Raw genomic sequence first — 81392 nt, 5'->3', positions numbered from 1 at the left:
GCCGGCCACCCGCCTCCCATCCATTCAGTCGCAGGACTGCGAGCTCAGCCCTCCTTGTCGGCGTCCTTGTCGGAGTCGGCGCGCTGCTTGATCTCGTTGACCACGGACGGGTCGGCCAGCGTCGTGGTGTCGCCGAGCTCGCGGTTCTCGGCGACGTCCTTGAGCAGGCGACGCATGATCTTGCCGGACCGGGTCATCGGCAGCGAGTCAGCGAACACGATGTTGGCGGGCTTGGCGATCGGTCCGATCTCGGTGCCGACGTGGTTGCGCAACTCGGTCAGCTTCTCCGGGGACCCCTCCGCACCGTCGCGGAGCGTGACATACGCGACGATCGCCTGCCCGGTGGTGGCGTCCGAGCGGCTGACGACCGCGGCCTGCGCCACATCCGGGTGGCTCACCAGCGCGGACTCGATCTCGATCGTCGACAGGCGGTGCCCGGAGACGTTCATCACGTCGTCGATGCGGCCCATCATCCAGAAGTCGCCGTCGTCGTCGACGCGAGCGCCGTCGCCGGCCAGGTAGGCGTTCGAGAACTGGCTCCAGTAGGTCTCCTTGAACCGCTCGTCGTCGTTCAGCAGACCGCGGAACATCGCCGGCCACGGCTCTTTGACCACCATGTATCCGGCGCCCTGTCCGGCCGGGATCTCCTTGCCGGCCTCGTCGTACACGGCGGCCTGCACACCGATGAACGGCTTGGTGGCCGACCCGGGCTTCAAGGTGGTCAGGCCCGGCAGCGGGGTGACCATGATCATCCCGGTCTCGGTCTGCCACCAGGTGTCGATCACCGGCGTCTTCCCACCGCCCACGTTGTCGCGGTACCAGACCCACGCCTCGGGGTTGATCGGCTCTCCCACCGACCCGAGCACCTTCAGCGACGACAGGTCGTGCTTCTGCAGGGCCTCGGTGCCCCACTTCATGTGGGTGCGGATGGTGGTGGGCGCGGTGTAGAGCACGCTGACCTTGTAGCGCTCGATGATCTCCCACCAGCGGGCCTTGTCCGGGAAGTCCGGTGTGCCTTCGTACATCACGCTCGTCGTGCCGTTGATCAGCGGCCCGAAGACGATGTAACTGTGGCCGGTGATCCAGCCGATGTCGGCCGCACACCAGTAGACGGTCTCCGGCTTGATGTCGAACACGTAGTGATGCGTTGTGGATACGCCGGCGAGGTAGCCCGCGGTGGTGTGCAGGATGCCCTTCGGCCGACCGGTCGTGCCGGAGGAGAACATCAGGAAGAACAGGTCCTCGGAATCCATCGGCTCGCACGGGCACGACGTCGGGTCGGCGCTCTGGGAGTCGACGACGTCACTCCACCAGTGGTCCCGTCCGTCCTGCATCTCCACCTCGGTGCCGGTGCGGTTGACCGTCACGCAGGTCTTCACGGTCGGCGCCATCGCCATCGCCTCGTCGGCGGTCGGCTTCAACGGGCCCGGCTTGCCCCTGCGGTTCGCGGCGTCCTGGGTGATGAGGTACTCGCACTCCATCTCCTGCATGCGGCTGCCGAGCGCGCTGGCGGAGAAACCGCCGAAGACGAAGGTGAACGGCGCACCGAGTCGCGCGAGCGCCAGGAGCGTCACCGGAGCCTCGGGAATCATGCCCATGTAGACCGCGACCTTGGTGCCCTTGCCGATGCCCAGGCTCTTGAAGCCGTTGGCGGCCTTCACGACCCGCTCCTGCAGGTCCGCGTAGGTGATCGTCAGGCGGTCGTCGGCCGGCTCACCCTCCCAGTAGTAGGCGACCTTGTCGCCCTGGCCGTTCTCCACATGCCGATCGACGCAGTTGTAGCAGGCGTTGAGCTTGCCGCCGAGGTACCACTTGGCGTAGGGACGGTCCCATTCCTTGAGCGTGGTGAAGTCGGTGAACCAGCTGAGCCGCTCGCGCCCCTCCTTCTCCCAGAACGTGTCCGAGTCCTGGTCGTAGAACCCCTGCCCGGCATTCGCCTGCTCGGTGAATGCCGGCTCCGGCGGATAGGTGCGCGACTCCGCCATGAGTGCATCAATGTTCTGGCTCTGGCCATCTTGCGCCATCGTTGTCTCCTTGTTTCTGTCGTCGTGTCGGTCGGCGTCGATCGAGTGCGCTGCGTGTCACATCTACTCAATCACTCGTCGGGCGAGAATGCTGCCCGGGAGGCCGAAAGCCGTCCGGGCAGCGTTCCTCCCACCTCGTTCAGCGCGGAAGGGTCGGCATCACAGTGCGCTTGAACGTGAAATTCACGACGGTCGCGAACGACGCGTACCACGCGGCGATCGCGGTGAGGATTCCGACATACCCACCGGTCTTGGTCAGCCCACTGCTGGTTCCGAACTCGCCGAACGCGAGCAGGAAGTAGGTGATCGTCAGCAGCACGAAGACCAGCAGCACCGCACCGCTGACCCGGATCGCCGCGATCGTCATGTACAGCGTGAAGATGCCCCACGCGAGCAAGTAGATCCCGAGACCCTTGTTGACGTCGGAGCCGGCGCCCGACAGGTCGGTGTGACCGGTCAACCACCAGAACGACAGCCAGAACGCGCCATACGAGCAGAACGCGGTGGCACCGAAGGTGTTGCCCTTGGCGAATTCCCAGATGCCCGCTGCGAGTTGGGCGATGCCGCCGTACGCGAACGCGAGCCCGAACACCACGGGTTCGACCTTCTCGGGGACGATTCCGGCGTTGACGACACTCAGCACAAAGGTGGTGAGCGCGAACGCCCCGAGGCCGAGTGCGGCCGGATCGGCTATGTGTGAGCCCGGTGCCGGGCGAGTGGTCGTCTCTGACATGGGAAGACTCCTGACGTCATGGGGTCGGAACGGCGTCCTGCCGTCTGCGCCAAGCTTGTTCGCCCGAAGTCGTGCGCGTGCCCCTTTGCGGACCCGATGATGTGAGCGGAGTCACACCGTCGCCGGGCGTCAGCGGAGGAAGCGACGAACGGTCGGTCTGGCGGGCTGAACGGTTGGTACTGTCACCCGCTCGGGGTCGAACGTGCCGCGGTCGACATCGAGGTGCTCGGGCGTGTGCAGGCGCACCATCGTGCGCATCACGTTCGGTGGCCGGTGGGACGACGTCGCCAGTGACACGCCGATCATCACGCCGACGCTCAGAGGCATCGTCCAGGCGGCCGGCTGGGCGAGCAGCGGCCCGGCCGCGCCGGGCGCCTCATAGCCGGCGAGCGCCGCGACGACCGCGGCCGTGCACGTGCCGCCGCCGATGACCAGGCCGGCGATCGCACCCGGCGCGGTGAGTCCGCGCCACCAGATGCCGAGCAGCAACAACGGGCAGAACGTCGACGCCGCGACCGCGAACGCCAGTTCCACCGCCCGCGCGACCGGCACCCCGCTGGACACCACCAGCAGTACCAGCGTCAGCGACACCACCAGAGCGGTCGCCAGACGGAAGCTGCGCACCGAGTCCGACCGGCCGCGCAGCATGTCCTGGCTGACCACGCCGGCGACCGACACCGCCAACCCGGAGGAGGTCGACAGGAACGCCGCGAACGCGCCAGCACCGAGCAGACCGGTCAGCAGGTCGGCGCCGAAACCGTGCAGCGCGTCGGTGGGCAGTTCCAGGACGACCGCATCCGTGCGGCCGGCGGCGACCAGATGGAAGCTGTAGATGCGGCCGAGCACGCCATACACGGTCGGGATCAGGTAGAAGGCGCTGAGCAGCGCGAGCACTCCGAGGGTGGTGCGGCGTGCGGCGCGGCCGTCGATGTTGGTGTAGAACCGGGCGACGACATGCGGCAGGCCCATGGTGCCCAGGAACGTCGCGAGCATCAACGAGTAGACCAGGTACGTCGCGTACTTGCCCTGCATCGGCTCCACCCAGTCCGACACGTGCATCGCATGTGGCGACGCCCCACCCGACCGGTGCCAGTGGGCCAGCAGGACCGCTGCGGGGATGATCAGCGCGGTGAGCTTGAGCCAGTACTGGAACGCCTGGGTCACGGTGATCGAGCGCATGCCGCCGGAGAGCACGATGACCAGCACGACCGCCGCGACCAGCACCGAGCCGGTCCAGGTCGGCGCACCGACCAGGGTGCGCAACGTGATGCCGGCGCCCTGGAACTGCGGCAGCAGGTAGAGCACCCCGATGAGCGCGACGACGACGCTGGAGACCTTGCGGGCGGCCTGCGACTCCAGCCGCAACTCGGCGAAGTCGGACAGCGTGTAGGCACCGGACCGGCGCAGTGGCGCGGCGACCAGCACCAGCAGCACCAGGTAACCGGCGGTCCAGCCGACGGGATACCAGAGCGCGTCGGCGCCGTGAGCCAGGATGAGCCCTGCCGCGCCGAGAAACGATGCAGCAGAAAGGTATTCGCCGCCGATGGCCGAGGCGTTGACCACCGGCCCGACGCTGCGCGAGGCGACGTAGAAGTCGCTCGTCGTCCGCGACACCCGCACACCGAGCACCCCGATGCCGAGCGTGAGCAACGAGACCGCGAGGACCGCGGTGAGCCCGACGGCGGGAATCATCGGTCGCCCGGGCGATCTCGGTACGCGCTCGCAGCTCGCCCCTCCCGCCCCGCTCGATCCGCCGGCTCGCCGTGGTCGGCGCTGATGAGACGCACGAAGCCGGCCTCGTTGCGCTCGGCATACCGCACGTAGAACCAGCCGAGCCCGAGCAGCACGGGGTAGACGAGCACACCGAGCAACAGCCACGGCAGCGGTATGCCGAGCACGTGCAACCGCCGGATGCCGGGCGACAGGCTGAAGATCAGCGGCAGCGAGCCGAGGGTGACGGCGAGCAGCCCGAGCACGACCGCCGCCATACGCAGCTGGGCGCGCATCAGCGATCGCAGCAGGGCCTCGCCGAGCATCGACTGCGCGTCGATCTCCTGGCTCATCGCGGCGACGTCGGGTGCGGCGTTGCGCCGCCGCTCCACCCGGACCCGCTCGGCCGGCTCGGTCATGGGCGTTGATCCGGGTTGCGCAGCAGCACGTCCTTCAGCTCGCGGCTGCGGCGCCGGCTGACCTCGAGCTCATGACCGTCGATGACGACCACACTGCGCTGGTCGTGCTGGCGCAGCTCGGTGATGTGCTTCGTCGCGACCAGGTAGCTGCGGTGGATCCGCAGGAACCCGGCGCTCGACCAGTCGCGCTCGAGAGTTCCGAGCGACAACCGCACGAGGTGCGCGCCGTCGCCGGTGTGCAGCCGCACGTAGTCCCCATGGGCCTCGACGAAATGCACGTCCGAACGTCGCACGAATCGAGTGACGCCACCCAGCTCGACGGGGATCGTGGGGTCCTCCCCCTGCGGCTGGGCGGGCGCATCGTGGGCGAGCACGCGACGGATCGCGTCCTGCACGCGGGCGGGACGCACGGGCTTGAGCAGATAGTCGACGGCGTCGAGCTCGAAGGCCTCCACCGCATGCGCGTCGTGGGCGGTCACGAAGACCACGGCGGGCGGGCGTTCGAAGCGGGCGAGCACCCGGGCGAGGTCGAGGCCGCTGAGACCGGGCATGGCGATGTCGAGGAACACCGCGTCGATGGGTGTGGACTCCAGGGCGCGCAACGCCTCGACGCCGGAGCCGACGGCGAGGACCGAGGCGACCGGCTCGAGTTGCTCGATCATGTAGGCCAGCTCGCCGCGCGCCGGGGGTTCGTCGTCGACGACGAGCACCCGCAGGTGGTCTGGCATGTCATCCACCATAGAAGTTTATTCAGCACAGCCGCAGAGGTTTGAGATGCGCTGGCATGGCGGGGCTTGCGACTCGCCCATACCGATGCACCTCACACCCCGTAGTGAGTGGCTGAGTCGTTCGGGTGCGCTCTGGGGGCGAACCGCGGGATGCGCATCAGTACCTTGGTGCCGGCGCCGGGAGCTGTCTCCACCACCAAGCCGTACTGCTCGCCGAAGGTGGCCCGCAACCGCATGTCGACGTTGGAGAGCCCGATGGAGTCTGCCTGGGCAACGCCGTCCAGCGCCTCCTGGATGCGCCGTGGATCTTCGCCGACTCCGTTGTCCTCCACCGAGATTCGCACGTCGGCACCATCCGAGCGTGCTTCGATGACGACCTCGCCCGGGCCGGACTTGGGCTCCAGGCCGTGGCGAACGGCATTCTCGACCACCGGTTGCAACGACAGGTACGGCACCATCACGGTCAGGCAGTCCGGAGCGACCCGCAGGGTGACACGCAGCCGCTCCCCGAAGCGCGCCCGCTCCAGGGTGAGGTACTGCTCGATGGACTGCAGCTCGTCGGCAAGGGCGGTGTATTCGCCGCGTCGGCGGAACGAGTAGCGCGTGAAGTCCGCGAACTCCAGCAGCAGCTCGCGGGCCCGATCCGGATCGGTGCGCACGAACGCCGCGATCGTGGTCAGCGCGTTGTAGATGAAGTGCGGTGAGATCTGCGCGCGCAGCGCGCGCAGCTCCGCCTCGGCGAGCCCGGAACGGCGCCGGTCGACCTCGGCCAGCTCGAGTTGTCCACTCACCCAGTCCGCGACCTCGTGCGATGCCTTGATCACCGGTGCGCCGGCGACCGTGACCAGCGCGTGCAGCGTTCCGACCACCGAGCCGTCGACGACCAGCGGGACGCTGATGACGTCGCGCAGCCGGCAGGCGGGATCGGTGCAGCTGACCCGGTCGACGCGGGCGCGGCCGTCTTCCAGCACGGCGGTCGCTGCGGTCAGGACATCCTCGCGGTGCCGCTCCCCCGGCCCGTCCCAGCCGAGCACCGCGTGGCCGTTGCTCAGCGCCACCGCCGGTGCGGTCAGCAGCGGGCGCAGCGAGCGGACCGCCCGCTCCGCGGCAGCCTCGGTCAGCCCTTCACGCAGCGGCCGCGCGGCGCGGTTCGCCTCATGCAGCGTGCGCAGTGTCGCCCGGTCCGCCTCGCTGCCCATCCCCCGGCGCGTGTGCGCCCACCACCACAGCGCCGCGACCGGAAGCACCAGGATCACGGCGATCAGCACCGCGACGGCCAAGCTGCTCACCGACGAAACGGTAGAGCACGCAACGTCTTCGTGCGGCGCATCCGCGGATCGGCGTCGCATCCGCCGGTCACTAGTCTCATCGTCGTGGACGATCAGGCTGCCGCTTCGCGAGAACTGCGCTTCGGCGCCAACTACGTTCCGTCGCAGGGGTGGTTCCACGGCTGGCTCGACCTGGACCGCGCGGCAGTGGCGCGGGACCTCGACGACATCGCATCGCTCGGGATGGACCATGTACGGATCTTCCCGGTCTGGCCGTGGATCCAGCCGAACCGTGCCCATGTGCGGGCGCGGGCCGTTGCCGACGTGCGAACCGTCATACAACTGGGCGCGGAGCGCGGCCTGGACGTCTGCGTCGACCTGTTGCAGGGGCACCTGTCGAGCTTCGACTTCCTGCCGTCGTGGGTGCTGACCTGGCACCAGCGCAGCATCTTCACCGACCCCGATGTCCGCGCCGGATTGCGTTGGTATGTCGAGGAGTTGGTGCGCGCCCTGGCGCCGGAGCCGAACGTCTTCGCGTTCACCCTCGGCAACGAGGTCAACAACCTGTGGCCGGCCAATGCCACCAGCGCGGACGCGTCGCGGGAGTGGGCGCAGGACCTGCTGGGCGCCATACGGGACAACGCGCGGGCGGATCAGTTGGTGGTGCACTCGCTCTTCGACGACGCCTTCTACGCTCCGGACCATCCGTTCTCAGCTGCGGACGTGACGACGCTGGGCGACGTGTCATCCGTGCATTCGTGGGTCTTCAACGGAACGTCGCGCATCGACGGGCCGCTCGGACCGGCGACCACCTCCCACGCGGCATACCTCGCGCGACTGGCCGGTGCATGCGGCGCGGCGGACCGGCCGGTGTGGTTGCAGGAGCTCGGCGCTCCCCTGCCGGATGTGCCGGCCGATGCGGCGCCGGAGTTCGTCCGCCATACGGTCGCTGCGGCCGGTGCGGTGTCCACCCTGACCGGGATCACCTGGTGGTGCTCGCACGACATCGATCGGCGGCTGGTGGACTTCCCGGAGCGGGAGTACGACCTCGGGCTGTTCACCGTCGACCACGTCGCGAAGCCCGCGGCCCTGGCGTTGCGCGATGCGGTGGAGGCGGCGCGGACCGCGGATCGTGCAGTGCCACAGTCGATCTCGTTGCCCGCGGACATCGTCGCGGACCCGTCGGCGCGCTCACTCGTCGCGCCCGGCAGCGCCTTCCACCGTGCGTGGGTCGCGCTCGGCGAGCGACCGGACGGCCACTTCGCCCCACCCCTGATCACGCCCTTCTCCCCCGAGTGACGGCTCCCTCGGCGAGTGACGGCCCAATCCGACCGTCACTCGCCGAAGAAGCCGTCATTCGGCAATCGTGGAGGGCGCAGGCACGCGACAGGCCCCGGCAGCGTGTGCTGCCGGGGCCTTTCGACGGTAACTTCGCTCGGGGTCCCCGCGAAGTATTCGGAGGAGCGAAGCGGGGGAGAAACTTCGTGGGGTTTAGACGCCGACCTTGAAGCGCAGGAAACCGGAAACCTCGGCACCGGCCTCCTCGGCGACCTTCGCCACGGTCTTCTTGGTGTCCTTGGCGAACGGCTGCTCGAGCAGGACGTTCTCCTTGAAGTAACCGTTGACGCGGCCCTCGATGATCTTCGGCAGGGCGGCCTCGGGCTTGCCCTCCTCCTTGGCGGTCGCCTCGGCGACGCGGCGCTCGTTCTCGACGGTCTCGGCGTCGATCTCGTCGCGCTGCAGGACCGTCGGGCTGAACGCCGCGATGTGCATCGCGATGTCACGGGCCACGGTGGCGTCGCCACCCTTGCTGGCCACGAGCACGCCGATCTGCGCGGGCAGGTCCGGGCTGGTCTTGTGCAGGTAGGAGACGACGTTCTCGCCCTCGAGGCGACCGACACGGCGCACCTCGATCTTCTCGCCGATGGTCGCGCCGGCCTGGTCGATCAGGTCCTGCACGGTGCCACCGTCAGCCGCGGAGGCCAGCAGCGCCTCGGCGTCAGGGGCCTTGGACGCGACGGCCTGCGCGAGCACCTTGTCGGCCAGCTCGACGAACTTCTCGCCCTTGGCGACGAAGTCGGTCTCGCAGTTGATCTCCAGCAGGGTGCCGACGCCGGCGTCGACGTGCGCGGTGACCAGACCGTTGGCGGTCGTGCGACCCTCGCGCTTGGTCACGCCCTTCAGGCCCTTGACCCGCAGGATCTCGGTCGCCTTGGCCTTGTCGCCGTCGGCTTCGTCGAGCGCCTTCTTGACGTCGAGCATGCCGGCACCGGTCTGCTCGCGCAGCGCCTTGATGTCAGCAGCGGTGTAGTTGGCCATGTGTCTGCTTCGCTCCTTCGCGAACTACGGAAAAGAAAAAACGTGGTGTGTATGGCGCGGCTGGCGCCATACAAAACCCTGCTCCGGTGGGTCGTGTCACCACGACCCACCGGAGCAGCAGGCCGATCAGGACTCGGTGGTCTCCGCGGCCGGAACCTCGGTGGCGGCCGGAGCCTCAGCGGTCTCGGCAGCAGCCGGGGCCTCAGCGGTCTCCGTGGCAGCCGGGGCCTCGGTGGCCTCGGTGGACTCGGCCGTGGCGGCGCCGTCCTCGGATGCGAGCAGCTCGCGCTCCCACTCGGCCATCGGCTCGGACGCCTCGGCGGCGTCGGATCCGCCACCGGAGCGGGCGATGAGGCCCTCGGCGACACCGTCGGCGACCACGCGGGTCAGCAGCGTGACGGAGCGGATCGCGTCGTCGTTGCCCGGGATCTTGTAGTCGACCTCGTCGGGGTCGCAGTTGGTGTCCAGGATCGCGATGACCGGGATGTTCAGCTTGCGCGCCTCGGTGACCGCGAGGTGCTCCTTCTTGGTGTCGACGACCCAGACGGCCGAGGGCACCTTGGCCATGTCGCGGATACCGCCCAGGCTGCGCTCCAGCTTGTCCTTCTCGCGCTTCATGACGAGAAGTTCCTTCTTGGTGCGACCGGAGCCGGCGACGTCGTCGTAGTCGATCTCCTCAAGCTCCTTGAGGCGGGCCAGACGCTTGCTCACAGTGTTGAAGTTGGTGAGCATGCCACCGAGCCAACGGTGGTTGACGTAGGGCATGCCGACGCGGGTCGCCTGCTCCTGGATCGACTCCTGTGCCTGCTTCTTGGTGCCGACGAACAGGATCGTGCCGCCGTGGGCGACGGTCTGCTTGATGAACTCGAACGCGTCGTTGATGTAGGTCAGCGACTGCTGGAGGTCGATGATGTAGATGCCGTTGCGCTCGGTGAGGATGAAGCGCTTCATCTTGGGGTTCCAGCGACGGGTCTGGTGCCCGAAGTGGACGCCGCTCTCGAGGAGCTGGCGGGTCGTGACGACGGCCATGCCGAAGTCCTTTCTGATTGAGTTTCCAGTTGTCTTCGCGCTGTCGTCGGTATGACGCAACGCAAACCTGGCGCCCCGATGGATCCGGACCGAGCGGTTCAATGGGTGAACCGATCGGACTGGCGGACCCACCCCGGCATACGAGATCCGGTATGAGACGCGCGAATTCGACCCGCGACCTGCCCTTGCGGGACAACGCACACGAGTCGTGACTGCAGGATACGGGACAACCGCACCATGCCGCGAATCGGCTGCACTGTCATGAGTAGCCCGTCACTACCATCGACACCATGACTACGCCGGACCGCGAACCCCTCATCGCCCGCATGCACGGCTTCGGTGCCACCATCTTCGGCGAGATGTCGGCGCTTGCGACCCGCACCGGTGCGGTCAACCTGGGCCAGGGTTTCCCCGACACCGACGGACCGTCAGCGGTGCTCGCGGCCGCCCGGGACGCCATCGGCGACGGGCGTAATCAGTACCCACCCGCTCGCGGCATACCGGAGTTGCGCGAGGCGATCGCGGCCCACCAGCAACGGTTCTACGACCTCACGATCGACCCGCAGGAGCAGGTGCTCGTGACCGTCGGCGCCACCGAGGCGATCGCCTGTGCGGTGCTCTCGCTGTGCGAGCCGGGCGATGAGGTCGTCACGTTCGAGCCCTATTACGACTCGTATGCCGCCACGATCGCGCTGGCCGGGGCCGTCCGTCGCACGTCGGTGCTGCGTTTCCCGGACTTCGCGCTCGACGAGGAGTCGTTGCGCGCGGCCTTCTCGGACAAGACCCGGCTGGTGCTGCTGAACACTCCGCACAACCCCACCGGGAAGGTCTTCACCCGGGCCGAGCTGGAGCTGATCGCCGAGCTGGCCCGTGAGCACGACGCGATCGTGGTCACAGACGAGGTCTACGAGCACCTGACGTTCGATGGTGCGCGGCACGTGCCGATGGCGACGCTGCCGGGCATGTTCGAGCGAACCCTCACCATCAGCTCCGGCGGCAAGACGTTCTCCACGACCGGCTGGAAGATCGGCTGGCTGACCGGGCCGGCCGACCTGATCACGGCGTGCGCCACGGTCAAGCAGTTCGTGACGTATGCCGCCGGCGGCCCCTTCCAGGTCGGTGTCGCGCACGGGCTCGGGCTGCCCGACGACGTCTTCACCGGGCTGGCCGACACGATGCAACACGGGCGCGACATACTCACCCGCGCCCTGCACGACGCCGGCCTGCCGGTGACCAGCCCGCAGGGCACCTACTTCGCCATCGCCGACGTCGCCGCCCTCGGCGCCACCGACGCCGTCGATTTCTGCTGGCGGATGCCGGAGCTGTGCGGCGTCGTCGGTGTGCCCGTGTCCGTCTTCTGCGACGACAAGGACGCCGCACGCACGCTGGTGCGCTTCGCCTTCTGCAAGAAGCCGGAGGTGCTCACGGAAGCCGCAGCCCGGCTCGCCACTCTCGGAGCCGGGCAGACGGCGGTTCGGCAACCGTGAGTCCGGTGGGCGGCGTCCACACCCCTGCACGGAGCGGGTAGCTGTCCACAACAGGCATGCAGCGGCCTCGCCGGCTGCGTCCCAGCGTCCCACCCTCTTCGTATGACGACAGGGTGGCAGGGTGTGGCGGCGCTCCTCAGTGCTGTGTTCACGGCACTGAGTGGTTCCGTCAGCCCGGCACCGGTCGACGATTACGGCTGGCCGCTGGATCCACAGCCGGCCGTCGTGCACCCCTTCGATGCTCCACCGGAGCCGTGGGCGGCCGGGCATCGTGGTGTCGATCTGGAAGGATCCGAGGGACAACCGGTGCTCGCCGCAGGGGCGGGTGTCGTCTCGTTCTCGGGCGTCATCGCCGGACGCGGCGTGGTCGCCATACAGCACGCCGATGGGCGGCGGACCACCTATGAGCCGGTCGACGACCGAGATCCGGAGGGCACTGTCGAGGCTCGCGGCGACCGGATCGGCTCGCTGGCCGCGGGCGGCCACTGCGGTTCGACGCCGTGCCTGCATTGGGGGCTGCTGGTCGGCAAGGACGCCTACCGGGATCCGTTGACGCTCGTGCAGGACCGGCGGGTGCGATTGTTGCCCCTCGGGTGAGGCGGCCACGCGAATCGGGGTCGTCAGGCCACGCCGTGGGAGTTCGGACGCTTGGGCCACGGCCACGCCTTGCAGCCCTGCAGGCCGAGCGTCTGCTGTTGCATCACCGGCGCGTAGGCACCGGGTTTGGAGCACAGCTGATGACCGTGCCCGAGAGCGTGGCCGACCTCGTGGTTGACCATGTATTCGCGGTACGCCGCCACATCGCCCTTGAAATAGGAAACGCCACGCGCCCACAACTTGTAGTTGAGGATGACGTGCTGGCCGGTCGCGCAGGATGTGCCGCCGTGGGTCGGTAGCGGCGCGCACAACTTGTCGACCTGATGCGGGCTGGCGACGGTGATCGTCATCGTCGCCTTCTTCCCGTCGGCCAACTGGGCCGGCGTGACCTGCACGAACTTCACGTGGTCGACGCCCTGCCAGCCGCGACGGTCCAGCAACGCCGCGCCCAGCGTGCTCGCGACGGCCTTCGTGTCGGCGTGCATGCCGCCTTCGATGGTGAGCCGGTAGGTCACGACACGGCCGGTCTTCGCGGTCGTCGTCTGTGGCACGAGGACGGGGCCGAAGTGTCCGTTTCCCTCGGCCGGAACGACGACCGGCTTGCTCGACGCCGAAGGACGAACACTGCGCTTCGCCGTCGCGGACGCGCTGCTCGACGACTTCGCCCGTGCGGAGGTCGTCGCCTTCGCGGTCGCGGCCTCCTGTGTCTCGGGGGTCGGCACCGCGGACCCGGAAGGTGCGGCGGAACGCGCACCGGCGGACTGGCCGTGCCCGTGCAGCAGGTAACCGGACAACGCGCTCAGCGCCGTGAGCACAATCGCGGCGATCACGATCGTCCGGACCAATCGGACCGGGCGAGGCGGAGGCGAACCCTGCATACCCGAAGTAGACCGCATGGAGCGGCGCGGCTCGCGTTGAGGGTATGGCGGGTGCGCACCGACACCGTCGCGAACGTCGCGTCGGGTGCGCTCGCGGGTCGCGGGCTCGCGTAGGTCAGGCACGAGGATGCGCCTGGCTGAACGAGCGACGCAGTCGCTCGACGGAGACATGTGTGTAGACCTGGGTCGTCGCCAGACTGGCGTGCCCCAACAACTCCTGCACCAGTCGTATGTCGGCACCGCCCTCGACCAAGTGAGTCGCTGCGCTGTGACGCAGCCCGTGCGGACCGAGATCTGGAGCCCCCGGGGTCTCGCGAAGCAGTCGGTGCACGACCTCGCGAACGACCCGCGGATCGACCCGCCGGCCGCGAGCGCCGAGGAAGAGCGCGGGGCCAGAGCCTGCGACGACCAGCCGCGGCCTGCCGGAACCCAGCCATGCCTCGAGGGCCTCCGCGGCGGGTCGGCCGAACGGGACGGTGCGCTCCTTGTCGCCCTTACCGACGACACGCATGACCAGTTCGGTCCGGTCGACATCGTCGATGTCGAGTCCGACCAGCTCTGCGACGCGAATTCCACTGGCATACAAGAGTTCCAGCATCGCGCGATCCCGCAGGTGCACCGGGTCGGCGTCGTCCGCGGCAACCGCGGCGATATCCAGCAGCGCCGTCGCCTGATCCTGCCGTAGGACATCCGGCAGGGTCTTGGCGCGCTTGGGGGCGACCAGTCGGGACGCCGGGTTGCGCGGCACCGCGCCGGTGCGGAACGCCCACCCGAAGAACCCGCGAGCTGCGGCGGACCGGCGCGCGACGGTGGCGCGGCTGGCGCCGGCGGCATCCAGTCCGGCGAGCCACGACCTCAGGTCGGCGAGCGTGACCTCGCCCCAGGTGCCGACGCCGGCGCCGGCGAGATGGTCGGCCAGGTCCTGAAGGTCGGTGAGATAGCCGCGCACGGTGTGCGGGGAACGACCACGCTCGGAGCGCAGGTGTCGCTCATAACCGGCCACGACCGGCTGATCGGTGAGCGCGCTGTGCTTTGTCACGACCGTCACAGATTATCGGGCGGTGCCGACCCGGCAGGGTCACCAACACGCAGAACCGCAGAGCATTCCCACGCTCAGACATGCTCCTCCGGGGTGCGGCGCCAGCCGCTCTCGACCCGCTCGACGAGTCCGGCGGCGTGCAGGGCAGCCAGACCGCGGGTGACCTCACGCGGAGCGAGGCCGGCGCTGACCGCGAGCCGTTCGACGGTCGTGCCGCGCACCACCGGCATCGCATCCACCAGTCGCCGGTCGGCATCGTCCAGCCGGTCGTACCGGGTGGGTTCGGCGCGCTTGGGTTCGGCGAGATCCTTGCCGATCGCGCCGAACAACTCGGCGCAGTCGTCGACGTCCGTGACGAGCGTCGCGCCGCAGTCCCGGATGAGCTGGTGCGGGCCGGCACTGGCGGGGCTGGTGACCGGACCCGGCACCGCTGCCAGCAACCGACCCAGCCGGGACGCCGCCGTGGCAGTCGACCGCGACCCGCTGCGCAGTCCTGCCTCCACGACCACAGTGCCCGGGGTCATCGCGGCGATCAGCCGGTTCCGGGACAGGAAGCGCTGCTTCTGTGGCGCCGACCCGGGTGGTAGCTCGGTGACGATCAGCCCGGACTGCTCGATCTGTTGCAGCAGCCGGGTGTTGGCCAACGGGTAGGCGATGTCGATGCCACAGGCCATTGCAGCCACCGTGCAGCCGTCGGCCGCGAGCGCACCACGGTGGCTGGCGGTGTCGATGCCGTGTGCCGCCCCGGAGACGATGGTGAAGCCTCGTCCGGCCAGGCCGTAGGCCAGCTCACTCGCCACCTGGGTGCCGTACGGGGTAGCCGCTCGCGCACCCACGATCGAGACGCTGCGCTCGCAGGCCTCGGCGAGCGAACCCCGGCCGACCACCCAGAGGCAGTATGGCGGCGACTCCAAATCGTCCACCCCGCAAGGCCATTCGTCGTCCCCCGGTATGACGATGCGTGCGCCCAGCTCCTGGGTGCGCGCCACGACCGTCTCCAGCCGCAACGCCTTGACGCGCGCCGCCGCCCGGGTGAACTTGCCGTCGGCATCGGACCGCACCATCTCCCACGCGGTGAACGGGTCCAGCCCGCGCAGCCGCGGTGTCATGGTCTTGTCGGCCGGCTCGACGGTCGCCGCGAGTGCCAGCCGCACCGCGAGCCGTCCCTCCCGGCTGCCTCGCAACTCCTCCCGCCGGGTATCGGACGTGACGTCGATGCTCATTGCTGTCCCCTTCCGTCCCGACCGTTCGCCATCAGAGCCGGTCGCTCGCTCATGCCGCTGCTCCGCTCGACCGCAGCCCGCGGGCCTCCTCCACCTGCCGGAACTCCGGCCGCTCGGCGCCGTCGAGGTCGGCGATCGTCCACGCGACGCGCAGGCAACGGTCGTAACCGCGCAGGGTCAACGCGCCACTCTCCATCGCCCGGTCCAGGCCCCGCGTCACCCCGGCCGGCAACCGCCACCTACCCGACCGCAGGATCGAACCGGGCACCTCGCTGTTCCGGCTGCGCCCGAGCTCCCGCCAGCGGTCCGCCTGGCGGTGTCTTGCCATCACCACCCGCTCGGCCACCTGTGCGCTGGTCTCCCCCTTGGGTCCGGCCAGCGCGGCACGCGTCACCGGGAGCATCGTCAGATGCACGTCGACGCGATCCAGCAACGGTCCCGACATCCGGCCGAGGTAGTCACGCCGCCGCTGCGGTGCACAGGTGCACTTCGCGCCCTTGCCGTAGTTCTGGCCGCACGGGCACGGGTTGGCAGCCAGCACCAGCTGGAAGCTCGCCGGAAACGTCACCACCTGGTCCGCCCGCGCCACATGCACCACGCCGGACTCCAGCGGCTGCCGCAACGCGTCCAGGACGTCCCTACGAAACTCCGGGCACTCATCCAAGAACATGACACCGCGATGCGCACGTGACACCGCGCCGGGGCGGACCCTTCCGGATCCGCCACCGACCACAGCCGGCATCGACGCACCGTGATGTGGTGCGACGAACGGCGGCCGCTCGATCAGCACCTGGTCGGGCAGCGCCCCCAGCACCGAATGTATGGCGGTCACCTCCAGTGCCTGCTCCCGCGTCAACGGTGGCAGCAGTCCCGGCAACCGCTCGGCGATCATCGTCTTCCCGGCGCCGGGCGGCCCGATCATGGCCAGATGGTGACCGCCCGCCGCAGCGACCTCCAGCGCGTAACGCGCCTCCTCCTGCCCGACGATGTCCGCCAGATCCGGCACGGTCACCGCTCCCGCCGATCGCGGCGGCACCGGTGGCGGCTCGGGCAGCGGCCTGCCCCGGGCCAGACATTTGTAACGCCGCACCAACGCCGCGAGGTTGTCGATGGGCACGACCTCCACCCCCGGAACCAATGCAGCCTCAGCTGCATTCGCCACCGGCACCACGACCTGGGAGGTACCCGCCTCGACCGCGGCAAGCACCGCCGGCAGCACCCCGTGTATGGCGCGCACCGACCCGTCCAGGCCCAGCTCCCCCAGATGAACGACCTCACTCACCAGCGCCGGCTTGACGATGCCTCCGCTCACCAACACGGCGACCGCGATCGCCAGGTCGAAGCCCGAGCCGTGTTTCGGCAGCGACGCCGGTGACAGGTTGACGGTGATCCGTTGCCGGGGCAGGTCCAGGTCGCAGTTGTTCGCCGCGGCACGAATCCGGTCGGGCGCCTGCTTGCAGGACGCGTCGGGCATACCGCTCACCACGAAAGCAGGCAGCCCCGACGACACATCGGACTCCACCTCGACCACCCGGCCGTGGATCCCGGTGACCGCGACGCTGCGCGTTCGGCCGAGCGTCATGCGACGTCCCGGAGGTGCTCGATCTCGACGACACCGCCGGACCGGCACAACACCCCGATCACGTCGATCCGGACCCTCGAGGTGGCGATCGGGTGGTCCGCGAGCCACCGCGCCGCAAGCACCCGCAGTCGGCGGGCCTTGACCGGCGTCACCGCCTCGACCGGCCGCCCGAACAGCTCACTGCTGCGCGTCTTGACCTCGACGACGACCAGGCAGTCGCCCGTATCGTCGAGCACCACCAGGTCGATCTCCCCCTCGCGACATCGCCAGTTGCGCTCGATGACGGTCAGGCCCTGCAACTGCAGGTAGCGCGCCGCCTCCTCCTCGCCGAGCCGGCCGAGCTCTCGCCGGCTCGGACGCATGCCGGGCGCCGTACGTCGATCGCTGCTGTCTTGTGTCGTTGCCATCGGGCATCACCTCCGACCCCAGCCTGGGGCGGACGCCGTCCGGCGTGCTGCGTCGATGTCCTCCGCTGTGGACGGTCGCGGCCGAGCCGCAGGGATGTGCACAACAGACTGGTGCCACGTCCCGGCATACGACCCGACCCTTGACACACGTGTTTCGTCGCCGATTTGATGCATGGCACTGAAAGTGCCGTTCCGCCATACGAAATCAGCCGGCTATCGGCCGGAGACCGAGGTGACCCGCATGAGAACCAAACTGCATCGGCTGCATCTCGGCCTCGCAGCCACACCATTCGTCCTGATGCTGGTCTGCACACCGTTCGTCAATCGCACGACGCCCACCATCGCCGGATTCCCGTTCCTGCTGATCTGGATCGTCGCCTCTGTCGTGTTGACGTCGGTCTGCATGGCCATCGTCTATCGGACCGACCCGGCCAACTCCGGTGACGAGGAGGACCAGGTATGAACGTCGCACTCGCGATCCTGGTGATCTTCTTCGCCGCATCGCTCGGCCTCGGCCTGTGGTCCCGGCGCGGCAAGGACATGGACATGGAGGGATGGAGTGTCGGCGGACGCAACCTCGGCTCGATCATCGTCTTCCTGCTGCTCGCCGGTGAGATCTACACGACCTTCACCTTCCTCGGGGCGTCCGGTTGGGCCTACGCGCACGGTGGCGCCGCCTATTACATCCTGTGCTACGGCAGCCTGGCCTACGTCATCTCCTACTGGCTGGCCCCGGCGATCTGGCGCTACGGCAAGCAGATGAAACTGCTCTCCCAGCCCGACTGGTGGGTCGCCAAGTACAAGTCGCGCACCAGCGGCACCGTCGTCGCGATCGTCGGCATCGTCGCGATGATCCCCTACCTCGAACTCCAGCTCGCCGGTCTCGGGATCATCGTCAACGCCACGTCATACGGCAAGATCTCCACCACGACGGCGGAGTGGTGCGGCGCCCTGGCGCTGGTGGCCTACGTGGTCGTGTCCGGCATCCACTCGGCGGCCAGCAACGCGGTGGTGAAGGACATCATCGTCCTGGTCATCGTCGTGGCGCTCGGGATCTATCTCCCGCTGCACCTCGGTGGCGGCTTCGAGCACCTCTTCCAGCAGCTCGAGGGCAACGGCATCCCGGACACCTGGGCCAAGAGCGGTGTCTCCCTGCGGCTCAGCGAACACGGTTACGACATGGGCTGGTTCATCACCAACGTGCTGATGTCGACCCTTGGCTTCTTCATGTGGCCGCACTACTTCGGCGCCGTGTATGCCGCGGACAACCCGAAGACGTTCCGCCGCAACGCGGTCCTGCTCCCGCTCTACCAGTTGGTCATCCTGTTCGTCTTCTTCATCGGCTTCACGGCCGCGATCGCCCTGAAGGTCGCGCCCGACGGCGGCGCCAACAACGCCCTGCTCGAGATCGTCACCCAGGAGCTGCCGCAGTGGCTGGTCGGCCTCGTCGGAGCCGCCGGACTGTTCTGTGCCCTGGTGCCCGGCGCGATGCTGCTGACGACCTGCGGCACGCTGATCTCCACCAACCTCTACAAGCCGCTCTTCCCGCGGGCCTCGGCCGCATCGGCCGGCCTGGTCGCGAAGGCCTCGGTCCCGGTGGTGGCGCTGATCGCGCTCTATCTGCTGTTCCAGGGTGGTCAGGCGATCGTGAACCTGCTGCTGTTGGGCTACGCGTTCGTCACCCAGTTGCTCCCGTCGATGCTCGCCAGCCTGCTGAGGAAGAACCCGGTCAGCTCCTGGGGCGCGACGGCCGGCATGGTGGTCGGCGTGGTGCTGGTGACGTGGTTCTCGTTGGACAGCTCGGTCTACAACGAGGGCTTGACGACCTTCGGCTTCCTACCGGGTCCGTTGCAGCACACCGCCATCGGCATCGTGGCGCTGGTGGCCAATATCGTCGTGATGTTCGTGGTGTCGGCGATGACACCCGGCAGCAGGCCCGCGCCGGAGGAGGATTCCCGGCAGCCGCTGGCGACTGCCACGAGCGGCTGATCTCAGTCGGGGAGTTCGATCTCCCGGGCCGGCAACTCCTCGACATTGACGTCCTTGAAGGTGATCACGCGGACGTTCTTGACGAACCGAGCGGTGCGGTAGACGTCCCACACCCAGGCGTCGTTCATGCGCACGTCGAAGTAGACCCCGGCACCGTCACCACGCACCTGCAGATCGACGTCGTTGCAGAGGTAGAAGCGGCGCTCGGTCTCCACGACATGGCTGAACAGCCCCACCACGTCTCGGTATTCGCGATAGAGGGAAAGCTCCTGCTCGGTCTCGAACTTCTCCAGATCCTCAGCGGACATGCATCTGCTCCTTCACTACCGCGTCGTCATCCACGCTACCCGCCGAGTCGGGCTCCGGCATCACGACCTCGCCGTTGCACCGCCGCCAGGATCGCCGGTGCAATGCACACGGTCCGTGCGCTTCGAGCGCGGCCAGGTGATCGGGCGCCGAGTAGCCCTTGTTGCCCGCCCAGTTGTACTGCGGGAAGTCCTCGTGGAAGCCGACGAGCATCGCGTCGCGCTCGACCTTGGCGAGCACGGACGCCGCTGCCACCGACGAGCACTTCATGTCCGCCTTGATCAACGTGGTCACCGGCGGCGTGCGCGACGCGTCATCCAGCAGCGCGAGCAGGCCGTCGCGCTGCGGGTCGGTCAGCCAGTCGTGGTTGCCGTCCAGCACCACCAGATCGGGTATGACGCGAAGCGTCTCCAGTGCACGGGTCCCCGCCAGCCGCAGCGCGGCCATGATCCCGACGTCGTCGATCTCCTGCGCGGAGGCGTGCCCGACGGCGTAGTCGGTGGCCCAGCGACGCACCGCGGGCACCATGCGTTCGCGCGCCATCGGTGACAACAGCTTGGAGTCCTTGACACCCTGCGGCACGGTGCGGGTGTGCTCGTCGATGACGACGACGCCCACCGACACCGGGCCGGCGAGCGCGCCGCGCCCGACCTCGTCCATTCCGGCGATCAGCCGGTAGCCCTCGCGCTGCAGCGATCGCTCGACGCGCAGGCTGGGCTTGCTGCTGCGGGACGGTGCGGCCTTGCGCGAGGTGGGGGTGGTCACGGGTTGGGGACTTTCGCGAACACGTTGCTGTAACCCTTGAGCGAGTGGATCCGGCTGATCGGCCAGGCGATCGCGACGACCTGTCCGGTGATGTCGGACATCGGCACGGAACCGAGCTTGCCGCCGCTGTTGCCGTCGTGCAATCGCGAGTCGGCCGAATCGTTGCGGTTGTCACCCATCACCCAGACCTTGTCCTTCGGCACGGTGATGCTGAAGGGCGTGGAGCTGGGGACGCTGCCCTTGTTGATGTAGGGCTCGGTGATCGGGACCCCGTTGACGGTCAGCTTCCCGGTCTTCGTGCAGCAGGCGACCTTGTCCCCCGGCAGGCCGATGATGCGCTTGACCACGTGATCGCCACCACCGGGCAGCACACCGACGAACACCAGGCTGTCCTGCACGATCCGCTTCAGCAGCGACGGATGGTGCGGTGTCGAACCCCAGGTCTTCGGGTCCTCGAAGACGATCACGTCGCCGCGGTGCAGCGGCGAGTGCTGCGGGGTGAACTTGCTGACGATGATGCGGTCGCCGATGTCGAGCGTGCTCTCCATCGACGCAGACGGGATGTAGAACGGCTGCGCGAGGAAGGTCTTCACCAGAAAACTGAGCACCAGCGCGATCACAACGATCACGGTCAGTTCCCGGGCGAACGCCCACCGCGACTTGCCCTTGGGAGCGTCGTCGTCCTCGGGTATGGCGCCCGGCGGGAGGGCACCGTGATCACCGGTCGGACCACTGCTGGTCGCGTCACCGTCGGCCGGTTTCGGCTCGGCGGGTTGTGGACCGGCCGAAGCCTCGTCCCGATCTTGACTCATCCTTGGGGCACCTTGTCGAACGTCGAGGAGTAATTGCCGAGCCAGCTCATCCGGTCCACCGGCCAGACAATCATGACTGCCCGGCCGATGATGTCGGACTCGGGCACCGAGCCGGTGCGACCGCTGCCGTCGTCGTGGAAGCGTGAGTCGGCGGAGTCACCTCTGTTGTCCCCCATGACCCACACTCGGCCGGACGGGACGGTCACCGAGAACTTCTTCTGGTCGGTGCCGCCGCCTGGGTAAATATAGGGCTCGGAGAGGCCGACACCGTTGACCACCAGGTGTCCCCGCGTGTTACAGCACTTCACGTGGTCGCCCGGCAGTCCGATGACCCGCTTGATCAGGTCATCGTCGCCCGAGGGATAGAGCCCGAGGAACTGCAGGCCGGACACCACGGCGCCGCTCACCCCGGTGCGCTTCTTGTGCGGCACGTCGAGCCAGTCGCCCGGATCGTGGAAGACGACGACGTCACCCCGCTGCAGCGAGATCGGGCCGGGGGTGAACTTGGACACGACCACCCGGTCGCCGGGGACCAGGGTGTTCTCCATCGATCCCGACGGGATCCAGAACGACTGTGCCACGAACGTCTTGATGCCCAGCGACAGCACCAGCGCAACGACGATGACGATCGCGAGCTCCCGCAGCAGCAGCGGGAAGCTCGACCGACGCCGTTCCGCACGCAGCCGCTGCCGGCGTTCCTCGCGAGCAGCCGACCGCTCCCCCTGCTCGGGCCAGGACCCATGGTCCTGCCGCCGGACGAGGATCGCGGTGTCGTTCCGGGCGGAATGTCGGGGCACCCGCGGCAGCCGAATCGCCTCCGGTCCTGATCGGTATGACGACGCCTTGCCGGCGGCACCCGTCGCCCTGTGGCTGCGGGTGTCGTTGTCGGCCGGCCGCGGGGCTTGGCCGACGGTCGGGAGCCGATATCGATGATCGCTCACGTAGGGAGTCTCCCCCACGAACTTATGGGCCAGTAGCGCAGCACCACGTTCCCGACGATGTCGTCGACCGGGACCATGCCGCCGCCGGGGTCGCCCAGGTGTGATCGTGAGTCGTCGGACGCGACGCGGTTGTCGCCCAGGACGAAGACGTGTCCGGCCGGCACGCGCACGACGAACGGCACGGTGCTGGCCGTCATACCGCGTGGCAGATAGGGCTCCTTCTGCACGGCACCGTTGATACGCAACCGGCCGTCGTGGCCGACCGCGACCGTGTCGCCGGGCACACCGATGACCCGCTTCACGTAGAGCACTTCCCCCGCATGTATGCCGACGGCATCGCCCACCGAACGCAGGAAGCCGGCCACGCCGGTCGGTGGGGCCGCGCCCGGGTGCGCGAAGACCTCGGTGCCGTCGAAGACGACCACCTCACCGCGATGCACGTCGTGCGCATGCAGCTTGCCGACCATGATCCGGTCACCGTGCCACAGGGTGGGCTGCATGGAGCCGGACGGAACGGTGAAGGTTTCCACGAGCAGGCCGTGGACCAGGACGAGCACTGCGAGTACGGCCAGCCCACCCACCAGCCAGGCCCGGCGCCGCGACCGACCGGCCTGCTGAGGGTATGCCGAAGGCGTGGGGTCCTCGGCAGAGGACTCCACGCCTTCGGTCATGTGTGCAGAAGGGGACTCAGGCCTGCTTGGCCGGGGTCTCGCGCTTCTCCTTGATCTTGGCGGCCTTGCCGCGCAGGTCACGCAGGTAGTAGAGCTTGGCGCGACGCACGTCACCGCGGGTCGCAACCTCGATCTTCTCGATGACCGGTGTGTGCACCGGGAAGGTGCGCTCGACACCGCAGCCGAAGCTGACCTTGCGCACGGTGAAGGTCTCACCGATGCCGCCGCCGTGGCGACGGATGACGACGCCCTGGAACACCTGGACGCGCGAGCGCGTGCCTTCCACGACCTTGACGTGCACCTTCAGGGTGTCACCGGCGCGGAAGTCGGGGATGTCGGTGCGCAGCTGCGCGGCGTCGAGCTCATCGAACTTGTGCATGACGTGCTTCTTCCTCGGGACGCCGCAGGTCGTCGCCATTCGAACGTGGTCGGGTGCGCCGCCGGCCGTGCAGCCACATGCTCGGGTGGTGAACCACCGTCGTACTCCCCCTGCGGCGGGGGCCGGGTCCGGTAGGCGCTCTCGTAATACTGCCAGAGGGACGGTCCACAGGTGAAATCGGCCCGTTGCCCTCGGCGTGCGTCGGGTGCTACTTGATCGTTCCCTGTGACAGCGAGCCCTGCAGTTGCCGCTGGAAGATGATGTAGGCGATCAGTACCGGCACGACCGTGATGACCACGCCGGCGAACAGAGCGCCGTAGTTGACCTCGTAACCCGCCGAGGAGACGAAGTTGTACATCCCCTGGGACAGCACATAGTTCTTCTCGTTGGTGTTCAACGCCACCGGCAGCAGGAACTGGTTCCACAGGCCGAGGAAGTTGAAGATCGCCACGGCCGCGATGCCGGGCCGGGCCATCGGCACCATCACCTGCACGAAGGTGCGCCAGTCGCCGGCGCCGTCCAACTCGGCCGCCTCCGCGATCTCCGCGGGCAGCGCCCGGAAGAACGGATAGAGGAAGAACACCGTGAAGGGGAAGGCGAACGCGACATACGTCAGGATCAGCCCGGGGAAACTGTTGAGCAGCCCGAGGTTCTTCAGCACGAAGAACAGTGGCACGATCGCCAGGAAGATCGGGAACGTGTTGCCCGCCAGGATCAGGTAATAGACGAATCTGCTGCCTCGGAACGGGAAGCGCGCCAGCGAATAGGCACACATCGAGCCCAGCGCCATCACCAGGACCAGCGCGATGGTGACCACGATGACCGTGTTGAGCAGATCACGGCCGAGACCCGAGTCGTTCCACGCCGACGAGAAGTTGCTGCTGATGTTGCCCCACACGTCGTGCGGCATCTCCCAGGGCCCGGAGAAGATCTCGCTCGTCGACCGGGTGGCCGAGAAGAACGTCCAGACCAGCGGCAGCACCACGATCAGCGTCCAGAAGATCAGCACCACGTGCGAGCCGATCACGATCCCGAGCTCGCCGGGTTCGCGCTTGCCCGCACGGACCTGGCGGGCGGGGACCGTGGGGGGCTGGTCGCCGGACGTCGGCGTCGTCGGCGGCTCGCTCGGCTTGCTCAAGTCGAGGTTCGAAGTCACTTCTCTCTCCCAACGATCAACCGGTTGACGCCGAAGACGATCCCTGCGAACGCGAGGGTGAGCACGGCGAGGACGACACCCATGGCGCTGGCGCGGCCGAAGTGTCCCTGTGTGAACGCGGTCTTGTAGAGGTCCTGCGAGATCGTGTAGGTCGAGTTGTTCGGGCCGCCGGTGGGATTCAGCGCCGCCATGTAGACGAAGGCGTCCAGCGCCACCACACCCAGATAGATGTATGCAGTCTGCACGGTCTCGCGCACCATCGGCAGGGTCACCGACCACATGCTGCGCAGCCGTCCGGCACCGTCGATGCGGGCGGCGTCATACAACTCGGACGGAATGCTCTTGATGGCGGCCACGAACAGCACCATGTAGAAGCCCACGAAGCCCCAGATGATGACGAAGATCGACGCCGGCATCGCGGTCGACACGCTGCCCAACCAGGCGAACGAGGCGAAGTGAGCACCGAGGCCGAACGGCAGGTGCTCGAGCACACCGTTGAGCATGCCCTTGGAGGGGTCGTAGATCTGCGCCCAGATGACGCCGATGACGATCGCCGGAATCGTGTAGGGGAAGAACGACACGATCCGATAGATCGACGAGCCGCCCAGCCCACGCACCGCCCCGGTGCTCGAACCGCCCACCGTCACCATGGTCGCCAGCAGAAAACTGAGGACCACCGTGAGCAACGGCACGACGATGGCCAGGATGATGTTGTTGCGAAGCGTCTGGCGGAAGATGTCGTCGCCGAAGATGTAGGTGTAGTTGTCCAGCCCGATGAAGTTCATCGAGGCGGAGAAGCCACCCCAGTCGGTCAGCGAGTAATAGATCGCCTGGATGAACGGCCAGATGACCAGGCCGATGTAGATGACCAGCGGCAGGCCGATCGTCACCAGCAGGAAGCCGATGCGCGACGGACGCATGCGCCTGCCACCACTCCGCGTGGGAGTGGTGGCAGGCGCTGCGACCGGAACTCCGGTCACTTGATCTCGACCTTCTTGACCGAGGAGTCGTTCGCGACCTTGTCGGTGACCTGCTGCATCGCTTTGGTCAGGCCCTTGGCGTCCAGCTGCCCGGACAGGAAGCTGTTCCAGGGGTTCAACTGGTCCGGGTTCATGCCGTAGAGGTCGACGAAACGGATGTTGAACACCTTGTCGCCGGCCGCGTCCAGCATCTTGATCTGCGACTGCAGGGCGGTCGAGCCGAAGCCGCTGGCGGGCACGGTGCCCTTGACGATGGTCGGCGCCAGCTTCGTCTTGGCGAAGTTGGTGGCGGCGTCCTTGGAGAGCATCGCGCGGAGCACCTCCTTGCCTCCGGCGACGTTCTTGCCCTGGCTGGGGACGACGAACGGCTCGCCCGGTGCTGCGTTGAGCGCCTCGAACGGCATCTTGCTCGAGCTGGTCAGCGTCGGCTCCGGGATGCCCACCATCTTGAAGCCCGCCTTGGTCTGGGACTTCATCTCGTTCTCGATCCACGAACCGGAGGGGTAAAGGATCCCCGACTGGTCCTTGCTCCATTGCGCCTGGGCGGCGGTGAACTGCGTGCCGGCACCGCCCGGCTTCATGTAGCCCTTCTTGACGATCTCCTCCATCTTGGCCAGGACACCCTGGATCGCCGGAAGTGACCAGCACTTGGGCTTGAGGTTCTCCAGCGCCAGCCGCACCTCGTCGCCGCCCTCCTTGACCGCGGAATCGATCAGCAGGGTGCGGTAGTAGGTGGAGGCTTCCTTGCCCCAGACGAAGAGGTACTTCTTCTTCGCCTTCGCCTTGGCACCGAGGGCGATGAGATCGTCCCAGGTCTTCGGTGCGGTCCAGCCGTTCTGCTCGAACAGGCTGCTGGAGTACCAAAGGCCGTAGACGGTCATCGCGTAGTTGAGCGCGACCATCTTGTCTCCGACCAGACCACGTTCCTTGACACCCGGGTAGAGGGTGTCGGAGATCTTCTTGCCCTCGAAGTTGTTCGCTTCGAGCACCGAGCTCAGATCCTCGAGCTTGTCGGCGATGGTGTTCAGGCCGATCGAGTTGGCGCCGGAGTCGTCGATCAGGTCCGGCGGGTTGCCGCTGACGAAGCGCGGCTGCAACTGCTGGGCGATCTGCGTCGACGGTGACACCTTGACGGTGCTCCCGGGGTGCTTCTTCTCGACGACCTTGCCGGCGAACGTCACATAGTCGACGCCGTAGCCGCCGTTGAAGATCACGGCGTCGACCTTGCTCTTGGCCGCCATACCGAACGGGTTGTCGGCGGACGTCTTGCCGGTCGCCGACTTCTTGCCGCCGCCGCTGCCCGTGCCACCGCTGCCGCCACCGGCACAGGACGCGAGTGCGCCCCCGACCGGCAGTGCGAGGCCGGCCGCCAGCGCAGTGCGCATGACTGTCCGGCGTTTGACCGTTGAGTCGATGTGAGTCATGGCCGCGTTACCTCCAGTTGAACTAGCCAAGGCACAGCCTGGGATGGGTCCGGCCTCCGAGAAGCCGGTGACTGTACGCCCGCAAGAATATGATTAGTTTTGCCAGTATGTGCCGCTTTCGGCTCATAAACGATCACAGATCGGCAACGGCACCCCACCGGGCCGCACTGTCTTTCCACCACTTCATCACCGCGACCACGCGAGGCCTGATGCATTTCACCGACTATCCCGGCAACTCTGCCGCAACCACCCGAGTACGGGCCACACGCCTCGCCGTGTCCGGCGCAACTTTGGGCCCCACCAGCTCACTCCCGGCATACCGCCCCGTGCGCGCGATGTCCACCACCTCACTCGCCGCCGATGCACCCGAAGCGATGCGCGAGCGCGTCGCCCGCGGGCGCCTGCACACTCCCCTTCCGTATGGCGTGCAGAGCGACTACGACCGCGGCGACCAACCGCTGGAGCTGCCGTCCATCACACTCGACAACGGCATCCTGCGTGCAACCGTGCTGCCCGGCCTCGGCGGCCGGGTGTGGTCCCTGCGCGACCTGCGCGCCGATCGCGAGTTGCTGCTGGTGCCGAAGCGGTTGCGCTTCGCCGGTTTCGCGTTGACCGACGCCTGGTTCGCGGGCGGTATCGAGTGGAACCTCGGGTCGACCGGTCACGCGACCACCACCTGCCGGCCGATGCACGCGGCGGTCGTCGACTCGCCGACCGGCGAGGCGCTGCGCCTGTGGGAGTGGGAACGCACGCGCGACCTCATCCTCAGTCTCGACCTGACGCTCGCCGGCGACCGGCTGCTCGCGTCGACCCGGGTCATCAACCCCGACGGCGAGGACAAGCCGCTCTACTACTGGACCAACATCGCCGTTCCCGAGAGCGATGCGACACGCGTGCTCACTCCGGCGACGCACGCCTGGCGGACGAGTTACTCCGGTTCGCTCGACCGGGTGCCGGTCCCCCACCCCGATGACTCGACCGACATCAGCTACCCGGCCGCCTCGTCGGCCTCGGCCGACTACTTCTTCGATGTGGCGCAGCAGCGCGGCCGCTCGATCACCTCGGTCGAGGCCGATGGCAGCGGCTTCTGCCAGACGTCGACCGACGAGCTGCACGGCCGCAAGCTGTTCCTCTGGGGGCACGCGCCGGGCGGGAGGCGCTGGCAGCGTTGGCTGGTCAACGATCAGGCGTATGCCGAAATCCAGGCCGGGGTCTGCGCCACGCAGCTCGAGCACGACCTGATCGACGGATCGTCACAGCGCTCGTGGACCGAAGCGTTCGGGGCAGCATCGTTGCCGGCCGAAGCTGCGTCCGGCGATTTCGCGACCGCCGCGCAGTGCGCTGCCGATGCGGCCGAGTCCGTCGCGCCGATCGATGACCTCGAGGAATGGCATCAGCGCTGGCTGGCCGACTATGCGACCCGGGCGCCGCGGTCCGCGCTGCACAACGGATCCGGTTGGGGCCAGGTCGAATTGACACTTCGCGAGCAAGCCGCGCCCGAGGGACTCAGCTTTCCTGCGGTCGACGACGACAGCCGGCTCGCGGCCGCAATGCTGGCCGGTGACCCCGTCGACGAGCCGCTCCTTCCGCTGATCTCGAGTCGCTGGCAGCGGGCGATCGAGGACTCACCGCAGGGTTGGTGGCGCTCCTACGCGCTCGGCGTGATCGACCATCTGGCCGGCGCAGCGGCGACGGCTCGCGAGCTCTACTGCGCGAGCATCGAGCAGCGCGAGAGCGCGGTCGCCCTGCGAGGGCTGGCGGCGCTGACCGACGACACCGACGAGGCGGCCACGTTCTACCAGCGCGCCCGCGACCTCGATCCGAGGACGCGGGGCCTGCTGACCGAGCACGTCCAGTTGCTGCTGGACGCCGATCGGCCGGCCGACGCGTTACGGGTCATCGACACCGCGTCGCCCGCGCTGCGCGATCACGGTCGGACGCGACTGCTGCGGGCGCGCAGCTTGCACGCGCTCGGCCGCGAGGCCGAGGCCGCCGCACTGCTCGTCGACCTCGAGGTGCCCGACCTCGCGGAGGGCGACAAGGCGATCGGCGACCTGTGGCGTGCGGTCTGTCCGGACCGGCCGCTTCCCCCTGCGCTCGACTTCAGCATGACCGGCGACTGACAGTCCGATCGACCGGCATACTCCCGCATTGAGCGGCGTACGAAATCCAGTGCGATTCGTATGCCGCTCAATGATCTGGTACGCCGCTCAATCGGTTGGGCGGCGGCGTTTCGCCAGCGTGACCGTGCCCTCCGGGTTGCCGCGGGCGACGATGCGGAAACCCGCCTTGCGATACATCCGCTGGTTGTCCGCGCTACCTTCGCCGGTCGTCAGGCTGTATGACGTGACCCCGTCCGGCGCTGCCTGCTGGATGAAGTCCAGCAGGACTCGGCCGAAACCCCGGCCGCGCAGATCGGGGGCGACCATCAGCCGGCCGATGTCCCACCCGGTCTCGCCCTGCCCGCCGGCAGTGTCGATGCGACCACGGACCGACGCGACCATCCGCCCGTCGACCCGGGCGACATACGTGGTCCACGCGCGCAGTGATCGGGTCAGCGACTCGAGCGTCTCGTGCTGGGCGGGGATGTTCAGCGACTGGTTGACGATGCCCTCGCGCAGCCAGCACGCGTGGGTCAGCGTCAGCAGTTCGCCGGCATCCGCCGGGGTTGCGACCGTGATCTGCAGGTCGGCGGCGGACGCAGCGGCCGCGGTCGGCAACAGGTCCGGTCGGCGAGCGGCGGTGCGCTGCAGACGCTGCTCGTGACGCCACGACGCGATCTTCCCGTGGTCGCCCGACAGCAGCACCTCGGGGACCGAAAGGTCTTGCCAGTGCACGGGTTTGGTGTAGACGGGGTATTCGAGGAGGCCGTCCTCGTGTGACTCCTCGACCAATGACTGCGCGTTGCCGATGACACCGGGGATGAGCCGCGCGATCGCCTCGGTCATCGCCAGGGTCGCCACTTCCCCACCGTTGAGGACGTAGTCGCCCAGCGACAGCACCCGCACGTCGAAGTCGGCGGCGGCGCGCTGGTAGACACGCTCGTCGATGCCTTCGTAGCGGCCGCAGGCGAAGACCAGGTGGTCCCGCTCGGCGAGGTCGCGCGCGATCGACTGGTCGAAGCGATCGCCGCCCGGGCCCGGAATGATCAGGACGGGCCGGGCATCGGCTTCCCCGGCAACCTGCGCCAGCGCCTCACCCCAGGGTGCGGGCTTCATGACCATGCCCGCACCCCCGCCATACGGCGTGTCGTCGACCGTGCGGTGCCTGTCGTGGGTGAAGTCACGCAGGTCGTGCACCCGAAGATCGATCCGACCGTCGCGGCGAGCCTTGCCGATCAACGAAAGGTCAAGTGGCGCAAGGTAATCGGGGAAGATCGTGATGACGTCGATCCGCATCGTCACGCCTCCGACAGGTCGAGCAGCCCGGGAGGAGCATCGACGATGATCCGCCCTGCTTCGATGTCGACCTCCGGGACGATCTGCTCGACGAAGGGAACGAACCCGGTCCGACCACCCACGAGTCGCACCTCGAGCAGGTCCTGCACCGGCCGGTCGTGCAACTCGACGACCGTGCCCAGCTCGGCACCCTGCGGGTCGACGACCGCCAGACCGATGAGGTCCTCGGCATACCAGGCATCCTCGTCGTCGTCACTGTCCTGCGCCGCGCCCAGCAGTTGCGTACCCCGCAGTCCCTCGGCGGCGGTTCGGTCCGTGGCCTCCTCGAAGGACAGCAGGTGAATTCCGTTGTGCACACGATGCGTTCGCAAGGTCAGCGGACCCTTCGCCGCCGGGTCGGCGCGGAATGTCGTGCCGATGACGAACCGCTCCTCAGGAGCATCGGTGTGCAGCCGCACCGTGACCTCTCCCTTGAGTCCGTGCGGCTTGCCGATCCGAGCGATCAGGACGTCATTCATGTCCGTCATTGTGCGGTCTCCACCCACTCGCCCGCACACATGACCCGCTGCACGGCGTGGTCCGCACCCAGGACGAGCAAATCGGCCCGTGTGCCCGGGACGAGTTCGCCCCGGTCGCCGAGCCCGATCGCGCGCGCCGGGTTCGCGGAGGCCGCGGCGGATGCCTGCTGCACCGTGACGCCGTCGCTGACGGCACGCGCGAACGCGCTGTCCATGGTCAGCGAACTGCCCGCAAGGGAACCGTTCTCCAGCCGAGCCGCACCGTCGCGCACCCAGACGCGCTGGCCACCGAGCACGTATTCACCGTCGCCGACACCGGTCGCGTCGATGGCGTCGGTGATCAGCACCAGCCGATCCGCACCGCGCGCCAGCACTTCCCGCAACACGGCCGGATGCAGGTGGATGCCGTCGTTGATGGTCTCGCAGGGCACGCCTGCGTCGAGGCTCGCGAGCACCGGACCCGGTTCTCGGTGGTGGATCGGGCGCATGCCGTTGAAGAGGTGGGTCGCGAGCGTCGCGCCGCGCTCGAAGGCCGCGGTCGCCTGCTCGTATGACGCGTCGGTGTGCCCGACCGCGGCGACGACCCCCGCGTCCACTGCCGCGTCGATCAGTTCGAGCGCTCCGGGCAGCTCCGGGGCGATGGTGATGACGCGCAGGTGACCGCGGGCCGCCTCGACCAGGCGAGCGAATGCGGTCAGGTCCGGCTCGAGCAAATGGTCCGGGTTCTGCGCGCCACAGCGCACGTGGGACAGGAACGGCCCCTCCAGGTGCGCGCCGGCTATCTCGCCGGCCTCGGCCAGATCGGCCGCCCAGCTCAATTGCTCGCACAGTGCGTCGACGGATGCGGTGACCAGCGAGACCAGCGAGGTGGTCGTGCCGTGCCCGCGATGGAAGCGCACCGCACTCGTCATGTCGGCGGCCGAGGCGCTCATGTCATGGCCGCCCCCGCCATGCACGTGTATGTCGACGAAACCGGGCACCACCAGCGCTCCGGCCAGGGACTCGCCACCGGTGAGTTCGGGTCCCACGGCGTCGATCCGGTCGCCCGAGACGCGGAGTCCGCCGTCGATGATCCCGTCGGGAGTCAGCACCCGCGCATCGGTCAGCACCATGTCCGCTATGTCCGCCACGTCCGTCATGTCGTCCATCGAACACCACGGCCGCCGGCGGCAATCGGCCAGCGTGACCGCTCGGCCCAACTTGCGCCAACCGCACGAAGTCATGACCGAAGGTGCGCTAAAATCCGGCATATCGCGCATAAACCGTCATCCGTCGACACGATCGACGATCCCGCATCACCGAGAAGGAGTCCGACCGTGTCGCACGTTGCCGCCGAGATCATCAGCCAGCCCGAGGTATGGCGCCGAGCCGCCGAAGTCGCCGCAACGCCCGAATCTGCCGAGGCGATGCCCGGCACGGGTGAGCGTGTTGCGATCGTCGGCTGTGGCACGTCGTGGTTCATGGCGCAGTCGGCCGCGGTGCTGCGTGAGCAGGCCGGGCATGGTGAGACAGACGCGTTCGCCGCCTCCCAGTTCCCGGTCGGCCGCCACTACGACCGCGTCGTCGCCATCACGCGGTCCGGCACGACGAGCGAAGTGATCGAGCTGCTGCGCGCGCTCGGCCCCGAGCAGCGCTCGACCGTCGTGACCACCGAGGCCGGACACCCGGTGGTGCCACTCGCCACGCACCACGTACTGCTCGGTTTCGCCGACGAACAGTCGGTCGTGCAGACCCGGTTCGCGACGAGCGTGCTCGCCTGGTGGCGCGCCGCGCTCGGTGAAGACCTCACCGCCGCGATCGCGGACGCCGAGTCCGAACTCGCTGCGCCCCTCGCCGACGAGCTGGTGCGGGCGACTCAGTTCAGCTTCCTCGGCGACGGCTGGACCGTCGGCCTGGCCAACGAGGCCGCACTCAAGTTGCGCGAAGCGTCGCAGACCTGGACGGAGTCCTACCCGGCAATGGAGTTCCGCCACGGCCCGATCAGCGTCGTCGACGAGCGTTCTGTCGTATGGCTTTTCGGCGCTGCACCCGAAGGACTGGCCGAGCAGGTCGCCGCCACCGGCGCGCGCTTCGTGCAGACCGACACCGACGCGATGGCCGCCCTCACGACGGCGCAGCGCGTCGCCGTCGCCCTCGCCGAGGCATCCGGCAAGAACCCCGACGAGCCGCGCGCGCTAACCCGCTCCGTGGTGCTGTCTTGAGCGACGACGTCGCCGAGGATCGAGGGAGGGACGAGCGAGGCCCGGAGGCGAGGACAGAGGCGCGATCGAAAGGCTTGACGGATCGTGATCCGGTCCTCGCCGTCGACGTCGGCGGGACCTCGATCAAGACCGCGGTGCTCGATGCGGCTGGAGGCGAGAGCCTGCGACGCGCTGTCCCAACTCCCTTCGACGACGGCCCCGACGCGGTCGTCGCGGCCATCCGAGACCTCGTCTGCGAGCGTACGGACGCCGCGGCGTCGGCCGGCGCCCCGGTGCGCGCGGTCGGCCTGGTCGTGCCCGGGGTCGTCGACACCGAGGCCGGCATCGCGCGCTACGCCAGCAACATCGGCTGGCGCGACGCGCCATTGCGCGACATCGTCGGCGATGCGGTCGGTCTGCCGACCGCGGTCGGCCACGACGTGCAGGCCGCGGGCCTCGCCGAAGCGACGGTGGGCGCGGCTCAGGACGTGCCGGATGCGTTGATCGTGGTGCTCGGGACGGGCATCGCGGCCGTGGTGGTCTCCGGCGGCGTGGTCGTGCGCGGAGCTGCCGCCATACCCGGCGAGATCGGGCACATTCCGGTCGGTGACCTTGAAACCCGTTGTCGTTGCGGCGCGTTCGGATGCCTGGAGATGTTCTCTTCGGCCCGCGGAGTTGCTCGCCTGTATGCCGAACGCACCGGCCGTTCCGTCGACCCGACCGAGATCGTCGCCCACCTCGACGACGACCCGGACGCCGCGGCGGTGTGGCAGGTCGTGACCGCGACGCTCGCGCGTGGGCTGGTGGCAGGTGCATTGATCACCGACCCGGCGCGGGTCGTGCTCGCCGGCGGCCTGTCCCGGGCCGGCGACACCCTGCTCGCACCGACCCGTGCGGCCTTCGAAGCCGGTATGCCGTGGCGCGAGGCACCGGAACTGGTCGCATCGCCCCTCGGCGAACGCGCCGGGCTCCTGGGTGCCGGCATCCTCGCCCGCGCCGCGGCGGGAGCGACACCGTGATCCTGGCCGTGTGCCTCAATCCCGCACTGGACGTGACGTATTCGGTCTCCGCCCTGCGGCCGGGCACCTCCCACCGTGTGCAGGCGGTTCGTCGCCGGCCGGGCGGCAAGGGCGTCAACGTCGCATCGGTGCTGACGCAGCAAAGGGTTCCCGCGCTGGTCACCGGCCCGATCGGCGGAAGCATCGGTGCTGAGCTGATCGCCGGACTCGACGATGCCGGGATCGCGCACCGGTTCTCGCCCATCGCCGCCCCGACGCGACAGACCGTGACCATCGTGTCCGACGACGACGCAACCGTCCTCAACGAACCAGGACCCGCGGTCAGTGATACCGAATGGGAAGCATTCACAGCGGTATTCGTCGATCTCCTCGCGAATGCCGAGCTCGTCACGCTGTCCGGCAGCCTGCCTGCCGGCATGCAGGACGACGCATACGGTCAGCTCGTCGCCATCTGCCGCCAGGGTGACGTGCCGGTGATCCTCGACTGCGACGGACCTGCCCTGACCGCTGCCCTCAGTGCCGGACCGCACATCGTCAAGATCAACGAGCACGAGGCGGCAACCGCCACCGGCATACCCACCGACTCCATGCAGGGAGTCGTGGCTGCGACTGAGGCGCTACGAGCGGAGGGTGCGACCGCAGCGGTCGTCACCCGGGGCACCGACGGCGTCGTCGCGGTGACCCCTTCCGGTCGGTATGCCGCACACCCCGTCGAAGCGGTGACCGGCAACCCGACCGGTGCCGGGGACGCGTTCACCGCCGGGCTGGCCGCGTCGACCGCTGAAGGAGTCGGCTGGCCCACCCGCCTGCGTCGCGCGTCCGCGTGGGCCGCCGCAGCCGTCGCCATGCCGACCGCCGGCCTGATCGACCCACGGGTCGCCACCGACCACGAGACACGAACAACCGTCGAGGAGCTCCACAGGTGACACTCTCCACCACGTCGGATCTTGTTGCCGCTGCAGCGGATTCGCGCTCGTGCGTGTTCGCGTTCAATGTCGTCACGCTGGAGCACGCGGAAGCCATCGCCGCCGGTGCCACCGCCGCCGGACGCCCGTGCATCCTGCAGCTGAGCCACAACTCGATCACCTTCCATCGCGACCCGGCGCCCATCATGGCCGCGACCATTGCCATCGCGCGGGCCGCCGATGTGCCGCTCGCCATACACCTGGACCACATCACGGACGCCGATCTCGCGCTGCGGGCAGCCGAGCTCGGGGCGAGTTCGGTGATGTTCGACGCCGGCGCACTCCCCTACACCGAGAACGTCGCCGCGACTGCGGACGTCGCCCGCCGTGCACACGATGCCGGACTGTTCGTCGAAGCCGAACTCGGTTATGTGGGAGGCAAGCCCGGCTCTCCGGCAAATGCGCATACTGCCGGTGTGCGGACCGATCCCACCGAGGCGACGGCGTATGTCGCCGCCACCGGCGTCGACGCTCTCGCGGTCGCCGTGGGCAGCAGTCACGCGATGACCGAGAAGTCGGCGAGCCTGGACCACGCCCTGATCGACGGGCTGCGCCGAGCAACCGGCAGGCCGCTGGTGCTGCACGGGTCCTCGGGGGTTCCCGACGAGCAGTTGCGGGCCGCAGTCGCCGCCGGGATCGTCAAGATCAACGTCGGCACCGCGCTCAACATCGCCTTCACCACGGCGCTGCGCGAGCACCTGGCCGACTCGGAAAAGGTCGATCCGCGGCCCTACCTGGGTGCCGGCCGCACCGCCATGGCAGCTGAGGTCGAGCGCCTCCTGCGAGCTGTTGCGCCGACCGGATAGCCAGCGGGCGGAGCGGGGTGCCTCAGACCTGCACGACCTTGATGCCCGCGGCCTCGAACTCCCGCACCACCGCGCGGTCGGCGCCGTCGTCGGTCAGCAGCGTGTCGATCTCGCCGGGCGGGCAGATCGTGCAGAACGCGCGCTTGCCCAGCTTGCTGCTGTCGGCGACGACGACCACCTGCTGCGCGCGGCCCGCCATCGCCTGATTGATCTCGCCCTCGTCGTCGTGGCGTGTCGCGGCGCCATACTGCGCCGACACCGCATCGACGCCGATGAAGAGCAGGTCGATGGTCATCGCTTCGATCACCGGGCGTGCGAAATGCCCTACCAACTCGAAGGATTGGGGCCGGATGACGCCGCCGATCACCACGACCTTCAACTGCCGCCGGACGGCGAGATCGCTGGCGATGTTGAGCGCGTTGGTCACCACCGTCACCGAGTGCAGGGCGCCGGCTTCTCCCTCGGCGAGGTCCGCCCGGGACGAGAGGCTGCGTGCCACCTCGGTCGTCGTGGTGCCGCCGTTGAAGCCGACCACCGACTGCGGTTCGATCATGTTCGCCGCGTGATCGGCGATCCGGCGCTTCTGGTCCGACTGCCGGGCGTTCTTGTAGCGCAGCGGTAGGTCGTAGCTGACCGATCCGGCCACCGCACCCCCACGGGTGCGGGAGATCAGCTGCTGATCGGCGAGGTCGTCCAAGTCACGTCGCGCGGTCGCCGGGGACACGCCGAAATCGGTGACCAGTTGCTCAACCTCGATGGAGCCGTCCTGGGCGATGCGCTCCAAGATCGCGTTGAACCGCTCATGCTTGCGCACTACCCACTCCTCGAGTCGATTCGGAGCGAGCATCTTTGACGATTACTGCTCCTGAAGTCGAAGTTTGCGTCAAAAGTATGCACTTGTCGAGTCATTCGCGCGCATCCGTCTCAAAAGACCGCACATACGCCGAAGGGGTATGCCGCGAGCAGTTGCTCACGCCATACCCCTTCGAACGAGTGGGTGTCCTACCTATCGGTGTCGACGATGTCCACTCGGATGTTCTTGCCACCGGCAAGCGCCTTGACGACCTCACGCAGCGCCGAGGCGGTGCGACCGGAACGGCCGATCACCCGGCCGAGATCGTCCGGGTGCACCCGGACCTCCAGCAGCTCGCCACGCCGACCGTTCGAGTGACGCACGGTGACGTCCTCGTCGTTGTCGACGATGGCCTTGACCAGGTGCTCGAGAGCTTCCTCCAGCACGGGCTCAGTCCTCGGACTTGGCACCCGGCGCGGCGAAGCCGGCAGCCTCAGCGGCCTCGGCCGACTTGAACCACACCTCGGCAACGGTGGACTCGTACCACCGGGAGTCGGCGGTGTGGAACTTCATCGAGTCCTTGTTGCCCTTGACCGTGAACACCTTCGGGTCCGGCGAGGCGCCGTCCTCGAGCGGTGCTGCGGAGTCGGCGCCGTAACCGCCGTCGGCGATCGCTGCCGGCGCCTCTTCAGCCTTGGGCTCCTCAACCTTGGCCTCGGCCTTGGTGTCGTCCGCCTTCGGCTCGGCCTTCTTGCGAGTGGTCGTCGCCGACCCCTTGCCGGAGTCGTCGGCGGCGTTCTGCGCGGCAGCCAGGGCAGCCTCGTAGAGGTCCTTCTTGGCCGGCTTCGGCTCGGCGAACCGCTGGGTGCCCTCGGCGCCCGGCTCGCCCTTGAACTTCTGCCAGTCACCGGTCACCTTGAGGATCGCGGCGACCTGCTCGGTCGGCTGCGCGCCGACACTCAGCCAGTACTGTGCACGCTCGGACTCCACCTTGATGAAGCTCGGCTCTTCCTTGGGGTGGTAGAGACCGATCTCCTCGATCGCACGACCGTCGCGCTTGGTGCGCGAGTCCATGACGACGATGCGGTACTGAGCGTTGCGGATGGCGCCGAAGCGCTTCAAACGAATCTTGACGGCCACTTGTGTGGTCTCCTTCAACATGGTGAAGAGCAGCGGCGAGACCGGGGTGGGGACACACCGGGGAACCGTTGCTCGGGGGTAGGCGTACGACACCGACGGTGAGAGGGCCGACAGGCGCACGGGTACGCCCGTCATTCTGCCAGAGCGCGCGCCCCCTGCCCAATCGTGCCCGCACTAGCTCGGATCGGCGACCTGACCGAGGAAGAGTGGCGCTCCGGTCTGGGTGTCGTGGATCGCGAAGAAGAACGCACGATCGACGTCGATCTTCTTCGGCAGTTGCGACGGCGCGGCGCCCGGTTCCAGGCCGACACCGGTTGCCGCTGCGGCCTCGGTGCCGTGCTGGTCGACCTTCACGATCGACTGGTGGACCACGGAGTCGACCTTGATGTCGCCCGGCTTGCCGGCGATACCCGACAGGTCCGCGCCCGCACCGAAGATCTCGCGGACCCCGAGCGCCTTCAGCGCTGCGACCAGCTGGCTGCGGGTGTCGATGGAGAACGGCGGCATCGTCAGCGTCACCTTGCCGTCCGCCTTGCCCTGGACCGCCTTGGGCAGCACCGTCGCCAGCTGCTTGCGTATGGCGCCGAACGCGCCCTTCGCCGGCAGGATGATCGTCATCGCCAGACCGCCCCCGACATACGGGATCGTGACGCTCTGCCAGTTGTCACCGGCTGCGACGGGCGTGCGGGACGCGGCCTTCATGTACGGCACCCGGACCTGCTTGCCGGCGGCCGTGGTGAAAGCGCGCGGGCTGCTCGGGGCGTCGAACTCCTTCTGCCAGGACGCCTTCAGGTAGAGAGCGTTGACGAGCTCCAGCAGGCTGCGGGAGGTGACCTCCTTGGGTGACAACAGTTCCGGGATCAGTCCGTACGTGCGCTTGCTGACCCAGCCGTTGATGTCCTTCAGGGCGCCCGCCGCATCGCCCTTGTAGTCGACGACGTGCAGCTGCGCGCCGTACCCGGTCGCCAGCTCGTGCAGGAAGTCCTTGCGCACCGGCAGCTCCTTGTCGGGCCACAGCGAGTTCGCGGCCTGCACGACGGCCGAGGTGTCCTTGCCCTTCCCGCTGTCCTTGATCGCCGTCGCGATCGCAGCGTCGATCGCGGTGACGTTGCCCGCCTGACGCCGCGGGTCTCCCCCGAGCACCTTGTCGAGTTGCTGCTGACCGGTCCCCCGGGCGCCGGCATCGGTCATGGCCAGCGCGGTGTAGATCGAGTAGGGGCTGATCGAGCCGTTGTCGGTCGGGCCGATCGTGGCGGTCTTGAGCAGCACCTGTACCCCGAAATCGGTCAGGTCGGCCCCGGCCCGCGCGTTCGGGCCGGGCGTCATACGTGCGGCACTCACGGCCAGCACACCGTTGCGGCCGGGAGTGACCACATCGGCCGGATTTCCCGTGGCGCCAGACGATTTCCCACCCTTACCGGACGGTGTTGACGCTGCACCAGAGCTCGATGAGCACCCCGCCAGGGCGGTCCCCAGCGACACCAGAGCGAGTGATTGCAGAGCCTGCCGACGATTCATCAGTTCCCCTTGGTAGGTCGTGTCCGAGCCTTCTGACATGAAGACGCGGACCGGCGGCGGGAGGTTGCTTCGAGCCGCTTTCCGTTCGTAACCGCCCGATAACGATCGGCTCGATAATTTGGATACGTGTCCGATTTATGGTCCGGTGGAGGGACCGGCCGTGTCGTCCCCGGCCGGATACCGCTGTCTTAGCAGGAGGAATATCGGCGTGTCGGTGCTTGAGGCGCAACACCTGTACAAAGTCTTCGGTCGACGACCGGACGAGGTGGTGAAGCGACTCGAAGAAGGCGCTGACGCCGCCGAACTCCGCGAGAAATACGCCGTGACACCTGCTGTCATCGATGCGACCTTCGAGGTCCAGGAGGGCGAGATCTTCGTCGTCATGGGCCTGTCCGGCTCCGGCAAGTCGACGCTGATCCGGATGCTCAACGGGCTGCACCCGGCCACCTCCGGACAGGTTCTCGTCCACGGCGAGGACATCAGCGCGATGAGCGGCGCGCAGTTGCGCAAGACGCGCAGCGAGCACATCAGCATGGTCTTCCAGCACTTCGCGCTCTTCCCGCACCGGACGGTGCTGCAGAACGCGGCATACGGCCTGAAGATCAAGGGTCTGAAGGAGAGCGAGCGCAACGAGAAGGCGCGCGAGGCGCTGAGCATGGTCGGCCTGGACGGCTGGGCCGACCACAAGCCGAGCGAGTTGTCCGGCGGTATGCAGCAACGCGTCGGCCTGGCTCGCGCACTGGCCGCCGAGACCGACATCATGCTGATGGACGAGGCGTTCAGCGCGCTCGACCCGCTGATCCGTCGCGACATGCAGGACCAGCTGATCGAGCTGCAGCAGAAGCTCGGCAAGACCATCATCTTCATCACCCACGACCTCAACGAGGCCATGCGGATCGGCGACCGGATCGCGATGATGCGCAACGGGCGGATCGTGCAGATCGGCACCGCCGAGGAGATCCTCACCGATCCCGCGAACGACTACGTCGCGCAGTTCATCGCCGACGTCGACCGCACCAGGGTCTTGACGGCGGGCTCGATCATGGAGCCGCCCGTCGCCACACTGGGCACCGGCAACGGACCGAAGGCCGCGCAGAAGCTGATGCGTGAGCACCAGCAGGCGGGCCTGTATGTCGTCAGCCGTGACCGCACCCTCCAGGGTTTCGTCATGGAGGAAAAGGTCGCCGCGCACCGTGACCTGCCGACGATCGAGTCGCTGGTCGAGCCGATCGAGACATCCGTGTCCGTCGACGAGCAGGCCGCGCACCTCTTCACCCCGTCCGCGCACGTCCGGCTCCCACTTCCGGTCGTGGACGCCGAGAACAAGCTGCGTGGCGTCATACCGCGTGTCACGTTGTTGGCCGCATTGGGCCAGGTCGACGCTCACGAGACCGGCGTCCGCGACACCGACGACGCGCATGAGCCAAATCCACGAAACAGCCCTCCGGCGGGTAACTCCGCGAATGACCTGTTGGCCAAGACAACGGTGGGAGACGACCGATGAGCACCGTCATGCCCCGCATTCACCTCGGTCAATGGGCCGATGACTTCGTCAATTGGCTGCAGGACAACTGCCAGGGCTTCTTCGACGGCCTGGCGTCGGTCATCAACCATCCCGTCAATTGGATCACCGACGGATTGCTGAACGTCCCCGTCATCGGGCTCGTCATCGCGTTCGCGGTGATCGCCTGGCTGGCGCGGGGGTGGAAGACCGCGGTTCTGGCAGTCGTCGGCTTCCTGCTGATCGATGGGTTCGACCAGATGAAACCCACGATCCAGTCTCTGGGGCAGATCGTCGTCGCCAGCGTCATCGCGATCGTGATCGCGATTCCGCTGGGAGTCTGGACTGCCCGGTCACGCCGCGTGTCGACGACGATCCGGCCCGTTCTGGACTTCATGCAGACCCTGCCGCCCTACGTCTACATCCTGCCCGGACTATTCCTGATGGGCCTCGGCCCCGCGAACGCAGTCATCGCCACCGTGGTCTTCGCGCTGCCGCCCGGCGTGCGCCTCACCGAGCTGGGCATCCGGCAGGTCGACCAGGAGATGGTCGAGGCGGGACAGGCGTTCGGTGCAACCCCGCGTGAGGTTTTGCGTGGCATCCAGATGCCACTCGCCCTGCCCAACATCATGGCGGGCATCAATCAGGTCATCATGCTGGCGCTCTCGATGATCGTCATCGCCGGAGTCGTGGGCTCACCCGGCCTTGGCCAGCAGATCTTCCAGGCGCTGTCCCAGCTCGATGTCGGCCTCGGTGTCGAGGCCGGTGTGTCTGTGGTCATTCTGGCGATCTTCCTGGACCGGGTGACCGATGGGTTGAGCAAGGGGAACCTCGGCCTGGTCGCGGAGCTGACGAAGCTCCGTAGCCGGAGCCGCGCCAAGGCGGCAGCGACGAGCGCATCTCTCGGCTGACCGAAACACAGACCAGAACGAGTGGACTTGAACTGAAAGAGGAGAGACAGACTGATGGAAAACACTCGACGAAATGTCCTCGGCGGCTTGGCTGCCCTGGGCGTCGGCGGCCTGCTCAGCGCCTGTGGCACCGCAGGGTCCTCCGGCGGCGGCTCGAAGGGCTCCGATGGGGGCTCCGGCGGCGGCAGCGGTGTGGGTGCCGAGGTCGGCCACAAGATCATCGGCATCGAACCCGGCGCAGGGCTGACCATGGCGACGCAGCGCATGCTGAAGGCCTACGGCCTGACCGACTGGACGCTGCAGACCTCGACGACGGCATCGATGCTGGCGGCCCTCAAGAAGGCGACCGACGCCAAGAAGCCGATCATCGTGACCCTGTGGCGCCCACACTGGGCCTACAGCGCGTTCCCGATCAAGGACCTCAAGGACCCGAAGGGAGCGATGGGCAAACCGGACGGCATCTACGCAATCGGCACCAAGAGCTTCGCGACGGACTTCCCCGAGGTCAACGCGATGGTCAAGAACTTCCACATGACCGACGCCACCCTGGCGCCCTTGGAAGAGCTGGTGCTCCGCAAGCACAAGGACGATCCGGCAGCCGGCGTCGACGCCTGGCTGAAGACGAACAAGTCCTTCGTCGACGGCCTGTCGAAGGGTGTCACCGCCAAGGCCGGCAAGAAGTCGATCAACATCGGCTACATCAACTGGGACGAGGACGTCGCCACCACCCACCTGTGGAAGAAGATCCTCGAGGGCAAGGGATACACAGTCAAGATGACTCAGGTCTCCGACGCCGGCCCGGTTTACGTCGGCCTGTCCAAGGGCGACGTCGATCTCTACCTCGACAGCTGGTTGCCGGCCACGCACAAGACGTACTGGGCCAAGTACGGCAAGGACCTGACCAAGATCGTCAAGTGGTACGACAGCGCTCCGCTGACGATCGCGGTGCCGAAGTACATGAAGATCGACTCGCTGGAGGACCTGAAGGGCTGACCTTCCTCAAGTCCGCTTGAAGGGGCGCGAAATCGACCGTATGGCGGCCGGTTTCGCGCCCTTCTTCATATATCTGGACGGGAGATCCCTGAGGAGACCGTGAGGTACGAGCGGGCGTCTCGACCGAAGATCCCTGAGGAGACCGTGAGGTACGAGCGGGCGTCTCGAAGGGTCGAAAATCAAAATGCGATTGTCGGTCCATCCGCGTAGCGTGGATCAACGATGACCACCACCGCCTCTCGTGCCGCCGACGGCACCGTCACCCAGCCGTCGGCCACTCCCCCACAGGATCACCGTCGCCAGCTCGGCTGGCGGCGGCTGGCCGGCATACCGACAACGTTCACCCTGGCAGTGCTCGCCATCGGCACCATCGCACAAACGATGGGGACGGTCGTCGCCGGCCGACTGGCCGCCCACCCGACGAGCACGCTGGTGATCCTGCTGGCACTGTGCGTGGTCGGTGGCGCGGTGCTGGACACTGTCGGTCGCTACTTCTGGGCCTCCATCATCGACCGCGCCGAGGGCGCGCTCCGCGCCGATCTGCTGGATGCCGCTCTGCACCAACCACTTTCGGCGTTGTCCGAGCAGGCAGTCGGCGAAGTCCTCGACCGCGTCGACGACGACACGCACGAGGTCGGCACCCTGCTGCGCCAGCAGGTATGGCGCCTGCTGCAGACGCTCGTGGCGCTCGTTCCGATGTGGCTCATCGCGGGCTTCACCTGGTGGCCGGCATGGTTGCTCTTCCCCGCCATTGCCAGCGTCACCTTCCTGGTGATCAAGCCCAAGCTCGGCGAGCTCGCCCGGCGCAAGGTCGCCGAGGAGATCTCCTGGACCGATCACGCCGCCGCGCTCGAGGAGAGCATCGCCGGAGCCGACGACCTGCGCACCAGTTTCGGCCAGCCGTTCGCGATCGCCCGGCTCGCCCGCCTCTCCGCGACCATCCACGAGCGGTTCAAGAGCGTCCTCGACCTGGAGTGGATGCTGACCCTGCGCGCCAGCGTGCTGTTGCACGGCCTGCTGGCGGCGGTCGGCCTGGTCGGCATCGCCCTCGTGTCCAGCGGCGGTATGTCGATCGCTGCCGTCGTCACGCTGTTCCTCGTCACCACGACGTTCGTCGGTCAGATCGACATGACCGCACGGCACCTGCCCGACCTGCAGACCGGCATCGGCGCACTCATCCGACTGCGCCAGATGCTGTCGGTCGAGCCGGAGCCGGTCGGCGGTGCGGCCCTGCCGCAGAAGTCTCTCGACATACGGCTCGAAAACCTCGAATTCAGTTATGACGAGGGCTCGTTCGCACTCCGGGAGTTGAGCCTGACTGTGCCCGCGGGCCACACCGTCGCGCTCGTCGGGCGTACCGGTTCGGGTAAGTCGACGCTGGCGTCGCTCCTCTCCCGTGCCGTCGAGCCGCCACCCGGCATGGTCTTCCTCGGCGATGCCGACGTGACCACGCTCGACCTGGCGCAGTTGCGGTCCTCGGTCGGTGTCGTCACGCAGCGCACCGAGTTGCTGGTCGGCACCCTCGCCGAGAACATCGCACTCTTCGCCGACATCCCGCGCGAGACGATCGTGGCGGCGGTCGACCGCCTCGGCCTGACCGACTGGGTCGAGGGACTTCCGGACGGGCTCGACACCGTGCTCGGTGCCAGTGGCACGTCGCTGTCCGCCGGTGAGGAGCAACTGGTCGCGTTCGCCCGGCTGCTCGTGCGCGATGTGCGCGTCGTCGTCCTCGACGAGGCGACCGCCCGCATGGATCCGTTGACCGAGCGACGTGTGGTGTCGGCCGCCGAGCACCTGCTGGCCGGGCGCACCGGTGTGCTCGTCGCACACCGGCTGAGCACCATCGCGCGAGCCGACCAGGTCGCGGTGCTCGACCGCGGCCGGCTCGTGCAGAGCGGCCCGCGGGAGACGCTCGCGACCGTCGAAGGACCCTTCCGGTCGCTGCTCGAGGCATCCGCCGCGCACGAGGTCGAGGAGCACGAGCAGGAACTCGCCGAGCAACATGCGCACGGCGAGCAGGTCGGCGGGCGTCGACGCACCGGTCCTGCGCCGGAGATCGACGACCCGGGCCATGGCCCGTCCCTGGCACGCGGCATCGCGCACGCCCTGCGGATCACCCCACGGTGGGGCGCGACCGCCATCGGTCTCTTCCTCGGCTCGGCGCTGCTGGGTTCGCTCGGTGCGATCACCGGGCTCGTCTGGGGCAACGCCGTCGAGGACCTCAAGGCCGGCCACACCCCCACCACCCTCGGCGTCCTGCTGGTGCTCAGCCTGCTCGCCGGGCCGGTGATGTTGTCCGAGGCCATCCGGCGCTATCCGCGCTGGTGGGTCGAGGTGCTGCTCCGCACCCGGATGTCGGTGCTCATCGGCCAGACCCGCGGTCACCGGCTGGCAAAGACGCCGCCCGGCGAGGTCATGGGTCGCGCGCTCGACTCCGACCGGTTCGCGATGTATGCCGACCGCTGGGTCGACTTCATCAATGGTCTGCTGATCGCCGCGGTGACCGCGATCATCAGTGGCACCGTGCTCGCCGGCCTCGTGCTGCTCGGTGTGATGGTCGGTGCCGCCGTTGCCTCGTCGGCCGGCCGGCCGATCGCCGGTCGCTCGGCCGCCAAGGCGTCGGAGTCCCGTGCCAACTTCGGCCGTGCGCTCGTGTCCGCCCTGGAGTCGGCGCGCACGGTCAAGCTGGCCTCCCGCACCCCGGAGGTGCATCAGCACCTGCAGCGCGTCGACGGTGGCCGGGTCGACGCCGCGATCTCCGAGCACCGCGTTCGGGCGATCCTCGACGGTGTGCCGATCATCCTGGTGCAGGTCGGTGTCGTGGTGGCGTGGGCCGCCTTCCTCGAGGGTGTCTGGGGCCTGGCCACCGCCATTCTGGTGGCGAATGCCGTCAGCGGTTTCGACTGGTTCGGCCGGGTCGCCGGCTCCGTCGTCACCGAGGCGCCCGGAGCGCGTGCCTGGCAGAAGGCGACGAGTCGCTTCGCCGGTGGCGTCGATCTGGTCAGCCTGTCCCCCGACATCAACCTGCTGGAGGGCACAGCACCGGCGCCGCCGAAGGTCGCTCGTAATCCGTTGCAAGAGCTGACGATTCGCGACTTCTCCGCCATACACGACGACGGCACGATCGGCGTCGCCGATGTCGACCTGACCGTCCGGCGCGGGGAGTTCGTGCTCCTCTTGGGGCAGATCGGCTCCGGCAAGTCGAGTCTGCTGAGCTCACTCGCGGGACTGCTGTCACACAGCGGGTCCCTGCAGTGGAATCACGAGGAGGTCGCCGACGCGCAAGCGTTCATGCGCCCGGCGCAGATCGCGCATGTCGCACAGGTGCCCCGGGTGCTGTCGGGCACCTTCGCCGACAACGTCCAACTGGGCCACGACCGGCCCTTCGAGGAGCCGGTCGCGACCGCCCGGCTGACGCCCGACGTGGACGCTGCAGGTGGTGCCGATTCGGTGATCGGTCACCGCGGCGTGCGACTGTCCGGTGGGCAGGTCCAGCGCTTGGCCCTGGCTCGCGCGCTGGCGACCGAGAGTGAGCTGTTGCTCGCGGACGACGTCTCGAGCGCACTCGACGCGAGCACCGAGATCGAGTTGTGGGCGGCGCTGCGCGAGCGGCACACCACGGTGATCGGCGCAACGTCCAAGCGCGCCGCGCTCGCCCAGGCCGACCGGGTCGTCGTGCTGGTCGACGGCACCGTGACCGCGATCGGTCCCTGGTCGCAGCTGCGCACCCAGTGGGATCACCTCGCCGGCTGACGTCGCCCGGCCGAGTTCACCACTCGACCACCGTGTGAACGACGTCCGCCGGCGCGGCGTCGTTGACACGGCACTGCGTGTCGGTGATGCTCAGCGCGTGCTCCCCCACCGCAACCGTCGCAATGTCGTCCTGGCGGCCGCAGTGGGGCTGGCCGTTTCGCTGAGTTCGTGCAGCGGCGGGAGCCGGCAGATCACCGACCCGAGCAGCGACCCCGGCAACTCATCGGCAGCAGTGGGCAGTCAGTCATCATCGGCTGCTGCAAACAGCCGCCCGCCCATCCATCCCGCCGCGCCCCTGGAGTTCCTGCCGGTCCGCTCGGAGACACAGGGCAACTGCCCCGCCCACAGCGCCACGATGATCGAGGACCCCACGGCCAAGACCTGCCTGCATCTCGCCAAGCCGGCGTTGACGGTGACGACGTTGCGGTCGGTTGAGGCGACCTCACAGCCGCAGTGGTCGGTGAACATCGGGCTCGGGCCCCAGGACGCGCGCAGGTTCAAGTCGCTGACCACGACGATGAGCAGAAGGTCCTCCCCACAGAACAAGCTCGCCGTCGTCGTGGGATCGCCGTCCACGGGTCGTCTGCTGACCGCCCCCGAGGTCGTGGAGCCGATCGCCGGCGGGAACATTCGGGTGATCGGCGCCCTCACGCGGAAGTCGGCGAACGAACTGGTGCACGACCTCGGCGGCTGACGCACCCGAAAAGCCGTCCCGTTCCAGCGACCGTTGCCACTTATGCACGGAGCTTCAGCTGGACGACGACGCGTGCCGATCCAGGAAGCGGTAGACCTCGGTGTCGTCGACGCCCGGGAAGACACCGGGCGGCATGGCGGCGAGCAGATGCGAATGGACTCGCGCCGACGGCCAGGCCAGGCCGGACCAGCGCTCCGCCAGACCGTCCGGCGGCTGATTGCAGCAGCTCGGGTCGGGGCATCGGGACACCGCACGCTCGGTGGTCTCGCGTCCGCGCATCCACTTCACGTGCTGGTAGGGCACGCCGACGTTGACCGCGAAGAGCCCGTCCCGGGTGCGGTCGATGACGGCGGTGCACCAGTACGTGCCGGAGCGGGTGTCGGTGTAGGCCTGATAGGCCTGCGACAGGTCCGGCTGCTCGAACACGCGGCGGGCGGTCCAGGAGCGGCATACGCGCTGCCCCTCGATGGCGCCCATCGGATCGGTCGGGAAGCGCACGCCGTCGTTCTCGTACGCCTTGTAGACGACACCGTCCTGGCTGATCCGCATGAAGTGCACGGGCAGCCCCAGGTGCCGCGTCGCCAGGTTGGTGAAGCGGTGTGCTGCGGTCTCGTAGGACACGGCGTAGGCATCGCGCAGGTCCTCAATCGCGATGTCCTTCTCGGCCTTGGCACGCCGCAGGAAGTCGACGGTCTCGCCCTCCGGCATCAGCAGCGCGGCGGCGAAATAGTTGATCTCGACACGCTGGGACAGGAACTCCGCGTAGTCGGCCGGTGGCTGGTGACCGAGGATGAGATGGCCGACCGCGTGCAAGGCCAACGACCGCGAATCATGTTGTCCCGCTTCGGGTTGCGGCAGGTAGATGCGTCGGTTGTGCAGGTCAGTGACCGTGCGCGTGGAGCCGGGCAGGTCGGAGGTGTGCACCAGCTTGTACCCCAGGTGCCCGGCGATGCGGTCGACCGCGGCCCGACTGATCGGACCTCCCGGGTGATGGATGGCGCCGAGGAGTTTGCCGGCCTCCTCCTCGATGTCACCGAAGTAGTTGTCCGCCGCCCGCATGCGCTCGCGCAGCTGCGCATTCGCGCGACGGGCGTGCTCGGGTGTCGCGGCACTGTCGGCGCGCGCGGACGCCATCGCCTCGTGCATCCCGACCAGCGCCTCCAAAGCCTCGGTCGGCAGGCGCGGGCTGACCTTCACGCGCGGCAGCCCCAGTGACTCGTATGACGGCAGGCGTTGCGCACGCTCGAGCCGGATCTCCAGTGCCGCGCGCCGGCTCGGCGGCGCTGTCGACAGGAGGTCGGCGAGCGGCGTGTCCAACTCCGCCGCAAGGGCCGACACGACCGAGAGGCGCGGCTCGCGCTTGCCGTTCTCGATCAGCGACAGGGCGGAGGTCGACATACCGACCGCCTCGGCGACGTCGCCGAGCGTGCGCCCGGCCTCCTGCCGCACGTGTCGCACGCGACGGCCGATCGTCAGGGCATCGGGAGCGTTGGAGACCTCCTTCACCGTGGTCTTCACCTCGGGGTTGGTCAGTCGCCCCGGATCGGATTTTCGTGTGGCGGGGGTCACAGAAGACGCCTTTTTGACACCACGATCAGCGGACTTGGTCGGTGAAACTCGGGCCATGGGGAGACACTATCGCAAAATTCGCGTTTTTTTATCCGAAACCTGCTGTTGTTCGAGGTTGTGGTTACCCCAGAGTTGGGTTCATCGAAAGCACCGCATTTGGGAAAGGACCGCAGGAGCTATGAGCACCGAGCAGCAGCCGAGCACCACCGAGCAGGAGACTGCCCTGCAGAACGACTGGCACAGCAACCCCCGCTGGGCCGGCGTCAAGCGCGACTACACCGCCGGCGACGTCGTCAAGCTGCGCGGCTCGGTCCAGGAGGAGTTCACCCTCGCCAAGCGCGGCGCCGAGCAGCTGTGGGACAAGCTGCACTCCGAGGACTACGTCAACGCGCTGGGCGCGCTGACCGGCAACCAGGCGGTGCAGCAGGTCAAGGCGGGCCTGAAGGCCATCTACCTGTCCGGGTGGCAGGTCGCCGGTGACGCGAACCTCGCGGGCCAGACCTACCCCGACCAGTCGCTCTACCCGGCCAACTCGGTCCCGGCCGTCGTGCGCCGCATCAACAACGCACTGATGCGTGCCGACCAGATCGAGTTCTCCGAGGGCATCAAGACCGTCGACGAGTGGATCGTCCCGATCGTCGCGGATGCCGAGGCCGGCTTCGGTGGCCCGCTGAACGCGTTCGAGCTGATGAAGAACATGATCGCCTCCGGCGCCGCCGGTGTGCACTGGGAGGACCAGCTGGCCTCGGAGAAGAAGTGCGGCCACCTCGGTGGCAAGGTGCTGATCCCGACCCAGCAGCACGTCCGCACCCTGAACGCCGCGCGGCTGGCAGCCGATGTCTCCGGCACCCCGTCGGTCGTCATCGCCCGCACGGACGCCGAGGCCGCGACCCTGCTGACCACCGACGTCGACGAGCGTGACCGCGAGTTCCTCACCGGTGAGCGCACCTCGGAGGGCTTCTACAAGGTCCGCAACGGCATCGAGCCCTGCATCGCCCGTGCGAAGGCGTATGCCGAGTACGCCGACCTCATCTGGATGGAGACCGGCACCCCGGACCTCGAGCTGGCCAAGAAGTTCGCGGACGCCGTGCACAAGGACTTCCCGGACCAGATGCTGGCCTACAACTGCAGCCCGTCGTTCAACTGGAAGAAGCACCTCGACGACGACACCATCGCCAAGTTCCAGCGCGAGCTGGGCGCCATGGGCTTCAAGTTCCAGTTCATCACCCTGGCCGGCTTCCACGCCCTGAACTACTCGATGTTCGACCTGGCCCACGGTTACGCCCGTGAGCAGATGTCAGCCTACGTGAAGCTGCAGGAGCAGGAGTTCGCCAGCGAGGAGCGCGGCTACACCGCGACCAAGCACCAGCGCGAGGTCGGCACCGGTTACTTCGACCTGGTCTCCACCGCACTGAACCCCGACAGCGCCACCACCGCGCTGAAGGACTCCACCGAAGCGGCTCAGTTCTGATCATCCGCTTCGCCCGATCGGCCTGACGGCTGATCACCCCTACTTACCCGGGTCTGCGCAGTCACCTGGCTCCGGCTGCGCAGGCCCGGGTAAACCCTCATTCGTTTCAAGACCACGCTCAACCCCGAATACCAGCAACTGCAAGGCAATTCGCAACCCGGAAAGGACACCTGTCATGTGTGACACGCACGGCACTCCAGTGGTGCACGGCACCAAGCACCCACGCTTCGACCAGATTGTGACCCCGGAAGCTCTTGCCTTCGTAGCCACACTCGACGGCGCCTTCGCGGGTCGCCGCGCCGAGCTCCTGGCCGAGCGGCGCCGCCGCGCCAAGGAGATCGACGCCGGTGCCACCGTGGACTTCCTGCCGGAGACGGCGGCGATCCGCGCCGACCCGACCTGGAAGGTCGCGGCGCCCGCGCCCGGTCTCGCCGACCGGCGCTGCGAGCTGATCGCGCCGGCCTCCCCCAGCACCGCGGCGCACGCGATGAACTCCGGTGCCTCGGCCTGGCTGGCCGACCTGGAGGACGGTGTCGCTCCGTCCTGGCAGAACATCATCGATGGTCAGATCACGTTGTATGACGCCATCCGCGGCGACCTCAGCTACAAGTCCTCGGACGGCGCAACGCTGACCACCGACGGTGACGGCCCGACGATCATCATGCGACCGCGCGGGTGGCACCTGTGCGAGAAGCACATCACCATCGACGGCCGGCCGATCTCCGCGTCGCTGTTCGATTTCGGTCTCTACTTCTTCCACAACGCGAAGCAGCTGATCGAGAACGGCGCGGGTCCCTACTTCTACCTGCCGAAGATCGAGTCGCACCTCGAGGCGCGGTTGTGGAACGACGTGTTCGTCCTCGCGCAGCGCGAGCTCGGCATACCGCAGGGCACCATCCGTGCGACGGTGCTGATCGAGACGTTGCCCGCGGCATTCGAGATGGACGAGATCCTCTACGAATTGCGTTCGCACTGCAGCGGGTTGAACGCCGGCCGCTGGGACTACATCTTCAGCTACGTGCGCACCTTCGCGCACCGCGGCGACGAGTTCGTGCTGCCCGACCGCGAGAAGATCACCATGACCACGCCGATCCTGCGGTCGCTGACCCAGCTGCTGGTGGCCACCTGCCACAAGCGGTGGGCCTACGCGATCGGCGGTCCGGCGGCGGTCAACCCGACCGGTCAGGACGAGGAGACCCGGCACCGCGCGCTGGCGCAGGTCACCGCCGAGAAGCAGCGCGAGGCGACCGAGGGCTTCGACGGCTCCTGGGTGGCGCATCCGGCACTGGTGGAGACCTGCCTGGCGGCATACCGCAGCATCCTGGGTGACCGCACCGACCAGCGCTCGCTGCGCCAGGCGGTGAACGTCACGGCGCGCGACCTCATCTCGCTCGAGGGCGTGCAGCAGACGATCAGCCTGCACGGCGTTCGCACCAATGTGTCGGTGGCGCTGCGCTACCTGGCAGCGTGGGTCGACGGCAAGGGCGCCATCACCATCGACAACTTGATGGAAGACGCTGCAACCGTTGAGATCTCGCGTGCTCAGTTGTGGCAGTGGCTGCATCACGAGTCGCAGTTGGCCGAAGGTCCGCACGTCACCCGTGAGCTGCTGGACCGGGTGATCGACGAGGAGATGACCAAGCTGACGCGCGGTCTCGACGAGCACGCGACCGCACGTTACGAGGCGGCGCGTGAGGTGCTGACGGTGACCGCGCTGGGTGACTACCTGCCCGGCTTCTTCACCAACTACGCCTACGTGCGCTACCTGACCGAGCAGGCGCTGCGGATGAAGCAGCCGAACACTCGCGAGGACCTGCGCCAGTCCGAGCAGGTCGCGCCGGCCGAGGACGGTTCGGCAGAACCCGCCGCCTGACCCGACACGGCACACCTCCTCACCGAGAGGACACCAGAACACCGGGAGGACACGAAAACTGGGCGTTTACGCCCTGATTCTCGTGTCCTCTCGGTGTGTTTTGTGTCCTGTCGGCAGGTGAGAGTTGGGATATGGGAATGTTGGCGCATGAGCGAGCGCAGCGAGGGAACGAAGGACTCGGCTGACGGGCAGCGCCCGGGTCCCCGTATGCCGAGTGAGACCGCCCCGCAAGAGCGCATCTGGATGGCGTTCCCGTCCCAGGGCTACACGCTGGGAGACACTCCGGCCGAAGCGGACGAAGCGCGTTCCACCTGGGCCGCGGTCGCGCACGCGGCGCTGGAGTTCGAGCCGGTCACCATGGTCGTCGACCCGGCCGATGAGGAGGTCGCGCGCCGCTACCTGTCGGCGGAGGTCGACATCGTGCACACACCGCTCGACGACGCCTGGATGCGCGACATCGGCCCGACCTTCGTCCATGCCGACGGCGCCCTCGCCGGCGTCGACTGGACCTTCAACGGCTGGGGTGCGCAGGACTGGGCCACCTGGGACAACGATGCGAAGGTGGCGTCATACGTCCTGGAGCAGGTGGGCGTCACCCGCATCAAGTCGTCAATCGTCAATGAGGGCGGCGGATTTCACGTCGACGGCGAGGGCACGGTGCTGGTCACCGAGACCGTGCAGCTCGACCCGGGCCGCAATCCCGACGCATCGAAGGCGGACATCGAGGCCGAGCTGGCACGGACCATCGGCGCCACTCACGTGGTGTGGCTGCCGCGCGGACTGACCCGTGACTCCCAGCGCTTCGGCACCCGCGGCCATGTCGACATCGTCGCCGCCATACCCTCCCCCGGCGTGCTGCTGCTGCACGACCAGCGCAACCCCGACCACCCGGATCACACTGTCATGCAAGAGATCGAGCATGCCCTGCGCGACACGACCGATGCCGCGGGACGCAGCTGGGACATCCGCAAGGTGCCCGCTCCGGTCGTGATCGAGGACGACGAGGGGCCGGTCGACTACAGCTACCTCAACCACCTCGTCGTCAACGACGGTGTGATCGCGTGCTCGTTCGGCGATGCGAATGACGAGGAAGCGGTAGCGGTCCTCGCGGATGCCTACCCGGGCCGCCGTGTGGTCACCGTCGACGCGCGACCGCTCTTCGCACGGGGCGGCGGCATCCACTGCATCACCCAGCAGCAGCCGGTAGCGCCGCGCTAGACGAAGATCGTCCGTGCGTGCAGGGCCACCCGCGTGACCGTGCGGCTGTCCACCGGGCGGCCACCGTCCACCGCGAGCGGAGTGCCGAACGGGAGCGGTCGACACGTCGCCACCAGCGCGATCCAATCGTCTTCCGGCAGTGTGGTGTTCGGCTGTGCAAGGGTTCGGCTTCGGGCGAGCCCGGCCGGAGCGTCGCACCAGACGTGCGGGACGACCGACGGGTCGAAGCCGGCCTTCCGCAGCCCGGCCGCGACGGCGTCGTGCTGGTCGGTGGTCCAGCTGTGCTCGACGACTCCCCCGACCGGCGATGCGGCCAGCACCGCCCACAGCACGTCATCGGCCGTTCCCGGCCCCGCCGTCAGGGTCTCGCCGCTGAAGAGCGGAATCCCGAGCTCGGTCGCCACCCGCGGCGCCAGGATCGACCGTCCCGACCCGGGCAGGCCCTCGACGAGCACGGCGACCCGGGTCGGTCGATGCGGTGCGTATGCCGGAGCCGGCCACTCGTCCCGCGTCACGGCATGCACCACGTGATCGCGCCACGCCGTGCCCTCCGCACCCGGCAGCCACAGCATGTCCCGGACGAGCCCTTCGCGCCGGAAGCCGAGTGACCGCAGCAGGCCAGCGGAGGTCGAGTTGCCCGGCCGGACGTTCGCTTCGAGCCGGTGCAAGCCCATCCCCTGCGGCGCTCCGGCGAACGCGAGGTTGATGATCTGACGCAGTCCGTCGGCGAAGAGACCCCTGCCGACATACGGGTCGTAGGCGTCATACCCGAGCACGCCGTTCTGGAAGCGACCGCGAACAACGTTGGTGACGTTGACCTTTCCGACGATGCCGTGGCTGCCCTCGGGATCGGTCGCATGGATCAGGAACGTGCGGTGCTCCTCGCTCTGCCGATCCAGGTGCCAACTGATGTCGTCGGGGTTGACGGGGTTCCAGACTCCGATGCGGGCCGCCGACTGCTGCACCGCCGATCGGTATGACGCAACGTCCTCGCGTCGCACCGTGTGCACCCATACACGCCGGCCGGACGATCGCAACGGGGGAAGGCGCCAACTCACGTGTCCATCCTTCCAGGGCCGGCGGTTCGTCGATCACACACGCGCGACTTCACACCTGCCGACCGCGCAACACGATCCGCTGCGGGTCCGCCAGCACGCCGACATCATCGCGTGGATCGGACTGGTAGACAACGAAGTCGGCGCTCTCCCCCTCGTCGAGACCGGGCCGGCCGAGCCACTCCCTGGCGCCCCACGTGGCGGCGCTGATCGCCTCCAGGTTGCTCATGCCGGCGCGAGTCAGCTCGGCGACCTCGGCCGCGGCCAGACCGTGCGGCAGTTGACCGCCGGCGTCGGTGCCGACCCAGATCGGCACGCCCGCTTCGTGCGCGGCTGCGATCGTGTCGAACCGGCGTGCGTAGAGGTCACGCATGTGCGCGCCGTATGACGGGAACTTCGCCTCACCGGCCTCGGCGAACTTCGGGAAGTTCTCGATGTTGACCAATGTCGGCACGATCGAAATACCTTGCTGGGCAAACAGATCGATCGACTCCGGCAGCAGCCCGGTGGCGTGCTCGATGCAGTCCGTGCCCGCTGCGGCGAAGTCGAGCAGTGACTCCTCACCGAAGCAGTGCGCCGTCACGCGTGCACCCTCTTCATGCGCGACATCGATCGCGGCCTTGAGGGCTTCGCGCGGCCAGCACGGTGCGAGGTCACCGCGGTCGCGGTCGATCCAGTCACCGACGAGCTTGACCCAGCCGTCACCCCGGCGCGCCTCCTGCCGTACATAGGCCACGAGGTCCTCGGGCTCGATCTCGTGCGCGAAGTTGCGGATGTAGCGCTTGGTTCGAGCGATGTGCCGCCCGGCGCGGATGATCCGCGGCAAGTCGTCGCGGTCGTCGATCCAGTGCGTGTCGACCGGCGAGCCCGCATCACGCAACAACAGTGCGCCGGCCTCTCGCTCACTGACCGCGTGCTGCTCGGTCGTCTCCTTGTCGACACCACCATGTGCCTCGAGCCCGACGTGGCAATGTGCGTCGACGAGTCCGGGGAGCACGAACCCCTGCACGGACTCGACGTTTTCGGTGACCTGTGGCGCGGACCAGCTGACCCGCCCGTCGATCACCCACATCTCATCGCGAACATCGTCGGCGCCGACCAGGATGCGGCCGGTCACGTGCAACACGGGTGCGTCGATCGCCATGGCTCCGACCCTAGCCGCAGAATCGTGTCCATCGGGTGCACGCGCAGGGCGTGTGCGGCATACATCGCGTTGTCGCGCCTGACGTCAGCACGTCGGCACGCCGACCACCCGGCCGCCGGTGACACCGCCGCTGAGATAGGTCGCACTCACCCACACGTTCTGGTTGCCGGAGGTGTCATCCGTCCGGAGCCACCAGTTGCTGTGCTTGCCGCGGAACGAGTGCCCGACACTCAGGACCTGGCAGGCGAAGTGGCGCTTCCCCCGGTGCAGCACACCGACCTGGTGCCACGCGACCGGCACCAGATAGGTCGGTGCGTCCGCCCGCACGCTCTGGTACGTCGGCCAGGTCTTCGGCCGGGTCTTCGGCTTGGTCCTCGGCTTCGCCGTCGTCTTGGTCTTCGGCTTCGCCGCCGGCTTGGTCTTCGGCTTCGTCGTCGGCCTGGTCGTCGGCCTGGTCGTCGGCCTGGTCGTCGGCGCGGGCTCCGGCTCGGGTGGTGCCGTGTGGGTCGGTTGCCGCTCCGGCGTCGGCTGCGGCTTCGGTCCCCCGCCGTACCGGAAGACCCCGGTCACCGGCCGCGGCTCACTGGCCAGGCCCGCGACGTTGAGTCCGGCATCGTGATTCGCGGCCTGCACCATCAGGCCCGCACCGAGGTAGATCGCCGTGTGGCCCGGGTAGACGAGGATGTCTCCCGGCCGGGTCGGGATCGTGCCGCCGGTGCGGATGAAGCCGTGTGCGGTGAGCTCCGCAGGCATGACCGCCGTACCGCCCGCCCCGAAATCCGTTCCGGTCGCTTGGAACCACGCCCAGCGAACCAAACCGGAACAATCCAGGCCGACCCGGGCCCGGTCGTCGAAACGTGCATCGCCCCTGTCGTGGATGACGCCGGTCGAGGGGCCCGGCTTCGGCTGGTGTCCGCCTGCCCAGGAGTATGGCGTCCCCTTCGCCACCTCGTCGCACGCGGCAGTGATCGCCCGGTTCGCGCTGGCGGTCGTCACGCCATACGCGTGGCAGTTGCCGTCGGCATGGGCGGGCGTCTGAGCGAGCGTCATACCCCCGATGATCATCGCCGTGCCACACACGCCGGCGACGGTGCTGCCAACTAGCTTCTTCACCTGGTTCCCCTGAATCTGTCTGCTGCACAGTGGAATTCACCCATCTGCGGACGTTTCGACACGAGGTCGTGACTCGTCCGCAAGGTCTTGCCATAGACGTATGTCGCCGGGCCGATGGTTCCCGCACGAGTGCCGAGTCTGCAGCTCACGTGGGGCGCCGGCGGCCCGGGCGACATATCCTGGCGGGCATGCGGGGGCGCGAAGAACAAGATGCCGGACTCAGGGCATTCATCAGCGCCCGGACGCAGGACCTGCACCACGACGCCTATCAGCTGACCGCGGGTCAGGAGTCCGCGGAGCGGCTCGTGGTCGCCGTGCTCAGCGACCTGCGACGCCAGCACGTCGACCTGTCACGTGCCGGCGCCATCGCGTTCCTGCAGATGGCGCGGATCGCCGCGAGGGACGACCGTCCGACCGCAGACACCGGGGATCCACCACCGCCGGAGCGGTTCCGACCGCTGGTTCGGCTGTCACCGCGGCAACGCGCCGCGCTCCTGTTGCAGGTCGTCGCGGGGTATGACGAGCGGGCGATCACTCGCGCGTTGCAGCTCTCCTCCCGAACCACGACGGACACGCTCCGCTCGATCCCCTACACCCAACTCCCCCGCCAGCCGGGCGAATTGCGTTCGCTGCTGGAGGATTTCGGCGACCTCGCAACCTCGCCGAGCGCCACCACGACGATCCATGACATCGATGCCACTCCGCCTGCACCGCGCCGTCCGTGGTGGACGTATGTCGCCTCACTCCTGGTCATCGCGCTCACCGTGACCTGCGTCATCGTCACCCAGGGCTGGCACAACGACTGGCTGAGGACGCCCGACGGCCTCAACCATGCGCACGGCACGCACTTCCCGACATACCTCCAGGGCTACCAGCTGGTCGACATCCGCGACATGGTGCCCGGCATCGCGCAGGACGTGACGACCGGCGCAAGGGGCGCGGTCGCACTCCCCTGCGGGGTCGTGGATCCGACGGTGCGGCTGTCCGTGCAGAGCGCGGCATCGGAACGCGACGAGGGCGACTCGTGCCCGCAGTCGGCAACCCGCGCACGGCTCACCCAGGTCGAGGGAAGAGCCTCCGCGATGGTGCTCGGCGGCACACGGGACACGGAGCCGATCGCTGTGTACCGGAAGATACCCCTCAGCGAATACCCGGTCGCCACAAAGGATTTCGAGGTCCAACACGACCTGACTCTCAACAAGGTCCGCAGGGAGGCGGCCGGCAACACGCGACCGCAGGACGCGTCCGAACACCCCGTGCTGACGTTGCGAGGCACTGCCTCGCACCACAACGGCACGTTCAGAGGCAGGCTCCTGCTCCCTGCGGACAGCAGGAGCGACCTGGGTCGTCCACTGGTGCATGCGGTCGGGCTGCTCTCCCCGACGACGACGGGTCAGTTCCGGGTGCGGATCGAAGGCGTTCCGCCCACGACCAGTTGCGGCGAGCGCGAGGGGCTGACCGAACGATCACCGGCGTTCGTCACCGAATGCTCCTTCGTCGATCGTCAGGTGCCGCAGGTGAAGTACCTGCACGTTGTGGCGACGAACCTCGGCTGGGTGCCCGTCGAAATAGTCGTCAGGAACGCCCGCGGACCGTGGGTCCTGGAGGTCGTGGCCGACACCGACCGGATCGGCGCCGGATCGACCGACTGACCCCGGTGCGGCAGACCTGCGGCATACGCTGATCACATGCGTGGGCGAGACCACCAGGACGAGCAGCTCGAAGAGTTCATCGCGGCACGCACCCAGGACCTGCACCACGACGCCTACCAGCTGACCGCAGCACAGCAGCCGGCGGAGCAGCTGGTGATCGCCGTCCTCGCCGCCATGCGACGCGAGCACATCGACCTCGCGCAGGCCGGCTCGACCGCGCGGCTGCGAATGGCCAGGGTCAGCGCACGGGACAACACCTCGAGCCAGGACAGCGACGCGTCCCAACTCGCGCCGCGCTTCCGCCCGCTGGCGCGACTGTCACCGCGCCAGCGCGCGGCGCTGGTCCTGTTCGTGGTGGACGGCCACGACGAACGTGAGATCGCGCGGGACCTGCACCTGACCACTCGCGCCACGACCGAAGCGCTCGGGGCCGTGCCGTATGACGAGCTACCGGGGGCATCGCCGCACTCCGGTGAATTGCGTTCCCTACTGGAGGATTTCGGCGATCTCGCAACATCGCCCAGCGCGAGCGCCACGCTCGCCGACGTTCGCGCCGTACCGCCACCGCCACGTCGCCCCTGGTGGACGTATGTCGCCGCGCTCCTCGTCATCGCGGTGACGGTCGCGACACTCGTCATCACGCAGCGCTGGCGGAACGACTGGCTGCATACCCCCAACGGCCTCAACCGTGCACATGGCACACACTTCCCGGCATACACCGCGGGCTACAAGCTGGTCGCCATCCACGACGTGGCACCCGGCCCCGCCCAAGACATCCCGGTCGGTGCCGCAGGTTCGGTGGCGCTGGAATGCGACCCCGACAACCGGGCGGTCGGCATGTCCGTCTCGAGCGAGCTGAACGGCACGTTCTTCCAGAAGCAATGCGCCGGCACCCGGAACCGGCCGAACCTCATTCCGGCCATCGGCACGGCGCTGGTGGCGGTCAACGACTTCAGCCGTGACGCCTGGCCGATTGCTGTCTATCAGAAGGTGCCCATCGACGAATACCCTGTCGCCACAAGGAATTTCCAGGTTCAACACGACCTCACGATCAGCAGTCTGCGGAGCGTGACCTCACGCGAGGGACACACGCTGCAACCCACCCTCAGGGGCGAGGTCCTGACCCTTCGCGCCGCCGCGAATCACCCGAACGGCACCTTCAGCGGCACCCTCCGGCTACCCGCCGCGACGAGCGGCATTCAGATCAACGTCGTGGGTCTGCTGTCGCCCACCACGACCGGCCATTTCCGCATCCGGGTCGACAATCGTGCACCGTGGACCACCTGCGGCAGCCAACGCACCGTGACCTTCCAACAGTGGCAACTGAACTCCGGCTGTTCACTGGTCGACCGCTACGTGCCACAGGTGACGTTCGACCAGATCGGAGCCCCCTCGGCGGGTGCTCGGACGACACCGGTCCGGATCACCGTCACGGACGCCCGCGGGCCATGGACGTTGCAAGTCGTCGCCGACGCCTACAAGTTCGACGCGAGCGCCGTCGACGACGGCGCGAACGGCTGACCGCGTCAGTCCTTGTCGGCGCCGGGACCGAGGAACTTCTCAAAGCCCTTGGGGAGCTTCAGGTTCGAGAAGTCCTGCTCCTCCTCCTGCTGGCCGAACGCGTTGCCCATCGCCTTGTCGCGCGCTTCGCTCGCCTTGGTGGCGGCGGCCTGCTCCTGCTGGGCGCGCTTGGCGGGGTTGCCGCTCTTGCCCTTCTTCTTGCTCACCTGCTTGGCGCGCTTGCCGCCGCCGGCGGGCATCCCCGGCATACCGGGCATACCGCCACCACGACGCATCTGGCGCATCATCTTCTGCGCCTGCCCGAACCGCTCCAGCAACTGGTTGACCTCGGACACGGTCGTGCCGGCACCGCCGGCGATGCGCGCCCGACGGGAGCCGTTGATCTGCTTGGGGTGGGTGCGCTCGAAGGGTGTCATCGAGCGGACCATCGCCTCGACGCGGTCGAACTCCTTCTCGTCGAGCGCGTTGAGCTGGTCCTTCATCCCCGACATGCCGGGCATCATGCCCATCAGAGCCTTGAGGTTGCCCATCTTCTTGATGGCCTGCATCTGCTGCAGGAAGTCCTCGAAGGTGAAGTCCTCCTCGTCCATGAACTTGCGCGCCATCGCGGCGGCCTGGTCACGGTCGAACGCCTTCTCGGCCTGCTCGATCAGGGTGAGGATGTCGCCCATGTCGAGGATGCGCGACGCCATCCGGTCGGGGTGGAAGACCTCGATGTCCTTGGTCTGCTCACCGATCGAGGAGTACATGATCGGCCGGCCGGTCACCGACGCCACCGACAGTGCCGCACCGCCGCGGGCGTCACCGTCGAGCTTGGAGAGCACGACACCGGTGAAGTCGACGCCCTTCTGGAAGGCGAGCGCCGTCTCGATGGCGGCCTGGCCGATCATCGCGTCGATGACGAAGAGGACCTCGTCCGGCTGGATCGCTTCGCGTATGTCGGCGGCCTGCTGCATGAGGTTCTCGTCGACCGCGAGCCGGCCGGCGGTGTCGACGATGACGACGTCGTACTGGCGCACCTTGGCCTGACCGACACCGGCCTGGGCAACCCACACCGGGTCGCCATACGACTGGGTGCCCTCGCCGGTCGCGGCGTCATGGGTGCCCTCGTTGCCCCGCTCGGGCGCGAAGCACGGCACACCGGCGCGGTCGGCGACGACCTCGAGCTGAGTGACCGCATTGGGCCGCTGCAGGTCTGCGGCCACGAGCACCGGGAAGTGGCCCTTGTCACGCAGGTGCCGCGCCAGCTTGCCGGCGAACGTGGTCTTACCGGAGCCCTGCAGGCCGGCCAGCATGATGACGGTCGGCGGGCGCTTGGCCAGCTGCAGCTCGCGGGTCTGGCCGCCCAGGACCTCGATGAGCTCCTCGTTGACGATCTTGACGACCTGCTGACCAGGGTTCAGCGCCCCGCTGACCTCGGCGCCGAGCGCACGCTCGCGCACCCGGCCGGTGAATTCGCGCACCACCGGCGTCGCGACGTCGGCATCGATCAGCGCGAGCCGGATGTCGCGGATCGTGGCGTTGATATCGGACTCGGAGAGACGACCCTTTCCCCGGAGGTTCTTGAAGGTCGACGTCAGGCGGTCGGACAGGCTGTTGAACACGCCTGCAAGGTTAACTGACGTGAGGATTCGTCCCTCATCCTCGCGTCGTTAACCCATTTCCTTGGCCCGTCCTCCGGCCGGAGCTAACCCGGGAACGACGCCTCGATCACACGCGCCGATCACACGCGCCATCACACGCGTCGATCAGGGCGCCGATGAGCCGGGCCACATCGGGCGGAGCGACGGCGATGTCGCCGGTCGTCGTCAGATAGAAGGTGTCGACTGCCTGGCCGGCGTAGGTCGCCACATGCGCCGATCGGATGGCGAACCCCTGCGCCGCGAAGGTCTCGCCCAGGTCGCCCAGCAGGCCGGGCCGGTCGAGGGCACGAACCTCGATGACGAGCGCATCATCGGACGCCCCGGGCACGACCGTCGCACGAGAAGGTATGGCGCCCGCCGGTGCGGCCTGCCCGGCGCGTCGGCGCGGGCGGCGCCCCTCCTGCAGGCCGCGTGTCAGCTGTTCCAGGTCGGGCAGGTCGGCCAGCGGCGCCTCGACCCGCCAGGTGTTGTGCGCGATCCCGTCGGTCGTGCGGACGCGAGCGGCGCGCACCGTCATACCGAACGACGCGAGGAGATGCGCGCAGGAGGCGAACAGACCCGGGCGGTCCCGGTCGGCGATCTCGATCGTCGCGCCGGACGGCGTCGGCGTGATCGCGAGGTATGGCGCCCCGTCCGTCACCCGGGAGCGAATGTCCTGCGCAAGCGGTTCGCTCGCCTCCACCGGGCGCGGGGTGCGGCCGTCCAGCGCGGCACGCGCGTGTTGGGCGAGCCGCTGCACCAGGTCCGCACGCCACGAGGTCCACGCCTTGGGACCGGCAGCCAGCGCGTCGGCCTCGGTGAGCGCGACGAGCAGCTCGAGGATGTCCAGGCGTTCCTCGACGGCGGCGACCAGCGCCGCGACGGTCCGAGGGTCGTCGGGATCCCGGCGGGTGGCCAGCTCGACGACGGTCAGGTGCTCGCGCACCAGCAACTCGATGAGCTCGACGTCGTCGGTCGCAAAACCCATCCGCCGGGCGATGTTGCCGGCGACCGGTGCCCCTTCGATGGCGTGGTCGTGGACTCCGGCGATCTTGCCGATGTCGTGCAACAGAGCCGCGATCAGCAGCAGGTCGGCGCGTTGCACCCGGTCGCGCAGGGCGCCGGCACGTACGACGGTCTCGACCAGGTGCCGGTCGACGGTGTGGCGGTGGACCGGGCTGCGCTGCGGCCGGCTGCGGACCGGCGCCCACTCCGGCAGCCAGGCGCCGACGACGCCGGTGAGATCGAGCGTCTCCCACAGCTGCCGCACGCCGGCACCGGTGGCGAGCAGGTCCACGAACGCGTCCCGGACCTCCTCCGGCCACGGCACGACGAGCGGCGGCACCGGCTGGGTCAGATTGCTGACGGTGCTCGGCCCGAGCGGCAGCTCAAGCCGGGCGGCCGCGGTGGCCGCACGCAGCAGCATCAGCGGCCCGCGACGGCGCATCTCCCGGGCGCCCAGCACGACCTCACCGTCGTGCCGGTAGAGCCCGTGACCGAGCGGGTGCAGCACCGGGCGGCGCGGCCCGCTGCGCAGGGTGCGCGCACGCTGCGACTGACCCGCACGCCGGGCCGTGCCGTCGAGGGCGTAGGAGATGGTTCGCCCGGACTGCACCACCGAGGTGAGCAGCGCGTCCGCGTCGGGTTCGCCGAGCAGTGCCGCGACCGCGTCCTGATCCTGCCGGCTCAGCCTGTCGCGGCCCCGGCCGGTGACCAGGTGCAACGCGTCCCGCACGTCGAGCAGCCGGTCGTATGCCGCATCGACCCGCCCGTGTGGCCGGTCGGCCAGCCAGCTGGACGCCAGGGCCCGCAGCACCGTCATGTCCCGCAGCCCGCCGGCCGCCTCCTTCAGGTCCGGCTCCAGCTCGTGTGCCAGATCGCCGTGTCGTTCGTGCCGGATCCGTAGCGATTCCAGTACTTCCGGCAGCCGCTTGCGCGCGTTGGCGCGCCAATCGTGCGCGATGCTCTGCCGCACCTGCGCGACCAGCAGCGCGTCACCAGCCGCAATCTCGATGTCGAGCAGGCCGACTGCGGCCGTCAGGTCGTCCGACGCCACGGCGCGGCACTCCTTCGGCGTGCGCAGGCTGTGGTCCAGCCGAACTCCCTTGTCCCACAACGGATACCAAACGCGGTCGGCGAGCTCGCCGATCGCCGACTTCGACATGCTGCGCCCGTCGTGCAGCAGCACCAAGTCGAAGTCCGACAACGGTCCGCTGTCGGATCGGGCGATCCCGCCGACGATCGCGAGCGCCACACCGCTCTCCGGAAGCCGCGCGGTGCTCGTCGCCTCCTCCCATAGATCGGCGAGCACCTGCCGGTTGTATGCCGCAAGCCGCTCCCGCCGCCGTGCTCCCTCGCCCGGGATCGCGAACTCGCGGGTCCCGGCGAGGTCGAGCCGCTCCTGGTCGATCGTCATGATTGGATGCCTCTCCGCCGCAGCGAGTTTCGATACGGCTCCCCCGCTGCGCTCCTCCGCCTACTCAACCCGCTGGCGGCTACAGCGCGGCGTCGCCGTGCTCTCCCGTCCGGACGCGGACGATGTCGTCGATCGGCATGACCCAGACCTTGCCGTCCCCGATCCGGCCGGTCTGCGCGGTCTTGACGATGACGTCCACGACGCTGCGGGCGTCCAGGTCCTCGACCACGACCTCGAGCCGGATCTTCGGGACGAAGTCCACGGCATACTCGGCGCCGCGGTAGACCTCACTGTGTCCACGCTGGCGCCCGTAGCCGCTGACCTCGCTGACCGTCATACCGGTGATGCCGTAGGCCTCCAGCGCTTCCTTCACGTCATCGAGCCGGAACGGCTTGATGATTGCGGTGACGAGTTTCATGCGTCTACCTCTTCCTTGTTCGTGTGACGGGTGGGTCGCTCCGGGTGGTGGTGCCCGAGACGGCTGGCGGAGAAGACACTGCCGAAGTCGTACGCCGTCTCCGCGTGCTCGACCAGATCGATTCCTGCTGCCTCGTCCTCATCGCTCACCCGCCAGCCCATCGTCGCCTTCAGGGCGACGGCGATGACGCCGGTGACCACTCCGGCATACACCAGCGTGACGAGGGTGATGACCAGTTGCACGACCAGCTGGCGCCATTCGCCATACGCCAGACCGGTGCCGCGGGCGAAGATGCCCAGCGCCATCGTGCCCCACAGCCCGGAGACCAGGTGCACCCCGACGACGTCGAGCGAGTCGTCGAAGCCGAGCTTGAACTTCAGCCCGATCGCGTATGCCGACAGGACGCCCGCCACCAGGCCGATCCCGATCGCACCGAGCGGCGTGACGTTGCCGCAGGCCGGGGTGATGGCCACCAGGCCGGTGACGATGCCCGATGCCGCACCGATCGAGGTCGGGTGCCCGTCTCGCCATTTCTCCAGCACCAGCCAGCCGAGCATCGCCGCACAGGCCGCGACGGTCGTGTTGATCCAGACCAGCGCCGCGCTCGCGTTGGCGCCGAAAGCCGATCCGGAATTGAAGCCGTACCAGCCGAACCACAGGATCCCCGAGCCCAGCATCACCAGCGGCACGTTGTGCGGGCGCATCGGCTGGCTGCCGAAGCCCACCCGCTTGCCGATGACCAGGACGACGACCAGCGCCGCCATACCGGCGTTGATCTCCACGACCGTGCCACCGGAGTAGTCGATCGGCACGACATCCGCGACGCCGTGCGCCGAGCCGAAGAGCTTCGACGCCAGGCCGTGCACCGACCCGGACAGCATCCCGCCGCCCCACACCATGTGGGAGAGCGGGAAGTACACCAGCGTGACCCAGAGCCCGGAGAAGACCATCCAGGTCGAGAACTTCACCCGGTCGGCGATCGCCCCACTGATCAGCGCGACCGTGATCGCGGCGAAGGTGAACTCGAAGCCCACGACGACCAGCACCGGGATGCCGCCGCTGTGCAGGACGGTGGCACCCGGCTGCCCCGGGAGCAGGCCGGACAGCCCGAAGAACTGGAACGGGCCGGCGAAGATCCCCAGATGATCGTGACTGCCGAAGGACATCGAATAGCCCCACAGCACGTAGATGATCCCGGTCACACCCAGCGCCCCGAACGACATCATCATCATGTTGAGGACACCGCGCGACCTGCCCAGCCCGCCGTAGAACAGCGCGAGCCCGGGAATGGTCATGAAGAGCACGAGCGATGCCGAGACCAGCATCCAGGCGGTGTTGCCGGTGTCGAGCGTGGTCGGCGGTGCGGCGGACGATAACCCGTGGATCAGGGAAAACATGCGAGGCAGCTTCGCAAAGCAGCGTTTCCGGGGAGCATGCCGCTGTGTTACATCCGTGTTGCCATTTCCTGGGAACTTTCCCAGACTTCGGTCCAGGTGACGCACAGGAAGCTCGAGATGCGTTGGCGTTGCAGGAGACGTGTGACTCGCAACGCCCACGCAGCATGAGCGTCATGGGGTTCGCACTGCGTCGCTGTCGGAGTGCCGCGCGGGTCGCTCGGGACGATGTCCGATGCGGCTGGCCGAGAAGATGCTGCCGAAGTCGTATGCCGTCTCGGCGTGCTCGGCCTGGTCGATGCCCTCGGCCTCGTCCTCCTCCGAGATCCGCCAGCCCATGGTCGCCTTCAGGGCGAGTCCGATGACGGTCGTGGCGATCGCCGTGTAGCCGAGTGCGACGACGACGATCACCGCTTGCACGACGAGCTGGCGCCATTCGCCATACGCCAGGCCGGTGCCGCGGGCGAAGATGCCGAGCGACAGGGTGCCCCACAGGCCGGAGACGAGGTGGACGCCGACGACGTCGAGGGAATCGTCGAAGCCCAGCTTGAACTTCAGGCCGATCGCGTATGCCGATGCCACTCCGGCCACGAGGCCGACGCCGATCGCTCCCAGCGGCGTGACGTTGCCACAGGCGGGCGTGATCGCGACCAGGCCCGCGACGATGCCGGAGGCCGCTCCGACCGAGGTCGCATGACCGTCCCGCAGCTTCTCCAGCACCAGCCAGCCGAGCATCGCCGCACAGGTGGCGACCGTGGTGTTCACCCAGACCAGGGCCGCGGATTCGTTGGCGCCCAAAGCGGATCCGGAGTTGAAGCCGTACCAGCCGAACCACAGGATGCCCGAACCCAGCATCACCAGCGGCACGTTGTGCGGCCGCATCGGGGAGGTGCCGAAACCGGCACGCTTGCCGAGGATGAGCGCGAGGACGAGGCCCGCCATACCGGCGTTGATGTGCACGACGGTGCCGCCGGCGAAGTCGATGGGCGCGATCTTCGCCATACCATCGACCGTGCCGAAGAGCTTCGCGGCGATGCCGTCCGCGGAGCCCGACAGCAGTCCGCCGCCCCAAACCATATGTGCGAGAGGGAAATACACCAGCGTGACCCACAGGCCGGAGAAGACCAGCCAGGTGGAGAACTTCGCACGATCGGCGATCGCACCACTGATCAGCGCGACCGTGATCGCGGCGAAGGTGAACTGGAAACCCACGAAGACCAGCACCGGGATGCCGCCGGCCTGCAGCACCGTGCTGCCCGGCTCGCCGGGCAAAATCCCTGACAGCCCGAAGAATTCGAACGGACTGGCGAGGACGCCGAGGTGGTCGTGCGACCCGAACGACATCGAGTAGCCCCACAGCACGTAGATGACGCCGATGACTCCGAGCGCCCCGAAGGACATCATCATCATGTTGAGCACTCCGCGCGACCGCCCGAGGCCGCCGTAGAACAGCGCGAGCCCGGGGATGGTCATGAAGAGCACGAGGGACGCGGAGATCAGCATCCAGGCCGTGTTGCCGGTGTCGAGTGTCGGCGGCGCTGCGGCCGACAGTCCGTGAATCAACGAGGTCATGCGAAAGACCCTGTCAATCCACGGTTTCGGTCAGAACCCCGTACGTGTTACGGCTGTGTTGCGTCTGACAGGTCGCGTTACCGGCACGTTTCGCCCCATAAGCGGGTCGAGTAGGGCGAGCCGCTAGGCGAGGCCGTATCGAGACCCCGGAACCTAGCGGCCCTCCCGGATCGGGTGGCCGGGATGACGTGCCGTCCAGCGCATGCGCAACTCGTCGAGGAACGGGTCGGCGCCCTTCTTCCGGATGTCATAGCTGTAGTCGAAAGTGCTGCGTGCTGCGCCCCCGCCGACGATCGCCCGGAACGAAACCTCGACGTACCACCATTTCGTGCGGATCTGCAGGTCGCGGATCCGTCCCCAGCCATAGGCGCTCGCCCAGCGCGGTTTCACGGTCCCGCACGTCAGCAGTCGCCTGTCGGTCACTGCGATCAACAGGGGGTTCCCTCCTCCCCTGCTGCGGACTGGCGTCAAGGCACGAGTCTCCAGCACCACCTGTTCACCGGGACGGAGGAGTTCGGCAATTTTCGCCCGCGCGCTCGCCTCACCACGCTCGATCGACTTGCTCACCGGAGCGACGCTACTCGCGGGCAGGCGGCCGGAGGACGGAAACCCTCGTCATACTGGCTGTATGACGTCACTGGTGCTGCCCGGCCCGGTGCGTCGCGTCCGGGACGCGGCACGCCACCGGGCGGCCGTGCAGTTGCGCGAGAAGGTGGCCGGTGCCGACGCGCGCCGCCGGGCCGATGGGATCTGGGGCAAGGCGGGCGAACGCTGGTTCACCCCCGACGACCCGATCTGGCGGGTGCACCTGGATGCGTCGATGTTCGTCGCCGGCATTCGCGCGCTGCTCCTGCAGTCGCTGCACCCGCTCGCGATGGCCGGCGTCGACCAGCACTCGAGCTACCGGGACGACCCGTGGGGCCGGCTGCAGCAGACCAGCAACTTCATCTCCACGACGACGTTCGGCACGATCCCGGACGCACAACGACTGTTGGCGCGCGTGCGAGGCATCCACCGGCGGGTCCACGGGACGTTCGATGGTGTGGAGTACCGCGCGGACGAACCCCGTCTGCTGGCCTGGGTGCACGCGGCCGAGGCGGACAGCTTCCTCAGCTGCTACCGCGCATTCGGCGGCGGCAGCCTGACCGACGGCGAGGCCGACACGTATGTCGCCCAGATCGGGTCGGTCTCCATGCAACTCGGCTTCGACAACGCGCCGACGACCGTGGCGGGCCTGCGGGAGGACCTTGCGTCATACCGGCCGGAGCTGCGGAGCACGCCCGCAGCACAGGCGGCCCTGCGGTTCATCCTCTGGGAGCCGCCGCTGCCGCCGGTCGCCCGCCCCGGCTACCTGAGCCTGGTCGCGGGCGCGATCGGGACGTTGCCGCCATACGCGCGACGGATGCTGGGCGTCCGCACCCCGCCCGGTGGTGCCGCGCTGCTGCGCGGCGCCGGCTGCGCAGGGGCCAAGGGCGTGCGGTGGATGCTCTCGGATCCACAGGTTCAGGCCGACCGCCGCGTCAACCAGGCCACCGACGCCGCCCGCCGCCGATCCTGACCAGCGCACCCGACCATCCCGAATGACGGCTTCTTCGGCGAGTGACGGTCCTCGTGGGGCGTCACTCGCCGAGAGAGCCGTCACTCGGCAGGGGTTGGCTCAATCGAGAACGGCGTCGACGAACGCTTCGGGATCGAACGGCGCCAGGTCGTCGGCCCCCTCGCCGAGGCCGACCAGCTTCACCGGCACGCCCAGCTCACGCTGCACGAGTACGACGATGCCGCCCTTGGCGGTGCCGTCCAGCTTCGTGAGGACGACACCGGTGATCTGGGCCGCCTGCGCGAAGACCTCGGCCTGGCGCATGCCGTTCTGGCCGGTGGTGGCGTCCAGCACGAGCAGGCACTCGTCGATCGGGCTCTGCTTCTCGATGACCCGCTTGACCTTGGCCAGCTCGTCCATCAGGCCGACCTTGTTGTGCAGGCGGCCGGCGGTGTCGATCAGCACCACGTCGACCTCGTTGTCGCGGCCGGCCTTGACCGCGTCGAACGCGACTGCAGCCGGGTCGGCGCCCTCCTTGTCGGAACGCACGGTCGGCACACCGACCCGGGCGCCCCATGTCTCCAACTGGTCGGCAGCGGCGGCACGGAAGGTGTCCGCGGCGCCGAGAATGATGTCCTTGTCCTCAGCGACCAGGACGCGGGCGAGCTTGCCGATGGTGGTGGTCTTGCCGGTGCCGTTGACGCCGACGACCATGATCACGGCCGGACGGTCACCGACCCGGGTGCCGGCGATCCGCCGGTCCATGTCCGGACCGACCTGGGCCAGCAGTTCCTCGTGCAGCCAGCCCTCCAGCGTTTCCGTGGACGGCGCGCCCTCAACCTGTACTCGACGTTTCAACCCGTCGACGATCTCGGTGGTGGCCTCCACCCCGAGGTCGGCGCCGAGCAGGGTGTCCTCGACCTCTTCCCAGACCGTGTCGTCGAGCTTGTCGCCGGAGAGTGCCGTGAGCAGGCCCTTGCCGAGGGCGGTGTTGGAACTGGCGAGTCGCGAACGCAGTCGCGTCATCCGGCCCCGAGCGGACGCGGGACGTTCAACCTCGGGTTCGGCCTCTGCCGGAGCGGGCTCGACCAGGTCCGTAGCGTCGGCCGGCGCGTCGGGAGCGGGGGCGGCCGGCTGCGGCTGTTGCGCCTGTCGCGCTGTCGTCGGCTCGGCGGCTTCGGTGGTCGGCTCGGCCGTCGGCGTGCTCGCGCCGGTGGCGGTTGTTCCCGTTCCGGCCGAGCCGCCCGGGGCGCCGGCCTCCGGGCGTTTCGGTGCGGGCTTGACCGGCGGTTTCGGCGGCGCACCCTTGCTGGTGTCGATCGTCGCCGTACTACCGGCTTTGTAGGTATTGGCGGTGCGTGTCTTCGCCTCGCGCGCGGGCGGCGGCGGCGCTACCTCGGGCGCCGACTTCTTGCCGCCACCTCGCAGGTAGCCGACGAGCAGCGCGAGGCCGGCAAGGACGACGACCGTGATGATGACAAGGATTTCCCAGAGCGAGTCCACGTCGACATCATCCCAAATGGATCAACGAACCGGGCGCGGTGTCACCCGGGAACGTGCAGCAGCCGCGCAACGAGCGGCAACGCCCGGCGTGTCACTCCGCGTCGGAGTCGGCGCCCACCTTGCGCCCGCGTCGCTCGGTCACCGAGCTGACCATCTCCTCAGCTCGCTCCGTGAGCAACTCACGACCCTCCCGTCGAGCCGGCACCGCGACAAGACCGATGACGGTCCCTGCGAGAGCCACACCGATAACCAGCGCCAAGATCAACCACACCATGCGTCGATTGTCCCGGCCGAACCTGTGATTTCCAAAGCGAAACCCTTGGTATGGCGGGGGAAGTTGCCCAATTCACGCCGCCCGGTGGGTGAACACGCGACGAAGTCCGCGTCAGTCCGCAGCAAAGTCCGCAGCAAAGTCCGCAGCAAAGTCCGCGTCGTGTTGGAGCGACAGGGCGACCGATGACGTCATAGCCTGCGTTCCGATGACCGACGAAGTGCATGACCTTCGTTACCCTCGTCCCGGACGAACCCGATATTAAGGATCAGCTGTGACCAACTATCCGAACGACCCCAATCAGCCGGGCGGCTACGGCGAGCAGCCGGACGACGGCACGGGCAAGGGTTCGGGGAGCCCGCAGTACGGCACGCCCGACTACAACTCTCCCCAGTACGGCGCGCCCCAGGGCGGGACCCCGCAATATGGCGGCACCCCGCAGTATGGCGCGCAGCCCTACGGCTCGCCCCAGTACGGAGCCCCGGAGCAGGGCGGCAACCCGTACGGCGCTCCGCAGCAGGACCACGACAAGGCCACCCTGATCATGATTCTCGGCATCCTGTCGATCCCGTGTTGTGGTCTGTTCACCGGTATCCCGGCCATCATCATGGGTCGTCAGGCCCTTGCTCAGATCGACGCGTCCGGCGGCGCGCTGGGCGGCCGTGGCAAGGTGCAGGCCGGTTTCATCTGCGGCATCATCGGCACCGTGCTGTCGGTGATCGGCGTGATCATCCGGTTGGCGTCCTGACGTCATACACACCGAAAGGCCCGGTCACCGCAGTCGGTGACCGGGCCTTTCGGCGTTTGCGTCGTGATCAGGCCTGGTAGAGCCAGTGGCCCCACGGCGTCCAGCGGTAGACGGTGAAGATCACCATCGCGACCGCGAAGATCGTCGTGGCGACCTTCGGGGTCGTCAGCAGCACCGCTGTGACGTCACCGCGGGCTCGGCGCACGAACCACCGCACGATCAGGGCGGTGCCGGCGACCAGGATGAAGACCGCGGCGGCGTTGCTGGTCAGTGCATCCGTGACGTGTCCGCGTGTCAGGTCGTTCATCGCGCGCAACCCGCCGCACAGCGGGCACGGCGCACCGGTCACTTCCAGGAACGGGCAGAACCCCCACGAGCCCGACTGGTGCGGGTCGCGAAAGTGCAACAACACCAGGGCTCCTGCGCCACCGACCGCCGTCAGTGCCGGCCCGCGCACGCGCTGCGCGAGCGGCACCTCGGTGGTCTCGGCGGGACCGAGCTGGGTCGTTGACACTCCCCCAGATTAGGCCACGTCACCTCAGCCCGAATGGCCACCGAGCAGCGTCATGAACGGCGTCACCTCGGCCGGCACGTCGACGCCGGAGTCGCGGCCGGCTCGGGTCGGCGTGAAGCCGGCGACCGCGTCGCCATCGGTAGAGACGAGGTGCGCGGCCAGCTCCGCCGCCGCGCGCGCCACCCGGTTGCCGAGTTCGCGGCCGTCCGCGCCACCACCGAAGTCTTCAGTCGCGGCGAAGACACCGGTCGGCATCACCACCGCGCGCAGGTGCGACAGCAGCGGCCGCAGCGCGTGATCGAGGACCAGCGAGTGCCGTGGCGTGCCGGCGGTCGCGGCGATGATCACCGGCATACCGCTCAGCGCATCGGCGTCGAGCGCGTCGAAGAACATCTTGAAGACACCCGAGTAGCTCGCCGCGAACACCGGCGACACGACGACCAGCCCGTCGGCCGCCGAGACGGCACGGCGCAACTCGTCGAGACGCGCCGTCGGCATACCGGCTGTTGCCATCATGGTGGCGAGATCGACTGCGTATTCACGCAGTTCATAGGTCTGTATGTCGATCGCCTCGCCACGCGCACTGACTTCGGCGTCCACCGCGCCAGCGATCTGATCGGCGAGCAGCCGGGTGCTGCTCGGCTGGCTGAGGCCGGCGGTCAGCACGACAACCTTGCGCGTCATACTGCCGCCTCCTCGGTGACCTGCTCGAGACCGGCGGTGGCGCTGATCACCTTGCGGTGCGGCGAGTCCGGTCCCTGCGCGACCAGCGACGCGTGGCTCGGCGGGTTGCTCGGCACGTGGGCCGGGCGACGGGCCTCGAACTCGCGACGCAGCACCGGCACGACCTCCGTGCCGAGGATCTCGATCTGCTCCAGCACCCGGTCCAGCGGCAGCCCGGCGTGGTCGACGAGGAACAGCTGGCGCTGGTAGTCACCGACGTAGTCGGCGAAACCGAGCGTCCGCTCGATGACCTGCTGCGGGGTGCCGACGGTCAGCGGGGTGTCGCGGGTGAAGCTCTCCAGCGACGGCCCGTGTCCGTAGACGGGTGCGTTGTCGAAGTAGGGACGGAAGACGCGCTTGGCCTCCGCCTCAGTGTCGGCCATGAAGACTTGGCCACCGAGCCCGACGATCGCCTGGTCCGCGGCGCCGTGGCCGTAGTGCTCGAACCGCCGCCGGTAGAGCTTCACCATTGCTTCGGTGTGCTCCTTGTTCCAGAAGATGTGGTTATGGAAGAAGCCGTCGCCGTAGAACGCGGCCTGCTCGGCGATCTCGGGGCTGCGGATCGAGCCGTGCCAGACGAACGGCGGGACGTCGTCCAGCGGCGCCGGCGCCAGGGTGTAACCGTGCAGCGGCGTGCGGAACTCGCCCTCCCAGTCGACCGACTTCTCCCGCCAGAGACGACGCAGCAGGTGGTAGTTCTCGACGGCGAGCGGGATGCCCTTGCGGATGTCCTTGCCGAACCACGGGTAGACCGGGCCGGTGTTGCCACGGCCGAGCATCAGGTCGACCCGACCGCCGGCGAGGTGCTGCAGGTAGGCGTAGTCCTCCGCCAGCCGCACCGGGTCGTTGGTGGTGATCAGCGTCGTCGCCGTCGACAGCTGCAGATCGGTCGTCTGCGCCGCGATGTTGCTCAGCAGGATCGGTGGGTTCGCCGGCGCGACGAACGGCGGGTTGTGGTGCTCGCCGGTCGCGAAGACGTCCAGACCGACCTCCTCGGCCTTCTTGGCGATGGCGACCGCGGACTGCACGCGCTCCGCTTCGGTCGGCGTGCGACCGGTCGTCGGGTCCGTGGTGACGTCACCGATGGTGAAGACGCCGAACTGCATGTCTCTCACTCCCACTGTCTCGAGGTCTCTCAAATTTGAACTATCTGATCATCACAACGGGGACTCTCCCGGATCTATTCCACCTTCGCCGAGAGGACACCGGACATGCCGAGAGGACACGGAAATCGGCCTCATTCGGGCCGATTTCCGTGTCCTCTCAGTACGTTCGTGTCCTCTCGGTATGGCGGGGCGGCGCAGCTAGATGATCACCCAGAGCAGCGAGGTCAGCGCCAGGCCGACGACCGAGATGATCGTCTCCATGACCGACCAGGTCTTCAGCGTCTGGACGATCGTGAGACCGAAGTACTCCTTGACCAGCCAGAATCCCGCGTCGTTCACGTGCGAGAAGAAGAGCGAACCGGCACCGACCGCGAGCACGACGAGCGCGAGATGCGTCGAGGACAGTCCGACCGCCAGCGGGGCGACGATGCCGGACGCGGTCACCGTCGCGACCGTCGCCGACCCGGTCGCGATCCGGATCAGAACGGCAATCATCCAGCCCAGCACGAGCGCCGACAGGCTTGCGGCCACGGCGATCTTGCCGATCGCGATGCCGGTGCCGCCGTCGAGCAGGATCTGCTTGAACCCGCCGCCGGCGCCGACGATGAAGGTCGCGCTCACGATCGGCTTCAGGCTGTCGCTCAGCTTCTCGGTGAGCGTGTCCAGCGAGAAGCCGACCGAGGTCCCGAAGCTCACCATTGCCACCAGCACGGCGAGCAACAGCGCGACGATCGGCTCGCCGATGAACTGCAGCAGCGGATAGATGCTGTTGCTCTCGCTCATCCAGATGTCCGAGGCGGCGCGGATCAGCATCAGTACCACCGGCAGCAGGATCGTCGCGAGCGTCCAGCCGAACGTCGGCCGACGGGTCGGCCCGTCGGCCCCGTCCGTCGGCGCGGCCTCGACGCTGTCCCGGGTCTTGTCGAGTCCGGTGTCGGCCACCAGGTTGCCACCGGCGCCCGCGGCGCCGATCGGGACCATGCGCGCCGCGAGGATGGCGAACAGCGGACCCGCGATGATGACGGTCGGTATGGCGATGAGCAGGCCGATCGCCAGGGTGATGCCGACGTCACCGTGCAGGTTGGCGATCGCGGCGAGCGGCCCGGGGTGCGGCGGGATGAAGCCGTGCAGCACCGACAGGCCGGCGAGAGCGGGTATGGCGAGGGTCATCGCCGGCTTCTTGGAGCGCTTGATCGCGAGCATGACGACCGGGATCAACAGCACGAGCCCGATCTCGAAGAACATCGGGATGCCGATGATGAACGCGATGAGGGCCATTCGCCATGGCAGCGCTCCACTGCCTCCGGTGAGGATCTTGTCCACGATCTCGTCGGCGCCGCCGGAGTCCGCGAGCAACTTGCCGAGCATCGCGCCCAGCACGATCAGCACGCCGACATTGCCGAGCACCGCACCCACGCCGGTCTCGAACGAAGTGGCCACGTCGCCCAGGCCGATGCCGGAGCCGACACCGACGATGAGACAGCCGATCGTCAGCGCGAGGAAGCCGTGCATCTTCAGCTTGATGATGAGCGCCACGATGATCGCGATACCGATCACGGTGACGATCAGGGCTTGCGTGTCATGCCCGGCCCACGGCTCGTGGATCTTCTTGATGGTGTCGTCGGCCACTGCCAGCGACACCGGATGGAACGCGGTTGACATGGAAGTCTCCATTTCCAGGGGGATTCGGCTCAGCGTATTGAAGTGCGATGAGCCACAGGGGGATTCGCGTCAGCGGAGTGCGGCGCAGAAGGCTGCTGCATTGCGTGTCACCTCGGACCAGCGGGCGTTCTCCACATCGGCGGGCGCGACCACCGAGGTTCCGGCAGTCACGGCGAGAGCACCGTTCGCCAGGAAGTCCGCGGCGTTGCTCGCGTTGACGCCTCCGGAGGGAATGAGCGCGACGTCCGGGAAGGGACCGTGCAGGTCCGAGAGGTATGCCGGGCCGACCGCGCGAGCCGGGAAGATCTTCACAACGTCGGCGCCGAGCTCGACAGCCGTCATGACCTCGCTCGGGGTGAGTGCTCCGAGGACCGCGGCTGCTCCGGCACGGTGGGCGGCGTCCACGATCTCCCGCGCATGCGGGCCGAGACCCGGCGTGACGATGAACTGCGCTCCCGCTTCGAGCGCCGCCTTCGCGTGGTCTCCCGTGGTGACGGTGCCAGCGCCCACGAAGGAACCGGTCCGCGACGCGGCCTCCGCTGCGCCCTGCAGTAGCTCCGTCAATCCCGGTGTGGTGAAGGTCAATTCGAGGACGCGGATGCCACCCGCCGACAACGCGTCGGCCAGGGCGACCACATCGTCGATCCGGGGTGCTCGCACGATCGACAGGACCCGATCCTGCTCCAGTGCCTCCAGCACTCCCGTCGCCTTGTCGTTCACAGTGGTTTGGTCCCTTCGTCGGTTCGGCGCAGCGCGCGCCCGGGTAGTGCGTCGGTGCGTTCGCCGGCTTCGATGACCGGGCGGCCATTCACGAACACCCAGTCGATGCCGTCGGCCTGCTGCCGCGGCTGCTCGAAGGTCGCGGTGTCGTTCACCCGGTCCGGGTCGAAGAGCACCAGATCTGCGGCATACCCCTCGCGCAGCAGTCCCCGGCGATCCAGCCGAAGGCGTGCGGCCGGGCGTCCGGTGAGGTGGTGGACGCAGTCGACGAGGTCGAGCACGCCGAGCTCGCGTACATAGCGGGCGAGATAGCGAGGGAAGGTCCCCCAGGCCCGCGGGTGCGGCCGGTCGCCGACCAGGATCGCGTCCGATCCGCCGCAGTGCGTGCGGTGCGCCATGATCGCCCGCACGTTCTCCTCGTGGCCGACGTGCTGCAGGATCGTCGTCGCGAGGTTGTCCTGCACCAGCAGGTCGAAGAACTCCTCTGTCGCGGATCGCCCACTCCCCTGGGCGATTTCGGCCACAGTGCGGCCGACGCGATCGGCCAGCGCGGGGTTGGCGACACCGCTGATCTGGATGGTCCGCCAGTCGGTCACGCAGCCGTGGCAGCCGTCGGTGCCGACCTGCTCGATCTCGTAGCCGATGCGATCACGCGTTGCGGAGTCCTGCAACCGCCGCAGCAACTCATCCGAACCGCCGGTGGTCGCCCAGCTGGGCAGGATCGCGCTCAGTGTCGTCGATCCCGGCAGGTAGGGGTAGCTGTCGAGGGTGATGTCGACCCCGTCGTCCAGTGCCTCGTCGATCAGTTGCAGCAGGTCGCCCGCGCGACCCTTGTTGGGTTCGAAGTTCATCGTGGCGTGCGTCAGGTGCAGCGCGCACCCGGCCGCCCTGCTCACCTCGATCATCTCCTCGTATGCCGCAACGGCTCCCGCGCCGTACGACCGGTGGTGCGGGCTGTAATACCCACCGCGCGCGGCCACCACACGCAGCAGCGCGACCAGCTCCTCGTCGTCGGCGAACATGCCTGGCGGATAGGTCAATCCGCTGCTCATGCCGACCGCGCCCTGCTCGAGTCCGGCCGCGAGCAGCGCCTTCATCTGCTGCAGCTGCTCGGGGGTCGCGCGCTTGTCGTCCGGTCCGACAACCATCAGCCGCAGCGTTCCCTGTGGGACCAAATACGCTGCGTTGCAGGCGATTCCACGGTCGAGCCGATCGAGATATTCAGCCACCGATGCCCAGTCGTAGGCGAACCCTTCGGGGTCGCCGTTCCAGCCCGCGATCTGGCGGCGTAACGCCTGCCGGGTGGGATCGTCGATCGGCGCGAACGAGAGCCCGTCCTGACCGAGCACTTCGAGGGTGACGCCCTGGCTCACCTTCGCCGTGTGGTCCGGCTGCGCCAGGATCTGTATGTCGGAGTGCGCGTGCATGTCGATGAATCCCGGTGACAGCACACGGCCCTCGGCGTTCACGACACGCCGCGCCGAAGCCGCCGATCGCGAACTCCGGTCGATGCCGGTGATGACGCCACCCTCGACCGTAATGTCCGCCGGGTATGCCGGATCACCCGAACCGTCGATGACCCGCGCATCCCGGATCAGCCAATCGGCAGTCATTGCAACATCTTTCAGAACCAGGTCCGCAGCAGATCGACCACAACGGGGTCGTCCTCGTCGGCATCGCCGATGACCGGCACGAGCGTCCACTTGTCCATCGCGGTGCAGGGATGGGAGAGACCTAGTCGCAGCTCGTCGCCGATCTGCACCGGCGGCTCCGCTTGCGCGTCGAAGCGCAGGAAGCCGTGCTGGTCGTTCAGCGCGGTCACGCTCACCCCGTCGAGGTCGGTGACGTGTTCGTCCGCAGTGCGCGGGCGCAACCGCTGCACCTCCGGCAGGCCTTCGTCGAAGGGCAGGTCCCGCTTGCCGGCATCGAAGATCGCCATACCGGGCTCCGGTTGCGAGCTGACCCGCACCCAGCCGTGCATCGCCGAACGCAGGGCGGGCCCGTCGGTCCTCGGGTGCTCCCCCAGCGGTGAGATGTCGCGGTAGAAGCCGTCGTCGTGCACGACATACGCACCGCTGCGCAGCACGACCCGCGCACCGGCCCCCGCAAGCGGGCGGAGCACCTCGTCGACGACGTCGAAGTAGGCACTGCCGCCGGCGGTGACCACCGGGGTGATGCCCTCCGGATAAAGACCGGCTGCGGCCAGTCGCTCGTGCACTTCGGCCAGGTCGCGCAGGTAGGCGGCGACGATCTCACGGCTCTGCTCGTCCGCCGTGTGCGCCAGCGCACCTTCGTAGCCGGCCACCCCGGCCAGCGCGAGGTATGGCGAATCCGCCACTGCTGCAGCGATTTCCAGCGCAGTTCCGAGGTCGCGCGCTCCGGTCCGGCCGCCCGCTCCCCCGCGCTCCACCAGGACCCGCAGCTGCGGACGGTCACCGACGTCGGCGACGTGGTTGGCGATCGCCTCGTGCATCAGGCGGACGGTGTCCACGGCATCCGCCCAGACGTAGATCTCGTCGTCCGGGTGCGCGGCGAGTTCGTCGACGATCCAGCGCAGCGACAGCGGTGAGATGACGCTGTTGGCGATCATGACGCGCTGCACTCCGAACGCCCTGGCGATCGCGAGTTGCGGCAGATTGGCCAGGGTGATCGCCCACGCTCCGGCGCGCAACTGCTCAGCCCACAGGACGGGTGCCATCGTCGTCTTCCCATGCGGTGCGAGGTCGAATCCCCTTGTGGCGCACCAGGATGCGAGTGCATCGATGTTGTGATCGAGCGCCGCCCGGGACAGGGTCAGCAGCGGCGTCGGCAACTCGGACAGCCGGGGGCGCCGGGCTCGGATCTGCTCGACCGTCATACCCCACAACGCGGGTGGCATGCCCTTGTGCCGCCAGTCCACCTGCTCGTCGGCCAGGGCGTCCAGCGCCGCACGATTCATGGTCCGCCTCTTTCGATTGCGTATCTTGCAACGCTCATTGCGTAATGTGGCCGATCATGTGTAGCATCGCCGCCATTGCAACGTCAAGGCTCCACAACGCGGAAGGTGCGCATCGGTGACCACGGATGATCGCAGTCGGGTGGTGTGTCTCGGTGAGGCGATGGTCGTGCTGCGCCCGGAGGGCGGCGGCGGGCTGGCACACTCCGACCTGCTGCACCGCTCGGTGGGCGGCGCCGAGGCGAATGTCGCCGGTGCCCTGGTCGCGCTCGGCATACCCACCTGCTGGACCTCTCGCCTCGGCGACGACCCGTTCGGCCACTACATCGCGCGCGACCTGACCGAGCGCGGCGTCACCGTGCTCGCCGAGCACGACGTTGAGCATCCGACCGGCGTCTATCTGAAGGACTCGAGCTCCTCCGGGAGTCGAATGTTCTACTACCGCAGCGGATCCGCGGCCGCAGCCATGGGCGCAGACCTGCTGGACGAGCCCCCGATCGCCGCCGCGCTCAGCGCGTGCGACGTCGTGCACACCTCGGGCATCACGGCCGGGATCCTCGACACCGACAGCGACCTGTTGCGACGCCTGGTCGACGCACGGGACCGGCACGGATTCGTGCTGAGCATCGACCTCAACTGGCGACCCGCGCTCTGGCGCGGGCGCGACACCCGGCCCCTGCACGAGCTCCTGCGCGCCGCGGACGTCGTCCTGCTCGGCACCGACGAGGCCGAGGTCGCTCTCGGAGTGAGCACGCCCGCGGAGCTGCGCGAGCTCATCGGTCCACGCCCCCGGCTGGTCATCAAGTCCGACGCGCACATCGCGACCGAGGTGCAGCCGGACGGCGTCACCACCGCGGTGCCCGCGCTGCGCGTGGACGTGGTCGAGCCGGTCGGTGCCGGCGACGGATTCGCCGCCGGCTACCTCACCGGCCTGCTGTCGGGGTATGACGCAGTGGCGCGGCTCCGGCTCGGGCATCTCAGCGCGGCCTGCGTACTCGCCGAACCCGGCGACCACGCCCGAAGCCTGCCCGACGCCACGGTCCGGCACGCTCTCGTCACGGCCAGCGACGCCGACTGGGAGCACACGTCGGTGAGCAGCCGCGGCATCGAATCCCCTGCGCTGCAAGCGATTCGGGACGTCACATGAGCGAGCGCAGCGAGCGACCAGAAGACATCAGGACGAATGTCGGCACCCGAGGGACGAGGGGACCGACATGAGCCAAAGCCTGGCCCGCGCCCTCCAGTTGCTGGACCTCCTCGGCGAGGGCGGGCGGTCGCTGGACGAACTGGCCGAGTCGCTCGGCGTGCACAAGACCACGGTGCTCCGGCTGCTGCGGACCATGGAGGACGATCGATTCGTCCGTCGTGACGACAACCACCGCTTCTTCCTCGGCTCGCGGCTCTTCGAGTTGGGCACGAGTGCGTTGGAACAACGCGCGATCCGTGACATCGCGCTGCCGCATCTGGAGAGCCTCGGCCGACGCACGGGCGGTCAGGCGGTTCACCTCGCGGCATACGAGGGCGGTCATGCGGTCTACATCGCCAAGGTCGAGAGCACCAGCTCGGTGCGGATGTATTCGCGAGTCGGCCTGATCGCGCCCCTGCATGCGACAGCAGTCGGCAAGCTGCTGACCTGCGAGCTGCCGGAGCGACAGCTCGCAACCGCGTTGGCTGCCAACGACTTTCAGCGATTCACCGAGCGCACCATCACCACCGCAGAGGCCTACCGCGCCGAGCTGGCCACGGTGCGAGCGCAGGGTTGGGCGGAGGACTCGGCCGAGCACGAGGACTTCATCAACTGCGTCGCCGCACCCATCCGCGACAGCGCCGGCCGCATCATCGCCGCGGCGTCGGTCTCGGTGCCCGATGTCATCCTGACCCGCGACGAGGTGCACAAGCTGCTCCCCACGCTCCAACAGACCACGGCCGACATCGCGGCCGACTGGGCCAACACCACAGAGAGGACATGACATGCCCACACAGCAGATCAAGACCGACAAGGCACCGATCCCGGCCGCCCCGTACTCGCAGGGCGTCGTCAAGAACGGCATCGTGCAGGTCTCCGGCCAGACCGGCGTCGACCCGGCGACCAGCAAGCTCGCGGAGGGTCTCACGGCGCAGACCACGCAGACCTTCGCCAACCTGGAGGCCATCCTGACCGCGGGCGGCGCCTCCTGGGAGGACGTCGTCTCGATGCGCGTCTACCTCACCGACCCCGAGCACTTCGCCGAGATGAACGCCGCCTACGAGGCCTACCTGCGCGACAAGCTCGGCGCGGGTGCGGTGCTCCCCTGCCGCACCACGATCATGGTCGCCCTGGCCAACCCGGAGCTGCTCGTCGAGATCGACGCCATGGCCGTCCTCGGCTGAGAGCCACCCCTCTCCTGCCGAGAGGACACCCAATCATCGACAGGACACCGGAAATTCGGCGAAATCGGCCTGTGATGTCTCAGGACATCGGTGACGTTTCTACCTCAGGACATCGGTGACAGTTGATGTCTCAGGACATCGGTGACGGGGGTCTGCTGGTTGGCGAGGAAGCCGCGGGGTCTGCCGTTACCGACGAACGTGATGTGCGGG

At 68.2% G+C, this 81392-nt stretch carries 73 protein-coding genes; 25 read left to right on the top strand and 48 right to left on the bottom strand.

All coding sequences use genetic code 11. The features are described 5' to 3' along the window. Positions 1–44 precede the first annotated feature (44 nt). The 6 genes from acs to VG502_RS10175 form a co-directional block, all read right to left on the bottom strand. Positions 45–2024, bottom strand: a complete 1980-nt coding sequence (gene acs / locus VG502_RS10200) for an acetate--CoA ligase (protein ID WP_325549940.1) — start codon at positions 2022–2024, stop codon at positions 45–47. Positions 2025–2163: 139 nt separating this feature from the next. Further along, on the bottom strand, positions 2164–2757 hold the full coding sequence (locus VG502_RS10195) for an acetate uptake transporter (protein WP_325549939.1): 594 nt from the start codon (positions 2755–2757) through the stop codon (positions 2164–2166). A 129-nt stretch (positions 2758–2886) separates the two neighbouring features. After that, the gene (locus VG502_RS10190; RefSeq protein ID WP_325549938.1) at positions 2887–4449 is read right to left on the bottom strand and encodes a sodium/solute symporter; all 1563 of its coding nucleotides are present in this window, start codon (positions 4447–4449) and stop codon (positions 2887–2889) included. Beyond that, the gene (locus VG502_RS10185; protein WP_325549937.1) at positions 4446–4886 is read right to left on the bottom strand and encodes a DUF485 domain-containing protein; all 441 of its coding nucleotides are present in this window, start codon (positions 4884–4886) and stop codon (positions 4446–4448) included. Before VG502_RS10185 ends, VG502_RS10190 begins: the two co-directional genes overlap by 4 nt. Beyond that, complete coding sequence (locus tag VG502_RS10180; protein WP_325549936.1) at positions 4883–5614, bottom strand: LytR/AlgR family response regulator transcription factor; 732 nt, start codon at positions 5612–5614, stop codon at positions 4883–4885. Before VG502_RS10180 ends, VG502_RS10185 begins: the two co-directional genes overlap by 4 nt. Positions 5615–5706: 92 nt before the next feature. Next, the gene (locus tag VG502_RS10175; RefSeq protein WP_325549935.1) at positions 5707–6903 is read right to left on the bottom strand and encodes a histidine kinase; all 1197 of its coding nucleotides are present in this window, start codon (positions 6901–6903) and stop codon (positions 5707–5709) included. A gap of 84 nt (positions 6904–6987) precedes the next feature. Between VG502_RS10175 and VG502_RS10170 the strand changes: the two genes are divergently transcribed. Then, entirely contained in the window at positions 6988–8181 is a 1194-nt protein-coding gene (locus VG502_RS10170) for a glycoside hydrolase 5 family protein (RefSeq protein WP_325549934.1), read from the top strand. Between the two features lie 192 nt (positions 8182–8373). On the opposite strand, the gene tsf is transcribed toward VG502_RS10170, so the two are convergent. Continuing rightward, the gene (tsf, locus tag VG502_RS10165) at positions 8374–9201 is read right to left on the bottom strand and encodes a translation elongation factor Ts (protein ID WP_325549933.1); all 828 of its coding nucleotides are present in this window, start codon (positions 9199–9201) and stop codon (positions 8374–8376) included. A 126-nt stretch (positions 9202–9327) separates the two neighbouring features. Beyond that, complete coding sequence (rpsB, locus tag VG502_RS10160) at positions 9328–10230, bottom strand: 30S ribosomal protein S2 (RefSeq protein WP_325549932.1); 903 nt, start codon at positions 10228–10230, stop codon at positions 9328–9330. 290 nt (positions 10231–10520) lie between these two features. Between rpsB and VG502_RS10155 the strand changes: the two genes are divergently transcribed. Next, positions 10521–11717 carry a pyridoxal phosphate-dependent aminotransferase gene (locus tag VG502_RS10155; protein WP_325549931.1) on the top strand — a complete coding sequence of 399 codons (1197 nt, stop codon included), beginning with the start codon at positions 10521–10523 and terminating at the stop codon, positions 11715–11717. Between the two features lie 102 nt (positions 11718–11819). Then, complete coding sequence (locus VG502_RS10150) at positions 11820–12314, top strand: M23 family metallopeptidase (protein ID WP_325549930.1); 495 nt, start codon at positions 11820–11822, stop codon at positions 12312–12314. Positions 12315–12337: 23 nt separating this feature from the next. On the opposite strand, the gene VG502_RS10145 is transcribed toward VG502_RS10150, so the two are convergent. The 5 genes from VG502_RS10145 to VG502_RS10125 form a co-directional block, all read right to left on the bottom strand. Beyond that, positions 12338–13144, bottom strand: coding sequence for a DUF3152 domain-containing protein (locus VG502_RS10145; RefSeq protein ID WP_325549929.1), 807 nt, complete (start codon positions 13142–13144; stop codon positions 12338–12340). 163 nt (positions 13145–13307) lie between these two features. Beyond that, on the bottom strand, positions 13308–14231 hold the full coding sequence (locus tag VG502_RS10140) for a tyrosine recombinase XerC (RefSeq protein WP_325549928.1): 924 nt from the start codon (positions 14229–14231) through the stop codon (positions 13308–13310). 74 nt (positions 14232–14305) lie between these two features. Next, a complete protein-coding gene (dprA, locus tag VG502_RS10135; RefSeq protein WP_325549927.1) occupies positions 14306–15454 on the bottom strand; it encodes a DNA-processing protein DprA in 1149 nt (382 codons plus the stop codon). 49 nt (positions 15455–15503) lie between these two features. Next, the gene (locus tag VG502_RS10130) at positions 15504–17036 is read right to left on the bottom strand and encodes a YifB family Mg chelatase-like AAA ATPase (RefSeq protein ID WP_325549926.1); all 1533 of its coding nucleotides are present in this window, start codon (positions 17034–17036) and stop codon (positions 15504–15506) included. Beyond that, entirely contained in the window at positions 17033–17443 is a 411-nt protein-coding gene (locus tag VG502_RS10125) for a YraN family protein (protein ID WP_325549925.1), read from the bottom strand. The genes VG502_RS10130 and VG502_RS10125 overlap by 4 nt, the downstream gene beginning before the upstream one ends. Before the next feature lie 241 nt (positions 17444–17684). On the opposite strand from VG502_RS10125, the gene VG502_RS10120 reads away from it, so the two are divergent. After that, positions 17685–17906 (top strand): DUF3311 domain-containing protein, encoded by a 222-nt coding sequence (locus VG502_RS10120; RefSeq protein ID WP_325549924.1) that lies wholly within the window; start codon positions 17685–17687, stop codon positions 17904–17906. Beyond that, positions 17903–19432 (top strand): sodium:solute symporter family protein, encoded by a 1530-nt coding sequence (locus tag VG502_RS10115; RefSeq protein WP_325549923.1) that lies wholly within the window; start codon positions 17903–17905, stop codon positions 19430–19432. Before VG502_RS10120 ends, VG502_RS10115 begins: the two co-directional genes overlap by 4 nt. Positions 19433–19434: 2 nt before the next feature. On the opposite strand, the gene VG502_RS10110 is transcribed toward VG502_RS10115, so the two are convergent. The 9 genes from VG502_RS10110 to ngcE all read right to left on the bottom strand — a co-directional run bounded on the left by VG502_RS10110 (position 19435) and on the right by ngcE (position 26866). Then, positions 19435–19740 (bottom strand): DUF2469 domain-containing protein, encoded by a 306-nt coding sequence (locus VG502_RS10110; RefSeq protein WP_325549922.1) that lies wholly within the window; start codon positions 19738–19740, stop codon positions 19435–19437. Beyond that, positions 19730–20503, bottom strand: coding sequence for a ribonuclease HII (locus tag VG502_RS10105; protein ID WP_325549921.1), 774 nt, complete (start codon positions 20501–20503; stop codon positions 19730–19732). Before VG502_RS10105 ends, VG502_RS10110 begins: the two co-directional genes overlap by 11 nt. Continuing rightward, positions 20500–21315 (bottom strand): signal peptidase I, encoded by an 816-nt coding sequence (gene lepB, locus VG502_RS10100; protein WP_325549920.1) that lies wholly within the window; start codon positions 21313–21315, stop codon positions 20500–20502. The genes VG502_RS10105 and lepB (VG502_RS10100) overlap by 4 nt, the downstream gene beginning before the upstream one ends. Next, positions 21312–22256 carry a signal peptidase I gene (lepB, locus tag VG502_RS10095; protein ID WP_325549919.1) on the bottom strand — a complete coding sequence of 315 codons (945 nt, stop codon included), beginning with the start codon at positions 22254–22256 and terminating at the stop codon, positions 21312–21314. Before lepB (VG502_RS10095) ends, lepB (VG502_RS10100) begins: the two co-directional genes overlap by 4 nt. Beyond that, positions 22253–22927, bottom strand: coding sequence for a signal peptidase I (lepB, locus tag VG502_RS10090; RefSeq protein WP_325549918.1), 675 nt, complete (start codon positions 22925–22927; stop codon positions 22253–22255). Before lepB (VG502_RS10090) ends, lepB (VG502_RS10095) begins: the two co-directional genes overlap by 4 nt. A 16-nt stretch (positions 22928–22943) precedes the next feature. After that, the gene (gene rplS, locus VG502_RS10085) at positions 22944–23306 is read right to left on the bottom strand and encodes a 50S ribosomal protein L19 (protein WP_325549917.1); all 363 of its coding nucleotides are present in this window, start codon (positions 23304–23306) and stop codon (positions 22944–22946) included. 208 nt (positions 23307–23514) lie between these two features. Then, the gene (locus tag VG502_RS10080; RefSeq protein ID WP_414655723.1) at positions 23515–24336 is read right to left on the bottom strand and encodes a carbohydrate ABC transporter permease; all 822 of its coding nucleotides are present in this window, start codon (positions 24334–24336) and stop codon (positions 23515–23517) included. Positions 24337–24458: 122 nt separating this feature from the next. After that, positions 24459–25382 (bottom strand): carbohydrate ABC transporter permease, encoded by a 924-nt coding sequence (locus VG502_RS10075; protein WP_325549915.1) that lies wholly within the window; start codon positions 25380–25382, stop codon positions 24459–24461. A 56-nt stretch (positions 25383–25438) separates the two neighbouring features. Then, positions 25439–26866 (bottom strand): N-acetylglucosamine/diacetylchitobiose ABC transporter substrate-binding protein, encoded by a 1428-nt coding sequence (ngcE, locus tag VG502_RS10070; RefSeq protein WP_325549914.1) that lies wholly within the window; start codon positions 26864–26866, stop codon positions 25439–25441. A gap of 335 nt (positions 26867–27201) precedes the next feature. On the opposite strand from ngcE, the gene VG502_RS10065 reads away from it, so the two are divergent. Continuing rightward, entirely contained in the window at positions 27202–28989 is a 1788-nt protein-coding gene (locus tag VG502_RS10065) for a DUF5107 domain-containing protein (protein ID WP_325549913.1), read from the top strand. Positions 28990–29076: 87 nt separating this feature from the next. Here the strand turns inward: VG502_RS10065 and trmD are convergent, their stop codons facing one another. From trmD to nagA, 3 genes are read right to left on the bottom strand one after another with little or no spacing between them, the layout of a single operon-like run. Further along, positions 29077–30264 carry a tRNA (guanosine(37)-N1)-methyltransferase TrmD gene (gene trmD / locus VG502_RS10060; RefSeq protein ID WP_325549912.1) on the bottom strand — a complete coding sequence of 396 codons (1188 nt, stop codon included), beginning with the start codon at positions 30262–30264 and terminating at the stop codon, positions 29077–29079. A gap of 2 nt (positions 30265–30266) precedes the next feature. Then, a complete protein-coding gene (gene rimM / locus VG502_RS10055; protein ID WP_325549911.1) occupies positions 30267–30782 on the bottom strand; it encodes a ribosome maturation factor RimM in 516 nt (171 codons plus the stop codon). A 5-nt stretch (positions 30783–30787) separates the two neighbouring features. After that, a complete protein-coding gene (nagA, locus tag VG502_RS10050) occupies positions 30788–31921 on the bottom strand; it encodes an N-acetylglucosamine-6-phosphate deacetylase (protein WP_325549910.1) in 1134 nt (377 codons plus the stop codon). Positions 31922–32098: 177 nt separating this feature from the next. On the opposite strand from nagA, the gene VG502_RS10045 reads away from it, so the two are divergent. From VG502_RS10045 to VG502_RS10030, 4 genes are all read left to right on the top strand, one after another. After that, a complete protein-coding gene (locus VG502_RS10045) occupies positions 32099–32983 on the top strand; it encodes an SIS domain-containing protein (protein WP_325549909.1) in 885 nt (294 codons plus the stop codon). Between the two features lie 74 nt (positions 32984–33057). Further along, positions 33058–33981, top strand: a complete 924-nt coding sequence (locus VG502_RS10040; protein ID WP_325549908.1) for an ROK family protein — start codon at positions 33058–33060, stop codon at positions 33979–33981. Further along, positions 33978–34907, top strand: a complete 930-nt coding sequence (locus tag VG502_RS10035; RefSeq protein ID WP_325549907.1) for a 1-phosphofructokinase family hexose kinase — start codon at positions 33978–33980, stop codon at positions 34905–34907. The genes VG502_RS10040 and VG502_RS10035 overlap by 4 nt, the downstream gene beginning before the upstream one ends. Further along, a complete protein-coding gene (locus VG502_RS10030; protein WP_325549906.1) occupies positions 34904–35752 on the top strand; it encodes a class II fructose-bisphosphate aldolase in 849 nt (282 codons plus the stop codon). Before VG502_RS10035 ends, VG502_RS10030 begins: the two co-directional genes overlap by 4 nt. A 22-nt stretch (positions 35753–35774) precedes the next feature. On the opposite strand, the gene VG502_RS10025 is transcribed toward VG502_RS10030, so the two are convergent. The 4 genes from VG502_RS10025 to VG502_RS10010 form a co-directional block, all read right to left on the bottom strand. Further along, positions 35775–36566 carry a DeoR/GlpR family DNA-binding transcription regulator gene (locus VG502_RS10025; protein ID WP_325549905.1) on the bottom strand — a complete coding sequence of 264 codons (792 nt, stop codon included), beginning with the start codon at positions 36564–36566 and terminating at the stop codon, positions 35775–35777. 188 nt (positions 36567–36754) lie between these two features. After that, a complete protein-coding gene (locus VG502_RS10020) occupies positions 36755–36991 on the bottom strand; it encodes an RNA-binding protein (RefSeq protein WP_325549904.1) in 237 nt (78 codons plus the stop codon). 4 nt (positions 36992–36995) lie between these two features. Further along, positions 36996–37685 carry a 30S ribosomal protein S16 gene (gene rpsP, locus VG502_RS10015; RefSeq protein ID WP_473964766.1) on the bottom strand — a complete coding sequence of 230 codons (690 nt, stop codon included), beginning with the start codon at positions 37683–37685 and terminating at the stop codon, positions 36996–36998. Between the two features lie 174 nt (positions 37686–37859). Beyond that, complete coding sequence (locus VG502_RS10010; protein ID WP_325549903.1) at positions 37860–39026, bottom strand: serpin family protein; 1167 nt, start codon at positions 39024–39026, stop codon at positions 37860–37862. Positions 39027–39411: 385 nt separating this feature from the next. On the opposite strand from VG502_RS10010, the gene VG502_RS10005 reads away from it, so the two are divergent. The 5 genes from VG502_RS10005 to VG502_RS09985 all read left to right on the top strand — a co-directional run bounded on the left by VG502_RS10005 (position 39412) and on the right by VG502_RS09985 (position 47055). Then, the gene (locus VG502_RS10005; protein ID WP_325549902.1) at positions 39412–40707 is read left to right on the top strand and encodes a quaternary amine ABC transporter ATP-binding protein; all 1296 of its coding nucleotides are present in this window, start codon (positions 39412–39414) and stop codon (positions 40705–40707) included. Continuing rightward, positions 40704–41615, top strand: coding sequence for an ABC transporter permease (locus tag VG502_RS10000; RefSeq protein ID WP_325549901.1), 912 nt, complete (start codon positions 40704–40706; stop codon positions 41613–41615). Before VG502_RS10005 ends, VG502_RS10000 begins: the two co-directional genes overlap by 4 nt. A 54-nt stretch (positions 41616–41669) precedes the next feature. Next, on the top strand, positions 41670–42608 hold the full coding sequence (locus VG502_RS09995) for a glycine betaine ABC transporter substrate-binding protein (protein WP_325549900.1): 939 nt from the start codon (positions 41670–41672) through the stop codon (positions 42606–42608). Between the two features lie 222 nt (positions 42609–42830). Then, complete coding sequence (locus tag VG502_RS09990) at positions 42831–46361, top strand: ABC transporter ATP-binding protein (protein WP_325549899.1); 3531 nt, start codon at positions 42831–42833, stop codon at positions 46359–46361. A 97-nt stretch (positions 46362–46458) separates the two neighbouring features. Continuing rightward, positions 46459–47055, top strand: coding sequence for a SecDF P1 head subdomain-containing protein (locus VG502_RS09985; protein ID WP_325549898.1), 597 nt, complete (start codon positions 46459–46461; stop codon positions 47053–47055). Between the two features lie 54 nt (positions 47056–47109). Here the strand turns inward: VG502_RS09985 and VG502_RS09980 are convergent, their stop codons facing one another. Continuing rightward, complete coding sequence (locus VG502_RS09980) at positions 47110–48624, bottom strand: helix-turn-helix domain-containing protein (RefSeq protein ID WP_325549897.1); 1515 nt, start codon at positions 48622–48624, stop codon at positions 47110–47112. A 178-nt stretch (positions 48625–48802) separates the two neighbouring features. Here VG502_RS09980 and aceA point away from each other — a divergent pair, with 178 nt between their 5' ends. From aceA to VG502_RS09965, 3 genes are all read left to right on the top strand, one after another. Next, positions 48803–50095 carry an isocitrate lyase gene (gene aceA, locus VG502_RS09975; protein WP_325549896.1) on the top strand — a complete coding sequence of 431 codons (1293 nt, stop codon included), beginning with the start codon at positions 48803–48805 and terminating at the stop codon, positions 50093–50095. A gap of 175 nt (positions 50096–50270) precedes the next feature. After that, positions 50271–51968 (top strand): malate synthase A, encoded by a 1698-nt coding sequence (aceB, locus tag VG502_RS09970; RefSeq protein ID WP_325549895.1) that lies wholly within the window; start codon positions 50271–50273, stop codon positions 51966–51968. A gap of 147 nt (positions 51969–52115) precedes the next feature. Continuing rightward, entirely contained in the window at positions 52116–53186 is a 1071-nt protein-coding gene (locus VG502_RS09965; RefSeq protein WP_325549894.1) for an agmatine deiminase family protein, read from the top strand. On the opposite strand, the gene VG502_RS09960 is transcribed toward VG502_RS09965, so the two are convergent. From VG502_RS09960 to VG502_RS09950, 3 genes are all read right to left on the bottom strand, one after another. After that, positions 53183–54244 (bottom strand): GNAT family N-acetyltransferase, encoded by a 1062-nt coding sequence (locus tag VG502_RS09960; RefSeq protein ID WP_325549893.1) that lies wholly within the window; start codon positions 54242–54244, stop codon positions 53183–53185. The genes VG502_RS09965 and VG502_RS09960 overlap by 4 nt on opposite strands. A 49-nt stretch (positions 54245–54293) precedes the next feature. Then, entirely contained in the window at positions 54294–55379 is a 1086-nt protein-coding gene (locus tag VG502_RS09955; protein WP_325549942.1) for an amidohydrolase family protein, read from the bottom strand. Between the two features lie 90 nt (positions 55380–55469). Beyond that, a complete protein-coding gene (locus tag VG502_RS09950) occupies positions 55470–56498 on the bottom strand; it encodes an NlpC/P60 family protein (protein WP_325549892.1) in 1029 nt (342 codons plus the stop codon). Between the two features lie 188 nt (positions 56499–56686). Here VG502_RS09950 and VG502_RS09945 point away from each other — a divergent pair, with 188 nt between their 5' ends. Both VG502_RS09945 and VG502_RS09940 read left to right on the top strand, forming a co-directional pair. Next, positions 56687–58150: a hypothetical protein gene (locus tag VG502_RS09945; RefSeq protein ID WP_325549891.1), complete on the top strand. Its 1464-nt coding sequence runs from the start codon at positions 56687–56689 to the stop codon at positions 58148–58150. 36 nt (positions 58151–58186) lie between these two features. Continuing rightward, positions 58187–59671, top strand: a complete 1485-nt coding sequence (locus tag VG502_RS09940; RefSeq protein WP_325549890.1) for a sigma factor-like helix-turn-helix DNA-binding protein — start codon at positions 58187–58189, stop codon at positions 59669–59671. A 5-nt stretch (positions 59672–59676) separates the two neighbouring features. Here VG502_RS09940 and ffh read toward each other — a convergent pair whose 3' ends face one another. The 6 genes from ffh to VG502_RS09910 form a co-directional block, all read right to left on the bottom strand. Further along, positions 59677–61275, bottom strand: a complete 1599-nt coding sequence (ffh, locus tag VG502_RS09935; RefSeq protein WP_325549889.1) for a signal recognition particle protein — start codon at positions 61273–61275, stop codon at positions 59677–59679. 106 nt (positions 61276–61381) lie between these two features. Further along, entirely contained in the window at positions 61382–63709 is a 2328-nt protein-coding gene (locus tag VG502_RS09930) for a [protein-PII] uridylyltransferase (protein WP_325549888.1), read from the bottom strand. A 79-nt stretch (positions 63710–63788) separates the two neighbouring features. After that, positions 63789–64127 carry a P-II family nitrogen regulator gene (locus tag VG502_RS09925; RefSeq protein ID WP_325549887.1) on the bottom strand — a complete coding sequence of 113 codons (339 nt, stop codon included), beginning with the start codon at positions 64125–64127 and terminating at the stop codon, positions 63789–63791. Next, a complete protein-coding gene (locus VG502_RS09920; protein WP_325549886.1) occupies positions 64124–65524 on the bottom strand; it encodes an ammonium transporter in 1401 nt (466 codons plus the stop codon). Before VG502_RS09920 ends, VG502_RS09925 begins: the two co-directional genes overlap by 4 nt. 171 nt (positions 65525–65695) lie before the next feature. Next, positions 65696–67093, bottom strand: a complete 1398-nt coding sequence (locus VG502_RS09915; protein ID WP_325549885.1) for an ammonium transporter — start codon at positions 67091–67093, stop codon at positions 65696–65698. Between the two features lie 153 nt (positions 67094–67246). Continuing rightward, complete coding sequence (locus VG502_RS09910; protein ID WP_325549884.1) at positions 67247–67525, bottom strand: hypothetical protein; 279 nt, start codon at positions 67523–67525, stop codon at positions 67247–67249. 196 nt (positions 67526–67721) lie between these two features. Between VG502_RS09910 and VG502_RS09905 the strand changes: the two genes are divergently transcribed. Further along, positions 67722–68651, top strand: coding sequence for an oxygenase MpaB family protein (locus VG502_RS09905; protein WP_325549883.1), 930 nt, complete (start codon positions 67722–67724; stop codon positions 68649–68651). Positions 68652–68750: 99 nt separating this feature from the next. Here the strand turns inward: VG502_RS09905 and ftsY are convergent, their stop codons facing one another. Both ftsY and VG502_RS09895 read right to left on the bottom strand, forming a co-directional pair. After that, the gene (gene ftsY, locus VG502_RS09900) at positions 68751–70133 is read right to left on the bottom strand and encodes a signal recognition particle-docking protein FtsY (RefSeq protein ID WP_325549882.1); all 1383 of its coding nucleotides are present in this window, start codon (positions 70131–70133) and stop codon (positions 68751–68753) included. A gap of 91 nt (positions 70134–70224) precedes the next feature. Next, positions 70225–70407 (bottom strand): hypothetical protein, encoded by a 183-nt coding sequence (locus VG502_RS09895; protein ID WP_325549881.1) that lies wholly within the window; start codon positions 70405–70407, stop codon positions 70225–70227. Positions 70408–70678: 271 nt separating this feature from the next. Here VG502_RS09895 and VG502_RS09890 point away from each other — a divergent pair, with 271 nt between their 5' ends. Beyond that, positions 70679–71152 (top strand): DUF4190 domain-containing protein, encoded by a 474-nt coding sequence (locus VG502_RS09890; protein ID WP_325549880.1) that lies wholly within the window; start codon positions 70679–70681, stop codon positions 71150–71152. A 67-nt stretch (positions 71153–71219) separates the two neighbouring features. Here VG502_RS09890 and VG502_RS09885 read toward each other — a convergent pair whose 3' ends face one another. The 7 genes from VG502_RS09885 to VG502_RS09855 all read right to left on the bottom strand — a co-directional run bounded on the left by VG502_RS09885 (position 71220) and on the right by VG502_RS09855 (position 78815). Continuing rightward, positions 71220–71666 (bottom strand): DUF2752 domain-containing protein, encoded by a 447-nt coding sequence (locus VG502_RS09885; RefSeq protein WP_325549879.1) that lies wholly within the window; start codon positions 71664–71666, stop codon positions 71220–71222. 24 nt (positions 71667–71690) lie between these two features. Beyond that, positions 71691–72350 (bottom strand): CE1759 family FMN reductase, encoded by a 660-nt coding sequence (locus VG502_RS09880; protein WP_325549878.1) that lies wholly within the window; start codon positions 72348–72350, stop codon positions 71691–71693. Further along, the gene (locus tag VG502_RS09875) at positions 72347–73495 is read right to left on the bottom strand and encodes an LLM class flavin-dependent oxidoreductase (protein WP_325549941.1); all 1149 of its coding nucleotides are present in this window, start codon (positions 73493–73495) and stop codon (positions 72347–72349) included. The genes VG502_RS09880 and VG502_RS09875 overlap by 4 nt, the downstream gene beginning before the upstream one ends. 198 nt (positions 73496–73693) lie before the next feature. Continuing rightward, complete coding sequence (locus VG502_RS09870) at positions 73694–75157, bottom strand: GntT/GntP/DsdX family permease (RefSeq protein WP_325549877.1); 1464 nt, start codon at positions 75155–75157, stop codon at positions 73694–73696. Positions 75158–75226: 69 nt separating this feature from the next. Then, positions 75227–75877 carry a bifunctional 4-hydroxy-2-oxoglutarate aldolase/2-dehydro-3-deoxy-phosphogluconate aldolase gene (locus VG502_RS09865; protein WP_325549876.1) on the bottom strand — a complete coding sequence of 217 codons (651 nt, stop codon included), beginning with the start codon at positions 75875–75877 and terminating at the stop codon, positions 75227–75229. Next, positions 75874–77490 (bottom strand): N-acyl-D-amino-acid deacylase family protein, encoded by a 1617-nt coding sequence (locus tag VG502_RS09860; protein ID WP_325549875.1) that lies wholly within the window; start codon positions 77488–77490, stop codon positions 75874–75876. The genes VG502_RS09865 and VG502_RS09860 overlap by 4 nt, the downstream gene beginning before the upstream one ends. An 11-nt stretch (positions 77491–77501) precedes the next feature. Beyond that, positions 77502–78815: a type III PLP-dependent enzyme domain-containing protein gene (locus VG502_RS09855; protein ID WP_325549874.1), complete on the bottom strand. Its 1314-nt coding sequence runs from the start codon at positions 78813–78815 to the stop codon at positions 77502–77504. Positions 78816–78930: 115 nt separating this feature from the next. Between VG502_RS09855 and VG502_RS09850 the strand changes: the two genes are divergently transcribed. The 3 genes from VG502_RS09850 (at position 78931) to VG502_RS09840 (ending at position 81182) form a co-directional block, all read left to right on the top strand. After that, on the top strand, positions 78931–79959 hold the full coding sequence (locus VG502_RS09850; protein WP_325549873.1) for a sugar kinase: 1029 nt from the start codon (positions 78931–78933) through the stop codon (positions 79957–79959). A 67-nt stretch (positions 79960–80026) separates the two neighbouring features. After that, complete coding sequence (locus tag VG502_RS09845; protein ID WP_325549872.1) at positions 80027–80782, top strand: IclR family transcriptional regulator; 756 nt, start codon at positions 80027–80029, stop codon at positions 80780–80782. A gap of 1 nt (position 80783) precedes the next feature. Next, positions 80784–81182 (top strand): RidA family protein, encoded by a 399-nt coding sequence (locus tag VG502_RS09840; RefSeq protein ID WP_325549871.1) that lies wholly within the window; start codon positions 80784–80786, stop codon positions 81180–81182. The last annotated feature ends 210 nt before the right edge of the window (positions 81183–81392 follow it).

Source organism: Flexivirga sp., from assembly GCF_035551235.1.
GTDB lineage: Bacteria > Actinomycetota > Actinomycetes > Actinomycetales > Dermatophilaceae > Flexivirga.
The sequence above is the reverse complement of the archived record's forward strand: the minus strand, read 5'-3'. Positions and strand labels throughout refer to the sequence as shown.

What these genes read in the sequence shown, in the direction of transcription:
- VG502_RS09945 (WP_325549891.1), top strand. Translation starts at nt 56,687, where the DNA reads ATGCGGGGGCGCGAAGAACAAGATGCCGGACTCAGGGCATTCATCAGC.
- VG502_RS09880 (WP_325549878.1), bottom strand. Translation starts at nt 72,350, where the DNA reads ATGACGCGCAAGGTTGTCGTGCTGACCGCCGGCCTCAGCCAGCCGAGC.
- VG502_RS09845 (WP_325549872.1), top strand. Translation starts at nt 80,027, where the DNA reads ATGAGCCAAAGCCTGGCCCGCGCCCTCCAGTTGCTGGACCTCCTCGGC.
- lepB (WP_325549918.1), bottom strand. Translation starts at nt 22,927, where the DNA reads ATGACCGAAGGCGTGGAGTCCTCTGCCGAGGACCCCACGCCTTCGGCA.
- rplS (WP_325549917.1), bottom strand. Translation starts at nt 23,306, where the DNA reads ATGCACAAGTTCGATGAGCTCGACGCCGCGCAGCTGCGCACCGACATC.
- VG502_RS09870 (WP_325549877.1), bottom strand. Translation starts at nt 75,157, where the DNA reads ATGTCAACCGCGTTCCATCCGGTGTCGCTGGCAGTGGCCGACGACACC.
- acs (WP_325549940.1), bottom strand. Translation starts at nt 2,024, where the DNA reads ATGGCGCAAGATGGCCAGAGCCAGAACATTGATGCACTCATGGCGGAG.
- VG502_RS10115 (WP_325549923.1), top strand. Translation starts at nt 17,903, where the DNA reads ATGAACGTCGCACTCGCGATCCTGGTGATCTTCTTCGCCGCATCGCTC.
- VG502_RS10120 (WP_325549924.1), top strand. Translation starts at nt 17,685, where the DNA reads ATGAGAACCAAACTGCATCGGCTGCATCTCGGCCTCGCAGCCACACCA.
- VG502_RS09840 (WP_325549871.1), top strand. Translation starts at nt 80,784, where the DNA reads ATGCCCACACAGCAGATCAAGACCGACAAGGCACCGATCCCGGCCGCC.
- rpsB (WP_325549932.1), bottom strand. Translation starts at nt 10,230, where the DNA reads ATGGCCGTCGTCACGACCCGCCAGCTCCTCGAGAGCGGCGTCCACTTC.
- trmD (WP_325549912.1), bottom strand. Translation starts at nt 30,264, where the DNA reads ATGCGGATCGACGTCATCACGATCTTCCCCGATTACCTTGCGCCACTT.
- nagA (WP_325549910.1), bottom strand. Translation starts at nt 31,921, where the DNA reads ATGACGGACGTGGCGGACATAGCGGACATGGTGCTGACCGATGCGCGG.
- VG502_RS10180 (WP_325549936.1), bottom strand. Translation starts at nt 5,614, where the DNA reads ATGCCAGACCACCTGCGGGTGCTCGTCGTCGACGACGAACCCCCGGCG.
- VG502_RS09855 (WP_325549874.1), bottom strand. Translation starts at nt 78,815, where the DNA reads ATGAATCGTGCGGCGCTGGACGCCCTGGCCGACGAGCAGGTGGACTGG.
- dprA (WP_325549927.1), bottom strand. Translation starts at nt 15,454, where the DNA reads ATGAGCATCGACGTCACGTCCGATACCCGGCGGGAGGAGTTGCGAGGC.
- VG502_RS09875 (WP_325549941.1), bottom strand. Translation starts at nt 73,495, where the DNA reads ATGCAGTTCGGCGTCTTCACCATCGGTGACGTCACCACGGACCCGACG.
- VG502_RS09915 (WP_325549885.1), bottom strand. Translation starts at nt 67,093, where the DNA reads ATGACCTCGTTGATTCACGGACTGTCGGCCGCAGCGCCGCCGACACTC.
- VG502_RS09925 (WP_325549887.1), bottom strand. Translation starts at nt 64,127, where the DNA reads ATGAAACTCGTCACCGCAATCATCAAGCCGTTCCGGCTCGATGACGTG.
- VG502_RS09895 (WP_325549881.1), bottom strand. Translation starts at nt 70,407, where the DNA reads ATGGTGTGGTTGATCTTGGCGCTGGTTATCGGTGTGGCTCTCGCAGGG.
- VG502_RS09995 (WP_325549900.1), top strand. Translation starts at nt 41,670, where the DNA reads ATGGAAAACACTCGACGAAATGTCCTCGGCGGCTTGGCTGCCCTGGGC.
- VG502_RS10155 (WP_325549931.1), top strand. Translation starts at nt 10,521, where the DNA reads ATGACTACGCCGGACCGCGAACCCCTCATCGCCCGCATGCACGGCTTC.
- lepB (WP_325549920.1), bottom strand. Translation starts at nt 21,315, where the DNA reads ATGAGTCAAGATCGGGACGAGGCTTCGGCCGGTCCACAACCCGCCGAG.
- ngcE (WP_325549914.1), bottom strand. Translation starts at nt 26,866, where the DNA reads ATGACTCACATCGACTCAACGGTCAAACGCCGGACAGTCATGCGCACT.
- aceA (WP_325549896.1), top strand. Translation starts at nt 48,803, where the DNA reads ATGAGCACCGAGCAGCAGCCGAGCACCACCGAGCAGGAGACTGCCCTG.
- VG502_RS10075 (WP_325549915.1), bottom strand. Translation starts at nt 25,382, where the DNA reads ATGCGTCCGTCGCGCATCGGCTTCCTGCTGGTGACGATCGGCCTGCCG.
- aceB (WP_325549895.1), top strand. Translation starts at nt 50,271, where the DNA reads ATGTGTGACACGCACGGCACTCCAGTGGTGCACGGCACCAAGCACCCA.
- VG502_RS10150 (WP_325549930.1), top strand. Translation starts at nt 11,820, where the DNA reads ATGACGACAGGGTGGCAGGGTGTGGCGGCGCTCCTCAGTGCTGTGTTC.
- VG502_RS09905 (WP_325549883.1), top strand. Translation starts at nt 67,722, where the DNA reads ATGACGTCACTGGTGCTGCCCGGCCCGGTGCGTCGCGTCCGGGACGCG.
- VG502_RS09860 (WP_325549875.1), bottom strand. Translation starts at nt 77,490, where the DNA reads ATGACTGCCGATTGGCTGATCCGGGATGCGCGGGTCATCGACGGTTCG.
- VG502_RS09965 (WP_325549894.1), top strand. Translation starts at nt 52,116, where the DNA reads ATGAGCGAGCGCAGCGAGGGAACGAAGGACTCGGCTGACGGGCAGCGC.
- VG502_RS10195 (WP_325549939.1), bottom strand. Translation starts at nt 2,757, where the DNA reads ATGTCAGAGACGACCACTCGCCCGGCACCGGGCTCACACATAGCCGAT.
- VG502_RS10110 (WP_325549922.1), bottom strand. Translation starts at nt 19,740, where the DNA reads ATGTCCGCTGAGGATCTGGAGAAGTTCGAGACCGAGCAGGAGCTTTCC.
- rimM (WP_325549911.1), bottom strand. Translation starts at nt 30,782, where the DNA reads ATGAATGACGTCCTGATCGCTCGGATCGGCAAGCCGCACGGACTCAAG.
- VG502_RS10190 (WP_325549938.1), bottom strand. Translation starts at nt 4,449, where the DNA reads ATGATTCCCGCCGTCGGGCTCACCGCGGTCCTCGCGGTCTCGTTGCTC.
- VG502_RS10125 (WP_325549925.1), bottom strand. Translation starts at nt 17,443, where the DNA reads ATGGCAACGACACAAGACAGCAGCGATCGACGTACGGCGCCCGGCATG.
- VG502_RS10130 (WP_325549926.1), bottom strand. Translation starts at nt 17,036, where the DNA reads ATGACGCTCGGCCGAACGCGCAGCGTCGCGGTCACCGGGATCCACGGC.
- VG502_RS09940 (WP_325549890.1), top strand. Translation starts at nt 58,187, where the DNA reads ATGCGTGGGCGAGACCACCAGGACGAGCAGCTCGAAGAGTTCATCGCG.
- VG502_RS10065 (WP_325549913.1), top strand. Translation starts at nt 27,202, where the DNA reads ATGTCCACCACCTCACTCGCCGCCGATGCACCCGAAGCGATGCGCGAG.
- VG502_RS10185 (WP_325549937.1), bottom strand. Translation starts at nt 4,886, where the DNA reads ATGACCGAGCCGGCCGAGCGGGTCCGGGTGGAGCGGCGGCGCAACGCC.
- VG502_RS09920 (WP_325549886.1), bottom strand. Translation starts at nt 65,524, where the DNA reads ATGTTTTCCCTGATCCACGGGTTATCGTCCGCCGCACCGCCGACCACG.
- VG502_RS09990 (WP_325549899.1), top strand. Translation starts at nt 42,831, where the DNA reads ATGACCACCACCGCCTCTCGTGCCGCCGACGGCACCGTCACCCAGCCG.
- VG502_RS10000 (WP_325549901.1), top strand. Translation starts at nt 40,704, where the DNA reads ATGAGCACCGTCATGCCCCGCATTCACCTCGGTCAATGGGCCGATGAC.
- tsf (WP_325549933.1), bottom strand. Translation starts at nt 9,201, where the DNA reads ATGGCCAACTACACCGCTGCTGACATCAAGGCGCTGCGCGAGCAGACC.
- VG502_RS09930 (WP_325549888.1), bottom strand. Translation starts at nt 63,709, where the DNA reads ATGACGATCGACCAGGAGCGGCTCGACCTCGCCGGGACCCGCGAGTTC.